Source organism: Bradyrhizobium sp. 154 (genome assembly GCF_023073875.1).
Lineage (GTDB): Bacteria > Pseudomonadota > Alphaproteobacteria > Rhizobiales > Xanthobacteraceae > Bradyrhizobium.
This window is the reverse complement of record NZ_JADPKG010000113.1, coordinates 56,524-171,866: the sequence shown is the minus strand read 5'-3', so window position 1 is coordinate 171,866 and position 115,343 is coordinate 56,524. Positions and strand designations below refer to the sequence as shown.

The window sequence follows — 115,343 nt, the reverse complement described above, 5'->3', positions numbered from 1 at the left end:
AAGTTCCGCGGCAACGCGGCCGCCCAATACGTGCCGCATGGGGAGAGAAACATGAAAGCTTCTTGCGCGGCCTTGTCGGCCGTTCTGCTTTCCATCTCAACGTCAGCATGGGCAGCCGACTATCCGGCGCCCAACCAAGGCGACTGGATCGCCAGGGATTTCAAGTTCCACACCGGCGAGACCATGCCGGAGCTGAAGCTGCACTACACCACCGTCGGCGAGCCGAGCGGCCAGCCCGTGCTGGTGCTGCACGGAACAGGCGGCTCGGGCGCGAGCATGCTGGCGCCCGCCTTTGCCGGCGAGCTGTTCGGCCCAGGGCAACCGCTCGATGCCTCCAAATACTACATCATCATTCCCGACAGTATCGGCCATGGCAAATCATCAAAGCCGTCCGACGGCATGAAGACGAGCTTTCCGAAGTACAATTACGACGACATGGTCGAGGCGCAACATCGCCTGGTGACGGAGGGCCTCGGCGTCAAGCATCTGCGGCTCGTCATCGGCAATTCGATGGGCGGCATGCACACCTGGCTATGGGGAGAAAAATACCCGAGCGCGATGGACGCGCTGATCCCGATGGCCTCGCAGCCGACCGAGATGGCCTCCCGCAACTGGATGCTGCGGCGGATCATGCTCGACACCATCCGCAACGATCCCGATTACAATGGCGGCAATTACACCAGCCAGCCGCGCATGATGAAATACGCCATCACGGCCTATGGCATCGCCAGCATCGGCGGCACGCTGGCCTATCAGCAGCAGGCGCCGACAGCAGCGAAGGCCGACAAGATCGTCGACGATCGGCTCGCGACGCCGATCACTGCGGATGCCAACGACTTCGTTTATCAGTGGGAATCCTCGCATGACTACAATCCCGGGGAGAAGCTGGAGCAAATCGAAGCCCCGCTGCTTCTGATCAATTCCGCCGACGACGAGCGCAACCCGCCCGAGACTGGCATTACGGACGCTGCGATGAAGCGGGTCAAGAACGGTCGGCTCTTCCTGATCCCAGCGAGCACTGAGACGCGCGGCCACGGCACCACTGGCAATGCGAAATTCTACAGCGAGCAGATCCGGCAATTTCTGCAGACGGCGCCGCAGCGGACGATGTAGGAGCGGCACACGCGCCGTCATCTCGCCAGGCATCATAGGCAGGGCCTCGACGCCGCATATGATTTGAGCAATGCATTGCGCTGACAGCTCGGTTAATCGCGCCGACGATACGAATCGACGCGCGGGACAATCGCGCCTTTCGTCGGCGGGTGCGGTTTAGCGCGATGGATTTCGTTGGCTGGAGGCGCCTGATCGGGCAGCTTGAGGCAAACCAGAAGCGGAGGCATGCCGTTGACCGATCTTTGCGCCGAAGACCTCGCAACCATCTATGCCAAGCCATCGCCGCGCGTCATTGCGAAAGCGCGGCCCGCGATCGATGCGCATGCGAAGAAATTCATCGAGATGTCGCCGTTCTGCGTGCTCGCGACATCGGGAGCGGACGGCAGCGTCGACGCTTCGCCCCGCGGCGGCAGCATCGGCTTCGTCCACGTTGCCGGTCCCAACCAGCTGTTGATGCCCGATCGCTCCGGCAACAACCGGATCGACAGTTTTCGCAACGTCGTCGAAGGCTCGGGCTTCGTGCACCTGTTGTTCTTCGTACCAGGGATCGACGAGACGCTGCGCGTCGGCGGACGCGGCACGTTATCGGCTGATCCGAATCTGGTTGCCTCGATGATGGAATTCGGCAAGCCGCCGCGCGCGGTGCTGAACGTCGCCGTCAGCGAGGTCTATTTCCACTGCGGCAAGGCGCTGATGCGCTCGAAGCTATGGTCACCGGAGAAGGTGCAGCGCTCGGTGATGCCGAGCATCGTCGAAATCATCCACGAGCAGACCAGCCTCGGTGAGCCGCAGAGTCAGGAGATCGTGGAGGAGCTCTACAAGACGCAGCTGTAGCTGGCGCGACCGGTGTCGTCCCGGCGAAGGCCGGGACGACAGTGGGGAATGCAGCGCTAACGCGCCAGATTAATGCCCCTCGCCTTCGAGCCCGCCGACGTGCTTCTGCGTGTAGAGTTCGATGCCAATACGGCCGATCAGGTCGAGCTGGGTTTCGAGGAAATCGATGTGGTGCTCCTCGTCGCTCATCAGCTTCTCGAACAGGTCACGCGTGACGTAGTCCTTGACGCCATGGCAGTAGGTCGCCGCTTCCTGGTAGAGCGCCCGGGCGCTCATCTCGGCGGCGAGGTCGCATTCGATGATCTCCTTGACGTTCTGGCCGATGCGCAAGGGATCGAGCACCTGCATGTTCGGAAAGCCGTCGAAGAACAGAATGCGCGCGGTGAGCTTGTCGGCATGCTCCATCTCCTCGATCGACTCCTTGCGCCAGACCTTGGCCATGTCCAGCAGGCCCCAATTGTCGAGGAAACGGTAATGCAGCCAATACTGGTTGATCGCAGTCAGTTCGTGACGCAGTGCCTTATTGAGATATTCGATGACCTTTGCGTCGCCCTGCATGGTTCACTCCAGCTCTTGCAGTCCAAATCGGCCCTAAACCGAATTTAGAATGTTTCTAAATGAGTTTGCGGGCGAGGGCAACCGGCTAGTGGGCACGCAGCCGGGGGGAAAAGCTCAGCAGACCATATGGAAGGTTTCAGCAGGCTGCGAGCGCGAACTGAGCGGGTTCGACCGTCTCGTCGTTGGCGGCCACAGTGTGGCTGTGCGGACAGCCGGCACAGCAGGATTGGGCACAAGGACCAAGCGCTTCGTCGATGATGGTTTTGATGGTCCGGGCACAGCGGCCGCATTCGGCGTTACAGCCGAGGCACCCATAAACCTGCTTGGCATGGCGCACGGCGTCGTCGGACTCGGCGACGGCGGCGCGGATGTCGTCATCGCTCAGCACGTTACAAGAACAAACGATCATGGAAGCGGCAGGCCCTTCGGTGATGCGTCAACATCGATATTTAAGGGGGCGGCCGGATGCAAAAGGAAAAATCGGAATTTGAAGCTATTCCAAACTGGCTCGCAACGGCCTAGAACGGCTCTAAAATAGGGCGTTGCGCTGGATCAAGATTGCAGCGGACCTAGTCGCCGCCACCGCCTCCCCCGCCATCGCTGCCGCCCCCGCAATCCCCGCCGCTGCCGCCGCCATCGCTGCTGGAACAGCTGCCGCCGTCAGTCGAGCTCCCCGAACTGTCACTGGAAAACCAGCTTCCCAGCGAGAAGCCGTCGCTCGTCCCCGAGTAGCTATCGCCGCTGCTACTGCCTCCATCGCTAGCGGCTGCTGCGCGGGACCGGCGTCCGCGGTTCTGGAGATATGTGATCCAGCCGTAGCCGATCGCGAAGACGATCCCGGCCGCAATCAATGCATTTGCCAACGCGTTGCTCATCATCGCCTCGGAGCTGCGGTCCATACCAATTGGTCGTACCCGGCAAGGGCGCCGTTCATTGATCATTCAAGCGAAGTATGGAACTCTGCCCCCAAAGAGTTCCGCATGATTGTGCGAAAGGTCAAGCCAATGAAGAAGTCGCTCGTGGCAGCCGCTGCCATCGTCACTCTGGTCCTGACGGCCGGAGCACCCGCCCATGCGCAACGCGGCGTCGCTGCGGGCGTGGCGGCCGGGATCATCGGCGGCGCCATTGTCGGTGGCGCGCTGGCATCTCCGTATTATTACGGACCTGGCCCCGGCTATTACGAGCCCGGCTACTATCCGCCCCGCTACTACGCTCCGGGCCCGGGCTATGTCGCCGACGACTATTACGGCGGCGGGTGTGTCTGGCAGAAGCAGCGCTTCTGGGACGGCTACGCTTGGCGCGCCCGCCGCGTCAGGGTCTGCGGCTGAGTCGCCGTGAACCGGTTCATTACGGAGGCGCCGTTCATCTTGGAGCCTGAAAAAGACCGCTTTTTCTCGTCACAGCTCCGTGTGCGTTTACCGTGGATTGACCATTTGCGCGCTTCCTAGCCCAACGGTCAATTCCATCAGAGTGTGCGTGAACCTTTGAAACCCGGGCGCCTCTAACAAGGTGAGCCCATCTCCCAGGAGAGCCCTGAGCATGAAGAAGACTTTAGTTGCTGCCCTCACGGTTGCGACAGTCGCCGGTTCGCTGGTGACCGCGACACCGTCCGCGAAGGCGCATGATGGCGTCGGCGCCGGCATCGCGGCCGGCCTGATCGGCGGCGCGATCGTCGGCGGCGCCATCGCGTCGAGCCGTCCCGCCTATGGCGGCCCCGTTTACGTGGCTGAGCCCCCGCCGCCCGCGCCCTGCTACTGGCGGCGTGAGCGGTATTGGGACGGCTACGGCTGGGTCGTCCGCCCGGTCCGCGTCTGCTACTGATCCGATCGCGTGGCGCTCAGACGCGCCGCGAACGAAGCCCGGCCGAGCATCTCGGCCGGGCTTTTTCTTTTGCTGCGCTATCGCGCAGCCTGGATCGAGCGCAGCACCTCTTCGTTCGGCCAGCAATCGACCTTGAGGCCCGCCGACTTCTGGTAGGCACCGAGCGCGGCGCGGGTCTGCATGCCCGCCTTGCCGTCGATCTTGTCCTTGTAGAGCCCGATGCGCGTGAGACCGCGCTGCATGGTCTCGACGTCCTTGGTGCGCAACTGCTTCGAAGCTGACCAGGGCGTTGCGAAAGGCAGCGGGCTGGTCATGCGGTCACTGAGATGGCCGACGAACAGCACGTAGAGATCGGAGAAATTGTACTCCTTGATGACGAAGTAGTTTTTCGTGGTCAGGAACGACGGGCCGTAGATCCCTTCGGGCTGGAGCAACGAGGCCGGCTGCGCCTGCTCGGCCGCGCTGAGTTTCTGCCCGCGCACCGGCACGAAGCCTTCGCGCAGCCACTGGCCGATCGGCTTCGTCACCTCGGGCACGCCGGTGGTGCAATCGAGCTTGGCCGGCGCCTGCACCTCGTAGGCCCAGCGCACGCCACTTTGCCAGCCCTTGTTGACGAGTTGCTGCGCGGCGGACGCCAGCGCATCCGGCACCGAATGCCAGATATCGATGCGGCCGTCGCCGTCGAAATCGACGCCGTGCTTGTAATATTCGGACGGCAGGAACTGAGTGAGGCCGGTCGCACCGGCCCAGGACGAGCGCATGTCCTTGCGCGTCACCACGCCCTCGCCGAGGATCTTCAGCGAGAGGATGAACTCGTTGCGGTACTGATCCTTGCGGCGTCCGACATAGGCCTGTGTCGCCAGCACGCGGACGAGATCGTAAGGCAGCGTGTAGCGGCCGTAATCGGTCTCACGGCCCCAGATCGCGAGCATGACGGTCGCAGGTACACCGGATTTCTTTTCGATCTCGGTCAGCGCGGTGCGATATTTTTGCAGCAGCCGCTGCCCCTCGCCTGCAAGCCGTGCGATTGAGGCTTCCTTGACGTAGTCGGCGGGCACCTGCACGAACTCGGCCTGCGACGGCGCACCGGTGGCGGGCCGACCCGGCAGGATCAGATCGGGCAGCTTGTAGTCGGGCTCGAGCCCGCGCGTCTGTTCCTCGAAGGTCGCGCGCGAGACGCCGGCGGCCTGCGCCTCGGGCCACAGCGAGGTGATGAACTGTGTGAAAGCTGCGTCGGCGGCGCGGGCGGGCGACAGGCCACAAGTGACAGTGATCACCGCAGCGATGAGCGCCCGCCACATCATGCCGGAATCACCGCGTCAGCTTCTTGTACTTCACGCGGTGCGGAATGATGCTGTCCTGGCCGAGTCGGCGCATCTTGTCCTTCTCGTAATCCTGGAAGTTGCCCTCGAACCATTCGACATGGCTGTCGCCCTCGAACGCGAGGATGTGCGTCGCGATGCGGTCGAGGAACCAGCGATCGTGGCTGATGATGACAGCGCAGCCGGCGAAATCCTCCAGCGCCTCTTCGAGCGCGCGTAGCGTATCGACGTCGAGGTCGTTGGTCGGTTCGTCGAGCAGCAGCACGTTGGCGCCGGACTTGAGCATCTTGGCGAGGTGCACGCGGTTGCGCTCTCCGCCGGAGAGTGCGCCGACCTTCTTCTGCTGGTCGGCACCCTTGAAGTTGAACGCCGAGCAATAGCCGCGCGAGTTCACTTCCTTCTTGCCGAGCAGGATCAATTCGTTGCCGCCGGAGATCTCCTCCCACACGGTCTTCTTGCCGTCGAGCGCATCGCGCGACTGATCGACATAGCCAAGATGCACGGTCTCGCCGACCGTGATCGTGCCGGAGTCCGGCTTCTCCTGGCCCGTGATCATCCTGAACAAAGTGGTTTTGCCGGCGCCGTTGGGACCGATGACGCCGACGATACCACCTGGCGGCAGCTTGAACGTGAGGTCGTCGATCAGGAGACGATCGCCGAAGCCTTTGCTGAGCCCCTCGAAATCGACCACGTTGGCGCCGAGCCGCTCGGCGACCGGGATGATGATCTGTGCGGTCTGGGTCTGCTTCTCGCTCGCCTTCTTGAGCAACTCCTCATAGCGCTGGTAGCGCGCCTTGGACTTGGCCTGGCGCGCCTTCGGCGAGGAGGCGACCCATTCCTGCTCGCGGGCGAGCGTCTTCTGATGCGCGGCGTCCTCGCGGCCTTCCTGCTCGAGGCGCTTCTGCTTCTGCACCAGCCACGACGAGTAATTGCCCTCATAGGGAATGCCGCGGCCGCGGTCGAGCTCGAGGATCCAACCCGTCACGTTGTCGAGGAAATAGCGGTCGTGGGTGACGATCAGGATCGCGCCGGGATAATTGCGCAAATGCCCTTCGAGCCACGACACGGACTCGGCATCGAGATGGTTGGTCGGTTCGTCCAGCAGCAACAGCTCGGGCTGGTCGAGCAGCAGCTTGCATAGCGCGACGCGGCGGCGCTCACCGCCGGAGAGTTTCGTCACATCGGCATCGTCGGGCGGGCAGCGCAGCGCGTCCATGGCCTGGTCGACCTTGCTGTCGAGGTCCCAGAGGCCCTGGACCTCGATCTCGTCCTGGAGCTTGGTCATCTCGTCCGCGGTCTCGTCCGAATAATTGACCGCGAGTTCGTTGTAGCGGTCGAGAATCGCCTTCTGCTTGGCGACGCCCTGCATGACGTTCTCGCGCACAGAAAGCTTGGGATCGAGCTGCGGCTCCTGCTCGAGATAGCCGACGCGGGCGCCTTCGGCGACCCAGGCCTCACCGGTGTATTCCTTGTCGAGGCCGGCCATGATCTTGAGCAGGGTCGACTTGCCCGAGCCGTTGACGCCGAGCACGCCGATCTTGGCGTCCGGGTAGAAGCTCAGATGAACGTTATCGAGCACCTTCCGGGTCGGGTAGCTCTTGGTCAGGCCCTGCATGAAATAGATGAACTGGCGCGCCATCGGTCCCGTGAAACCTTCGATTTGAGGAAATTTGCTGCCGCCGATGTAGCGATCCCGCCCCCAAAGGGCAATGTTTTCCGTCCGTTCACCACGGTTGAATACGGAACGGACACCATCCGGCCACCGATCCGGACAATTGAAACCATCTTTTAATAAATCAGGCCAAAGCTCGGTGTCGCGCGGAAACAGCGCCACCCGCTCAGAATGAACGGCGAGCACAGCGAGACAGCGTCATGGCCATGATCGAGACCAACTCTCTCCCTGGTCCGGCAGACGCCGGGCAGGTCTCCGGATTCGTTTCGGAGATCCAGAGCTTCTGGAAGCGCTTTTTCGCCACCGCCTTCAACCCGTACCGGCCCGAATTGCACTATATGCGCGGCCCTGGCCCGGCCTGGCGCGCCAAGCACGGCATGGATGCGCCGTTCCGCCTGAAGCCCCGCGACCTCTGAGCCTGCCCCCAACGATTTTTTGAAGACGTCAGCTGCTTGCGCGCAGGCATGATTGCGCGCAACCATGGCCCGGCTCCGACGAGGGCGCCCCCTCGCTCGCGCCGTCACCTCTCGCCATGGATGAAATGCTGATGACGCGGCTGCGCTGTGCAATTCTCGACGATTATTTCAACCTCGCCCTCGACGTCGCCGACTGGCCAAAGCTCTCCGACCGCGTCGATGTCACCGTGTTCAGCCACCCATTTGCGTCCGAGCAGGCCGCGGCGAGCGCGCTGGCCGACTTCGAGATCATCTGCGCCATGCGCGAGCGCACGGCATTTCCGAAGAGCCTGCTCGACAAGCTGCCGAAGCTGAAGCTGCTCTTGACCTCCGGCATGCGCAACGCCGCCATCGACATGGAGGCCGCGAAGGTGCGTGGCGTCGCCATCGGCGGCACGCAATATTCGCGCGATCCGACCGCCCCGCTCGCCATGGGCCTGATCCTGGAACTGACCCGCGGCATCGGCCGCGAGAATGCGCGCATGCATGCCGGCGAGCCCTGGCAGACCTTTGCCGGCATCGAGATCGAGGGACTGACGCTCGGCATCGTCGGGCTCGGCAAGCTCGGCAGCAAGATGGCAGGGATCGCCAAGGCGTTCGGCATGAACGTGATCGCCTGGAGCCCGAACCTGACGCCGGAGAAGTGCAAGGAGGCCGGCGTCGGCTACGCCAGCAAGGATGAGCTGTTCGCGAAAGCCGACATCGTCACCATCCATGTGGTGCTGAGCGAGCGCTCGCGCGGGCTGGTCGGCCGCGCCGATCTCGCGCGGATGAAGCCGACCGCCTTCCTCGTCAACACCGCGCGCGGGCCGATCGTGGACGAGCAGGCGCTGCTCGAGGCCTTGCAGCAGAGGAAGATCGCAGGCGCCGGCTTGGATGTGTTCTCGGTCGAGCCGCTGCCGGTCGATCATCCCTTCCGCAAGCTCGACAACCTCGTGTTGACGCCGCATCTCGGCTACGCCACTGCGGACGGCCTGCGCATCCATTACGGCCAGATGGTCGAGGCGATCGACGCCTTCACCAGGGGCGGCAAGCTGCCGCGCAAGCTGGCCTGAAACGCCATGAAATCGGGATGATCATCGCTCGCTGCAAGCGTTGTTGAGCATGATCTCAGGCCGCCGAGCGCTGGCCGGCGGAAGAGCTTGCGGCGTCGGCAAAGCCATCACGCCAGGACGGGTGTGCCGGCAGCCAAGCCAGTTCGCGCTTGGCCTTGGCGTTGGAGGCGCCGCGCACCTCGGTCATCATCGCCGTCATATGCTCGCCCGCAAGCAGCCGCCCGAGCCATGCGGGCACGTGAAGCGGCGGCTTGGCACCGAGCAATTCGGCGAGCGCCGGCAGCCAGTCCCTGACCAGGGCCGGACGGTCGTCGACGATGTTGTAGATCTCGCCCGCGCGTCCGCGCTCGATGGCGGCGACCGTCGCAGAGGCGGCATCTTCGGTGTGAATGAATGACCAGTAGCCACCGCCATCGCCGATCACCGGCACGCGCCGGCGACGAAGCTGCTCTCTCATCTGCGGCGACAGCGTGCCGGTGTCCGGGCCATAGAAGAATCCATAGCGCAGCACGATCCCTTCGGGCGCAGTCGATGCCAGCACCGCGCGCTCCAGGTACTGGATAGCTTCCAGGGTGCGGCGAAGTTCCTGCGGCGGATTGGGGTCAAGCTGATCCGCTTCTGTCTTGATCGCTCCCCCGTCGGGGCTGAAGGTCCAACCGCAGAAGCTCTGGGCAATGAAGCGCTTGGCGCCGGCCTCGCGCGCGGCCGCGAGCAGAATGTCCGTTCCGCGAGTGCGCAACTCGTTGGTTCTCGCGAACGCGCGATCGAAATGCCGCAGGTCGGTAGCTGCGGCGAGATCGGTCATCTCATGGATGACCACGTCCGGCCGTGCCGCCTTTACGGCCGCGCGCATGCTCCCCGCATCGAGACCATCAGCAACGACGGATTCGGCACCAAGCTCCTCGAGAAGGCCGGACTTCGCGGCGCTCCGGGTTGAGGCGATGACCGAATGACCGGTGGCGACAAGGAGGGGGACGAGCTTGCGACCGACGGCACCGGTGGCGCCCGCAACAAAGATTCGCATCTTGTGTTTCTCGCATTCGTGGCAACCAGCCGGGACGTAGTTGACCCCGGCCCGGATTCAAGCGAGCGAACGTGCGGACGCGGCGGAAAGGATGCGTCAAATGATTACGGCGCGTGGCCGAAGCGCACGCGCCGTTTCTCGATCGATGTTTGAGCGATCGGCCTAGCGCACGGTGACCGGCGCAGGCAACGGCGGCACCACCGTCGGCTGCGTGCCCGGGACGGGACCGGCCTGGGCGGCCATCGGAGCCGGACCGGCAGCACCCGGCGTCGGCGCAGCGGATGCGGTCGCCGTTCCCGGCGGCGGGCCGCCCGGCAGCACCACCACGCGGGTGCCGACCTTGACGCGGTCGAACAGGTCGGAGACGTCCTCGTTCAGCATGCCAATGCAGCCGGAGGAGACGAACTTGCCGATCGTCGAGGGCTGGTTGGTGCCGTGGATGCGGTAGACGGTCGAGCCGAGATACATCGCGCGGGCGCCGAGCGGATTGCCGGGGCCACCGGCCATGAAGCGCGGCAGATAGGGCTGGCGCTCGATCATTTCGGTCGGCGGATGCCAATCCGGCCACTCGGCCTTGCGGGTGATCTTCTGCACGCCGGTCCAGGTGAAGCCGTCGCGGCCGACGCGGACGCCGTAGCGGATCGCGCGGCCGTTGCCGAGCACGTAATAGAGGTAGGTGTGTGGCGTATCGACCACGAGCGTGCCGGCCGGCTCCTTGGTCTGGAACGCGACTTCCTGGCGGCGCAGGTTCTGAGGCAGCTGCGCGGGAGCAGCATCCGGCTGCTCCTCGGGCGGTAGCGACGCGATCGTCATCGGCCGGCCATCGGCGCCGACGGGCGGCTGGCCGGCCTGGACCGTACCGGTCGCGGCGGGACCACCAACGGCCTCCGGCGGACGCAGGCCGTCATTGGCCGGTGCCTGGCCCGGACGATTGGCATAGATCACCGGCGGCGGACCGGCGGGCCGGCCGTAACGGGGATCGTCGGGCGACATCACGGGGCCTTGGGGCGGCGCTGCCGAGTAGACCGGCGGAGCGCCGGCCGGGCGGCCGTAACGCGGATCATCCGGCGACATCACCGGGCCCTGCGGGGCGGCCGAATAAACCGGCGGCGCGCCGGCCGGACGGCCGTAGCGCGGATCGTCCGCCGGTCCGGGCGGCGGCAGCGAGGCCTGCGGCATCGCGTCGTCGTCTTCGTCCAGGGCGTCGAAGTTCGGCGTGCGATCGCCCGGACGATATTCAGCCGGAGGGCCATAGCCCGGCGCCTGCTGGACCGGATAGCTCTGAGCTTGAGCGAGCGAGGTTCCCGCCGCAGCGACTGTCGCGGCAGCGCATATCGTCAGAAAGTGTTTGATCATCATCGCTCTTGTATAGTCCCCAAGCCCGATCGGACCGTTAACGGCCAGATGACGGAAGATAGCGGCACATTCAAGACGTATCAGGCTCATTTGCGCCGGATTTGCCGATTTGTGATCCGCAAGACTACCGTTGCCCCGTTGCATCACGGGGGCGGAAATCGCATCGCGCCGTCAATTGCCGCGGTGTTCGGCCTCGAATTTAACGAAGCGATGCCGAGCGTTGCGATATGGTCGAATCAGCCTGATTCGTCACCTTTTGAGCTCCGATCCCGGCGTGGCGAACGCGGCACTCAGTACCGTCACCGCGTTCAGATGGCTCTTGGGCCCTGGCCATTTGGTCGCCGGGGCGGAAATTCGCAACCCCTCGATGCTTCCCGGCTTTCGCTTCCTGTTTGCCGCGATCCTGCTGTCAACCTCCATCCTGGTGTTCGGCCTAGGGGCCGCCGCGCTGCTGCGGGCGAGCCATGAGCAGTATGTCAGCAGCCCCTCCTGGCGAAACGGCCCGCAGGAGAAGGTGTTTGCGCAGGCGCCAGAGCCGGCTCAGCCCGTGCTCGCGGTCTTACAGGCGGAGCCGGAGATCACCGCCGATCCCGCACCCTCGGTGCGCGACCAGGTGCCGACGATCGGGCTGCCGGTGAGTGAGCCCGAGCCGCTGGTCGCAGCAACGAGCGAGACCGACGTTCAGCCGGAGGTCACTGAAGCCGCGCCCCAGGCCCAGGCTCCGACCGCCGAACCCCTCACGGCCGAGACCACGCCGGACGCCGCAGCGCCGGCTCCCACCGACACGCTCACCCCTGCCGACACCACGGCATCGGTCCCCGAGACGCAGCCGGCCGCTGCCGTAACAGTCAGCGAGCCGCCGGCTGATTCCAGTGTTGCCTTTGATTCCAGTGTTGCCCTGACCTCCTCGGCGCTCGCTGTCGCCGCGACCAAGAGGGCCGCGGTAGACGCCCCGGCGACGACGGCGATGAAGGATGCCCCGGCGAAGCCCAAGGCCGAGGGCAACAAGACGGGGAGCAGCGCCTCCGACAGCAAGGCGACCAAGCGCAAGGCGAAGGTCACGAAGCGGCACCGCGTGGTGCGGCGCCCGCCGCCTCAGCAGTTGCAGCAACAGCTCGATCCGTTCGGACAGCGGCAGACGCTCGCAACAACGGTCACACGCACCCGCCAGTAAGGTCACGCCGGCCCGGTCGCGATCGGCGGGCCGCCGGCCTGGCCCCATTCCGACCACGAGCCGTCATAGAGCGCGGTGTCGGTGATTCCCAAGCGATAGAGCGCGAGCGTCAGCACGCCTGCCGAGACGCCGGAGCCGCAGCTCGTCACGATCGGCGCATCCAACTTGACGCCGGCGGCGGTGAAGGCGGCGCGGAGCTCGTCAAGCGGCTTCATGGTGCCTGTTTCCGCATCGAACAACAGATTATAGGGCACGTTGCGGGCGCCGGGAATGTGGCCGGAGCGGATGCCCGGCCGCGGCTCCGGCGCGCGGCCCTCGAAGCGGTCGGCGGCGCGCGCGTCGATCACCTGCTCGGCCCGGCTTTCGACATTGGCGATCAGCTGCTGCATGCTGCGCACGCGCTTTGCATCATAGCTCGCCTTGAATGTCGCCGGCTTCGGCTTCACCTCGCTGCTCTCGACCGGACGGCCCTCAGCGCGCCACTTCTTCAGGCCGCCATTGAGGATGCGCACATTGCTGTGGCCGTAAGACAGGAACATCCACCACGCGCGCGGCGCCGCGACCCAGCCGCCGGCATCGTAGATCACCACCGTATCGGCATTGGAGATGCCGAGATTGCCGACGTCGCGGCCGAACTGCTCGGCGCTCGGAAACATGTGCGGCAACGGGTTCGAATGATCCGACACCGCATCGACGTCGAAGAACACAGCGCCCGGCAGATGCGCGGCGAGATAGTCGTCCTTCGGCAGCGGCAGCACGCCGGGCAGCTTGAAGCTGGCGTCGAGGACCTTGACGTTGGTATCGTCGATGTGGGCGGCGAGCCATTCGGTGGAGACGAGGGGGTCGGTGGCGGTCATGCGAGGTCCTTCCTTGTGGTCATTCGGGCGCGCGTCGCGCGAGCGAGGACGATGCAGCGTCTCCGCTGTCATCGCCCGGCTTGCCGCCTTCGCCAAGGCTTCGGCGGGTCGAGCACTCCTATGGGCCTCGGCGTAGCCTTGGCGGAGCCGGGGCCGGGCGATCCAGTACTCCGAGACGGGTGTGATTCAACCGATAGGCCGCAGCGTACTGGAATCCCCGCCTGCGCGGGGAATGACGAGGCCCTCATCCCTTCTTCTTCGGCACCCATTGCTCGGTCGGCCCACCGGCATCGCGCCAGGCGGCGTAGCCGCCGGCGATGTGGGCGACGGGCTTGAGGCCCATGTCCTGCGCCGTCTTGGCGGCGAGCGCGGAGCGCAAGCCGCCGGCGCAATGGAAGACGAACTTCTTGTCCTCCTGGAAGATCGGTTTTGCGTACGGGCTCTGCGGATCGATCCAGAACTCGAGCATGCCGCGGGTGCAGGCGAACGCGCCGGGAATGCGGCCGTCGCGCTCGATCTCGCGGGGATCGCGGATGTCGACGATGACGACATCGCCGTTCTTGGAGATCTCGATGGCGTCCTTGGCGGAGAGCGTTTCGATCTCGGCATTGGCCTCGTCGATCAGCGCCTTGATGCCGCGGGTGATGGTCTGGGGCATGTTTGTTCCCTTCTTCTCTTCCGTCATTCCGGGGCGATGCGCAGCATCGAACCCGGAATCTCGATCGTCACACGCCATCTCGAGATTCCGGATCGGCCGCGCTGCGGCCGTCCGGAATGACGGTGGATCGCATCAGTGCGTCAATTCCTTCATCGCACCTTCCAGCCCCTCGATCGTGATCGGATACATGCGATTGGCAAAGATGCGTTTGATGATGGTGGTCGATTCTGAATAGTCCCAATGCTTCTGCTGCACCGGGTTGAGCCACACCGCATGCGGATAGGTGCGGATGATGCGGTCGAGCCAGACCGAGCCGGGCTCCTCGTTGACGTGCTCGACCGAGCCGCCCGGCACCATGATCTCGTAAGGCGACATCGAGGCGTCGCCGACGAACACGACCTTGTAGTCGTGAGGATATTTGTGCAGCACGTCCCAGGTCGGGGTGCGGTCGGTGAAGCGGCGCTTGTTCTGCTTCCACACGCCTTCGTAGAGGCAGTTGTGGAAATAGAAATATTCCATGTGCTTGAACTCGCTCTTCGCCGCCGAGAACAGCTCCTCGACCTGCTCGATATGCGCATCCATCGAGCCGCCGATGTCGAAGAACACTAAAAGCTTCACCGCATTGCGCCGCTCGGGCCGCATGTGGACGTCGAGATAGCCGTGATTGGCGGTCTCGCGGATCGTGGTGTCGAGATCGAGCTCGTCCGGCGCGCCGGTACGCGCGAATTTGCGCAGGCGGCGCAGCGCCACCTTGATATTGCGAATGCCGAGCTCGACATTGCCGTCGAGATCCTTGAACTCGCGCCTGTCCCACACCTTCACGGCACGGTTGTTGCGGTTCTTCTCCTGGCCGATGCGCACGCCTTCGGGATTGTAGCCGTGGGCGCCGAACGGCGAAGTGCCTGCGGTGCCGATCCACTTGCTGCCGCCCTGGTGCCGTCCCTTCTGCTCCTCGAGGCGCTTCTTCAGCGTCTCCATGAGCTTGTCCCAGCCCATGGCCTCGATCTGCTTCTTCTCTTCCTCGGTGAGATACTTCTCGGCGAGCTTCTTCAGCCACTCCTCGGGGATCTCCGCCTTCTCCATGGCGTCGAGCAGGTTTTCCAGCCCCTTGAACACGGTGCCGAAGACGCGGTCGAACTTGTCGAGATTGCGCTCGTCCTTCACCAGCGAGGCGCGCGACAGATAGTAGAAGTTCTCGACCGTGTAGTCCGCGAGGTCAGCGTCGAGCGCCTCGATCAACGTGAGGTATTCGCGCAGCGTCACAGGGACCTGCGCGTCGCGCAGAGAGGTGAAGAATTGCAGGAACATGGGTGACAGATTGCCCGTCGGGTGCCGAACGTCAAGAGGGCGAAGAACGCCGCGGGGCGCTGGACCGGGTGGCTTTTTGCTCTAGAATTGGCGGCCATAGGGGGACGTTTGCAATGGGAATTGTCGCCGCGCTCATCATCGGCGCGATCGCAGGCTGGCTGGCGGGCAAGATTGTCCACGGGGCGGGATTTGGGTTGATCGGCAACATGGTCGTGGGCATCATCGGCGCGCTGGTCGCGAGCTGGGTGCTGCCGCAGCTGCATATTGCGCTCGCCACCGGCACGGTCGGCGCTATCGTGGACGCGACGATCGGGGCGGTGATTGTGCTCGTCATCCTTTCGCTGATAAAACGGGTCTGAAAGCCTGACCGAACCAGGAACGGCCGCTATGTGCGGCCGTTCGTTTGTCGCGGCCGGGGCCGACGCCCCTCGCTGACAGCTACCTAAGGACACGCAATGAAATTTACCGGCACCAAGGACTATGTTGCGACCGACGACCTCAAGGTCGCCGTCAATGCCTCGATCGTGCTGGAGCGCCCGCTGCTCATCAAGGGCGAGCCCGGCACGGGCAAGACGGTGCTGGCGGAGGAAGTGGCGAAGGCGCTGAACGCGCCGCTGCTGACCTGGCACATCAAGTCCACCACCAAGGCGCAGCAGGGCCTCTACGAATACGACGCGGTGTCGCGCCTGCGCGACAGCCAGCTCGGCGATACCAGGGTGTCCGACATCAGGAACTACATCAAGCGCGGCAAGCTGTGGGAGGCCTTCACGAGCGAGCAGCGCCCGGTGCTGCTGATCGACGAGATCGACAAGGCCGATATCGAATTCCCCAACGACCTGCTGCTCGAGCTCGACCGCATGGAATTCCATGTCTACGAGACCGGCGAGACCATCAAGGCCAAGCAGCGCCCGATCATGATGATCACCTCCAACAACGAGAAGGAGCTGCCCGACGCCTTCCTGCGCCGCTGCTTCTTCCACTACATCAAATTCCCCGACGCCGACACGATGGGCCGCATCGTCGACGTCCACTTCCCCGGCATCAAGAAACGCCTGGTCGAAGAGGCGCTGCGCATCTTCTTCGAGGTGCGCGAGGTGCCCGGCTTGAAGAAGAAGCCATCGACGTCCGAACTGCTCGACTGGCTCAAGCTCTTGCTCAACGAGGACATGAGCGCCGAGCAGCTGCGCGAGCGCGACCCGCGCAAACTGATCCCGCCGCTGCACGGCGCGCTGCTCAAGAACGAGCAGGACGTGCACCTGTTCGAGCGGCTGGCGTTCCTGAGCCGGCGGGAAGTGTAGAGGTCTCGTGTCCCGGACGCGCCGCAACGCGCAATCGTTGCTGCGCAGAGCCGGGACCCAGAAGGCGATCCGGATTGCTCGGAGACATGGGCACCGGCTCTGCAGCGCATCGCTGAAGAAGCGCTAGCTTCGTCCGGGGCACGAGAGTACGGCATGACGCACCACTGCCTCCCCATCGTCATTGCGAGCGCAGCGAAGCAATCCAGAATCTTTCCGTTGAGGCAGTCTGGATTGCTTCGCTGCGCTCGCAATGACGGAGCAAGGGGCATCGGCGTCGTTCTCCAATTCGCATTTGCGTTGCAGACACACGTCCGCATCCTCGCGGCGCATTTCGCCCGAGCTTTGCTTCGTCGCTCCACCCTCAAAACGGCCGAGGGCGCAGGGAAGGCCGGGTGCTGACCTGGCACCCACGGTCCGCCGTGCGAAGGCACGCGCAGAAAAACTGCACAGCGGCATACAGGTGAAGCCCAACACACGGCCTTCCCTGCGCAGTGGTTGGACGGCTTATGCCGTGCTCTCCCGGGAGCCGAATTCCTTCTGGCCTCCCTCACCCCAGCGAAAGTCGCCGACACCGCGCCGGTTGACGCGCATGCCGCATTCGCCAGGGCTTGACCGTAGCAACGACGGCCAGGACCACACGGTTTTGCCGTACGCACGACCCGTTTTTCGCCGCATTATCCTCCGGCGTTGTCGACGTTGCCGGAAGAATGCTGGCGAGACGAACCTGACAGCGCCGCTCGTCCGCACGCGGCCTCGGGCTCACGGAGAGCAATCCGCCCTGCCCTTGATCTCGCGTGCCGACGCTGCCGCGTCCACCGCAACCCGGCCCGCGTTTCGAACGACAGGCGAGACGCCCCTCATCATCGGGCCGGGCTGTCTCGATCTATGCCGCAATTCCGAATTTCGGTAAAGTGGAATATTTTCGCGGGAAGGGATTGACAGCGCCCGGGTGTTTTGCCCGACGTATCGAGTTGCAACGCACACGTGTCCCGGACGCGCTGCAGCGTGCAACGCTGCTGCGCAGAGACAGGACCCAGGAGCCGCGTTGAGATCGGTGGTGAGATGGGCCCCCGGGCTCTGCAGCGCACCGCTCCCGCACGATGCTTCGCATCGCCTAGAGAGCGCTGCGTCGGGGCTCGGGACCTTCCTACGCCACCGCCGCCTCCGGTATCCGCGCGGCTTCCATCGGCTGCTTGCCGCGGATCAGGTCCGAGGCGCGGTCGGCGATCATCATGGTGGAGGCGTTGAGGTTCGCCGAGATCATGCGCGGCATGACCGAGGCATCGATGACGCGCAGGCCTTCGAGGCCGTGGACGCGGAGCTGGTCATCGACGACCGCCCAGGTGGAATCCGCCGGACCCATGCGGCAAGTGCAGCCGGGGTGGAAGGTGGTGGTGCCGCGCTGGGTGGCGGCGTGCAAAAATTCCTCATCGGTGTTGACGTTGGGGCCGGGGAAATCTTCGTAGGCGTAATAAGGCGACAGCGGTGCGGACTTGAGAAGTCTGCGTGCGAGCTTCATGCCGGCGACGATGACGCGGCGGTCGAGCTCGGCGTCAAGATAATTGGTCTGGATGATCGGCGGCGCGAACGGATCGCTGGAGCGGATGCGCACATAGCCGCGGCTTTCCGGGCGCTGCTGCCAGGAGGCGACCGTCATGCCGGGCTCGTCCTCGAGCTGGCCCTGCACGCCTTCTTTGTAGGAGGCCGGCGTGAAGGTAAGCTGGAGATCGGAGCTCTCTGCGGTCTCTCCGGAATGCCAGAAGCAATAGACCATGGTCGGCGACAGCGAGAGCAGGCCGCGGCGTGCCGTCGCCCATTTCGCTGCTTCGACCCAGAGCCGCCAACCGCGGCGAAGCTCGTTGATGGTCTTGATGTCCTTGACGCGCGCGACCGTGCGCGGGGCGTAATGGTCCTGGAGGCCCTCGCCGACGGGGAGCGCGTGGCGCACTTTGATGCCGTGGGCCTGCAACAGATCGGGCGAGCCGATGCCGGAGAGCTGCAGCAGCTGCGGCGAATTATAGGCGCCGCCCGAGAGGATCACTTCCTTGTTGGCGCGCACCTCGACAGGCGTGCCGCCACGGCCGCCCTTCATGTAGCGCACGCCGACGGCGCGCTTGCCCTCGAAGATGATCTCGGTCGCGTGCGCATGGGTGTGCACATGCACGTTGGGGCGCTTCATCGCGGGCTTGAGGAATGCGGTGGCGCCGGAGACGCGCAGGCCGTTGTTGATGGTGCGCTGGCAGTAGGAGACGCCTTCCTGAGTCTTGCCGTTGTAATCGGGGTTGCGGGGGATACCGAGCGAGACCGCGCCTTCCATGAAGGCCTCGCAGAGCGGATCGCGCCAGTTCATGGTCGTGACGATGAGGTTGCCGTCGCGGCCGCGATAGGTGTCCTCGCCCTCGCCGATCCGCTTCTCCAGCCGCCGGAAATAAGGCAGCACGTCGGCATAGCCCCAGCCGCGATTGCCCATCTGCGCCCAGGTGTCGAAATCCATGCGCTGGCCGCGATTGTAGATGTGGCCGTTGATCGAGGACGAGCCGCCGAGCGTCTTGCCGCGCGGCGCGTAGATGCTGCGCCCGCCGGTCCAAGGCCCCGGCTCCTGCTGGTAGGCCCAGTTGATGCTCTTCATGTGGAAGGTCTTGATGAAGCCCGCCGGCAAATGGATGTAGGGATGCCAGTCGGACGGACCTGCCTCCAGCACGCAGACGCTTGTGTTGGGATCCTCGCTCAACCGGCTGGTGAGCACGCAACCGGCGGAACCCGCGCCGACGATTACATAATCAAATCTGTCCATGGTGCCTCAGCCGCCTAGGGTGTCGTGAAGTTGAGTGACGTGCAGCGGCGCTCGCGATCACCTCTCCCCGGAGGGGAGAGTTGATCGAGCGCACCGCAAATCCAGTGTACATCATAACTGGCGCGGCTTGTCGTTGAGTTGAAATTCGAGATGCGCCTGTACGGTCGGCCATTCGGCCGCGGTGATGCTGTAGACCACGGTGTCGCGCAAGCTGCCGTTCGGCGCGACCTGATGGCTGCGCAGGATGCCGTCCTGCTTGGCCCCCAGGCGCTCGATGGCGCGGCGGCTCTGGTGGTTGAAGAAATGCGTGCGGAACTCGACGGCGATGCAGTTCAGGGTTTCGAAGGCGTGCCGCAGCAGCAGGAGCTTGCATTGCGTGTTGAGCGGGCCGCGCTGCGCGCTCTTGCCATACCAGGTCGAGCCGATCTCGACGCGCCGGTTGGCGGCGTCGATGTTCATGTAGGTCGTCATCCCGACGATCCTGCCGGCGGCGTCGAACACCGTGAACGGCAGCATCGAGCCCGCGGCCTGTAGCCCCAAGCGGCGGTCGATCTCCTTGCCCATGTTCTCCGGCAGCGGGATCGCGGTGTACCAGAGCTTCGACAGCTCGCCGTCCTTGACGGCCTCGGCCAGCCCCTCGAGATGCTGGTGCGACAGCGGCTCGAGACGGGCGTGCTGTCCACGCAGGGTGATGGGGTCGGGCCAGGGCATGGAAGTCTCTCCTTACGTCATTGCCAGCGAAGCGAAGCAATCCGGACTGCCAACCCCTCATCCTGAGGAGCGCGGAACGCGCGTCTCGAAGGATGAAGGCGCGGCTGGTGGCCTCGCCCTTCGAGACGCGCGCTAAGGGCGCGCTCCTCAGGGTGAGGGTCAGGCAGGTGCTTTGCCTCGCTCTCGATGACGGTAACTAGCACCGTTCATTTGTTTAGGAAATTGAGCGGCAAACCGCCGCGCGGCCAGTCCATGCCGATCAGTTCGCCCTTGCCCGATAGGGTGATGTAGGCGGTCTTCAGCTCGGGGCCGCCGAAGGCGATGTTGGTGGTGACGCGGTCGCCGGTCGGCACCTGCTCGACCAGGGTGCCGTCGGGCGCGATCACCGAGATGCAGCCGGAGACGAGGGTGGCGACGCAGATATTGCCATTGGCTTCCACCGCGAGCGAGTCGAACATCTGGTAGCCGCCGAGGCCGCAGATCGGCTTGCCCCGTTCGCCGCGATAGATCACCTCGCGCGGCTTGAGCGTGCCCGGCGCCGAGAGCTCATAGGCCCAGAGCCGGCCCGTCGGGGTCTCCGCGATGTAGACGGTGTTCTCGTCCGGCGACAGCCCGATGCCGTTCGCCGGCAACACGCCGTGCACGACTTCCACGATCTCCTTCATGCCGGGCTTGAGGTAATACATGCCGCCGACATCCATTTCGCGCGCGCGGCGCTTGCCGAGGTCGGAGAACCACAGGCCGCCCTGCTTGTCGAACACCAGATCATTGGGCCCGCGCAGATCGTGCTCGCCGCATTTGGTCACGACGGTCTCGACCTTGCCGGATTGCAGATCGACGCGCTGGATCGAGCCGCCGAGATAGTCGTCGGGCTGCGGGCCCGGCATGATCATGTTGCGGGTTGGGATCCAGGAGAAGCCGCCATTGTTGCAGATGTAGATCTTGCCGTCGGGACCCAGCGCAGCACCATTCGGGCCGCCCGGCACCTTCGCGACGATCTCCTTGCGGCCATCGGCATGAACGCGGGTCAGGCGCTGGCCGCGGATCTCCACCAGGACGACCGAACCATCCGGCATCACGACCGGCCCTTCTGGAAATTCGAGGTCGGTGGCGAGAACGCGGACGTTGGACATGTTGGGACCCTCCCGGCTGCTTGTTATGACTTGCACGGGATGTCCGGCACGGGCCCCACACGCAAGATTTGCCGGCGGTTATGACAAAGTCACCGGCGCTTGCCAAGCAAGCCGGATGGTATGCCAGCGTTGCGGAAGCCCCCTATTCCCTGACCGGGACCCAGATCTCGAAGCCGCCATTGCCGGTTGCTGGATCGAACTTTTCGTCATAGCGCTCGAAGCTCGGTGCGTCCGCGGCTTTAAGACCGGAGGCCGGCAGCCATTGATTCCAGATCGTGTTGACCGTACGCCGGATCGAGGCGACGTGATCGGTGTGGGTGAAGACCGCGTAGCGCTGCTCGGGGATGCGGATGCGGCTGAAGCGACGCGGCAGGTCCGAGAAATCGGCGACCTCGACGCCGGCGATGTAGTCGAAATTGCCGGCATCATCGCCATTGCAGCAAACGCCGTAGGCGACGTTACCGACGCGCGCGGGAATGTCGGCGACTTCCTGGTGAAAGCGGTGCCATAGACCGGGAATGATGGCGCCATTGTCGCAGGAGATGCGCTCGGCGGGACCGGCGACGAGGAAGGCCTTTGCAGTCTCGAAACGCGGCGGGGCAAGATGGTCGAGCATGGTGGAGTCCATGAGGATCGGCTCCTGAAGCGTGAGGTGGCTGACGCATGTCGCGGCCCTCACCGCTTCGGGCGTGGTGCCGAACTGGTCGCGGAACGCGCGGGTGAATGCTTCGTGCGAGCCGTAATCCGCCTCCAGCGCCAGTGACAGGATGTCCGGCGCACCGTTGGCAAGACTGCGCGCAGCTTCCGTCAGCCGTCGCGCGCGCACGTAACGCATCACCGGAAGCCCGGTGGCTGCCGCAAACGCACGCACGACGTGGAACCGCGACACGCCGGATATCTGCGCGATCTCGTCGAGCGTCATCGGCTCGGCCAGATGGCTCTCGACATACCAGAGCGCGCGCTGGGCTGGGTTCATGGCGATTCAGGCCCTCGTTCGAAACGCGGCGATGGTGCGCCGGTCACGCCCGCTTCGCTTGATCGGCGTTGCTGTCCTCGCATGAGGATAGTTCGGGAATGGCCACTGGCAACGCCCTCGCGTTCGTGGCTACACTGCCTGAAACCGCTCACCAGAAAGCACGGAGGAACCGCGTCATGGAAGTTACCGATGTGCGGGCGCACCATATCCGCATCCCCTATGACGCCGGTGTCGCGAGCTTCCGCCAGGGCGCTTCCGCAATCACAGCCCTCGACATGGTGCTGGTCGAGGTCACGACCGATGCCGGGCTGACCGGCTGGGGCGATGCCTTCGCCTATGTCTGCCCTCGTACCACGCGCAGCGCCGTCGAGGAGATGATTGCACCCCAAGCGCGCGGGCTGAAGGTGCCTGATGCGGCCGGCATCCCTGGGGTCATGGAGCAGATCCAGCGCAATCTGCATCTGTTCGGCCGCTACGGCATCACCATGTTCGCGATCTCCGGGCTCGATATCGCGCTGTGGGACCTTGCCGCCAAGATGGAGGGCGTGCCGGTCCACCGCCTGTTCGGCGAGACCAGGCGCACGGCCATCCCGGCCTATGCCAGCCTCTTGCGGATCGGCTCGCCCGAGGCCATCGCTAACGAATGCAGGAAGGCGCTGGCGCTCGGCTATGGCGCCATCAAGCTGCACGAGACCACGCTACCTGCCGTGTTCGCCGCACGCGAGGCGATCGGGCCCACCATTCCGCTGATGGTCGACATGAACTGCCCGCTGACGAGCGAGCAGGCGATTGCGTTCGCGAAGACATGTGCAGACGCAAGACCCATGTTCCTGGAGGAGCCGGTATGGCCGCCGGAGGATTTTGCTGCGCTCGCCGACGTTCGCAGCAAGGGCGGGCTGAATATCGCCGCCGGCGAGAATGCCTGCACGGAATATCAATTCCGCCAGATGATGAATGCGGGCGCGGTGAGCCACGCCCAGCCCTCGGTGATCAAGGTCGGCGGCATCACGGAATTTGTGAAGGTGGCGGCGCTGGCCGATCAGCTCGGCGTCAAGATCGTCCCGCACTCGCCCTATTTCGGTCCGGGGCTGCTCGCGACGCTGCATCTGCTGGCGACGCGCGAGGATGGGCTCGTCGAGATGTTCTATCTGAAACGCGAGGCCTGCCTCTGGGGCGGCCGCGCCGATGTCGATGCGACGGGCCATGTCGCAGTGCCGAGCGGCCCTGGACTTGGCTACGAGCCAGATCGCGGCGTGATGGAGCGTTATCGCGTCGCCTGATCGCCGCCCCTATTTCCGCGTCCTTCGCCGCCGGCGCATCCTGCTTCTTCTTCAGATCGTCGGCGGTCTTGGCTTGCGCAGCCTGGAGATCGGCGAGCGTCTTCTGCAAGCCGGCGAGGCTCGTCTTCAACGCGTCGATCTGGCGATTGGCCGCATCCAGCCTCTGCTGATGATCGAGGCTGAGCTTGGTGATGGTCTTCTGGAGGAAATCGACATTGCTCTGGAGGCAGCTCGTGCGCCGTTCCATGGTCTTCTCGACCGTGCAGATCTCGATGCCGGGCACGTCCTGCGCGTGCAGCGGCAGCGGCGCCAGCGTGGCGAGCAGCAACATTGCGAAACAAACGCCGGCGCTTCGGAGCAGCATGAAGGTTCCTCGTCAATTCGATCACGGCAATGTGCGCCGTTTGCGCGCAGTCGCGGGAGGCTACCACACTCGTACCGCATTCTCGCGTTGAGCTTGCGCCCGTTTCCTCGGACGGGGAACGATGATCGGCACGCGGAAAGAAGTGGGCGTTCTTTCCGCGGCTTTGTTTAGGGGAGATTTTTGGAATGGCAACGCGCGATAGACGTCTGGCGGAATTCGACGGCGCCGGAGAACCACCAGCTGGCCTGCCACTCGAGGTGCTGTGCGAGGACCACAGCGGAACGTATCAGCTGCCGTTCGCCTGCCGCTATGTGGAGGGACGCTGGCAGAATCACGAGGCCGGCATCGCGGTTGAAGCAACCGTCATCGGCTGGCGCCTGCCCCGCATGAAGCAGCGCGGGGCGGCCTGACGGCGATTCGTGTTTCAAAATGCGACGGGGCCGCGCTTCGCCTTAACCTTCGGAACGCGGCCCGAACGAATCACGTCCGAATCGGCCGTAGGGGCCCGTACGCACCTGTTCACGGCTAGATGTCGCGAGCCGCCTGGTTCGCGCGCACAAGATCTGCGCAGGGCAGGATTGGGTTTGGGCCGGGTATTGGCGGCAGAAGTTAACCGCGTCAGGGACATGGTGGGGGCAAGCCGCGTGCCTGCCGGGCGACGGTCCCCAGCCGCCGAAACAGGCAAGACAGCGCGAGACCTGCCTAATATTCGACCTCGAGCTCCTCGATCTCGGCCGGCTCTTCCCGCGCCGCCGCGATCCATTCCTGCATCTCCGGCATGGCCATGATGGTGTCGGCATAGGCCTTCAGCGGCGCCGCGAGCTTGACGTCATACGTCATGAAGCGCGTCACCACAGGGGCGTACATCGCATCGGCCATGGTGCGCCGCTCGCCGAACAGGAAGGGGCCGCCCGATGTCTCCAGGCAGTCGCGCCAGATGAAGCAGACGCGGTCGACGTCGGCCTGTGCGCGCGACCAGATCTTGAAGCCGGGAAAGTGTCCTTTCAAATTGACCGGCAGCGAGGCACGCAGCGTGGCGAACCCGGAATGGATTTCGCCTGAGATCGAGCGGCAATGCGCGCGCTGGATGCGGTCGGCCGGCAACAGCCCGGCGTCCGGCATCACCTCGTTGAGGTATTCGGCGATCGCCAGCGTATCCCAGACCACGGCGCCCTCGTGCCGCAGGCACGGCACCAGGATCGACGACGACAGCAGCAGGATTTCAGCGCGCGCGGACGGATCGTCCGGCGCGGTGACGATTTCCTCGAAATCGAGCCCGGAAAATTTCGCCAGCAGCCAGCCACGCAGCGACCAGGACGAGTAGTTCTTGCTGCTGATGGTCAGTGTCGCCTTCGCCATTGGCCTTCCCTACGCCTGATCTCGACACCCGCCCGGCCGGCGGGCGTGCCCATGAGCTGTGCTTCCTTCAAAATGAGAGCAAGCGATGTGCCAGTTTTGCGGGCGGTTCAGCTCCCGCTTGGCTTCGATATTGCATAATGGCAGGGGTCAGGTGGGCGTTTCAGTATGATGTCGATGTATTATCAGGCCTTCCAGAACCATATGGACCTGACCGCGCCATGGCGGGCGGGGGCCTCGTCCGCGCTCAAATTCCTCAACCTGGTGCCGCAGGGCGTGTCGGATCAGCTGGTCGGCCGGCTCTCGGCGGCGCTCGAGCTGATCTCGCGCTCCACCCTCACCTATGATCGGCCGGCCTACGGCATCGACAGCGTGATGGTTGGCAATCGGGAAATTCCCGTCACCGAGGAGATCGCCTGCGCGACGCCGTTCGGCTCGCTGCTGCACTTTCGCAAGGACGGCGTGAGCGAGCAGCCGCGCATGCTGCTGGTGGCGCCGATGTCGGGCCACTTCGCGACATTGCTGCGCGGCACCGTGCAGACGCTGCTCCAGGACCACGACGTCTACATCACAGACTGGCACAATCCGCGCAACATTCCGCGCAGCAAGGGCCGCTTCGGGCTCGACGACTATACCGAGCATCTCATCGAATTCCTCGGCCAGCTCGGCCCGCGCCCCCACATGGTGGCGATCTGCCAGCCATCGGTCTCGGCGCTCGCAGCCGCCGCGATCATGTGCGAGGACAACCACCCCTCGCGGCCGGCGACGCTGACGCTGATGGCCGGACCGATCGACACCCGCATCCAGCCGACTAGGGTCAACGAATTCGCCAAGAGCAAGCCGATCGAGTGGTTCGAGCGCAACCTGATCAATTACGTGCCGGTGCAGTGCCGCGGCGCCTTGCGCAAAGTCTATCCGGGATTCGTACAGCTCACCGCCTTCGTCGCGATGAATCTGGAGCGCCATATCAAGCAACATCTGGACCTCGCCAACCACATCGCCAAGGGCGAGAAGCAGAAGGCCGCCAGCATCAAGACCTTCTATGATGAATACTTCGCCGTGATGGACCTTCCTGCGGAATTCTACATCGAGACCGTGCGCGACGTGTTCCAAGAGCACCTCTTGCCGCAGGGCCGACTGATGCATCGGGGACGCCCGGTGAACACCAAGGCCATCAGCCGCATGGGGCTGATGACGGTCGAGGGCGAGAAGGACGACATCTGCTCGATCGGCCAGACGCTCGCCGCGCAGGACCTCTGCACCGGCGTACGCGCCTATCGCCGCGTCCATCACATGCAGGCCGGCGTCGGCCATTACGGCGTGTTCTCGGGCAAGCGCTGGAACAACGAGATCTATCCGCTGCTGCGGGATTTCGTGCACGTGAATTCGTGAAGGCTCAGACGGACCATTCCTCGCCCCAGACCTGAACGAAATGGCCGGGCGACACTTCGCGATATCGCCGGCGAGGCGGCTGGTAATCCGGCGCGCGCATCGGGCTTCTGATCTCGTCGTTGGAGACGTCGCGGCGCGTACCGCGGCGCGATGGATCGGGCACCGGCACGGCAGCCATCAGCTTCTTGGTGTAGGGATGTTGCGGATTGCCGAACAATGCCGCGCGCGGGCCGATCTCGACGATCTCGCCGAGATACATCACCGCGAGGCGGTGGCTCATGCGCTCGACCACGGCGATGTCGTGGGAGATGAAAAGATAGGCAAGGCCCATGTTGGCCTGGAGATCGAGCATCAGGTTCACGACTTGGGCCTTGACCGAGACGTCAAGCGCGGAGACCGCCTCGTCCGCGACGATCAGCTTCGGCCCGAGCGCAAGCGCACGCGCAATGCAGATGCGCTGGCGCTGGCCACCGGAGAATTCGTGCGGAAAGCGCGCGGCCATATCGGCAGTCAGGCCGACGCGGACGAGAAGGTCTGCGACCTTGTCGCGCGCCTGCGACGTCGACGCGAGCCCGTTGGCGAGCAACGGAGCCGCGATCGCCGTCCCCACCGACATGCGCGGATTGAGGCTCGCGAATGGATCCTGAAAGACGATCTGCATCTGCTTGCGGAAATCGCGCAAAGCTCGGCCGTTCATGGCGAGCACGTCCTGGCCGTCGATCAGGACGGTGCCGCTGTCCGGTTCGAGCAACCTGAGAATCGAGCGGCCCGTGGTCGACTTGCCGCAACCGGATTCGCCGACCAGCGCAAGCGTCTCGCCGGCGCGCAAGGTGAAGGAGACGTTCTCGACCGCGTGGACGCGCCCGGAGATCTTGCCGAACAGGCCCGAGCGGATCGGAAAGCGCGTGGTGAGGTTTGCAACTTCGAGCAGCGGACGCTCGGCGGTCGAGACCGTGTCGGGCGTTTCCACCGGCTCGTCCGAGGTGCCCGTGAGCTTGTCGACGATGGGAAAACGCATCGGCCGCGCGCGCCCATCCATCGAGCCGAGGCGCGGCACGGCGGCGAGCAGTGCGCTTGTATAGGGATGCGACGGTGCGGCGAAGATGCGCGACGTCGCGTCGGTTTCGACCGCCTGCCCGCCATACATCACTACGGTCCGATCAGCGATCTCGGCGACCACGCCCATGTCGTGGGTGATGAAGAGGATCGACATTCCCTCCTCCTGCTGGAGCTCCTTCAAGAGCTCCAGGATCTGGGCCTGGATGGTAACGTCGAGCGCAGTGGTCGGCTCGTCCGCGATCAGGAGCTTCGGCTTGCAGGCCAGCGCCATCGCGATCATCACGCGCTGGCGCATGCCGCCGGAGAAGCGATGCGGATGCTCGTGGAAGCGCGATGTCGCCGCGGGAATGCGGACGCGATCGAGCAGGCGGATGGTCTCGGCCTCCGCCGCCGCGCGCGACAGGCCGCGATGCTGAATCAGCGCCTCGGCGATCTGGAAGCCGATGGTGAGCACCGGATTGAGGCTCGTCATCGGCTCCTGGAAGATCATGGCAATGTCATTGCCGCGGATGCCCTTCATGCCCGTTTCGGGCAGCGCGAGGAGATCGCGGCCAGCGAGCGTCACGCATCCCTCGATGCGGCCACTCTCCTTCGGAATGAGCCGCATGATGGAGAGCGCGGTGACGCTCTTGCCCGAACCGGACTCCCCGACGATCGCGACGGTTTCGCGCGGCGCGACGTCGAATGAGACATTGCGGACGACCGGGATCCATCGTCGTTCGCGCATGAAGGAGGTGGTGAGGCCGGCGACCGACAGCACCGGCGCCTGCGCCTCGGCAACGCTACGATCGATTCCGCTTGCGCCCTTGCTCATGCAGTTGCCCTAATAGCCACGCGTGCGATCGACGAGGCCCGGCAATTCCTCGCCGCGGCGGTGACATGCGATGACGTCGAGCACGAAATCGACCGCCGTATCCGGCATGGTCATGCTGGCATTGTGCGGCGTCAGCAGGATGCGCGGGTGGCTCCAGAACGGATGGCCAGCGGGCAGCGGCTCGGGCTCTGTGACATCGAGAACGGCGCCCGATAGCAAGCCGGTATCGAGCGCCGCGAGGAAATCGGCTTCGACGAGCTGCGGACCACGCCCGACACTGACGAGCCCTGCGCCGCGCGGCAGGCGCGCGAACAGATCGGCATTGAGGATGCCCCGGGTCTCTTCGGTCAATGGCAGCAGGCAAATGAGGATGTCGGTCTGCGACAGGAATCTTGGCAAGGTGTCAACACCGACGTAGCAGGTCACGCCCGGGATCTCGCGCGGCGAGCGGTTCCAGCCGAACAGCGGAAAGCCGAATGCCCTGAGCCGTTCGAGCACGGCGTGGCCGAGCTGGCCGAGCCCCATCACGCCGACACCCCGCCGCTTCGCCGGCGTGATCCGGATCTCGCGCCAGACCTGCTCCCTCTGCTGGGCGATGAAGTGCAGGAGATCGCGATGCAGGCCGAGCACCGCCATTGTGACATATTCCACCATGGTCTCGGCAATGCCGGGCTCCAGCATCCGGATGAGCGGAAGGTGCGGCGGAAGCTTCGTGGCGTCGAACTGATCGACACCCGCGCCAACCGAGAAGACCAGCTCGAGATGGGGGAACGTCGTGGCGATATCCTCCGGCGGCACCCACGCCACCAGATAACGAATATCGGCGGGATTGCCGATGTCGGGCCAGAGCCGGAACGGCAGATCGGGCGCGCGCTCGGCAAAGAAGCGCGCCCACTCGGCGCCGCGAACCATGTTGGCCTTGTAGAGAACCGTCATGCCGCCTCAGAACGGGCTGACCGGCGCGAGCCGCCGGCCGTCGATCATGCGCTTGTGGCTGTAAGCCACCGGGTCGACCAGCGGCGTCGAGCCGGTCACGATGTCGGCGGCGAGCTTGCCGGCCGCGGGACCAATGCCGAAGCCGTGACCGGAGAAGCCGGTGGCGAGGAAGAAGCCGGGCAAGGCATCGACCGGCGAGATCACCGGGATTGTGTCGGGCGTGCAGTCGATGGTGCCGCCCCAGGCCTCCGCGATCTCGATGTCCTTCAATTCCGGGTTCGATCGGATCAGCGACGCCAGCGCCGCACTGACCAGCGACATGTCGGGGGCCGGATCGCGCACGCGCTCAGTCTCGAACGGCGACGGCTTGTCAAAGCTCCAGCTGCTGCCGCGCACGAGCTGATCGAAGAACGACTTGCCGAACGACAATTTCAGTCCGTTCTTACGATGCTGATACGTCGGCCAAAAGGCGCGGGCGTACCGGAATAAGTCGGGCGACAGCTCGACCGTGCCGCGGTTGCGCAGCGCCAGCGTAAAGCCGCCGTCGAGACGGCGACGGATGCAGTAGAGGTCGGTGCCGAGCGCGCCGGAGGTGATCTCAGGTCCTGGGGTGGTCCGGCAAGCCGTGGCGTTGACGAGACCGATCGGCAGCTCGATGCCGTGACGGCGGCAGAACAGCGACGACCATGCCCCGCCCGACAGCAGCACCGATTGCGTGCGAATGGTGCCCTTCTCGGTGACGACGGCGCTGACCCGTCCTCCCTGAGTCTCCAGTCCGCGCGCGGCGCAGCCTTGATGGATGGTGACGCCGTGCTTTCGCGCGGCAGTGGCCAGCGCGGGCACGGCCATCGACGGCTCGGCGCGGCCGTCGCTCGGCGTGTGCAGGCCGCCTACCCATTTGTCGGCATTGCCGGGCATGCGTTCAGCGACCTCCGCCGGCGTCAGGATGGTGGAGTGGACCTGCTGCTCGCGCGCGATCGCCGCCCAGCGCTCCCAGCCGGCGAGCTCATCCTTGCTCTTGGTCAGGAACAGCACGCCGGTGCGGCGGAAACCGGCATCGACGCCGGCATCGTTCTGCATGTCCTCCCAAAGCCGCAGCGCCTCACGTGCGAGCGGAATCTCCTCGCGCGCGCGGCCCTGCTGGCGGCACCAGCCCCAATTGCGGCTCGACTGCTCGCCGCCGACATGGCCCTTCTCGACCAGTGCGACGGAAAGGCCCTTCTTCGCCAGGTGATACGCCGCAGATACGCCGATCACGCCGCCGCCGATGACGACAACGTCTGCCTGCGCCGGCAGGCGTTCATCGCTGTTGATACGATTGAGCGGCGGGGACATGGGGCACTCCTGGTATTCAGTTCAAACGGACCTAGGCTCGTTATGGGATGTTCATTCGCGGATCGAGCGCATCGCGCAGGCCGTCGCCAAGGAAATTGAAGCTCGTCACCGCCAGCGTGATGGCGACGCCCGGTACGATCGCGAGCCACGGTGCGCTGGTGAGATAGATCTGCGCGTTGTTGAGCATGTTGCCCCAGCTCGCAGCCGGCGGCTGGATGCCGTAGCCGAGATAGCTGACATAGGATTCGAGCAGGATCGCCTTGGCGACGTTCAGCGTGGCCGCGACCACGATCGGGGCAATTGCGTTGGGCACGAGCTCGCGGAACATGATGCGCAGGTTTGACGAGCCGAAGGCGAGCGCTGCAACGGCGAACTCCCGTTCCCGCAGCGAGCGCACCTGGGCCTCGACGACGCGGGCGACGCTCATCCACGCCGTCGCCGCGATCAGCACGGTGGTGGTGACGAGGCCGGGTTCGGTGAGCGCCGCCAGCGCCAGCAGCAGGAAGATGGTCGGGAAGCACAGCACGGCGTCGACCAGCCGCATCAAGACCGCGCCGACCACGCCGCCATAGAACCCGGCGAAGGCGCCGACGACGATGCCGACCGCCATCGCGATCACCATCGCCACGATCCCGATCGAGAGCGAGACGCGGCCGCCCATCATCAAGCGCGCAAGCACGTCGCGGCCGAGCTCGTCGGTGCCGAGGATGTGCGCGCCCGACAGCGGCGGCGCGAACCGCTTCATGATGTCAATATAGGTGTCGTCGAAAGGCAGCAGATAAGGACCGAACGCGGAGCCGAGGACGAGCACCAGAATGATGACGGCGCCGGCGAGCGCCAGCCGATGGCGGCGGAACCGCCGCCACGCGGCTTGACCGGGGGCGAGCTGAACGGTGGAGAGGGTGGCCGTCGTCATCGCCTAGCCCACCCGAATGCGCGGATCGACAACGGCATAGAGGATGTCGGCAAGCAACGAGCCGATCAGCACCATCGTCGCCGAGAACATCAAGACGCCCATCACCACGGGATAGTCGCGATAGCCGATGGAATCGAGGAAGAGGCGCCCCATGCCGGGCCAGGTGAACACGGTCTCGGCCACCAGCGCGCCACCGAGCAGCGTCGGAAACTGGAGGCCGGCGACCGTGATCATCGGCAACAGCGCGTTCCGGAGCGCGTGCACGGTGAGGATGCGCCATTCCGGCATGCCCTTGGCGCGGGCAGTGCGGATGTAATCCTGGTTGATGACCTCGAGCATGGAGGAACGCATGAAGCGGCCCCACATCGCGGTCTCGACCAGCGCCAGCACCAGTGCCGGCGCGATGAGATGATGCAGCAGGTCGAGAAAGGAGCCGTCGCCGACGGTGTGCCGATTGCCGGCCGGCAGCCAGCCGAGCCTCACCGAGAACACGTAGATGGTAACGAGGCCGAACCAGAAGGTCGGGATCGACAGCGCGATCATGGCGCCGACGGTGGCGAGGGTATCGAACAGCGAGTAGCGGCGCAGCGCACCCAGCACGCCGATCCAGCAGCCGAGCAGCACCGCGATGATCGTCGCCGTCGCCATCAGCTCGAGGGTGGCGCCGAGATGCGAGGAGATCACGGACAGCACCGCCTCGCCGTCGCGGTAGGAGCGGCCCCAATCGCCCCACAGCATGCGGCTGAACCAGTCGAGATATTGGATCGGCAGCGGGCGATCGAGACCGAGCTGCTTGCTGACGCGGTCGAGATCCTCCTGCGTCATCTGCGCAGAGGCCGCGAATTGCGAGAGCGGGCCGCCGGGCGCCAGGTGCAGAATGGCAAAGCCGATCGCCGAGACGATCACCAGCAGCATGATCGACTGTGCCAGGCGGTTGACGACGTAACGGGCCACGTCAGGCTGCCCTGCGCACCTGATCCATCAGGCCCAGTACCATTCGCGGATGTTCCAGCAATTGATCGAGGTGTTGACGTTGGGACGGAAGCCTTGCAGCCCCTCCTTCACGCCTTCTGCGATAAAGCCTTGGAACAGCGGCAGGATGGCGAGATCGTCGCGGATCAGCTTTTGCAGGTCGCCATAGGTCGTCTTGCGCTGTGCGATCTCAAACTGCTTGGCGCCGTCGGCGAGGAGTCGATCGGCCTCCGGGCTCTTGTATTGATAGGTGTTGTAGCCTCGCCCGCCCTTGGCGGGAATGGCGCCGGAGCCGAAGCGCGGCGTCACGTCGGGGTCGCTGCCGAGCATGAAGTTTACGGACACCAGCACCGAATTGAATTTCGACTGCTGCCAGAAATCGCCCCAGATCACCGCGGCCGGCATGTTGTTGACGCGCATCGCGGCGCCGATCGCACGCCAGTCCTGGATCAGGAGCTGCTGGGTCTGCTCGCGCACCGCGTTGCCGGATGTCGTCGAATTGGTGAACTCGAGCTTGACGCCGCCCTTCTCGCGCACGCCACTGGTGCCGCGAACCCATCCCGCCGCATCGAGCAGCGCGTTGGACTTGGCGGGATCGTATTTGTGTTGCGGCAGCCCCTGTTGGAATGACCAGGCTTGCTGCGGCACGAAGCTCTCGGTCTGCGTCGGCAGGCCATAATAGAGCGCATCGATGATCGCCTGCTTGTTGATGGCGAGATAGAGCGCCTCGCGCACGGCGCGATCGGCAAAGGGACCGAACTCCAGATTCGGTGCGATATGCTCCACGGAGGACGTCGAGGAGACCACGATCCTGCGGCCCTTCAGCGTCTTCGCCTCCTGCACGAAGTTCGGCAAGATGCCTTGCAGGCCGGTGTAGTCGACTTGGCCGGTGCGGAACTGGGTATAGAGAACGGTGAGATCGGGGATGTATTTGAAGACCACGCGTTCGACGTACGGCCCCTTGCCGTGATAGCCGGTGTGGGCATTGAGCAGGATGTGGTCGCCGGGCACGCGCTCGCCCCAGCGGAACGGCCCGGTGCCGACAGGCGCATTGTGGAACGCCGAGGCGTTCGGATCGGACACCTTCTCCAGGATGTGCTTGGGCACGATGAAGGTCAGCGATCCCAGGATTGACATGTAGGGCGAGTAAGGCGCTTCCATTCGCCAGTGGATCTCGTCGGGCGCGACGACCTTGATGTCCTTGACCAGGCTATGGCCGACGCGGCTGCGGGCGCGAAAATCGGGACTGTTGATCAGTTCGAGCGAGAACTTGACGTCGTCGGCCGTGAACGGCGTGCCGTCATGCCACTTCACGTCGCTGCGCAGCTTGATTTTCCAAGTCAGGCCGTCGGGCGACAGGCCGCCATTCTCGATGGTCGGAACTTCGCGTGCGAGGTCAGGAACGAAATTGCCGGCGGGATCGATGAACCAGAGCAGCGAGAACACCTGCCACCAGATGCCCTGATCGACCTCGATGCCAGGCATCAGCGGATGAAAGACGGTCGGCTCCTGCGACAGCGCTGCGATCACCTGCCCGCGCGGTTTGTCCGGCGGATTGGTCGGGCGCTCAACTTGCGCAAAAGCGTTGCCCGCAAGAGTCCATCCTGCCGCGGCGCCGGCCCCAAGCTGGAAGAGCTGGCGGCGATTCGGAATGCCGAGATGCACTGCTCCAACGCCGAACTTGGCGGTGCCGTCTGCCATGGCCACTCTCCATTGCCGCGCACGCGGCACCGTCTCCCGCGCCCCTAGACCCCGGCGGAGGGACAGGAGTGGGCTTTAGTGCTTCTAAATTTTTCAGCCAAAATTTCATCATGACTAAATACAGCTGTCAATCGCATTGCTAGTATGCGCGACCTTTTCACTCCGACTAAAGCTCGATCCGATGCGGTCCGGGGCTGAGATGATGCATGGGAGAGCGACATGGATGGTCGCGGCGATACGAACGGTCCGAAGGACGTCCCGACGATCCAGGTCGACGATGCGGTCGACCAGCGCCTCGGCAAGTCCGTGCGGCTGCTACGTCAGCGCGCCGGGCTTTCGATCCAGGACGTCGCCAACAAGACCGGCCTCTCCACCGGCATGATCAGCCAGCTCGAACGTGCGCGGGCCATGCCGTCGATCCGCACGCTGCGTCTGCTCAGCATCGCACTCGACGTTCCCATTTCGTATTTCTTCGAGAGCAGCGATCCGGCCGACGTACAGCGCTACATCGTGCGCAAGAATAACCGGCGGCTGCTGCGGCTCACCGCCAGCGGCGTCGTCAAGGAAGCGCTCACGCCTGACGGCAAGGGCCAGCTCGAACTCTACGAGCTCACGCTCAATCCCGGCGCCTCCTCCGGCACCGACTTCCTGCAACACAACGGCGAGAAGGCCGGCTATATCCTCTCGGGGAGCCTGCGGCTGTGGCTGGACAACCAGGCCCATCTGCTGGAGGCCGGCGACAGCTTTCGCTTTCCGAGCATCGTGCCGCACATGTTCGACAACCCGACCCAGCAGGTGGCGCGCGCGATCTGGGTCACGACGCTGCGCCAGACCGATCCGCCGGCGGGATGACACGCGGCTTCCATTGCTGGTGACACGGACCGCCGCGCCTGGCTTCGTCGCGCTCTAGCTGATCCGGCGCCGCAGCGTGGCCGACGGCGACTCGCCGAATTTTTCGCGGTAGGCGCCGGCCATGCGGCCGAGATGGGTGAAGCCGAGGTCGAAGGCGATCTCGGTGATGGAGGCATCGGGCGCGGCATGCGCGAGCCGGACGTGAAGGCTGGCGAGGCGCATGTCGAGCAGCATCTGCGAGATCGACAGGCCGAAGTGACGGCGGAAGCCGAGCTGGAGCGCGCGGATGCCGATGCCGGACGCGCAGGCGAGCTGCGCGAGGTCGAGCGGTTCGCCGGCATTATCCGCGAGATGGTCCCGCGCAACGCGCAGCGCACGCGGCAGACGCTCGGCCTGGCCCGAAAACGTCCTGATCGCATCCGACAGGCCATGCCGCTGGCCATTGAGGAGGTGATCGAGCAGAACCTCGCGCCAATCGGCCATCGCGACCGCTGACAGCCTGCCGGCGGGACCGAAACGTTCGGCGAGCGTGATCAGCTCGGCAAGGCTGGCTCGCAACGCCCGCCCGGACGGCGCGTCGAGGTCGATCACAGGATCGAACTCCATCGTGCTGGCTGCCCTGCCCGACAGTGCCGCGGCGCGCTGCTCGACCAAACGGCGGTCGAGCAACAGGATCGCTTGGGCGCAGTCGGCCCAAATCATCCGCGTCGGGATCGTCGGCGACAGCAGTGACGCGGTCCGGTCAGGCGCCGCGTCGAGCTCACAGATGCCGGCCCGAATGCTGGCGCTGCCCGTGAGCGGGACCTGCACCAGGAAGAAGCGCTCGAGACAGCCCGGATCGATGCTGACCGATCCGCCATAGGCGACATAGTTGATGGAAAAGCCGTCGAACGCCGCGCAATTGTGCCGGGCGGAGAAGCCGGCGGCGCGTGCACACATCGGCTTGAGATCGTGCGGACAGAAGATGCGCCCAATCTGCTCGGCCGCTTCATCGACGTCATCTGTGGTAACGCGGGCGAAATCCGAAAGCCGTTCGGCTGCGGATGGTCTCGCGCTCATTTCCAGCACGGCTGCGGACATCGTCGACCACGCTTCGCGTCACGGAATTGCTTTAAGCCTATAATAGTTCCCCAGAGGCGAAAAGGGCCGCATCCGCAAAATCGTCGTGCTGCACGGCAATAGCCGCGTGCAGATTCGTTTGGCGGATAGACAGGCGGCCACGAGCGGCCGAAGCTCCATCCCCGCCGGAATCCATGAGGAGGCGCGCATGACTGCACTCGAAAAGGGCATTACCGCAAACGGCACGGGCTATGGCGGCAAGAGCTGGAACATCCTTGGTCAAGTCTATTTCCCCAAAGCCGTCACCGACTCCACCTTCGCATTCGAGACCAACAGCGATCCCGGCCAGTTCGTGCCGGTGCACATCCATCCGACTCAGGACGAGTTCATCCTGGTGCAGGAAGGCACGCTCGACCTCAAGCTCGACGGCCAATGGGTCAAGGCCCACGCCGGCGATCTCGTGCGCATGCCGCGCGGCATCCCGCACGGCTATTTCAACAAGTCCGACAAGCCCTGCCGCGCGTTGTTCTGGGTCTCGCCGATGCAGAAGCTGGAGGCGCTCTTCAACCGGTTGCACAATCTGACCGACCCTGCCGAAGTGGTGCGTATCTCGGCGCTGCACGAGGTGGACTTCCTGCCGCCCGAGGCCAACGACTAGGCGTCCGCGTCCCATCCACGTTCATCAGCTTGCAGCTCCGACGGCCGCGCCTTGCGGCCGATCGTTGCCGCTTGCGCGCGAAACACATTGGTTGCGAGCAATCCCATGGTCAGCCCCAAGCATGTCTGCGTGATCGGCGCCGGTGTCTCCGGCCTGGCCGCCGCAAAGGCGTTCTCCATCCGCGGTCACCGCGTCACCATCATCGAACGCAGCGGCGATCTCGGCGGCGTCTGGGAGCCGGCGCGCTCCTATCCCGAAGTGCAGACGCAGAGCCCGAAGGAGCTCTACCGCTACACCGACCGCGCCATGCCGGACGCCTATCCGGAATGGCCGACCGGGCCACAGGTCCACGCCTATCTCGTCGATTACGCGAGGAGCTTTGGCCTCGACCGCATGCTGCGCCTCAACACGGCGGTCGCCGGCATGGCGCGCCGTGCCGACGGCAAGCCCGGCTGGACACTCGCGCTCAGCGGCAAGAATGGCATGACAACGAACGAGGACTTCGATTTCGTCGCTGTCTGCACCGGCCAGTTCAACGAGCCGCGCGAGCTGCATTGCCCCGGCGAGGACGGCTTTCTGGCCCAGGGCGGCCAGATCCTGCATTCGTCGAAATACAACGATGCCGCCCTGGCAAAGGGGCGCCGCGTCGTCGTGCTCGGCGGCTCGAAGTCGGCGACCGACATCGCCGTGAACGCGGTAAACGCAGGCGCGCGCGAGGTGACGATCGTGATGCGCGAGCCGGTCTGGCGCATTCCCTATTTCATCGGCGGTCTCGTCAACTTCAAGCGCATCCTCTACATCCGCGTGCAGGAGGAGATGTTTCCCGGCTGGGGCATCAGCACGATGGCCCGGCTCGCCCACCGACTCGCCGCGCCGCTGGTGTGGGCGAACTGGCGCGGGCTGGAGAGCCTGTTGAAGGCGCAGCTCAAGCTCAGTCGGTGCAACATGGTGCCGAAGGAGCGGATCGAGGACGGCGTCAACTGCTCGGTGCCGATCGCAACGCCAGGCTTCTATCCGATGGTCGCCGACGGCCGCATCAAGGAGGTGTTCGGCACGTTCGATCATTTTGACGGCGACAGCATCGTAATGAGCGGTGGCGAGCGCGTTCCAGCCGATATCACCGTGCTCGCGATCGGCTACAAGCTCGGCGTGCCGTTCCTGCCCGCGGCCTATCAGCAGAAACTGGTCGATGCCGACGGGCAGTACCGGCTCTATCGCCTGATCGCCAACCCCGACCTGCCCGAGCTCGGCTTCGTTGGCTTCAACTCGTCGTTCTGCACGGTACTCTGCGCCGATCTCGCCGCCAACTGGCTGGTGCGCTATGCCGACGGCCAGCTCGCCAACCAGCCGACGGCGCAAGCCATGCATGCCAACATCGAGATGATGCTGCACTTCAAGCGTGTCGAACGGCCGGCCGCGGGCGTCTATGGCGGCCTCTGCGTCGCACCCTATCACTACCGTCATTTCGACGAGCTGATGGCCGACATCGGCGCGAAGAACCAGAAGTGCGGCGGGCTCAAAGGGCGTTTCCTGCCGCCGGACGCCGATGCCTATGCCAAGTTCCTGGCCACGGCGCCGGATTATCGCGTGGCGTAAGAGGACGGATCGGGGCTGAGCGAGATTTGCTCGCCAGCCCGCGCGTCCGATGCTTACGATCTTCCTGGCCAACGAATCGACAGGAACCGGCCATGGAGTTCAGACGTCTTGCCGCCGGAGCGCTTGCGGCGCTCGCCTTCCTTGTCACGGCACCCGCCAGCGGACAGCAGGGCACGCTCACGTCCCGGCAATCCGAGGCGCTCGCCGCCTACCAGCGGGCGCTGGCCGACTTCAAATCGATCCTGGCCGAGCGGCGGCGCCAGATCGAGGCGAAGCAGCCGCTGCCGAGCCTGCCGGGCCAGCCGCTGTACCTGGCGCGCATCGCCGTCATCAGCACCTACAAGGATCTCACCGACGCCATTCCGTCCAGAATCGGAAAGCCCAACAAGTTCGAAATTCCCCCGGCCTATTTCGATGCAGATATCGAGCCGCTGATCGACGAATATTCGAGGCTATTCGACATCATGGAGGCACCGCCCGCCGGAGCGCAAAACTCGCCGACGCCGTTCAAGGACGTCGCCGATCTCGCCTTCGCGATCGCGCGCGCCAAGGGGCTTGCACCTGAACACGCGGAAGTCGCGGGGCGCATCAGCCTCGGCCTGTTCTTCGCCGAGACCAACGGCAAGCAGAATGTCCGCAATGCGCGCTCGAACACCTATATGGGCAGCTTCCAGACCGGCCCCTCCGAGGACCGCAACGGCCGCAGGAAATGGGAAGCCCTCAAGGGGGCGATCGATCCCGAACTGAGCGCGCGCCACGACAAGGAGGAGGCGCGCACCCGCGGCACCGATCAGCGCTTCAATCACTGGACCAATGTGCGCAACGGCGTGATGAACGCGCATGCCGATCTGTTCCGGGATATCCCCGGGATCGTGAAGACGCTGCCCGACCCGATCGACCAGATGAAGCTGTTCGAGCTGATCCAGATCGTGCCCACCCCGACCAGATCCGCGCTCAAGTCGGGGGATCTCCTGAATTACCGGGTGTCCAGTCCAACGGTCATGAAGCACCTGCGCAACAACAGCATCTTCGCGTTCGGACAGGCCGATCGATCGCGAAGCTCGGCCAGCTTCCGGGAGATTCTCGCTGCGATGTGGCTGTTCAACCGCAAGTTCGAGCGGGCCATGGGGAAATATGCCGAGATCAGGGTGCGCTGAGGGTTCGGCGCACTACAACGTGGAGAACCATCATATTCCGTCCGGATCGGCGCATCCTTCAGGCCGTTGTTGTCATAGGGCTTGCGCAGCGTGCCGTTCGTCGCGGCCTCATGACAAACCTGTCAAAGGGCATGCCACCGTTTGCAGCGCAAGGCCTTTGACTGCCATGGCTATGGTGTTCCACGGCGGGGCATTTGTTGGTAGCCTGCCGCACCGACAGACAGCAATCGGGGGGCCACCGAATGACGCGCGCGAATCCCGCATCTCCCGCACGACGTAACGAAGGGTGGAGACATGTCGCGCGGGCCTTGGCAACGGCAAGCGCCGTTGTGCTGCTCGCCGGCTGCGAGGACAAGAACACGTTCGTGGCCCCACCGCCGCCCAAGGTGGACGTGGCAACGCCCGTGCAGCGCGCCGTAACGCGCTATATCGAGGCGACCGGCAACACCGCCCCGATCAAGAGCGTCGATCTCGTCGCGCGCGTGCAAGGTTTTCTGCAATCGATCGACTATCAAGACGGCACCTTCGTCAAGCAGGGCACCCAGCTCTTCACCATCGAGCCGGAGACCTACAAGCTCAAGCTCGAGCAGGCGCAGGCGGCCGAAGCCGGCGCGCAGGCCTCGCTCCGGCAGGCGGAAGCCGACTACAAGCGGCAAGCCGAGCTGGTGCAGCGCCAGGCGGTGTCACAGGCGACACTCGACACCTCAACGTCCAACCGCGACAACGCGCAGGCCAGTCTCCAGCAGGCGCAGGCCAACACCCGAATTGCCGAGGTCAATTACGGCTACACCAAGGTGACCGCGCCGTTCGACGGCGTCGTCAGCGCCCACATGGTCTCGATCGGCGAGCTCGTCGGCGTGTCCTCCCCGACCCAGCTCGCCACCATCGTCGCGATGGACCCGATCTACGTGAACTTCACCGTCAACGAGCAGGACGTACTGCGCATCCGCGCCGAGGCGGCTCGCCGGGGACTGACGCCGGCCGACCTCAAGCAATTTCCGATCCAGCTCGGCCTCCAGACCGAGACCGGCTATCCGCATGAAGGCCATCTCGACTACGTCTCGCCGACCCTCAACCAATCGACGGGCACGCTGGCGGTGCGCGGCCTCGTCCCCAATGACAAGCGGGTGCTATTGCCCGGCTATTTCGTCCGCGTTCGCGTGCCCTTCGATCAGGAGAAGACCGCGCTGCTCGTTCCCGACACCGCGCTCGGGAGCGACCAGGGTGGCCGCTATCTGCTGGTGGTCAACAGCGACAACGTCGTCGAGCATCGCAAGGTGCAGATCGGTCCCGTCGACAATGGCCTACGCGTGATCGAGAGCGGCCTGAAGCCGGAGGACCGCGTGGTCATCGCAGGGTTGCTGCGGGTGATTCCGGGTCAGAAGATCGACCCGCAAACAACGAAGATCGAGCAGCCGCAGGCGTCTGCCAAGTAATATCTGCCAAGTAAGTTCTGCAAGTGAGGGGTCGCCAGCCATGATCTCAAAGTTCTTCATCGAGCGGCCGGTCCTCTCGAACGTAATCGCGCTTCTGATGATCCTGATCGGCGGCGTCGCGCTGTTCAACCTCGCGATTGCGCAATATCCCGACGTGGTGCCGCCGACGGTGCAGGTCACCACTCGCTATCCCGGCGCCAGCGCCAAGACCGTGATCGACACCGTGGCGCTGCCGATCGAGCAGCAGGTCAACGGCGTCGAGGACATGCTCTACATGCAGTCCTACAGCGGCTCCGACGGCACTTATACGCTGACTGTCACATTCAAGATCGGCACTGACCTCAATTTCGCGCAGGTGCTGGTGCAGAACCGCGTCTCCAGCGCGCTGTCGCAACTGCCGCAGGCGGTGCAGAACCAGGGCGTCACCGTGCAGAAGCGGTCGACCTCGATCCTGCTGTTCGTGACCCTGACCTCGCCCGACGCGAAGTACGACAGCCTGTATTTGAGCAACTACGCCACCATCAACATTCGCGACGAGCTCTCGCGCCTGCCCGGCGTCGGCAACGTCACGGTGTTTGGCGCAGGCCAATATTCGATGCGAGTCTGGCTCGATCCGAACAAGCTGCAGGTCCGTGGCCTCGTGCCGCAGGACGTCATCCAGGCGATCCAGCAGCAGAGCCAGCAGGTCTCCGCCGGCCAGGTCGGCGCGCCGCCGACGCCGCCGGGCCAAGCGTTCCAATACACACTCAACGTCAATGGCCGGCTCGACGACACCAGCCAGTTCGAGAATATCATCGTCAAGACGGGCAGCAGCGGCGACGTCACGCGCGTGCGCGACGTCGGCTGGGTCGAATTGGGCGCGCAGACCTATAGCCAGATCTTCTCGCTCAACAAGCAGCCGGCAGTCGGCATCGGCGTATTCCAGTCGCCCGGCGCCAACGCGCTCCAGGTCGAGCAGGCGGTCGAGAAGAAGATGGCGGAACTCGCCAAGCGCTTCCCGGAAGGCATCAAGTACGACACGCCGTTCGACACCACCAAGTTCGTGGAGGCCTCGGTGCACGAGGTCTATATGACGCTGATCGAGGCCGGCTTGCTCGTGCTGGTCGTGATCCTGGTTTTCTTGCAGGATTGGCGCGCGATGCTGGTTCCGGCGACCACCGTGCCGGTGACCATCATCGGCGCATTCGCTGCGATGGCGGCGCTCGGCTTCACCATCAACATGTCGACGCTGTTTGCGATCGTGCTCGCGATCGGCATCGTCGTCGACGACGCCATCGTCGTGGTCGAAGGCGCCGCCCACAACATCGAGCAGGGCATGAACGGCCACGACGCCGCGATCAAGGCGATGGATCAACTGTTCGCGCCGATCGTCGGCATCACCCTGGTGCTGATCTCGGTGTTTCTGCCGGCCTCGTTCCTCGCGGGGCTGACCGGGCGCATCTATTCGCAATTCGCGCTGGTGATCGCCGCGACCGCTCTTCTATCCGCCATCAACGCGGCGACGCTGAAGCCGACGCAGTGTGCGCTCTGGCTGCGGCCGGCGGTGCCGCCGGAACAGCGCAATTTCTTCTACCGCGGCTTCAATGCCGTCTATAACAGGCTCGAACGCGGCTACACCCGCTTGATCGGCTTCCTGGTCAGACACGCCACTGTCTCGGTCGCGGTAGCGCTGGTCCTGATCGGGATCGGCGGCTATGGCCTGTCGCGGGTGCCGACCGGCTTCCTGCCGATCGAGGACCAGGGCTATCTGATCGCGGCCGTGCAGCTGCCCGACGGCGCCGCCCTGGAGCGGACCCAAGCCGTGCTCGACAGAGCCAGCGAGCTGATCAAGGACACGCCCGGCGTCCAGCAGGTCATCACCATCGCCGGCATCTCCGCGCTCGACAACAGCGCCAGCCTCGCCAATACCGGCGTCGCCTACATCATCCTGAAGGATTGGGAGGCGCGCAAAGGACCCGGAGAGGATTTGCGCTCGCTGGTGTACGGGCTCAACGACAAGCTCGCGACTATCATGGAGGCGCGCACCATCGTCTTGCCGCCGCCGCCGATCCAGGGCATCGGCAATGCCGCCGGCTTCTCGATGCAGGTCGAGCTGCGCGACGGCAATAGCGATTTCGCCAAGCTGCAAGCGATCACCGGAGCGATGGTCAGTAACGGCCAGAGTCAGAGCGCGCTGCAGCGCGTGCAGTCCTCTTTCCGCTCCTCGGTGCCGCAATTCAACGTCGAGATCGACCGCGTCAAGACCCAGACGCTGCATGTGACCACCGATCAGGTGTTCTCGGCGCTATCGACCTATCTGGGGTCGTCCTACGTCAACCAGTTCAACAAGTTCGGCCGCGTGTTCCAGGTCTACACCCAGGCCGATCCGGCCTTCCGTGTCACCGAGCGCGACATCGCCAACATGCAGGTCCGCAACTCGAACGGCGACATGATCCCGATCGGCACCGTCGCCAAGATCACGGCGGCCACCGGTCCGTCGCTGATCAGCCTCTACAATCTCTATCCGTCCTCGACCGTGATCGGCCTGCCGGCGCAGGGCTATTCCTCCGGGCAGTCGCTGAAGCTGATGGAGGAGATCGCGGATAAGACGCTGCCGCCGGGCACCGGCTATGAATGGACCGCGATGTCCTACCAGGAGAAGGCGGTCTCTAACCAGATCTACTGGGTGTTCGGCCTCGCCATGCTGCTGGTCTATCTCGTGCTCGCCGGGCAGTATGAGAGCTGGTACGCGCCGATCTCCGTGATCCTCGCCGTGCCGCTGTCGCTGCTCGGGCCGATGCTGATCCTCAGCGGGCTCAAGATCGACAACAACCTCTATTGCCAAATCGGGCTGATCCTGCTGATCGCGCTCTCGGCCAAGAACGCGATCCTGATCGTCGAGGTCGGGCTCGAGCTGCACGGCCGCGACGGCAAGCCGATCCTGGACTCCGCGATCGAGGCCGCGCGCGCCCGCTTCCGTCCGATCCTGATGACGTCGTTCGCCTTCATCCTTGGGGTGGTGCCGCTAGTGCTGGCCACCGGTGCCGGCGCCAGCGCGCGCAAGTCCATCGGCATCACCGTGTTCTCGGGCATGCTGGCCTCGACCTGCCTCGCGGTGTTGTTCGTGCCGGCCTTCTTCGTGGTGGTGCAGCGCTTCGAGAACTGGCGGGCGTCGAAGAAGGTGGTGAAGGTGAAAGCGGCGGCGGAGGTGAAGCCTTAAGCGCCGTTGGGTGCACCGGCGAGGCTCCGGGCTCGCTGCGACCTCTCCCGCTTGCGGGAGAGGTCGACGCGCGGAGCGCGGCGGGTGAGCGCTCTCTCCTCTTGGGGAGTGTCCCGATGAGGAGACACCCTCTCCCCGACCCTCTCCCGCAAGCGGGAGAGGGAGCGCACCGTCGGCGCGGCTCCAGTCCACCCCACTAAGCCTTCTCCGCCGGCGGCCGCTGCGCCTCGCCGCTCGACACCAGCAGCACCGAGGCCTTCGACTGCCTCAGCACGGCGGCGGCGACGCCGCCGAAGGAGAGATGATTGGCCTCGATCCGGTCGACGCCCATGACCACGAGGTCGACGTCGGTGGTGTCGATCTCGCGCAGGATCGCCGCCTCCGGCGCCCGGTTCACGCGCAGCGTCGTGGTGATGTCGACCTCGTAGCGGGCGGCGAGATCGCTGGTGTCCTTGAGGATGCCGGTCTCCTGGCTCAATCCGCGGGAGGTGCCCCGCTGCGCGCCCTTGTCGCGCGTCGTCGCCACATAGATCACGCGGAGCGAGCCTGAGCCGGCCTGCGCCAGCGCCACCGCGACCTCGGCGCCGCGCTTGGAGATGCCGCTGCCGGAAACCGGAACGAGGATGTTGAGGGCGTCGGGTATCGGCTGCTTCAGGTGCTTGCCCTTGGCCGCCACGATCGCGAGCGGCCCCTCGAACTCGGCGGCGATGTCCTCGATCTTCCGATTGAAGCGATCCTTGGCGGCAGCGACCTTGTCGATGCCGACGACGAGGAGATCAAAGCCCTTGCGTGCTTCGTCGGCAATGGTTTCGGCCAGCTCTGCGCGCCTGGCCCGGGTAACGACATCGACGCTGCCGGCATTCCCGTCACCACTGGCGGAGACGGTTTCGGCGGCCTTCTTCACCACGGCTTCGTGGCTCTCGTCCTCGCCCTTGTCCTTTTCCTTGGCGCGCTCGCCGATGTGCAGAACGGTGATCGGCAGGCCGCGCATGCCGGCGATCAGGCCCGCGACGTGGGCGGCGAAGGTGGCGTTGACGCTGTCGTCGACAGCGAGCAAAGGACGTTCGAGATTGGCGATGAAGCCGCGTCTCTCGAATTCTTCCCGCTCCAGCCGCTCCCTCTCCTCTTGGTTCATCGGCAGCTTTGCCAGCGCCGCGCGCAGCATCGGCGGCATCGCCATCGTGGTCAAGATCGCCATGGTCACGATCATCGTGAACAGGTTCTGGCTGAGCACGCCGATGGAGAGGCCGATGGTCGCGATGATGACCTCGGTCGAGCCGCGCGCGTTCATGCCGCTGGCGAGCGCCAGCGATTCCCTCGCATTCAACCCGCCCACGGTGCCGCCGACGAACGCGCCGCCGAACTTGCCGACGCTGGCGATCACGACCAGCAGGCCGGTGAGCATCAGCAGATTGGGGTCGCGAAGCACCGAGAGATCGGCGCTGAGCCCGGCGAGGCCGAAGAACACCGGCATGAAGAAGCTCGAGATCAGGCCGCGCAGGCGCTCGTCGATCTGCCGGGTCAGGATCGGGGACTCCCCGACCAGGATGCCGGCGACGAAGGCACCCAACACGGTGTGCACCCCGATCAGATGCGTGATCATTGCCATGACGCTCATCAACAGCAGGATCACCGTGATGACCGCGGCTGCGCTGACGAGATTGTCGTTGGCCCAACGGATCAGTTGGAACACCAGGCGGCGGCCGATGGTGAAGCTGACGGCCAGGAAGGCGAGCGTCCCCAGCACGGCTTTCGCCACGGAGCCGAAGTCAAGCGTGCCGTGCGAGGCCAGGCTGAAGATGACGGCGATAATGATCCAGCCGATGGTGTCGTCGATGACGGCGGTCGCGACGATGATCTGCCCGACATTGCGGCGCATGAAATTCATCTCGCGCACGACCACGGCGACGATCTTCACAGACGAGATCGACAGCGCCGTGCCCATGAACAGCGAGGCCACGAGGCGCGCTTGCGGATCGGGCAGCAGCGCATCGGGGAGGAATTCGCCGAGCGCAAAGCCGCAGGCGAAGGGCACGAGGATGCCGGCAATCGAGATCGCGATCGCCGCCCTGCCGACCTTCCGGACCAGCTTGAGGTCGGTCTCCATGCCGGTCAGCAGCAGCAGCAGCAGAATGCCGAACTGGGCGATGCCGTCGATCATCGCCTTCTGTTCGGGCGTCTTGGGAAAGATCGCGTGCTGGGCCTCGGGCCAGATCCAGCCGAACAGCGACGGCCCCAGGATGATGCCGGCGAGCAGTTCGCCGATCACCGAGGGCTGGCCGATGCGCTGCATGAGCTCGCCGAGACCGCGGCCGACCGCGATCAGCAACACGATCTGCGCCACCAGGAGGAATTCGGACGGGCCGGCCGATTTGCCGCCCTCGGCACTCGCCGCAATGGTGGTGAGGACAAGCGCCGCGGGGACAAGGCCGACCGGTCGGAGCAGGCTCCACTGCATGCAGGTGTCATTCCCCCTTCATCTGTCCGGCGCAGCGCCGGGGCGAGAGGGGTAGAACCCGCAGGAGGCGGAGCGGGTTCCGCGCGCGCGGCGGAGTCAAAAAACGAAAAGTGCGAAAACAACCCCATGCACAGTAGAGATGGAGTTGAGAAACCTCACGAAATCTCGATTTTACCGAAACGGCTTGCTACGTCGGGCAAAACACTGGCAGAATGGCATCGTAGCTGGCATGGGCCGGGTGCCTCCTCATCTTCCGTCATTGCGAGGAGCTCTTGCGACGAAGCAATCCAGAGTCCCTCTGCGGCAAGATTCTGGATTGCTTCGCTTCGCTCGCAAAATGACGATGTGGAGAGAGTCCCCGCCTTAGGCCCGTTCGTGCCGCGGACGCAGCGCGTAGCCGGGATGAAGCGCAGCGAAATCCGGGTTCTAGCCGCGCGGTGAAACGCCTCGGATTGCGCTTCGCTCGATCCGGGCTACGGGACGGAGCCACGCGGCGCGAGTCGGCTACCTCACGCCGCCTGCGATGTCCGGATCTCGCGCGGCAGGATTAGCGCGGCGGCGATCGCCAGCAGGCAGAGGGCGGCGAAGGCGTGCAGCATGGTGACGAAGCCGCCCTGCTCGTAGAGCCAGGCGACCAAGCCGACCGAGGCGCCGGCCGCGGTGAAGCCGACGAAATAGCGCACCGCATAGGCGCGCGAGCGCCACTCCTCCGTCGTGTATTTGCCGACCATGGCATCGTTCACCGTGACCTGCCCGAACGCGCCCATGACGATGCCGATCGAGACCACGATCAGCGGCAGATTGGACATGCTGGCGGCCAGATACAGGAATGGCGCCAGCATGAAGGACAGCGGCAGCGCCACCGTCTTCAGCGAATAGCGGTCGAGCAGCCGCCCGATCGTATACTGCGTCATCGCGCCGAACACGTAGACGCCGGCCGCGATGACACCGAGCAGCGCCGGGCTCTTGGTCAGGTCCGAGAGCCGCTCGGCAAACAGCTTTGGCAGCGCCACCGTAACGGCGTTGAAGGTCGTCGAGATCGCGATCACCACGATCAGCAGCGCCAGGATCACGCGCCACATGTCCTGCTTGGCGACGCGCGCCTGCGCCGCCGCCTGCTTGGCACCCTTGCGGTCCTCATGCACGACCGTCAGCGCAAAGGCGATGCCGATCAGGATGGTGACGACGCCGGGAACGATGAAGGCGAAGCGCCAGCCGAGATATTGGCCGATCACGCCGGTGACCAGCGCTGAGGAGGCAACGCCGAGATTGCCCCAGACGCCGTTGAGCCCCATCTCGCGGCCGAGCTTATCGGCATAGGACACGATCATCGCGGTGCCGACAGGATGATAGATCGAGGCAAAAATGCCGATCGCGAGCAGTGCCGCGCCGAGCTGCGCCGGGCTCGTCGCGAAGCCGACCGCGATCATGGACGCGCCGATGCCGACGAAGAAGATCAGCATCATGTGGCGGCGGCTCCAGCGGTCGCCAAGCCAGCCGGTGAGCAGCGAGCCTGCACCGAAGGCGACGAAGCCCGGCGTCGCATAGGGCAGAAGTTCCGAATAGGCCATGCCGAGCGCCGGCCCCATGATGATCACGGCGGCGGCAAAGATCAGCATCGCATAATGGTCGATGAAATGGCCGGCATTGACGAAACTGATGACCCGGCTGGGGTTGTTCATACGAATCCTCTCCTGCACCGAAATCAGTTATATGTCGGGCGAATGATGGGATGCCGCCAATGAGTGTCGTCGAAACGCCAATCCTCCGGGAGGTCCGGGGCAACCGCCGCTCGACCGCGGGCGTGCACCTGGTCGCGCGCGACTATCCCAAAGGCTTGCGGCTCGATCCGCATCTGCACCGCGAGGCGCAGCTGGTCTATGCCGCCAAGGGCACCATGCAGGTGACGACGCCCGGCGGGCGCTGGCTGGTGCCGCCGGACCGCGCGGTCTGGGTCCCGGCCGGGCTCGAGCATGCCATCGACCTGCTCGCCGACATCGAGATGCGCACGCTGTATTTCGACCTGCCCTGGCTCAAGCGCGAGCAGCGTTACGAGGGACTGACCAAGGAGTTCGTGGTGCGGGTGTCGCCGCTGCTGCACCAGGCGATCCTGGCGCTGTTCGACGCCCGCAACACCGAGGCGCGAACCGAACTGCTGGTTCGCCTCGTGATGCTGGAATTGCACCAGGCCGAGGATTCCGCGACCTTCGTGCCGTTGCCGCGCGAAGTGCGATGCCGCCGCGCCGCGATGATCGTGCTCGACGATCCCACCGGCCTGCACGACATCGACACGCTGGCGCGCGAGGTCGGAACCTCCGCGCGCACGCTGTCGCGGCTGTTCTCGACGGAAACGCAGCTCAGCTTCAAGAGCTGGTGCCAGCGTGCCCGCATCGCCGCGGCGATCCAGCTTCTGTCGACCGATGCCACCGTATCGGTGAAGCAGCTCGCCACATCGCTCGGTTATGCCAGCGTGCCGGCGTTCTCGGCCGCGTTCCGGCAGGTGACGGGGCGCACACCGACGGAATTTGCGGGGAAGGGGTAAGGCGGCCGTACCCTCCGAACCCGTCATTGCGAGGAGCCCTTGCGACGAAGCAATCCAGACTTTCTCGGCGGAGGGACTCTGGATTGCTTCGCTGCGCTCGCAATGACGGTGTTTGAGGGAGCTTCGTTCTTCTCCAAATGTCACCGGATGCCCGCTCCCACCGGGCATGCCGCCATTCTCCCAACGCAGTGCCCGACGAAAGATGCCGCATTCCCCTGCTTGATTGTGATCGGCTTCGGCCTAAATCCGATGTAAGCTCCCGCATCGCACAAACCTGACACGAAAGCCCAGATGGCCAACGCCTTCTTCTCCGACCTGCTCGCCACCATCTCCGAGCGCGGCCGCACGCTGCTTCGCCGCAGCGACGGCTTGAACACCAGACGCGATGCCGCCGGGCTGATCGCGCTTTGCGACGCGCTGCTCTCGGGCCGCGGCGAAGCCTCGGGCACCGCGATGGCGCGCGAGGTGCTCGACCTCTACCGGGAATTGGATGCGGCCGGACGCCGTGCCTTCTTCGAGGCGCTGGTGCGCGATTTCGGCCCGGATCGGGAACGGCTGTCCAGGGCGATCGAGAAATGGCGTGCCCAGCCCACCGATGAGGACGCGAGCTCGCTGCATTTCGCTTCCGAGCCGCGGCGGCAGGAGCTGATCCGCCGCCTCAACCGCGCGCCGGGCGGCACCGGCGATCTCGTCAGCATGCGGGCCGACCTGCTCGGCATGATGAACGGGCACACCGATCTCGCCGCGCTCGACCGCGACGTCTCGCATCTTCTCTCTTCGTGGTTCAACAGGGGGTTTCTCGTGCTGCGCAGGATCGACTGGTCGACCCCGGCCAACATCCTCGAAAAGATCATCCGTTACGAAGCCGTGCATGAGATCTCCGATTGGGACGATCTGCGCCGCCGCATCGATCCGGTCGACCGCCGCTGCTACGCCTTCTTTCACCCCGCGATGGTCGACGAACCCCTGATCTTCGTCGAGGTGGCGCTGACCGAGACCATTCCGGGGGCAATCGCGCCATTGCTTGCGGTCGATCGCCAGCACCTGCCGATCGAGCGCGCGCGCACCGCGGTGTTCTATTCGATCTCCAACACCCAGCGCGGCCTGGGCGGCATTTCCTTCGGCAGCTTCCTGATCAAGCAGGTGGTGGAGGAGCTGCGCCGCGAGCTGCCGAAGCTCGACACTTTCGTGACGCTGTCGCCGGTGCCGGGCTTCATGCCATGGGTGAAGCAGGACAAGGAGCTGCCGCTATCGGACGAGGACCGTGAGATGTTGAAGCGTCTCGACGATCCCAAATGGTTCGAGAACCCTGAGACGACCACGCTGCTCCGCAGCGTTCTGGAACCGCTCGCGGCGCACTATTTCCTGAAGGCGCGCACGCCGAAGGGCAAGCTGATCGATTCCGTCGCCCGCTTCCATCTCGGCAATGGCGCCAGGCTCGAGCGCATCAACTGGTTAGGGGACCTCTCGCCCAAGGGCGTGCGCGAGTCCGCCGGCGTCATGGTCAACTATCTCTACCGCCTCGACGACATCGAGAAGAACCACGAAGCCTACGCCAACGACGGCGAGGTCGTGGCGTCGAGCGCGGTGAAGAAGCTGCTGAAGGGCGAAGGACGAAGGCTGCTGGATATGCGGTTGTCGTAGGGGGGCGCTTGCTCGCGCCACACCGTCATTGCGAGGAGCTCTTGCGACGAAGCAATCCAGACTGCCTCCGCAGAGAGACTCTGGATTGCTTCGTTTCGCTCGCAATGACGGAGTGCGTTGCAGCAACTCGCCTATCCCGACCTGCCATTCGCGGAGGACCAAGGCGTCCGCGTGGCTCTCGCTCTCTCCACCGTCATTGCGAGGAGCCCTTGCGACGAAGCAATCCAGACTTCCTCCGCAGAGAGACTCTGGATTGCTTCGCTTCGCTCGCAATGACGGAGTGCGTTGCAGCAACTCGCCTATCCCGACCTGCCGTTCGCGGAGGACCAAGGCGTCCGCGTGGCTTTCGCTCTCTCCACTGTCATTGCGAGGAGCCCTTGCGACGAAGCAATCCAGACCGCTGCCGCGGAACGATTCTGGATTGCTTCGCTGGCGCTCGCAATGACAGGGTGCGTGGCGACTGTCTCGCCCAGCCGCCCCCCTGCAGTCAGATCAGCGTCTCGTACAAATCCATCCAGTCTGGATTAGCGCTCTCGATCAGCGCGAGCTTCTTGGCCCGGCTACCGCCCTTGATCTGCTTCTCGCGTGCTATCGCGTCGGTCATGGTCGCGTGCAGCTCGTACCAGACGAGGAGCTTGCAACCGTACTTAGACGAGAACCCCTTCACCAGACCCTCGCGATGCTCGAACGCACGACGCGGCGGATTCGAGGTGACGCCCGTGTAGATCGTCCCGTTGCGCCGACTGGCGAACATGTAGACGCAGGGCTGCTTCATGACCACCCTCTTTTGCGAGAGAAGGCTATCACAACCAAGAGGCGATTGCGAGCACAGGCTGCGAGTGGCGCGACAAAGCGCACGCTGTCACCACCTCGTCATTGCAAGGAGCGAACCGACGAAGCAATTCAGACTGCTTCCGCCGAAGGATTCTGGATTGCTTCGCTGCGCTCGCAACGACGGAGATTGTAGCGCGGCCGTCGCGCCTCAACCCAACACTACTCCGCCAGCGCCTTCATCTCCTTGTAGAGGTCCGACTTGCCTTCGAAGCCGATGCCGGGGAGGTCGGGCATGGTGATGTGGCCGTTCTCGACGCGGACGCCGGCCGGGAAACCGCCGTAAGGCTGGAACAGGTCGGGGTAGCTTTCGTTGCCGCCGAGGCCCAAGCCGGCCGCGATGTTGAGCGACATCTGGTGGCCGCCATGCGGGATGCAGCGGCTGGGGGACCAGCCGTAGGTCTTCAGCACCTCCAACGTGCGCTGGTATTCGCACAGGCCATAGGACAGCGCGCAGTCGAATTGCAGCCAATCGCGGTCGGGGCGCATGCCGCCGTAACGGATCAGGTTGCGGGCGTCCTGATGGCTGAACAGGTTTTCGCCGGTCGCCATCGGGCCCGGGTAGAACTCGGCGAGCGCGGCTTGCAGCGCGTAGTCGAGGGGATCGCCGACCTCCTCGTACCAGAACAAGGGATAATCGCGCAGCATTTTTGCGTAGGCGATGCCGGTCTCGAGGTTGAAGCGGCCGTTGGCGTCGACGGCGAGCTGCGCGTCCCTGCCGATCTCCTTCAGCACCGCCTCGATGCGGCTGCGGTCCTCCTCGATCGCCGCGCCGCCGATCTTCATCTTCACGACGTTGTAGCCGCGATCGAGATAGCCGCGCATCTCGCCACGGAGCATCGACAGATCCTTGCCGGGATAATAATAGCCGCCGGCGGCATAGACGAAGACGCGCGGATTGGCGGTCACGCCGTGACGCTCGGCAAGCAGGCGAAACAGCGGCTTGTCGGCGATCTTCGCCACCGCGTCCCACACCGCCATGTCGATGGTGCCGACCGCGACCGAGCGCTCGCCATGGCCGCCCGGCTTCTCGTTGGTCATCATCGCGGCCCAGACCTTATCGGGGTCGAGATTGTCGCCCGCGGCATCGAGCAGCGACTTCGGATCGGCTTCGAGAATGCGCGAGGCAAAGCGCTCGCGGATCAGGCCGCCCTGCCCGTAGCGGCCGTTGGAGTTGAAGCCGTAGCCGACGACGCGTTTTCCCTCGCGCACGACGTCGGTGACGACGGCAACCAAGCTCGTCGTCATCTTGGTAAAGTCGATATAGGCGTTGCGGATCGGCGAGGAGATCGGTTTTGTGATCTCGCGGACGTCGACGATGCGGACGGACATGGGGGTCTTCCTGGCTGGATCTCTCCGCTCGTCATGGTCGGGCTTGACCCGGCCATCCACGTCTTTGCCACGGAGCAAGTTCGAAAATGTGGATGCCCGGGTCAAGCCCGGGCATGACGACAGAGTGTGGGGCGAACGGCGTGCTTACTTCTTATCCCGGAAGTACGGCTCGACCGGCCCGTGCACCTTGATGGTCAGCGGGTTGCCATAGCGATCCTTGGCGTTGCCGGCGGCGACGCGGACCCAGCCTTCACTGATGCAGTATTCCTCGACATTGGTTTTCTCGATGCCCTTGAAGCGGATGCCGACATCGCGCGCCAGGATGTCCGCGTTGTAATAGGGGCTGTTCGGATCGACCGACAGGCGGTCTGGAAATTCGTCGCTCATGATTGTCTCGCTCACAACAGTGTTTCGATTTGATTCCGCAATCCTTCGGGCCGCGCGGTCGGCGCGTAGCGCGCGACCACCTTGCCGGCACGATCCACCAGGAATTTGGTGAAATTCCATTTGATGGAGGCGCCGAGAAGTCCGGATTGCTGCCGTTTCAGGTACTCATACAGAGGGTGCGCATTGGCGCCGTTGACGTCGATCTTCTCGAATAGCGGGAAGGTGACATCGTAGTGGGTCGAACAGAATTCCTGGATCTCGCTCGCCTGTCCTGGCTCCTGCGCGCCGAACTGGTTACAGGGAAAGCCGAGCACCGAAAAGCCGCGCGGCGACAGATCGCGATAGAGATCCTCCAGACCGCGATATTGCGGCGTGAAGCCGCATTTGCTCGCGGTGTTGACGATCAAGAGCACCTGCCCCTCGAAGCGGCGCATCGGCACCTCCTCGCCGGCAAGCGAGTTGGCCTTGAAGTCATAGATGGCAGTCATCGCTAGCCCACGGGATCGATCGGCGACGGCGGCACGCCGCCGGCCTCGATCGCCTCGCCCGCGAGCAGGCACAGATCCTCGCGATAGCGGCCGGAGACGATGTGTACGCCGACCGGCGCCTTGCCGACGAGACCGGTGGAGACCACGAGGCCTGGCAGGCCCATGAAGGGAATCGCGATCTGTGGCAGCTGCGCTTCCCAGACGCGCTTGAAGGATTCATCGCCCTTGCGGTCGAGATGATCGGGGAACGGCAGCTCGCCAGAGACCGGCGTCAGCAGCACCGCATATTGTTCGAAGAACAGCATCCATTCGCGGGTCAACGTGGCTCTTCGGGTCAGCGCCTTCGCGTAATTCGCCTGGTCCATTGGTGTTACCCTGCTGCGGTTGCCGCGCAGGCACGCCAGCGCGCCGGGATCGCCCTCGCGCTCGGCCATCTCAAGCTGCGCCTCATAGCCATCGCCGAGCCAGAGCTTGATCTGCCACTCGACCGCTTCGCGCATCGGCGGCGTGTCCTCGATGATGTCGACGGTCCAGCCCGCGCGCTCCAGTCGCTTGCCGGCATCGCTCACCGCGGCCTTCACCTCCGGCGCGGTAGCAAGGCCGCCCGGATTGAGGCAGAGCGCGGCGCGCTTCGGCCTGGCCGGGCCTTCCAGCGGCACCGGCACGAACCAGGGATCACGGACGTCGCGGGCCGACATCGCGGCGAGTGAAATTCGCAAGTCGTTGACGGTGCGCGCCAGGGGGCCGGACACGGCCATGATCTGCGGCCCGATCGGGCGCTCCGGCAGCGCCGGATTGAAAGCGGGAATGCGGCCGAGCGTCGGCCGCAGGCCGTGCACGCCGCAGGCATAGGCGGGATAGCGGATCGAGCCGGCAATGTCGGTGCCGTGGGCGATGTGGCCGATGCCGGCTGCAACCGCCGAGCCGGCGCCGCCGGAGGATCCGCCTGGAGTCAGCGAGGCATCGCGGGGGTTCTTGGTGTCGCCATGGATCAGATTGGTGGTGAACCAGCGATAGGAGAAGGCGGGGCAATTGGTGCGGCCGAGCAGGATGGCGCCCGATTTCCGGAAATTGGCGACCACCGGATTGTCCTCGCGCGCGATCACGTCGCGCTGGAGCTTTAAGCCGTTGGTGGTGGCAAAGCCCTCCTGGTCGACATTGGCCTTGATGGTGACGGGCACACCGGCGAGAACACCGGGGTCCTCGCCCCGCGCAATGGCGGCATCGACGGCGTCAGCCTGCTTGATCACGTCGTCCGGGCGGTGGTCGATCACCGCATTGAGCGCGGGATTGACGGCGTCCAGGCGGGCGAGACCAGCTTGAGCTGCCTCCCTGGCGGACACCTTTTTGGACTTGACGAGAGTGGCGAGGTCGGCGGCCGACAGGCGCCAGAGATCTTGCATGACATGCTCCGTATGACCGGGGTCTTTTAGCGCCGGGAAGGCGGCAAAGCCATGCGGATTTCGCAGGGATGAAGGCCGGGTGCTAGTGCGGATTGGATTGGCCGACCGGGCTGCTCGCGAGCGTCTAATGCCGCGTCGCGGACTGGTCGGGTATGTCCAGCAGCGCCTCGGTGAAGGGAAACTCCAGCACGATTTCCCCGTCGTCGTCGGTCACCTCGATGACGGCCTCGAGCAGGGCCGGCTGGGCGCCCTCCGACTTCACCACCTCCAGGATCATCTGGCGCGCGACCTCCCAGGCGCGATCGGGATTGCGCAGATCCTCGCCGTCGGGATCCACGATCAACTCGTCGCCGATACGGGTGTTGAAGAAATATCTGGGCATTACCGAGTTCCAGTTTGGGTCGCCGGTACCGGATTGAAAGCTGCACTGCACTCACAACCGCTTTATCAGGACAGGGTTCGCGACCGAATGCGCCATGCGCAAGGCAGGGTCATCAGAAGTGACGTTCCCCGACATTTTTCGCGATGCAACATGGGCTTCTCGGGAAAATTTCACTGGCGAACTTTTGCGCCCGCATTACTTTACCAGCGGGCGGATACGTCCGATTTCGCGAAAATGGAGAGCCAAAATGGCCTGGAAAGCCCCGAAAATCGTCGAAGTGCCCTGTGGCATGGAAATCAACATGTATGTGAGCGCCACCCGCAAGTAAGCGGTAGGCGATTGCGTTCAGCGCAGGTGGATCTTTCGGTCACAATAGGTTGCCGGAAGACACGATGTGTGTCGGCGTTCGGTGTCGACCCGAGATCCACCTCGCAGCGTTCCCTCCAGGAGACGGATCATGCTTCGCGTCGTCGTCCTGGGCGCCGCAGCCGGCGGCGGAGTGCCGCAATGGAATTGCGGCTGCGAGGGCTGCCGAGCAGCCCGTGCCAGCGGCCATGAGCTTCAGCGAACCCAGGCGTCGGTCGCCTTCAGCGGCGACGGCGAGCACTGGTTCCTGATCAACGCCTCCCCCGACCTCCGCCAGCAATTGAACGCCACGCCGCAGCTGCACCCGAGGGCGGGCGCGCTGCGCCATACGCCGATTGCGGGCGTGATCCTCACCAACGGCGAAGTGGACGCGGTCGCAGGCCTGCTGTCGATGCGCGAGGGCTCGCCTTTCACGGTCTATGCGCATGAGAAGGTGTTGGCGATCCTGAAAGCCAACAGCATCTTCAACGTGCTGAACGAGAAGAACGTGCGGCGCCAATCGATCGGAATCGGCGAGCCGTTCGAGCCGCGGCTGCCTGACGGCGCGCGCTCGGGGATCGAGGTGCTGCCGTTTGCGGTATCAGGCAAATCGGCCTGGTATCTGGAAGGCAAGGCGCATCCCGGCGGGGCGACCGGCGACGGCGACACGCTGGGCCTCAAGGTCACGGACAAGACAACCGGCAAGTGCTTCTATTTCATCGCCGCCTGCGCCGAGGTGACCGACGCGCTCAAGGGCGAGATCGACGGCGCAGCGCTGGTGTTCTTCGACGGCACGGTATGGCGCGACGACGAGATGATCAGGGCCGGGCTCGGCCACAAGACCGGCAAGAGCATGGGCCATGTCGCGATGTCCGGCGACGACGGCGCGATCGCGCGGCTTGCCGATCTCGCTATCGACAGGAAGATATTTCTGCATATCAATAACTCGAACCCGGCACTGCTGCCCGCTTCACCCGAGCGGAAAGCCACTGAACAAGCGGGCTGGCAAATACCCGCTGACGGAACGGAGATCGTGCTGTGAATGCCGCGTCACTGACAGGAATGACCGCGCTCTCGATCGGCAAGGACATCAAGCTCAACTCGGCCGAGGAGCTCGAGGCGACGTTGCGCCATATCGGGGCGACGCGCTATCACAGCCTGCATCCGTTCCATAAGCTCTTGCACGGCGGCAAGCTGAACAAGGGCCAGGTGCAGGCCTGGGCGCTCAACCGCTACTATTACCAGAGCACGATCCCGATCAAGGACGCGGTGGTGATCTCGCGCTTCCGCGACCGCGCCACACGGCTGGAATGGCGCCACCGCATCGAGGACCATGACGGCGATCTCGGTAGCGAGGGCGGCATCGAGCGCTGGCTGAAGCTGACCGAAGGCCTCGGGCTCGACACGACTTACGTGGAATCGACGGAAGGCATCTTGCCGGCGACGCGCTTTGCGGTCGAGGCCTATGTCCATTATTGCCGCGAGAAGAGCCCGCTGGAGGCGATCGCCTCCTCGCTCACCGAGCTGTTCGCGCCCAACCTGCACGAAGAGCGCATCTCCGGAATGCTGGAGCACTACGACTTCGTCAATCCCGATATCATGAGCTACTTCGAGCGGCGCCTGGCGCAGGCGCCGCGCGACGCCGGCTTTGCGCTCGACTACGTCAAGGCGCACGCCAAGACGCCGGAGCAGCGCGCGCAGGTCTGCAATGCGCTGATCTTCAAAACCAATGTGCTGTGGGTGCAGCTCGATGCACTCTATCATGCCTATGTCGAGGGCCACATTCCACCGGGCGCCTTCGTGCCCAAAGCGAGCTGAAGAGGAACTGTAATGGCCGGGCCGCGGAACATCAGCGTCAGCGAGGCAAGCCGCCCCGTGCTGCCGCGGCACGCCAAGCTCAAATATGACGAGACCCGAAAGGTCTGGGTGATCCTAGCACCGGAACGGGTGCTGGCGCCGGACGAGATCGCAGTCGAGGTCTTGCAGCTTTGCGACGGCCAGCGCAATGTCGGCGAGATCGCCGATCGGCTGGCGGCGAAATACGCCGCGCCGCGCGAGGCGATCCTCGCCGACGTCATCGTCATGCTCCAGGATCTCGCCGAGAAGGGCTTTCTCACTGAGGCCCGGGAGAAGACGCCATGAGCGATGTGCTCGGCATTCCTACCATCCCGCCAGACGCCAGCGACAGCCTCGCGGTGCTGGAGAAGCAGCGCTCGACGGCGGAGACGTTTGGCATTCCGCTCGCGGTGCTGCTCGAGATCACCCATCGCTGTCCGCTGCAATGCCCCTATTGTTCCAATCCGGTCGAGCTCGACCGCGCGGGCAAGGAGCTGACCACGGATGAGTGGAAGAAGGTGTTGAGCGAGCTCGCCGAGATCGGCGTGCTCCAGGTCCACTTCTCTGGCGGCGAGCCGACGGCGCGGAAGGACCTGGTCGAACTGGTCAAGCACGCGAGCGATGTCGGGCTCTACACCAACCTGATCACCTCGGCCGTGCTGTTGACGCGCGAGCGGCTGAGCGATCTCGCGGATGCCGGGCTCTGCCATGTACAGATCAGTTTTCAGGGCGTGGAGGAAGGCCTCGCGGATCGAGTCGCCGGCTACAGGAATGGCCACCGCAAGAAGCTGGAAGTGGCGAAGTGGACGCGTGAGCTCGATTTGCCGCTCACCGTGAACGCGGTCATGCACCGGCAGAACCTGCATCAGCTCCCCGACATCATTCAGATGGCGGTCGATCTCGATGCCGACCGGCTCGAGGTCGCCAACGTGCAATATTACGGCTGGGCGCTGAAGAATCGCGCCGCCTTGATGCCGACGGTGGCGCAGCTCGACGAGTGCACTGAAATCGTCGAGGAGGCGCGCGAGCGGCTCAAGGGCCGGCTTACGATCGACTACGTCGTTCCCGACTATTACGCGCTGCGGCCGAAGAAGTGCATGGGCGGCTGGGGCCGGCAGTTCTTCAACATCTCGCCCGCCGGCAAGGTGCTGCCGTGCCACGCCGCCGAGAGCATCACCGGGCTCGAGTTCGAATCCGTGCGTTCCAATCACTCGATCGCCTGGATCTGGCAGAACTCCGACGCCTTCAACCGCTATCGCGGCACCGGCTGGATGAAGGAGCCGTGCAAGAGTTGCGAATTCCGCGAGATCGATTTCGGCGGCTGCCGCTGCCAGGCCTTCGCGCTGACTGGCGACGCCGCCAACACCGACCCGGCCTGCGCGCTGTCGCCGCTGCACGAAACCATCTTCAAGCAGGCCGAGCGCGAGGCCGAGGGCGAGACCAACCGCTTCCTCTATCGCAACTTCGCCGGCGGCACTCTGGAATCCGAGAATGGGACCTGACGCCGACGCGGCCGCATCCGCCAGACGCGCCGATCCCTTTGCGCCGCTGACGTCCGACATGCTCGATGTCGGCGAGGGTCACGAGCTCTATGTCGAGAGCGTCGGTCGCGCGGACGGCATTCCCGCGGTCTATCTGCATGGCGGACCCGGCAGCGGCTGCCAGCCCGATCATCGCCGCCTGTTCGATCCCGACCGCTTCTGCGCGGTATTGCACGACCAGCGCGGCTGCGGCCGCAGCCGGCCGAAGGGATCGCGCGAGCACAACACGACGGCGCACCTCATCGCCGACATCGAGAAAATCCGAGAGAAGTTCGGCTTCGACCGCTGGATCGTGGTCGGCGGCTCCTGGGGCGCGACGCTGGCGCTGGCGTATGCAGAGGCGCATCCCGAGCGCGTCTCTGGCATCGCGCTGCGCGCGACGTTCCTCGGCACGCGGGCAGAGGTCGAAGCGGCGTTCACGTCGCGCCTGTCGCAGTTCCATCCTGCGCTCTACGAGGATTTTCTTGGCGTGCTGCCGCTCGAAGAGCGCGCGCGGCCGGTGGAGGCCTATTGGCGCCGCATCCTTGATGCTGATCCCGCCGTGCACGGTCCGGCCGCGCGGGCTTGGCACGACACCGAGCGCACCTTGTCCGAGCACAAGCCCGCAAAGACGCGGCTCGATCTCGCATCGCTGAACGTGTGGCGCACGCTGCCCGCGACCCCATTCATGGAGGCGCATTATTTCGTCAGCGACAGCTTCATGACCGAGAGCCAGCTGTTGCGCAATGCGGGGCGGCTCAAAGGCATCCTTGGCATCATCGTCCAGGGCCGCTACGATCTGTTGTGCCCGCCCGAGACGTCGCAGGCGCTCGCGAAAGTTTGGCCGGGTTCCGAGCTTCGCATCGTGGAAGAAGCCGGCCATTCGCTCTATGATGCCGGCGTGAGAGACGCGGTCATGAAGTCGATCGCAGACCTCGCCTCGAAGACCGCGCGATAACAGGATAAGAAAAATGCCGCTCGCCGGGAAAGGCATGCTGCTGACCTCGATGAACATCGAGGCGGCCGACGAGGCCGATTTCAACCGCTGGTACGATCGCGAGCATCTGGAAGAGCGCGTCGCGATCGACGGCTTCCTGGAGGCGCGGCGCTATGTCGCGCATGCCGCCAATCCCAAATATCTCTGCCTGTATTCGACCGCCACGCTCGACGTGCTCGACAGCCCGGCTTACCGCGCGCGGCTTGCGAGCCCGACCGACTGGTCGCGGCAGAGCATGGCGCGTTTCAAGGACATGCTCCGCGTCGTCGCGCGCATCACCATCAGCAACGGCACCGGACGCGGCGCCGCGCTCGGCGTGGTGCGGCTGCGGCCAAGGCCCGACAACGCAGCGCCATGGCGTGATGCACTGCAAGACAAGCTGGCGCCGGACACGTGCGACGGCATCGTCTCCATGCACCTCCTGGAGAGCGAGCCCGAATTGTCGGGTGCAACGGCGGAAATTCCAGCGGTACGCCATGAAGGCGCGCGCGACTGGTTCGTGCTGATCGACGGCACCCATGTCGGCGCGGTCTCGGCCGTGATCGCCGAGCGCTTCACCGGTCCCGCCGCGGCGCCCTTTCCGCTTCCGATCTCCGTCGGCACCTATTGCCTGATGTGGGACCTCGCGAAGAGTGACCTTACGCGCAGCTAGCGCGCACACGCATCGCAACATGTTGCACCGCACGCACCTCGCGCGCCGCGTTGATGCTGTGCGCGCGTGGCTCCTATGAAAGGCGGTGATCGCGTAAATTTGCCGTTGTACTTCGGAGCCGTTCTAATAAGCTAACCCAATGATGCCATTCAGAAACCAGATCGAGACGCAATAAGCGTCCGCCAAGCTCAAGAAAAGGCCGCGGGGTCTTTGAGCCTGCGCGGACAGGGTAGGAATGAAACCGACCGATATCGCGGCCCCCGACTACTTTCACAAAGTGGTCGATTGCCAATGGGCCTGTCCTGCGCACACCCCGGTTCCCGAATACATCCGACTGATCGCACAAGGCCGCTACAGCGACGCCTACATGATCAATTGGAAATCGAACGTGTTTCCCGGAATTCTGGGACGCACCTGCGACCGTCCATGCGAGCCGGCGTGCCGCCGCGGACGCGTCGAGGAAACTCCGGTCGCGATCTGCCGCCTCAAGCGCGTCGCCGCCGACTTCAAGGACGATATCAAGCAGCGCCTGCCGCGACCCGCGCCGAAGAACGGCAAGCGCGTTGCGCTGGTCGGCGGCGGTCCCGCCTCGCTGACCGTGGCGCGCGATCTTGCCCCGCTCGGCTATCACTGCACCGTGTTCGATGCCGATCCGGAAGCGGGCGGCATGATGCGCACGCAGATCCCGAAATTCCGCCTGCCCAATTCCGTGATCGACGAGGAGACCGGCTACATCCTGGCTCTCGGCATCGAGTTTAGAGGCGGCCATCGCATCGATAGCATGCAGGCGCTGCTTGGGGAGAATTATGACGCGATCTTCGTCGGCTCCGGCGCGCCGCGCGGCCGCGAGCTCGACATTCCCGGCCGGAAAGAGGCAGCCGCCAACATCCATATCGGCATCGAGTGGCTGGCCTCGGTGTCGTTCGGTCATACCGACAAGGTCGGCAAGCGCGTGATCGTGCTCGGCGGCGGCAACACCGCGATGGATTGCTGTCGCACAGCGCGCCGCCTCGGCGGCGAAGACGTCAAGGTCGTCGTGCGCTCCGGCTTCGAGGAAATGAAGGCCTCGCCCTGGGAAAAGGAGGACGCGCTCCACGAGGACATCCCAATCCTCAACTTCCTCGTTCCCGTCGCCTTCATCCACGACAATGGCAAGCTCACTGGCATCACCTTTCAGAAAGTGAAGGCCGAATACGACGCCAAAGGCCGCCGCAACCTCGTTCCATCAGGTGAGCCCGACCAGACCTTCGAATGCGACGACGTCCTGGTCGCGGTCGGCCAGGAGAACGCCTTTCCGTGGATCGAGCAGGATTGCGGCATCGAGTTCGACAAATGGCACATGCCCAAGGTCGATCCGAAGACCTTCGTCTCGACCAATCCAAAAGTCTTCTTCGGCGGCGATGCGGCGTTCGGCCCGAAGAACATCATCTGGGCGGTCGCGCACGGCCATGATGCCGCGCTGTCGATCCACAAGATGCTCTCGGGCGAGGCTATCGAAGATCGCCCGCTGCCGGAGGTGCACGTCTCCTCGCAGAAGATGGGCATCCACGAATGGAGCTATGACAACGACATCTCCATCGACAAGCGCTTCAAGGTGCCGCATCGCGACAAGGTCGTCGCGTTGAAGGACATCCGCGCCGAGGTCGAGCTCGGCTACGACGTCAAACTCGCGCTCGGCGAGGCGCATCGCTGCCTGAACTGTGACGTGCAGACCGTGTTCTCGACATCGCTCTGCATCGAGTGCGATGCCTGCGCCGACATCTGCCCGATGGATTGCATCACCTTCACTGACAACGGCGAGGAAAGCGACCTGCGCCAGCGCCTGAAGGCCCCCGCGCCGCATCCCGACCAGGACCTCTACGTCTCCTCGGATCTCAAGACCGGGCGCGTGATGGTGAAGGACGAGGATGTCTGCCTGCATTGCGGGCTGTGCGCGGAGCGTTGTCCCACCGGCGCCTGGGACATGCAGAAATATTTCATCGAGATGACCCACGCAGGTTCAGCATGCCCGACAAAAAGCCGATCAGCAGCGTAAACGACTTCGTCGTCCGCTTTGCCAACGTCAACGGCTCGGGCTCGGCCAGCGCCAACGAGATGTTCGCGCGCGCGATCCTGCGCCACGGCGTTCCGGTCTCCCCACGCAACATCTTCCCCTCCAACATCCAGGGCTTGCCGACCTGGTACGAGGTGCGGGTGACGGAAGACGGCCATCTCGGCGCCCGCGGCGGCGTCGACATGATGGTGGCGATGAACCCGCAGACCTGGGACAAGGACGTCGCGGGCATCGAGCCCGGCGGCTATCTGTTCTACGATTCCACCAAGCCGATGCCGTCGAGCAAATTCCGCGACGACATCACCGTGATCGGCGTGCCGCTCACCGCGATCACCAACTCGACCTACACCGATCCGCGCCAGCGCCAGCTGTTCAAGAACATCATCTATCTCGGCGCACTCAGCGCGCTGCTCGACATGGATCCGAAGCTGATCGAGCAGCTGATCGGCGAGCAGTACAAGGGCAAGGAGAAGCTCTTGTCCTCCAACGTCCACGCGCTGCATCTCGGCCGCGACTGGGCACTCCAGAACCTGAAATGCCCGATCGGGCTGCGCGTGAAGAAATCGGACAAGGTCGGCGACCGCATCTTCATAGAAGGCAACAGCGCCGCCGCGCTCGGCGCCGTCTATGGTGGCGCCACGGTGTGCGCCTGGTATCCGATCACGCCGTCGTCGTCGGTGGCGGAGGCCTTCACCGCCCATTGCAAGAAGTACCGGCATGATCCTGAGACCGGCAAGGCGAAATACGCGATCGTGCAGGGCGAAGACGAACTGGCTTCGATCGGTATCGTCATTGGCGCCTCCTGGAACGGCGCGCGCGCCTTCACCGCGACCTCCGGCCCCGGCATCTCCTTGATGACCGAGTTCATCGGCCTCTCATATTTCGCCGAGATTCCGGCCGTGATCATGAACATCCAGCGCGCCGGCCCTTCCACGGGCATGCCGACCCGGACCCAGCAATGCGACATCATCGCCTGTGCCTATGCTTCGCATGGCGACACCAAGCATGTGCTGCTATTCCCGGAAGATCCGGCGGAAGCGTTCGAGTTCGCGGCTGCCGCGTTCGACCTCGCCGAGCGGCTCCAGACCACGATCTTCCTGATGCTCGATCTCGACATCGGCATGAACCACCGCCTCTGCCGTCCGCTGAAGTGGGACGATTCAAGGCAATACGACCGCGGCAAGGTGATGACCGCGGAAATGCTGGAGGAAGGCCGCGATTTCGGCCGCTATCTCGACGTCGACGGCGACGGCATCCCCTACCGCACCTATCCCGGCACACATCCTACCAAGGGCTCCTACTTCACCCGCGGCACCTCGCGTGACCGTTACGCGCGCTATTCCGAGGAAGGCACGGTTTATGCCGACAACATGCAGCGCCTGGTCCGCAAGTTCGAGACCGCCCAAGACCTGGTCCCGCGGCCGCTGCAGGCCAATGCGGAACGGCCGACCAAATACGGCGTGATCTATTTCGGCTCGACCTCGCCGGCGATGGACGAAGCCATCGGGCTGTTGGAAGCGCGCGGGCATCAGCTCGACCGCCTGCGCATCCGCGCCTTCCCGTTCCACTCCAGCGTCGCCAGCTTCCTCGCCGAGCACGACTTCGTCTACGTGGTCGAGCAGAACCGCGACAGCCAGCTGCGCCAGCTCATCGTCAACGAGAACGGCATCGACCCGGTCCGGCTCGTGCCGATCGTGCATTACGACGGCACCCCGATCACCGCCCGCTTCATCGCAAAAGCCATTGGCGACCATCAGGATCACCTCAAGGTGACCCCGCTCCGCAAGGCCGTGTCATGACCTACATTGCTAAGCCGAAATTCCATCATCCCGGACTGAAGCAGAACGAGCTCGGCTACACCCGCCGCGATTACGAAGGCAAGATTTCGACACTGTGCGCCGGCTGCGGCCACGATTCGATCACCGCCTCGATCATCGAGGCCTGCTATGAGCTCTCGATCGAGCCGCACCGGGTCGCAAAAATCTCCGGCATCGGCTGCTCATCGAAGACGCCGGACTATTTCCTCGGCAACTCACACGGCTTCAACTCCGTGCACGGCCGCATGCCCAGCGTGCTGACCGGCGCCAACCTCGCCAACCGCGATTTGATCTATCTCGGCGTCTCCGGCGACGGCGATTCCGCCTCGATCGGCTTCGGCCAGTTCGCGCATTCGATCCGGCGCGGCGTCAACATGACCTATATCGTCGAGAACAACGGCGTCTATGGCCTGACCAAGGGCCAGTTCTCGGCGACGGCAGACCGTGGCTCGAAATCCAAGAAGGGCGTCACCAACACCGACAACGCCATCGACCTCGTCGCGATCGCGCTGCAACTCGGAGCCACCTTCGTCGCGCGCTCGTTCTCCGGCGACAAGAGCCAGCTCGTGCCGCTGATCGCGGCCGCAATCCGGCACAAGGGCGCGTCCTTCATCGACGTCATCAGCCCCTGCATCGCCTTCAACAATCACGCCGGCTCGACCAAGAGCTTCGACTATGTCCGGGAGCACAACGACGCGGTGAACCGGCTCGACGTGCTGGTCGGCCGCGATCCGATCGCGGTGGACTATGCGCCGGGCACGGTGCAGCTGGTCGAGCAGCATGACGGCAACAAGATCGCCCTGCGCAAGATCGATGCCGATTACGACCCGCACGACCGTCTCGGCGCGATGACATTCCTGCAGAAGCACGCCGCCAAGGGCCAGATCGTCACCGGCCTGCTCTATGTCGACCCCGACGCGGACGATCTGCACGAGCACCTCAACACCGTCGAGACGCCGCTCAACTCGCTGGAGGCGGATACGCTCTGCCCAGGCTCGGCAGTGCTGGACAAGATCAATGCCAGCCTGCGGTGATCATTTGCTCCGCGCCGAGACCGTCGGCCGGATGCGTATCGTGATCTTCTCCGACGCGACGGGGGGCTCGAACGGATAGTGCTTGGCGTCGCCGAGCACCAATTGGAGCGTGTGAGTCCCCGGTGGAAGGTCGAGCATGGTTTCGGTCTGCCCTGCACCGAAATGCAAGTGCGACTTATCCTGCGGGATCGGCTCCTTGGGATCGATGGGATCGTTGACGTCGACCAGCAGATGGTGATGACCGGCGTTCTGGTAGTCGTCGCCGGCATGCGTCACGCCCATGTTGCGCAAGCCGAACCGGACCCAGAATGCACCGCGAATCTTTTGTCCGTCGCGCGGCGTGATGAAGTACAGCTTTGCATCCTTCGGCGCGGTCTTGCCCTGCGCACAGGCTGCGCCCGGGAGCAATGCGATGGCCGCCGCCAGTGCGACACAAGAAATGATCTTCATCAAATTGACTCCTGCACTTACGGACTGAGTGCGACACGGAATCCATGCGTGGGGTAACGGACATTGGTGTCGTAACCATCGCGGTTTGACGGCCGCACATATCTTGAGTCGTTCTTCCAAGAGCCCGACCTCAGGACATGAGAGCTGCAATCTCCGCTGCTCCACGCCGAGCCGTCGCTCGGCGCGCCCTGATAGGTCCTGTGCCAGCAGTCCTCGACCCACTGATCGATGCCGCCGCCCATGTCATAGAGCCCGAATGGATTCGGCTTGAAGCTGCCGACCTTGGCCGGCTGCTCGGTCGCAAGATCACCGCAATCCTTGCACCCGGCCATGCCCGGCTGAAGCTTGTCGCCCCACCAATATTTCGTCTGCGTTCCGCCGCGCGCCGCATATTCCCATTCGGCTTCGCTCGGAAGCCGGTAGGGCTTCTTCGTCGCCTGCGCAAGCCACGTGACATATTGCTGCGCATCGGTCCAGCTCACATTGCTGACCGGGGCATCGTCCTTGCCGGTGGCCGTGAATCCGCACGCCTTGGCGGCGGCGCATTCGTTCCACTCCTGCACCGTCACCGGATATTTGCCGATCGAGAACGGCTTGACCGTGACCTGGTGGACAGGCCGTTCGGTCGGATCGTCATTGCTTCCCATCGCGAAGCTGCCGCCGCGAATGGCGATCATCCCGGGTTCGCGGGGCGGCGCCGCCGATGGGCTGGGTGCCGGTGACGGCGACGCAGCCAATGACGGAGATGGTTGCGGCGTCTGGGTCGCCGCCTCGCGCGGCAGCGGCTGGGGGATCGGTGATGCGGCCGGAGAAGCGGTTGGCGTGGCGGCGTGCTCGTCGATCCTGCCGGGCTGCGCCAAGAAATACCAGAGCACGCCTGTGGCGATCACCATGACGGTAATGCTCAGGAGGAAGATCAGGACATTCTCGCGCCGGCCTCGCGTCCTGCCGACAGCATCTGCGTCCGGCAGCACGCGATAGACGCGCACCGGATCGGTGATGTTCTTGACCTTGCGGTCCCCAAGCGACTCATAGCCGCACACCACCTTGTGCTTGATCTGCTCGTAGATCGCGCCCGAAATATAGACCTGACCGGGCTCGGCAATGCCCTCAATGCGTGTGGCAATGTTGACGCCATCGCCGTAGACATCGTCCGGCTCTACGATCACGTCGCCGAGATTGACGCCAATTCGGTATTCGAGCCGCGAATGCTTCGGAAGCGAGGCGTTGCGGCCGAGGAGATTTTGTTGAATGACAATGCTGCATCGAACGGCCTCAACAGGACTGTCGAAAATGGCGATGAAACCATCGCCCGTCGTCTTCACCAGACTTCCGTGGTGCTCGACGATGCTGGGCTGGATGATATCCCGCTCGATCCGCTTGACCCGGGCATGCGTTCCCTCCTCGTCAGCCTGCATCATGCGGCTGTAGGAGGCGATGTCGCCGACGATGATCGCCGCGAGACGACGAGGCATGGGGCCGTGCGGGGGCGGCCCATCCTGATTTCCGGATCTGAAGTTGCGAATTTCGCCCATTGCGGGGGGACTCCACAAACTTACAAGGCAGCCCCAGCTTACGACAGCCAAGGCCGTCGTTCTGTGAAGGCTACCACATTGACGAACCGAGACAATGTCGCAGCAATCGCCAGCATCGAGTTCCGAAGGATCGAAGCGCAACACCGCTTGAACCTTCTTGATCCCGCCGATGACTAAGGCCCGGCGCGAAAGCACAGGGCCGAGGCCGCGCCGCCGATGGTCGCACGAGCGACTTGCTCAGCTTGAACGCGGTGCGCCTCGCCTGCGTCTAACAGACAGCAGTTCTGTCCGGGTGCGGTCGAGTTGTCACGCGCTCGAGGGCATCATGAAGCTCTCGATCGTTGCTGCCCTGACTTTGGCTGCGCTGAGCAGCGTCGCCCGTGCCGACAAGGCCGACGAATATCCGTGAGGCCAGCAAGGCCGAAGCCGAAACCTTCAATGCGCGCATGTATGCCGGCGCGCCCGGCAACAAGGCCTATGCCTGCTTCGTGCGGCGCTACGATACCGAGCACCTGGCGCGGCACCCGAAGCAGAAGGTCGCCGCGATGAAGCTGCTGATCTCCGCAGAGATCGAGGAGGACCAGGAGCTCCACAACTCCTTCCGCCTCGGCTTCAGGTACCGTCACCGCCCCGGCGATTTCGATTCCAGCGGTTCGTGTAGCCACGCCGTGTTCACCAAGAGCGGCAACGAGGTGCGTCGACTGCGAGGGCGGCGGCATCGGTGTTGCGCTATCGAAGGACGACAAGTCGGCAATCGTGCGGCTCGAACGGGTGCGGGTCTAGCAGAACAACAAGCCGGACCACGAGGCCGAACAATCGCTGGTGGCCGGCGCGGACGACAGGATTTTCCGCCTCGACCGTACCGACACGAGCGAGTGCGCCTCTCTCGTGACCGACCGCAAGGAACTCGCCGCATTGCGTCACGACTGATATGTCTCCGGCGAATTCGGTCAGTCGAGCGAGATCGCCGTGAACCGCCGCAACCTCTTGTGGAGCGCCGTCTCGGCGCTGGGCGCGGCGCTTGAGCCCTCGCCTGCACAAGCCGCCACCGAAGCCAGCGCGGGCAGCAGGTTGAGGACCTCACCCGACGCTTCGCGTCGACCTCTCCTGCAAGCAAGCGGGAGAGGTTAGAGGGAGCCCCCGGTGCCGACTTCTCACTCATTCGCATCGCACTTGACGCATCCATAACTCTATGGTTATGAGTTCATCATAACTTATGAGTTATGGATCCTCCATGTCCGCCGCTCCCGACCTCCTATTCAGGACGCTCGCCGATCCGACGCGGCGGGCGATCTTCGAGCGGCTGTGCCGCGAGGGCGAGCAGACGGTCGGAGCACTGACCGCGCGATCCGGCGTGTCACAGCCGGCGGTCTCGAAACATCTCGGCGTCTTGAAACAGGCCGGGCTGGTGCGCGACCGCCACGAGGGACGCCAGACCCATTACAGCGCGCAGCCCGGCGCGCTCAATCCGCTGATCGACTGGACCAGCCAGATGGCCGGCTTCTGGCAGAGGCGGCTCGACGCCCTCGACGATCTCCTGAAGAGGATGGACCAATGAACGAAGCCTCAAGCGAAACGCGCTCCGTGGTGATCGAGCGCGAATTTGCCGCCCCGGCGGAGCGAATCTGGCGCGCGCTGACGCAGCCGCATCTGATCGAGGAATGGCTGATGAAGAACGACTTCAAGCCCGTCGTCGGCCACCGCTTCAATCTTCGCGGCGAATGGGGCGGCGTGCTGGATTGCGAGGTGCTCACTATCGAGCCGGAAAAGACGCTCGCCTATACCTGGAATTTCTCGCATCAGGATGCGGCGTTCGACCTGAAAAGCGTCGTGACCTTCACGCTGACACCGACGGGCGCAGGCACTCATTTGCGTGTCGAGCAGGCGGGCTTCAGCCCGACGCAGAAGCAGGCTTATGGCGGCGCGCATGCCGGCTGGAAGCAGTTCTTTGCCAAGCTGGACGAGCTGCTGGCGCGGGCAGGCTAGCTCCGTCGGCGTCCATCCGATCCATTTCAAAAGGAGGTCCCAATGAGCACGCATATCTGGATTCGACAGATTCATCGCTGGCTGTCGATGGCTTTCACGCTCGCCGTCATCGCGAACATCGTCGCCATGGCCATGCAGGTCCAGGCGCTCTGGATCGGCTTCCTGGCGCTCGTCCCGCTCATTCCGTTGCTTGCGACCGGGCTATATTTGTTCGCGCTGCCCTATGTCAGCCGCAGCAACGCGTGAACGAGGCGAGATGATGAAAAACGTTGGCAGCGCGAAGAAGCACAGCACGACAGACTCGACTGAAGCTTCACCCTCCAAGCTGATCGATGGCAGGATCAAGGAGCTTGGCGACTGGCGCGGCGAGATGCTGGGGCGAATTCGCGAGCTGATCAAGGAGGCCGATCCTGATGTCGTCGAGGAGTGGAAGTGGCGCGGCGTTCCCGTGTGGGAGCACGACGGCATCATCTGCACCGGCGAGACCTACAAGGCTGTGGTCAAGATGACGTTCGCCAGGGGCGCGGCGCTGGAGGATCCGGCGGGCCTGTTCAATTCCAGCCTCGACGGAAACGTGCGGCGCGCGATCGATATTCGCGAGGGCGAGAAGCTCAACGAGAAAGCGTTGAAGGCACTGATCCGCGCGGCGGTAGAGCTGAATGCGAGCAAGGTGAAGAAGAGACCGGTGAAGCGGCCGGCTTAGAATACAACGGCCATGTTGGTCACTTGAGCAGCCGCGGGCTCGCTTCAACCTCTTCCGCTTGCGGGAGAGGTTGGCGCGTAGCGCCGGGTGAGGGCTCTCTCGTCTGGGGGAGTCCCACTGCGGAGACACCCTCTCCCCAATCCTCCCCCGCAAGCGGGGAGCAAGCGCACCTTCGCCGGCGTCTAGCTGAGTCTCAGCCAATCAGGCGTCGCGCGTACCAAACCGCCTCAGGCCGCCGCGGTGATCGGGCGCGGGCTCACGACATATTCGCGCAGGACCTTGTCGTTCGCGTCGACCTCGATCAGTGCGACGTCATACGTCCAGAGATCGGCCAGGTGCTGGAGCACGCGCTTGGCGTCGGTCTCGTTGAGCTGCGAGCCTTTGATGACGTGGTGATGCAGGATCAGCCGGCGGTCGCCGGAGAGATCGACGTCGACGACCTCGATATTGGCGTCGATGTAGCCGACATCGTGCTGCCGTGCCAGCTCGCGGCGGACGCGGCGGAAGCCGCGCTCATCGTGGATGGCGTCGACCCGGATCCCCGCGCGCTCCTCGGGATCGTCATGCAGGTGGAACATGCGGAAGTGCCGCATCAGCTTCGGGCTCAGGAACTGGCCGACGAAGCTCTCGTCGCGGTAATTGGCCCAGACGTCGCGCAGCACGCCCATCACGTCGTTCTTGCCGGCGATATCGGGGAACCATTCGCGGTCCTCATCTTCCGGCCTGGTGACGATGCGCTCGATGTCCTGCATCATGGCGAAGCCGAGCGCATAGGGATTGAAGCCGGAGAAGCGCGGATCGTCGAATTCTGGCTGGAACACCACGTTGGTGTGCGACCCCAGGAACTCGAGGAAGTTGCCGTCGGTGATGCGGCCCTGCTCGTGCAGCTTGGTCATGATGCGGTAGTGGACGTAGGTCGCCGTCCCCTCGTTCATGACCTTGGTCTGGCTCTGTGGATAGAAATACTGCGCGATGTGGCGGACGATGCGCAGCAATTCGCGCTGCCACGGGGCCAGCCGCGGTGCGCTCTTCTCCAGGAAGTACAGCAAATTCTCCTGCGGCAAGCCGAGCAGCTTGCGGCGGCGTTCGACGCTGAGTGCGGACCGGCTCTTGGCAACCCCCTTCGGGACCGTGCGCCAGAGATCGTTGAAGACCTCCTCCTCATGCTGACGGCGGCGCCCTGCCCGCTTCTCTTCAGCGCGCAAATCGAGCTTCTTCTTGCCGGGATAGCGGTCGATACCGTGCGACATCAGCGCGTGCGCAGCGTCGAGCGTGCGCTCGACCTCGATGCGGCCGTAGCGCTCCTCGCAGCTCGCGACATAATTCTTGGCGAAGTCGAGATAATCCAGGATGCCGTCGGCGTCGGTCCACTGCTTGAACAGATAATTGTTCTTGAAGAAGTGGTTGTGGCCGAAGGCCGCGTGCGCGATCACCAGCGTCTGCATCGTCGCCGTGTTCTCCTCCATCAGGTAGGAGATGCAGGGCGAGGAGTTGATCACGATCTCGTAGGCGAGTCCCATCAGGCCCTTGCGATAGGAGGCCTCATGGAACGCAAAATGCTTGCCGAACGACCAGTGCTTGTAGAACAGGGGCATGCCGACCGACGAGTACGCGTCCAGCATCTGCTCGGCGGTGATGACCTCGATCTGGTTCGGATAGACGTCGAGCCCGAGATCCTGCAACGCCACCTCCTCGCAGGCATCGGTGATACGCTGCAAGGTGTGGAAATCCCAATCCGCGCCTTCGAACAAGCGTTCCGTCATGGAGCGGCCTTCTCCTGGCTGGTTTCGCGGCGTTGGAACAGGTCGTGGAACACCGGAAAGATCTCGCTGCGCTCCGAGACCTTGCGCATCGAGAGCGGTGCGCCGCTGCTGCGCAGGCGCTCGTAAAGGGTCCAGAGCGAGGAGTCGGAGAGATCGAAGGCACTACCGCCGGACTCGCCGACCTCGAGATAGGCAAAAAACTGACAGACCGGCAGGATCTTATCGGTCAGCAGCAGGCCCGTGAGCTCGCCGTCGGAATAGGAATTGTCGCCGTCGGAGGCTTGCGCGGCATAGATGTTCCAGTCCGCCGGATTGAAGCGCTCGCGCACGATCTCGTGCATCGCCTGGAGCGCGCTGGAGACCAGCGTGCCGCCCGAGGCCGGGCCGTAGAAAAAGGTCTGCTCGTCGACCTCCTCGGCGCGGTCAGTGTGCCGGATGAAGACGATCTCGACATGCTTGTAGCGGCGCTTCAGAAATACGTAGAGCAGCATGTAGAAGCGCTTGGCGAGATCCTTCATGTGCTCGGACATCGAGCCCGAGACGTCCATCAGGCAGAACATCACCGCCTGCGCCACCGGCCGCGGCACCGTCTCGAAGCGGCGGTAACGGATGTCGAGCGGGTCGATGAAAGGGATGCGCTTGGATTTCGCCTTGAGTTTTGCGAGCTTGTCGAGCAACTCGACGCGAACCTCCTCGTCGGTGCAGGCGGCGATCTCGGCCTCCAGCTCCTCGATCTCGCTCTTGCGGGGACGCCGGAGCGCGATGCGGCGGGCGAGTGCGAGCTGAACCGTCCGGCTCACTGAGATGTTGGCCGGCGAGCCCGAGGTGGTGTAGCCGGCGCGCTGGATGCCCTCGCTCTCGGTCTGCGCGATCTTGCGCTTGGCAAGATCGGGCAGTTCGAGGTCGTCGAGGAAAAGGTCGACGAACTCGTCGCGGCTCAGCACGAACCGGAAGGCATCCTCGCTGTCGCCCTCGCCCGGACCGGAATCCTTGGCGCTGCCCTGGCCCGAGCGCTGGAGATAGTCGCCCTCGACGAACTTCTTGTTTCCGGGCAGCACCATGTCGCGCGTGCCGCCCTCCCGGCGGAAGCGCGGCTCGTGCATTCCGTCGAGCGGGATCGTGACCTCACCACCCTCCAGGACGTCCTTGATGTCGCGTTCCTGCGAGGTCTTCTTGACGGCGCCCTGCACCAGGGATTTGGCCCGACGCAAGAACCGCTGCCGGTTCTCAAGACTCTTGCCGCCTGGATTCAGGCGCCTGTCAATAATGTGAATGGCCACTTTCCCATCCGCCTCAACCGGCCTGCTTCACGCGCATGTACCATTCGACGAGCCGGCGAACCTGACGCTCGGTGTAGCCGCGCTCCACCATGCGTGCGACGAACTCGCCGTGCTTCTTCTCCGTCTCGCCGTCCTTCTTGGACCCGAAGGAGATGACCGGAAGCAGATCCTCGACCTGGGAGAATATCCGCTTTTCGATCACATCGCGAATCTTCTCGTAGGAGGTCCAGGTCGGGTTCTTGCCGCCGTTCTGGGCCCGCGAGCGTAACGAGAATTTGACGACCTCGTTGCGGAAGTCCTTCGGGTTGGCAATGCCCGCCGGCTTCTCGATTTTGGTCAGTTCCTGGTTCAAAAGCTCGCGATCGAGCAGCTGGCCGGTGTCGGGATCCTTGAAGTCCTGATCCTCGATCCAGGCGTCGGCGTAATCGACGTAGCGGTCGAACAGGTTCTGGCCGTAATCGGAGTAGGATTCGAGATAGGCCTTCTGGATCTCGTTGCCGATGAACTCGGCATAGCGCGGCGCGAGCTCCGCCTTGATGAACTCGAGATAACGTTTCTCGGTTTCCTCCGGAAGCTGCTCGCGGCGGATCGCCTGCTCCAGCGCGTACATCAGGTGCACGGCGTCGGCGGCGACCTCCTGCGGGTCGTGATTGAAGGTCGCAGCCAGGACCTTGAAGGCGAAGCGGGTGGAGACACCGTCCATGCCCTCGTCGACACCGGCGGCGTCGCGATATTCCTGGACGCTGCGCGCCTTCGGATCGGACTCTTTCAGGCTCTCACCGTCATACACCCGCATCTTGCCGAACAGCGTGGAGTTCTCGTGCTTGCGCAAGCGCGACATCACCGAGAACCGCGCCAGCGTCTCCAGTGTCGACGGCGCGCAAGGAGCCGATGCGAGCTCGGAACCCTGGATCAGCTTCTCGTAGATCTTCTGCTCTTCGGTGACCCTGAGGCAGTACGGCACCTTGATGACGCAGATCCGGTCGATGAAGGCCTCGTTGTTCTTGTTGGCCTTGAAGCTCGCCCACTCGGCTTCGTTGGAATGTGCGAGGATGATGCCGGTGAAGGGGATCGCGCCGATGTTCTCGGTGCCGATATAGTTGCCTTCCTGCGTCGCGGTCAGCAGCGGATGCAGCATCTTGATCGGCGCCTTGAACATCTCGACGAACTCGAGCACGCCCTGGTTGGCGCGATTGAGGCCGCCGGAATAGCTGTAGGCGTCCGGATCGTTCTGCGCATAGGTCTCGAGCTTGCGGATGTCGACCTTGCCGACCAGCGAGGAGATATCCTGGTTGTTCTCGTCACCGGGCTCGGTCTTGGCGATCGCGATCTGCCGAAGCCGCGACGGCTGGATCTTGGCGACGCGGAATTGCGAGATATCGCCGCCGAAGGCTTCCAGCCGCTTGTAGCACCACGGGCTCATCAGTCCGGTGAGGCGCCGGCGCGGAATTCCGTACTTCTCTTCCAGCATCGGCCCGAGCTGATCGGGATCGAACAGGCTGAGTGGGCTCTCGAACACGGGCGAAAGTTCATCGCCGGCCTTCAGCACGTAGATGGGGTGCACTTCCATCAGCGACTTCAACCGCTCGGCGAGCGAGGATTTGCCGCCGCCGACCGGGCCGAGCAAATAAAGGATCTGCTTGCGCTCCTCCAAACCTTGCGCGGCGTGGCGGAAGAAACCGACGATGCGCTCGATGGTTTCTTCCATTCCGTAGAAGCCGGCGAAGGCCGGATAGGTGCGGATCGTGCGGTTCAAAAAAATACGGCCAAGGCGTGGGTCCTTGGCCGTGTCAATCGTCTGGGGTTCGCCGATGGCAGCTAGCAGGCGTTCGGCCGCGTTCGCGTATTTCATGGGATCGCTTCGACACGATTCCAGATATTCCGCCATCGATAAGTCGTGCTGGCTTCTCGCCTCGAACGACCGAGCGAAAGCGTTGAATAGAGAATCGTTGTACATGATCCCTCTCCGCGTGAGTTCCGCTACAAGCTGAAACGAATGCAGTTACCGGACCGTTCCTCAGGCCGTTTCGAATCAGCGTGAGCACATCACGATCATTGGACACCCGGGTGCCGGCTCGACGCAACGCACAACGTAGGCACTCGTTGAGTTACGAACAGGCACATGCCTGTAATTTGAGCGAATCTACATCCATATTGGCTCATTTCCAGAAAATGTCACTTGCTCGCAACATCCGGGCATTACCGGGGAGAAAGCTCATCCGGCGCTGCAGCATAGCGGTCTGCCAGCGGCGATCTTATGACGCTTGTACGGCGAAGCCTTGAGCGCCGCGTTCATCTTCCTGCTGCAATGCGGTGCGTGGACCGGCGGCAGCAATCGGGACAAGCGTGCAGCGACGTATCCAAATCGGTCGAACGGCTCTCCGATCGAAGACGATGCGATTGCCACGCGCAGATTTCTGCGCGCCGCGATCAACAGCCGCAGTGCGTCACGGGTTACGTCACTTCAGGATCGCAGCAGCCTCGATGCTCGTGGCCGGCGCAACGGATTGCGGAGCTTGGCAACGACGAGCATGAGAACGTCAGGATGTGCTGCATGCTTCTCAGCACAGCCATTTCGCCGCCGCGCGACAGACGGATCGGAGGCCGCCGGTGGCACTCCATGTCGCTGCCGGCTGCTGCCGCCTGGATCGCCATGATCGCGGCCCAGTTACACCTGAGGGTATGACTCCCGTCCCCTTGATTGGTTCCCTCGCGGGGGCATGTAAGCTAGAGCATAGCGCGTCAGGACCGGCGCGGAAACCCCTCGCCCGCAGGCTTGGAGATAGATAAACATCATGAATCCCGTCAAAGAACTGGAAAAGCACGGACAAGCCGTCTGGCTCGACTTCCTGGCCCGCGGCTTCATCGCCAAGGGCGACCTGAAGCGACTGATCGATACCGACGGCGTCAAAGGGGTCACCTCCAATCCCTCGATCTTCGAGAAGGCAATCGGCAGCTCGGACGAATACGATGCGCCGATCGGCAAGGCGCTGAAGCGTGGCGACCGCGCCGTGGCCGACCTGTTCGAAGCCGTTGCGGTCGAGGACATCCAGAACGCCGCCGACGTGCTGCGCCCGGTCTACGACCGCCTCAAGGGAGGCGACGGCTATGTCAGCCTGGAGGTCTCGCCCTATCTGGCGATGGACACCGCCGGCACGGTCACCGAGGCGCGGCGGCTCTGGAAGGACGTCAACCGCAAGAATTTGATGGTGAAGGTACCGGCGACGCCGGAGGGCCTGCCGGCGATCGAACAGCTCATCGGCGACGGCATCAGCATCAACATCACGCTGCTGTTCTCCAGGGACGTCTACCTGAAGGTCGCCGAGGCCTATCTCGCCGGTCTGGAGACATACGTCGCCGGCGGCGGCGACCCGTCGCATGTTGCGAGCGTCGCGAGCTTCTTCGTCAGCCGGATCGACTCGGTGGTCGACAAGCAGCTCGACGAGAAGATCGCCCGCGCCAACGATCCCTCCGAAAAGGAACGGCTCGCCGCGCTCAAGGGCAAGGTCGCGATCGCCAATGCCAAGATCGCCTATCAGGATTTCAAGCGCCTGTTCTCGGGGCCACGCTGGGACAAGCTCGCCACCAAGGGCGCCAAGCCGCAGCGCATGCTGTGGGCGTCCACCGGCACCAAGAACAAGGATTACAGCGATGTCCTCTATGTCGAGGAACTGATCGGCCCCGACACCATCAACACGGTGCCGCCGGCGACGCTGGACGCGTTCCGCGATCACGGCAAGCCGCGCGACAGCCTGGAAGAGAATGTCGACGACGCCCGCCGCGTGCTCGAGGAGCTGGAGCGCTCCGGCATTTCGCTCGATGCGATCACCGAGGAGCTGGTCAAGGACGGGGTCAAGCAGTTTGCCGATGCCGCCGACAAGCTCTATGGCACCGTCGCGCACAAGCGGGCCGTGGTGCTCGGCCCGGCGCTCGACGGCCAGCTGCTCTCGCTCGGCGACGGGCTCGGCAAGAGCCTGGCCAAGAGCACCGAGGAATGGCGCGCATCTGCCAAGATCCGCAGGCTGTGGGCGCGCGACAAGTCGGTCTGGACCGGCACCGACGAGGACAAATGGCTGGGCTGGCTCGACAGCGCGGCAAGGGCCGACATCGCCGACTACGAGGACTATGCGGGCCGCGTGAAGGGGCAGAAATTCTCCGACGCCGTCGTGCTCGGCATGGGCGGTTCGAGCCTCGGGCCGGAGGTGCTGGCCGAAACCTTCGGGAAAAAGCCCGGCTTCCCAAAACTGCATGTGCTGGATTCCACCGACCCGGCCGAAGTGCGGGCAGTGGAGGCCAGGATTGACATCGCCAACACCGTCTTCATCGTCTCCAGCAAGTCCGGCGGCACCACCGAGCCGAACGCGATGAAGGACTATTTCCATGAGCGGGTTGCCAAGGCGGTTGGGCCGAAGGTGAAGACCGGCCACCGCTTCATCGCGGTGACCGATCCGGGCTCGTCGCTGGAGAAAGCCGCGAAGAAGCTGAAATACGCCCGCATCTTCCACGGCGAACCCACGATCGGCGGCCGCTATTCGGTGCTCTCGCCGTTCGGCCTGGTGCCGGCGGCAACCGCAGGCATAGACGTCAAGACCTTCATCAAGCATGCGCTGGCGATGGCCCGCTCCTGCGGACCGGACGTGCCGCCATCCGAGAACCCGGGCGTGCAGCTCGGCCTCGCCATGGGCCTCGCCGGCCTTGAAGGCCGCGACAAGGTGACGATCCTGGCATCGAAGAAGATCGCCGATTTCGGCGCCTGGGCCGAGCAGCTGATCGCGGAATCGACCGGCAAGGAGGGCAAGGGCCTGATCCCGATCGAGGGCGAGCCGCTGGGCGAACCCGCGATTTACGGCGACGACCGCTTCTTCATCGACATCCGCATCGAAGGCGAGGCGGACGCGGCCCATGATTCCAAGCTTGCCGCGATCGAAGCCGCCGGGCATCCCGTGGTGCGGATCGTCATGAAGTCGATCGACCATCTCGGCCAGGAGTTCTTCCGCTTCGAGATGGCGACGGCCGTGGCCGGCAGCATTCTCGGTATCAACCCGTTCGACCAGCCGGACGTGGAAGCGGCCAAGATCAAGACCCGCGAGCTCACTTCAGAGTTCGAGAAGACCGGCGCGCTGCCGGCCGAGCAGCCGGTGGTCAGCACCGATGAAGCTGACCTCTACACCGATGAAGCCAACGCCACGGCGCTGCGCGCCGCCGGCGCCAATGGCGACCTTACCTCATGGCTGAAGGCGCATCTGTCGCGCTCGGGCCACGGCGACTATGTCGCCCTGCTCGGCTACATCGCGCGCGACAAGACCACCATCGACGCACTTCAGGCCATGCGGCTCGAAGTGCGCGAGAAGCGGCATGTCGCGACCTGCGCCGAATTCGGACCGCGCTTTCTGCACTCCACCGGGCAGGCCTACAAGGGCGGGCCAGATAGCGGCGTGTTCCTCCAGATCACCGCCGACGACGCCAAGGATCTGCCGGTGCCGGGCCAGAAGGCGAGCTTTGGGGTGATCAAAGCGGCGCAGGCGCGCGGCGATTTCGACGTGCTCACCGAGCGGGGCCGGCGCGCGCTGCGCGTCCACCTGAAGGGCGGGCTCAAGAAAGGTCTCGCGGCGCTCAACACGGCGCTTAACGACGCATTGGACTAAAGGAAGCTCTCACATGCAACTCGGCATGATCGGCCTCGGCCGGATGGGCGGCAACATCGTTCGCCGCCTGATGCGTCACGGTCATTCGACCGTGGTCTACGACAAGGACGCCAAGGCCGTCGCCGGCCTTGCCGCAGATGGCGCGATCGGCTCCGCGACGCTCGAGGAATTCATCTCGAAACTCGAGCGGCCGCGCACCGCCTGGGTGATGCTGCCTGCGGGGCGTATCACCGAGACCACGATCGAGACGATCGCGGGCGTGATGCAGGCGGGCGACGTCATCATCGACGGCGGCAACACCTTCTGGCAGGACGACGTCCGCCGCGGCAAGGTGCTGAAGGAGCGCGGCATCCACTATGTCGACGTCGGCACGTCCGGGGGAGTGTGGGGGCTCGACCGCGGCTATTGCATGATGATCGGCGGCGAGAAGCAGGTGGTGGACCGGCTCGATCCGATCTTCGCCGCGCTCGCGCCCGGCGCCGGCGACATTGCGCGCACGCCGGGGCGCGAGGGCCGCGATCCCCGCATCGAGCAGGGCTACATCCATGCCGGCCCTGTCGGTGCCGGCCATTTCGTCAAGATGATCCATAACGGCATCGAATACGGTCTGATGCAGGCCTATGCCGAAGGTTTTGATATCCTCAAGAATGCCAATATCGAGGCGCTGCCGGCGGACCACCGTTACGATTTCGATCTCGCCGACATTGCCGAGGTGTGGCGGCGCGGCAGCGTGATCCCATCCTGGCTGCTCGACCTCACCTCGACGGCGCTCGCCGACAGCCCGGCATTGGCGGAATATTCCGGCTTCGTCGAGGATTCCGGCGAAGGACGCTGGACCGTGAATGCGGCGATCGACGAGGCGGTGCCTGCCGAAGTGTTGACCGCGGCCCTCTACACACGTTTCCGCTCCCGCAAGGAACACACCTTCGCCGAGAAAATTCTCTCCGCAATGCGCGCCGGGTTCGGCGGCCACAAGGAGCCGAAGCAGCCCGGCGTGCCGAAGTCCAAATAGTTCGAAGCTGCAGTGAAACGTACTCAAGCGAAGGCCAACAATTCGTGACAAAAGACCCGCAGCCAAAGCGCAAGCCGGAAAATTGCGCCTTCGTCATCTTTGGCGTGACCGGAGATTTGACCCATCGGCTGGTGATGCCATCGCTCTACAATCTCGCCGCCGAAGACCTTTTGCCGGAGAAATTCTGCGTCGTCGGCGTGGGCCGCAAGGCACAATCGGATGACGAGCTGCGCGACAGCCTGATGAAGGGCCTGCGCGAGTTTGCAACGCGCCCGGTTGACGACGTCGTCGCAAAACAGCTGCTGCAATGCGTGACCTTCGTCGAGGCGGATGCGAAGGATCCGCCGTCGTTCGACCGCTTGGGCGAGCATCTCGACACGCTGGAATGCTCAGAAGGCACCGGCGGCAACCGGCTGTTCTATCTCGCCACCCCGCCAGCGGCTTTCGCGCCGACCGCGCGCGAGCTCGGCCGCACCGGCCTGATGAAGCAGAACGGCACCTGGAGGCGCCTCGTGATCGAGAAGCCGTTCGGCACCGACCTCGCCTCGGCGCGCGCGCTGAACGCCGAACTTTTGAAGATCATGGATGAGCACCAGATCTACCGGATCGATCATTACCTCGGCAAGGAGACGGTGCAGAACATTCTGGTGCTGCGCTTTGCCAACGGCATGTTCGAGCCGATCTGGAATCGCAACCATATCGACCACGTTCAGATCACGGTAGAGGAGAAGCTCGGCGTCGGCCATCGCGGCGGCTTCTACGATGCCACCGGTGCGCTCCGCGACATGGTACCGAACCATCTGTTCCAGTTGATGTCGCTGGTGGCGATGGAGCCGCCGAGTCGTTTCGACGCCCATTCCGTCCGCTCGGAGAAGGCCGAGGTTCTCACCGCGATCCAGCGGCCGAGCCAGCAGGAAGCGTTGAGGAGCTCGGTGCGCGCGCAATATCTCGCCGGCCGCATCGGCGACGAGGAGATTCCGGACTATCGCAAGACGGCGGACGTCAAGCCCGGCAGCACCACCGAGACCTATGTCGCGCTCAAACTGATGATCGACAATTGGCGCTGGGCCGGCGTCCCCTTCTATTTGCGCACCGGCAAGGCGCTGAGCCACAAGCGCACGGAGGTCGCGATCAAGTTCAAGCAGGCGCCGCTGTCGATGTTCTCAGGCACGACGGTCGACCGCCTGTCGCAAAACTTTCTCACCATTGGCATTGCACCGACCGAGACCATCGAGCTCCAGTTCAACGCCAAGATCCCGGGACCGAGCGTCACCGTCGACGGCGTCGAGATGAAGTTCCGCTATGGCGATTATTTCCACGCCGATCCCTCGACCGGCTACGAGACACTGATCTACGATTGCATGATCGGCGATAACATCCTGTTCCAGCGCGCCGACGGCATCGAGGCCGGGTGGGATGCGGTGCAGCCGTTCCTGGACGCCTGGCAAAGCGCGGGCACCAACGGCATCGAGACCTACAAAGCCGGCAGCGACGGCCCGGCCTGCGCGGACGAGCTGCTCCGGCGCGACGGACGAAGCTGGCGGAAGTACTCGTGATGGAAGCAGCCGAGCAGCCGAAGCTGATCGTCGCGGCCGACGCCGAGGCGTTGGCGCTTACCGCGGCCGAACGGGTTATGGCGCGGATCGCCGCCAATCCCTCGCGCATCGCAATCTGCCTCACCGGCGGCTCCAGCCCGAGGAAGCTCTATCAATTGCTCGGCAGCGATGCCTGGCGCGAAAGAATTCCGTGGGAGCGCGTGCACTGGTTCATCGGCGACGAGCGTTTCGTGTCGGAAAGCGATCCCCTCAACAACATGGCGGCCGCCCGCGCGACCTTCCTCGATCGCAGTGCGCCCTCAGGCCATATCCATCCGATCCCAACCACGGCCGAAAATCCTGATCGCGCCGCCGAGGCCTATGCTCGCGAGCTGCAAGCCTTCTATGGCGCTGACCGGCTCGATGCGGCACGGCCGCTGTTCGACATGGTCCTGATGGGCGTAGGCCCGGACGGCCACACCGCTTCGCTGTTTCCCGGCTATTCCGAAGTTGAGGAGACCGAACGCTGGGTCGTCGGGGTGCCCAAGGCCAGTGTCGCGCCGTTCGTCCCGCGGGTCTCGCTCACCCTGCCCGTTCTGGCATCCTGCCGCGAAATGCTGTTCGGGATCGCCGGGCACGACAAGCGGCCGATCTTGACGCGCCTCCTCAATGGCGAGACTCTGCCGGCGTTGCGCGCGCGTTCGAATGGTGAGACCGTTTGGCTGGTGGACCAGGCCGCGCTTCCGGAGGGAATTCGTGGCGGGCGTTGAAGCACCTTGTGCATTGATCGTGATGGGCGTGTCTGGCTCGGGCAAGAGCACGATTGCGGCGGCGCTCGGCGAGCGCCTCGGCTGGCGCTTCAAGGACGGCGACAGCTTTCATCCCGCCAGCAATGTCGAGAAAATGAAGGCGGGCCATCCGCTCACCGACGAAGACCGCTGGCCTTGGCTCAATGCCATCGCCGACGAGATCGCGCGGGTCTGCGGACGCGGCGAGCACGTCATCATCGCCTGCTCGGCGCTCAAACACGCCTATCGTGACGTGCTGCTGCGCGGACGCGACGACGTCCGCTTCGTCTTCCTGAAAGGCACGAAGGAGCTGATTGCCGAGCGGCTCGCCCACCGCAAGGGTCATTTTATGCCGCCCGAGCTGTTGACCAGCCAGTTCAACACGCTGGAGCCGCCGGAGGCGGGCGAGCACGTCATCACCGTCTCGATCGACGAATCCGTCGAGGCGATCGTGGACGGCGTGGTGCGGCAATTGAGGTTGGGCGGGGCGAAGCGCTAAGGCCAAGATATCTGAATAAGAAAACCTGAATTAAGGTCCTGCCATGACGAAGATCTCACTGGTCGTCTCCGACGTCGACGGCACGCTGCTGACCAAGGACAAGACGCTGACGGAGCGCGCGAGGTCTGTCGTGCAGCGGCTGCACCAGGCAGGCATCGGCTTCACCATCACCTCCAGCCGCCCCGCGATCGGCATGCGCTTCCTGATCGAGCCGCTGGCGCTCTGGCTTCCGGTCGGGCCGTTCAACGGCTCCTCGATCGTCGATCCCGAGATGAGACCGGTCGAGCAGCACCTTATCCGGGCGGGCGCGGCCGAGAGATCGCTGCGGATCCTCCGCGAATACGGCGCCGACGTCTGGCTCTTCACCACCGACAAATGGCTGATCGACAATCCCGAGGGCAGCTACGTCGCGCATGAGCAGCGCACGATCCGCGCCGATCCGACCATCGTGACGGATTTTTCGCCGTACCTTGCGAGCGCCTGCAAGATCGTCGGCGCCAGTGCCGATGCCGCCGGCCTCGAGCGGTGCGAGAAGGCGATGCAGGAGGCGCTCGGCAACGAGGCCACAGCAGTACGTTCGCAAACCTACTATCTCGACATCACCCCGCCCGGCTTCAACAAGGGCACCTTCGTGCAGGCGATGGCCAATCGCCTCGGCATTTCCACCGACGCGGTCGCCACCATCGGCGATATGCAAAACGACCTCGCGATGTTCCGCGTCAGCGGCGTCTCGATTGCCATGGGTAATGCCGCTGACAACGTCAAGGACCACGCCACTCACGTCACCGCGACCAACGAGCAGGACGGTTTTGCGGAGGCGATAGAGATGATCTTGAAGCGGAATGGGGTGGGCTGAGTTTGCCGCCAGCTGGTTTCAACCTCTCCGCTTGCGGGAGAGGTCGCCGCGTAGCGGCGGGTGAGGGTTCTCTCCTCTTAACTGTTTTCGCCCAGCGGAGACACCCCCCGCAAGCGGGAGAGGGAGCGCACCTCCGTAGCGGAAGCAATTAACCTACTCTCGGCAGGCGCCCGCTGCGTCACTACTACTGCGAGCGCTGCACGGCCGGCTTCTCGCTCTCCTGCCTGGCCGCCGACAGATTATGCGCAGTGTTGATCAGCGCGATGTGGGTCAGCGCCTGCGGGAAGTTGCCGGTCTGGCGCCGTGCCACGGAATCATATTCCTCCGCCAGCAGCCCGACATCGTTCGCAATGCCCACCACGCGATCGAACAACACTTGTGCTTTGTCGAGATCGCCCGACAGCACATGAGCATCGGCCAGCCACAGCGTGCAAGCCAGGAACGCGCCTTCGAGCGGCGGCTGCCCCGCCGGCAGCTCGCGCGGGTCATGCCGCAGCACGAAGCCGTCGCGCATCAGCCATTTCTCGACAGCGGCGATGGTGCCGCGGATCCGTGGATCCAATGGCGACAGGAACCCGACGGCAGGCAACAGCAGCACGCTGGCATCGAGCAGCTTCGAGCCGTAGGACTCGACGAACGTGTTTTCGCCCGCATCGAAGCCGTGGTTGCAGACGTCACGATGAATGGCCTCGCGCAAGGCCTGCCAGTGCAACAGCGGCGCCTTGAAGCCGAAGGTCTCGGCACTCTTGATGCCGCGATCGAAGGCGACCCAGGTCATGACCTTGGAGAAGACGTAGTGCTTGGGCTGCCCGCGGCGCTCCCAGATGCCGTGATCGGGCCGGTCCCAGACCTCGGCGAGATGATTGAGCACCGCGCATTCCAGCGCCCAGGTCTCCTCGTCGAGCTTGAGCTTGGCCATGCGCGACTGGTGGAAAGCGTCAATCAACTCGCCATAGACGTCGAGCTGAAGCTGCGCATGCGCGGCATTGCCGATGCGCACCGGCTTGGCGCCCTCATAGCCGTCGAGCCAGCCCGCCTCCCATTCCAACAGCCGGCGCTGGCCCCAGATGCCGTACATGATCTGCATGTTCGACGGCGAGCCGGCGGCGGCGCGCAGGAGCCAATTGTGCCACGCCAAGGCCTCCTCGGTGTAGCCCGAGTTCATCAGCGCCAGCAGCGTGAAGGTGGCATCGCGCAGCCAGCAGAAGCGGTAGTCCCAGTTCCTGCTGCCCCCGAGCTTCTCCGGCAATGACGTGGTCGGTGCCGCGACGATGCCGCCGGTCGGGGCGAAGGTCAGCGCCTTCAGCGTGATCAGCGAGCGCATGATGAGATCGTGATAGTTGCCATCGCGGGTGCAGTGGCTGCACCAGTCCTGCCAGAACCTTTCGGTCTCCTCGAGCGCGATCTCTGGATCGATCGACTCGGCCGGCGGCAGATGCGAGGGGCCGTAGGTCAGCACGAACGGTACGGTCTCGCCGGCCGTCACCTTGAAGTCGGAAACCGTGGTCAGATTCTCCCCGCGGGTCTCAACAGGCGTGCGCAGCACAGTCATGTCCTGGCCGGCAATTGCCATCAGGGAATGGTCGATCCGTCGCACCCACGGAATGTCGGCCCCGAAGCCGAAGCGGATCACGAGCTCCATCCGCATCTTCACCGCACCCTTGATGCCGCGGACCAGCCGCACGATATCAGACGCCTTGCCGCGCGGCGGCATGAAGTCGATCAGCGCGACCGTGCCACTGTCCGTTTCGAAGCGGGTTTCGAGGATGAGTGAATCGCCAAGATAACGGCGCGACGTAGCCGTGACATCCTCGCTGGGTGCAATCAGCCAGCGGCCGTTCCTGTGGGTGCCGAGGATCGCGACAAAGCAGGCGTCGGAATCGAAGGCCGGCCAGCACAGCCAGTCGATCGAGCCGTTGCGCCCGACAAGCGCGGCCGTCTCGCAATCGCCAATCAGCGCATAGTCCTCGATCTTCTGAGACAAAGTCGTCGAGCCTAGATTTCAGCTTCCGCCATTCAATGAACGTTCCCGCGTCGCGGCCTTCAAAGCCGCGAGATCGATCTTGGACGCGATCTTGTCGAGCGTAACAGGGAGCCGCTGGCGCCAGTTCGGATGCTCGTCGATCGTGCCGGGAATGTTGGGCTGGTCGATCACGCCGAGCAGATCCTCCAGCGACACCGCGAGCAGCCGCGACGGCGTGCGCGACAGGAAGGCGAGCACCGAATAGAGGTCGTTCGCATTGATGCCGTTCTGGCGCAAAATCTCGTCGAGCCTGCCGAGCGCATCCCAGCGCGCCTGATCGTTCTCGCCGGGATCGATACCGAGCGAGCGCTTCATCCTGAGATCGCCGAACGAGCGCCAACCGGCATAGGTCGACAGGTCATGGGTGTTCAGCGTGACCAGTGCGTTGGGCCGGTAGTGGTCGACGTTGCGGAAATGGCCGGTATCGTCGCGCTCGAACATCATGACGAGGTAGGACCAGATGCCGAAATCCTGCATCATCTCGCGGAAGCCTTCCGGCACGGTGCCGAGGTCCTCGCCGATCACGATGCATTTATGGGCCGCGCTCTCGCACGCCACCGCCGCCAGCAGCGCCTCGAACGGCATCTGCACATAGGCGCCGTTGTCGGGCTTGAAGCCGCGCGGCACCAGATAAAGCCGCTTCAAGCCGAGCACGTGATCGAGCCTGATGGCCCCAGCATGGCGCATCGAAGCGGCGAGCATGTCGGCGAACGGCACGAAGGATTGAGCTTCCAGGCCGCCTGCGTTGAAGCCGGCAAGACCCCAGTCCTGGCCGACGGTATTGAGCACGTCGGGCGGCGCACCGACGGCGAGATGGCGGGAAATCGCCATCTGCTCGTTCCAGGCATCGAAGCCGTTGGATTGCACGCCGACGGCAACGTCGAGATAGAGTCCGACGCGCATGCCGAGCTGGCTCGCCAGCTCCTTGGCCGCGTGCAACTGGCTGTCAGCCGTCCATTGCACGAATTCGACGAACTCGACGTCGCGCTTGTCGGCCCCATTGCGCAGCTCGGCGCATTGCGCATCGTCAGGCTTTTGCCATTCCACCGGCCATTCCCACCATGGCGCGGTGAAGCGATGACGCAGCACCTCGAAGCAGGCAAAGCGGGACAACAGCGGCGCGCGGGCGGCGCGGAAAGCGTCGAACTCCTTGCGGCGCGCTTCGCTCGCGCTCGTCACGAAACTGTTGTAGGCAGCGCGCAGGCCCAGCCATTTCAACGCCGCCATGTCCGTATAGGGCACACGGTCGCCTTCGCGCAGCCGCGCTGCAGTCGCGGCGGCATCCGGCACGAGGTCGGCCGAGAATTCCGGGATCGCCTCGACGTCGATATAGAGCGGATTGAGAAACAGGCGGCTGTTCGGCGAATAGGGACTGCAATCGGCCGGGTGGTCGTCGAACAGCACATGCAGCGGATTGAGCCCGACACCGTCGGCTCCCAATTGCTTGGCGAGCCGGACGAGATCGGCCAGGTCGGTAAAATCGCCGATGCCCCAATTGCGGCTGGAGCGGACGCTATAGAGCTGCACGGCAAGCAGCCAGCCGCGGTCGAAATCGCCGCCGAACGCGCGCTCGGGCGCCACGATCATCGGCACCTCTTCCGTCACGCCTTCCGCGTCGGTCAGAGTCAAACGATGATAGCCGAGCGGCAGGCCGGCAGGCCAGGCGATCACGGGCTCGCGCGTCTCGCCTTGCGCGATCATTTTGCCGTTTGCCGTCAACTTCCATTGCAGGGGTGGCGCACCGATGGCCGCCAATTCCGTTCGCGGATGCCCTAAGGCGCGCACCACGACCGGCCCGCCGACAAAGCGGTAAACCCGCTTTTCCGGCAGGGCGTCGAGGATCGATTTGAGGGCCACGGGGTCGGTGACCCGCAGCTTTCCCAAGGCATCAACGAATTCAGATTGAACGCCCTTGATCCGGGCTTGAGCTAAAAGATCCATTCGGCACGCAGCTTGCAAGCCACCCACTCGCCGGGGGCATCGATTTTAACGAGGCAGCGGAAGACGTTAGTCGGGCTTAACTCACAAACTGCGCCTGCCGTTCCCAGGGGGAACTAATGACACACAAGCGGCTTTCTATATAGGTCTCAAGCGTAGGTTCCCGACAAGGGAAACGGGCCCCTGCTTTCTTGTCAATGGCATCACCGTGAACAAGACAATTCAAACTGTCGAAAGTGCCGCAGCCGGCAGCGCTTTCCTCATCGAAGACGTCTATCCCTCGATTGAGGGCGGCCGCTTTGCAGTGAAGCGGATCGCGGGCGACCGGGTCGATGTCTGGGCCGACATCTATCGTGACGGTGATGCCGTGATCGGCGCCGCGCTGCTATGGCGCCGTGAGCAGGACCGCGAATGGCAGCGTGAGCCGATGACCCATCACGGTAATGACCGCTGGTCGGGCGCCTTCGTCCCGACCGAGGCCGGGCAATACATCTACGCTATCGAAGCCTGGACCGACGAGTTCGCCACCTGGTCCCACGGCATCGCGCGCAAGCAACGCTCCGGTGCGGACGTCACCCTCGACGCCATCGAGGGCGCCGGCCTGTTGACCAAGGCGCATGGCGCGCAACAAGACGCAGCACTGGTTATCCTCAGGCAGTGCGAGGATTTTCTTCAGAGCGGCGACGTCGGCCCGCTGCTCGCAACCGAGCTCGGCGAAGCCATGGCCGAGAGCCAGTCGCGGCCCGACCTCACCCGCTCAGCTTCTTTTCCGCTGATCATCGACCGCGATAGGGCACGCTTTGGCGCCTGGTACCAGATGATGCCGCGCAGCCAGAGCCGGATCCCCGGCCGGCATGGCACGCTGAGAGACTGCATCGCCCGCGTGCCCGACATCGCCGCGATGGGGTTCGACGTGCTCTACTTCACGCCGATCCACCCGATCGGCCACACCCGCCGCAAGGGCCGCAACAATGCGCCGGTGGCGGGTGAAGGCGATCCCGGCTCGCCCTATGCGATCGGCACCACGGAAGGCGGACACGATGCGCTGCATCCCGAGCTCGGCACGATCGAGGATTTCCGCGCACTGGTTGCGACCTGCCTGGAGTACGGTCTCGAGCTCGCGCTCGACTTCGCCGTGCAATGCTCCCCGGACCATCCCTGGCTGACGCAGCATCCGGAATGGTTCAGGTGGCGGCCGGATCGCTCCGTGCGGACGGTGGATGGCGCCTATTCGGATATCGTCATCCCCGATTTCAACTCCGTCGACAGGGCTGGGCTGTGGAACGCGTTTCGCGATGCCATGCTGTTCTGGATCGATCATGGTGTGACCATTTTCGCCATCGACAATCACGACACCGCGCCATTTCCGTTCTGGGAGTGGCTGATCCGCGACATCCGCCGCCGACATCCCGAAGTGATCCTGTTCTCCAAGACCTTCGCCCGACCGAAGCTGATGAAGGGGCTCGCCAAGCTCGGCTTCGCGCAGTCCTTCACCTATTTCCCCTGGCGCACCTCGCGGTGGGAGCTGGAGCAATATCTCGGCGAACTGACCCGTTATCCCGAACGCGACTTCTATCGCCCGAACCTGTTCGTCAACACAGCCGACCTGCTGCCCTTTCACCTCCAGAGCGGCGAAGCCTGGGCATTCAAGTCGCGCCTTGCGCTGGCCGCGACGCTGTCGGGCAGTTACGGCATCTACAGTGGCTTCGAGCTGCTTGAGCACACGGCGATCCCCGGCCGTGAAGAATATCTGGATTCCGAGAAATACCAGATCAAGCAGCGCGACTGGGACACGCCCGGCAACATCAAGCCCTACATCACCGCGCTCAATCGCGTCCGCAACGAGAATGCGGCGCTCCAGCAAACGGCCAATTTGCGCTTCCTCGGTATCGAGGACGGCGAAACCATTGCCTTCGTGAAGGAGGCCGCCGAGCCTGCCCACACCGTCGTCGTCGTAATCGCGCTGTCGCGCCATGCGCGCGAATTCTGGCTGCCGCTCGGTGACGTCACTGTTGACGCCAGCGGGCAGCGACATCATGTTGCGGCACTCGAAAACCTCCTCACCGGCGAACGGTCCTGCATCGAATGGGGCGGGGTCAGGTTGCGTATCGATCCCGATCGCGATCCGGCGCTCCTGTTCCGCGGCCTGGCGTAAGGGTTCACGCCATGAATGTTCTGTCTTCCGTCGACACCAGGAAAGCCGAGGCTGCCGAGATCGTGGATGAGCTCTGGTACAAGGACGCCATCATCTACCAGCTCCACGTCAAGGCCTTTGCCGACAGCAACAATGACGGTATCGGCGACTTCGCCGGGCTGACCGAGAAGCTGCCCTATCTCCAGGAGCTCGGCGTCACCGCGCTGTGGCTGCTGCCGTTCTACCCCTCGCCCGGCCGCGACGACGGCTATGACATCGCCGATTACGGCGCGGTCAACCCCGATTTCGGGACGATGAAGGATTTCAAGCGCTTCATCCAGGAGGCGCAGAAGCGGGGCCTGCGCGTCATCACCGAGCTCGTCGTCAACCACACCTCGGACCAGCACAAATGGTTCAAGCGCGCGCGCCGCAGCCATCCGGGCTCGAGCGCACGCAACTGGTACGTCTGGAGCGACACCGATCAGAAATACCAGGGCACGCGCATCATCTTCACCGACACGGAGAAGTCGAACTGGACGTGGGATCCCGAGGCTGGCGCCTTCTACTGGCACCGCTTCTTCTCGCACCAGCCGGACCTCAATTTCGACAATCCGCGCGTGGTGAGCGCCATCATCCAGGTGATGAAGCGCTGGTTGGATGCCGGTGTCGACGGCTTCCGATTGGACGCCATTCCCTATCTGTGCGAGCGCGAGGGCACCTCGAACGAGAACCTGCCCGAGACGCATGCGATCATCAAGCGCCTGCGCCAGGAGCTCGACGCCTACTCCAAGGGCAAGCTGCTGCTGGCCGAGGCCAATCAATGGCCGGAGGACGTGCAGGAATATTTCGGCCGTGGCGACGAGTGCCACATGGCCTACCACTTCCCGCTGATGCCGCGCATCTACATGGCGATCGCGCAGGAGGACCGTTTCCCGATCACAGACATCCTGCGCCAGACTCCGGACATCCCGGCGAGCTGCCAATGGGCGCTGTTCCTGCGCAATCATGACGAACTTACGCTGGAGATGGTCACCGACGTCGAGCGCGACTATCTCTGGACCACCTACGCCAACGACCCACGCGCGCGGATCAATGTCGGCATTCGCCGACGTCTTGCGCCGCTGATGGACAATGACCGCCGCAAGATCGAGCTGATGAACTCGCTGCTGCTGTCCTTCCCCGGCACGCCGATCATCTATTACGGCGACGAAATCGGGATGGGCGACAACATCTATCTCGGCGACCGCAACGGCGTCCGCACGCCGATGCAGTGGAGCCCGGACCGGAACGGCGGCTTCTCGCGCTGCGATCCGGCCCGCCTCTATGCGCCGCTGATCATGGACCCGGTCTACGGCTATGAGGCGGTGAATGTGGAGGCGCAGTCGCGCAGCCTGTCTTCACTGCTCAGCGCCACCAAGCGGCTGATCTCGGTGCGCAAGTCGACGCTCGCCTTCGGCCGCGGCACCATGACCTTCATCCGCCCCGCCAACCGCGCCGTGCTGGCCTATGTCCGGCAATATCGCGACGAGGTGATCCTCTGCGTCGCCAATTTGTCGCGCGCCGCGCAGGCAACCGAGCTCGATCTGTCGCCCTGGAAGGACCGCATCCCACAGGAAATGCTCGGCCGCACGCGCTTTCCTCCGATCGGTGAACTGCCCTACATGATCACGCTGGGGCCCTACGGCTTCTACTGGTTCCAGCTTCAGGAGCGCGACAAGTCCGAGCCGGTGACGCCGCGCGCGGTGCCGGAGTTCGAGACCTTGGTGGTGCCGGTGAACTCGAATTGGGTGTCGCTCGCCCGCGAGCGTGGCGTGTTCGAGCGCGATGTGCTGCCGGGGTTCCTCTCGCGGACGCGGTGGTATCCCGAGCACAATGCCAAGCACATCAAGACCGCGTTGACATCGGCGGTGCCGTTCTGCGACATCGGCGACAACCGGCCCTGGATCGCGTTCTTCGAGACCAACCAAGGAGACGTGGCGACACGCTACGTGCTGCCGTTGCAGATCGAGTGGGTGCGTTTCGACCGCGAGCGCTTCAATCCGAAGGCGCTCGCCGCCGTGCGACAGGGCGCGCGCGAAGGCACGCTGCTCGATGTCGCGACCGACCAGATCTTCATCGGCCTGTTCCTGCGCAATTTGTCGCAGAACCTAGTGGTGGAGGAGAACAATCTGCGGCTGGAGTTCAAGGCAACCAGCCGGTTTGCCGATTACATCATCAAGGAGCCCGAACGCATCCGCGCGATCGAACAGTCGAACAGCACGGCGCTGGTCGACAACCAATACGTCGCCAAGATCTATCGGCGGCTCGAAAGCGGCGTCAGTCCCGAGATCGAGATCGGCCATTACCTCACGGAGGTCGCACGCTTTGCCAATACGCCGCCGCTGCTGGGCAGCGTCGAGCTGGTCGAGGGCGAGCAGCGCAGCACGCTCGGCGTGCTGCATGCCTATGTCGAGAACCAGGGCGACGGCTGGACGATGACAACGGGCTATCTCGATCGCTATATCGACGAGCAGCGCGTATTGCCAGCGGGCGAAACGCTGCGCGAGACCCAGGAGCAGGCACCTTATCTGCACTTCGTGGCGCAGATCGGCCGGCGGCTCGGCGAACTGCACGTCGCTCTGGCCGCGGCAACGCCGGACGATCTCGCTCCGGAGCCGATCGGCTCCGCGTACGTCAAGCACCTCGTATCCGACCTCAAGGCGCGCGCCGAGCAGGTTTTCGAACGGCTGGCCGAGAGCCGCGACGGCCTGCGGGAGGCGGACCGGCCGCTGATCGATCAGCTCACGGAGGCGCGCGCGACCCTGCCCGACCGACTGAATGCGCTATTGCCTTCCGGGATCGGCGGGTTGAACATCCGTCATCATGGCGACTTCCGCCTCGGGCAAACTCTGATCGTGAAGGACGATATCTTCATCATCGACTTCGACGGCGATCCGCGTGTTCCATTGGCCGACAAGCGGCGCAAGGCGCCGGCCGCGCGCGACGTCGCGGGCCTGATCCACTCGATTGATGTTTCGGTTAACACGGCTCTCGGTCGCGCGCTCACAGGCGCCTCCGACGAGCAGGGCCGGCTCACGGCCGCGCTCGACGAATGGCGCGAGCGCGCCACCGCAACCTTCCTGTCCGCCTATCGCGAAGCCATGACCGATCGGCGGCTGTGGCCGGACAATCCGCAATCCGCGCAAGGCCTGTTAAGGTTCTTCCTGCTTGATCAAGCGTTCGACGAAGTAGAGTACGAGCTGTCCCACCGGCCTGAGGGGCTCCATGCGCCGCTGACCGGACTGCTTCGCATTCTGTCCAGTGCCGAGGGCGAAGCCCATGCCTAAACTGCCTGCCGAGGCCTACGCGATCATCGAGGGCCGCCACTCCGATCCGTTCCACTATCTCGGGCTGCACCCCGAGGGCGGTAGAAGCGTGGTGCGCGCCTTTCTGCCCGAAGCCTCCAATGTCGAGGTGGTCGGCGAGCATGGCGAAGTCGCCCCGCTCGACCGCGTGCACGATTCCGGCCTGTTCATCGGGGCGCTGCCTAACGCCTCGAAACGTTATCAGCTGCGCGCAAAATTCGGAGGCAACGTCGTCGAGTTCGAGGATGCCTACCGCTTTCCGCCGATCCTGACCGATTTCGACCTTTATCTGCTCGGCGAAGGCACTCACCAGCGCCTTTACGACAAGCTCGGCGCCCATCCGATGCGGCACGAAGGTGTCGATGGCATCGGCTTCGTGGTGCTGGCGCCGAATGCGCGGCGCGTCTCCGTGGTCGGCGATTTCAATTTCTGGGATGGCCGGCGCCATCCCATGCGCGTACGCGGTAGCGGCTATTGGGAACTATTCATCCCGCATGCGAAGGTTGGTGATCACTACAAGTTCGAAATCATCGGCCCGCACGGCCATCTGCTTCCGCTGAAGTCCGATCCGCTGGCGTTCGCGAGCGAGGTGCGGCCGAAGACCGCCTCCATCGTGTTCGACGAGGCGCATCTGCCGCGGCCACGGCCGGCGCCCGACGGCATCAACGCGCTGTCGGCGCCGATGTCGATCTACGAGGTCCATCTCGGCTCGTGGCGGCGCAAGAACGGCAATGAATGGCTCACCTATCGCGAGTTGGCCGAGCAGCTACCGGCCTACGCGCGCGACATGGGTTTCACCCATCTCGAATTCCTGCCTGTCAGCGAGCATCCCTTCGACGGCTCGTGGGGCTACCAACCGACCGGCCTTTATGCGCCGACCAGCCGCTTCGGCACGCCGGAGGATTTTGCCGCGCTGGTCGATGCCTGCCATCGCGAGGGCGTCGGCGTGCTGCTCGACTGGGTGCCCGGCCATTTCCCGGACGATCCGCATGGCCTCGGCAGCTTCGACGGCACCGCGCTCTACGAGCACGCCAACCCGCTCCAGGGTCGCCATCTGGATTGGGGCACGCTGATCTACAATTACGGCCGCACCGAAGTGACGAACTTCCTGGTGTCGAACGCTCTGTTCTGGCTGGAGCGCTACGCGATCGACGGGCTGCGCGTCGATGCGGTGGCATCCATGCTCTATCTCGATTACAGCCGGCCGCCCGGAGCGTGGATTCCGAACCAGTACGGCGGGCGGGAGAACATCGAGGCGATCAACTTCTTGCGCCGCTTCAACACGGAAGTCTTCGCCCGCTTCGCGCAGGCGACCACGGCGGCTGAGGAGTCCACCGCCTGGCCTCAGGTCTCGCGCCCGGTCGAATTCGGCGGGCTCGGCTTCGGCTACAAATGGAACATGGGCTGGATGCACGACACGCTGAGCTACATCAGCAAGGATCCGATCTACCGCAAGCACCATCACGGCGAGATCCTGTTCGGCCTTCATTATGCGTTCTCGGAAAACTTCATCCTGCCGCTGTCTCATGACGAGGTCGTGCACGGCAAACGCTCGATTCTCGGCCGCATGCCAGGCGACGAGTGGCAGCGCTTTGCGAACTTGCGCGCCTATTACAGCTTCATGTTCGGCCATCCCGGCAAGAAGCTGTTGTTCATGGGCGCGGAGATCGCGCAGAGCCGCGAATGGAACCACGACCAGTCGCTCGACTGGCACCTGCTCGAATACAAGTACCATTCCGGCATCCAGGCGCTGATCCGCGATCTCAACCGGCTCTATCGCGCGGTGCCGGCGCTGCATCAGATGGATTGCGACCAGGCCGGCTTCGAATGGTTGATCACCGACGATGCCAACCGCAACGTCTTCGCCTGGCTGCGCAAGGGTTTCGACGAGCAGGCGCGATGCCTGGTGATCGTCAACTTCTCGCCGAACGTCTATCAGAATTACCGCGTACGCGTGCCCTTTGGCGGCAAGTGGAAGGAAGTGCTCAACTCGGATTCCGCCCATTATGGCGGCAGCAATGTCGGCAACATCGGCGAAGTTCACGCCGAGGGCGGCGAGCTCCGCCTCACGATTCCGCCGCTTGCCGCAATCTTCCTCGTTCCGGAAAGCTGACACATGCGCCTGACTGCTGGATCGCCCGCACGCCTCGGCGCAAGCTGGGACGGACGCGGCACCAATTTCGCGCTGTTCTCCGCCAACGCGCAGAAGGTCGAGCTCTGCCTGTTCGACACACAGGGCCGCCGCGAGCTCGAACGCATCGAATTGCCTGAGAGGACCGAAGACGTCTGGCACTGCTATCTCAACGACGTCTCGCCCGGCCAGCTCTACGGTTACCGCGTGCACGGCCCCTACGAGCCCGAGCACGGCCACCGCTTCAACGCCAACAAGCTGCTGCTCGACCCCTATGCCAAGCGGCTTGCAGGACGGTTGGTCTGGAGCGATGCGCATTTCGCCTACCGCACCGGGTCACCACGCGAGGACCTGTCGTTCGACCGGCGCGACAATGCGCGCGGCATGCCAAAGGCCGTCGTCGTCGACGAGACCTTCAACTGGGGCCGGCGTGAGATCAGGCCCAACATCCCCTGGGAAGACACCATCATCTACGAGGCCCACGTCAAGGGCCTGACGCAGAAGCGCGATGACGTGCCGCCGAACCTGCGCGGCACCTATGGCGGTCTGTCATCGCCGGCGATGATCGAGCATCTGAAGAGGCTCGGCGTCACCACGATCGAGCTCCTGCCGGTGCACAGCTTCGTCGACGACCGCATCCTGGTGGAGAAGAAGCTTGCCAATTACTGGGGCTACAATACGCTGTCCTTCTTCGCGCCCGAGCCGCGCTACGCGCAGGACAACGCGCTCGATTCCTTCCGCACAACGGTCGCGCGGCTGCACGACGCCGGCATCGAGGTTATGCTGGACGTCGTCTACAACCACACCGCCGAGGGCAATCACCTCGGGCCGACACTGTGCTACCGCGGCATCGACAACGCCTCCTATTACTGGCTGAACCGCGAGAACCCGCGCTATTACGACGACTTCACCGGCTGCGGCTCGTCGGTGAACCTCACCCATCCGCGCGTGCTCCAGATGGTGATGGATTCGCTTCGCTACTGGGTCGAGGTCTGCCATGTCGACGGCTTCCGTTTCGACCTCGCCACCACGTTGGCGCGCGGCCCGAACGGTTTTGATCGCGGTAGCTCGTTCCTGACCGCGGTCCGGCAGGATCCCGTGCTGGCGACCGTCAAGCTCGTCGCCGAACCGTGGGATCTCGGGCTCGGCGGCTACCAGGTCGGCGCCTTCCCCTCGCAATGGTCGGAATGGAACGATCGCTACCGCAGCGCCATGCGCCGCTACTGGAGCGGCGAAGGCAGCCTGATTGGCGACATCTCCAGCCGTATGACGGCGTCATCCGACCTCTTCAACCATGACGGAAGACGGCCGCGCGCCAGCATCAACCACATCACCGTGCATGACGGCTTCACGCTCGCCGACCTCTTCAGCTACAACGAGAAGCACAACGAGGCTAACGGCGAGGACAATCGCGACGGCTCCAATGACAACCACAGCAACAATTGCGGCGTCGAGGGCCCGACTGACGACCTCCAGATCCTCGGTCTGCGCCGGCAGCTTCGCAAGAACGTGCTGGCCTGCCTGATGCTGGCGCAAGGCGTTCCGCTGATCCTCGCCGGCGACGAGGTCGGCAATTCGCAAACCGGCAACAACAATGCCTATTGCCAGGACAACGAGGTCGGCTGGATCAATTGGGACAATCTCGGCAAAGAGGACGACGACATGGTCGATTTCGTCGCCCATCTCGCCGACATCCGCCGCCGGTTCTCGCAACTGCGCAGCCATCGCTGGCTCGATGGCCGCCCGAAAGACGGCATCTCCTACGGTGCGCTGTGGCTGACGCCGGCCGGCGACGAGATGACGGAGAACGATTGGAAATTCCCGGAAGGGCGGTTTCTCTCCTATGTGATGGGACCGATGGAACCGGGCAGCGCCGCGATCTTTATCGTTCTGAACGCCGCTCCTGAAGAGATCGCATTCAAATTGCCCAAAATGACCGAATACAAGAGCTGGCAGCAGATCCTCAACACGACCGAGGCCAGGCTGAACTCGATCGACTTCCTGCCCGGAAGCGACAGCAAAGCGCCGCCGCGATCCGTGCTCGCCTTCGCGGGGGCGCTATGAGGCCATCCTTCGGGGCGAGGCCGACCAAGGACGGCGTGTCGTTCCGGCTGTGGGCGCCCGGCGCGCGCCGTGTCGACCTCCTGCTCGACAGAAGGCACGCGATGCAGCGCCGGCAGGATGGCTGGTACGTGGCCGATATTGCCGGGCTGCGCGCCGGTAGCGATTACAAATTCCGGATCGACGACGAGATCGAGGTGCCCGATCCGGCCTCGGCATTCCAGCCGGCGGATGTGTTTGGCCCGAGCGAGGTGATCGATCACGACGTCTTCGCCTGGCGCGCGCGCGATTGGCGCGGCTGCCCTTGGGAAGAGACGGTGCTGATCGAGACCCATGTCGGCACCTTCACGCCGGAGGGCACGTACCGCGCCATGATCGACAAGCTCGATCATCTCACAACGACCGGCATCACTGCACTGGAATTAATGCCGCTGGCCGATTTCGCCGGCCGCCGCGGCTGGGGCTATGACGGGGTGCTGTGGTATGCGCCCGACAGCACCTATGGCCGGCCCGAAGACCTGAAGACGCTGATCGACGAGGCACATCTGCGCGGGCTCATGGTGTTCCTCGACGTCGTCTACAATCATTTCGGTCCCGAGGGGAATTACCTGGGCCGCTATGCGCCGACCTTCTTTACCGAGGCACACACGCCCTGGGGCAGCGCGATCGATTATCGCGTGCCCCAGGTGCGCGCATTCGCGGTCGAGAACGCGCTGTCCTGGCTCAGCGACTACCGCTTCGATGGCCTGCGGCTGGATGCCGCCAACCACATCATGGCAGTGCCCGGCGAGCAGTCGATGCTGCAAGACCTCAGCGTCGCCGCCGGCGAGCTCGCCAAGGCCACGGGACGGCACATCCATCTCGTGTTGGAGAACGGCGACAACCGTGCGAGCCTGCTCGATGCCGCCCAGGAGCCGCCGAACGGCAAATATCGCGGTCAGTGGAACGACGACTATCACCACGTCTGGCACGTGATGCTGACCGGCGAGCTCGCCGGTTACTATGCCGACTACCAGACCCCGCGCATGGATCTTGCGCGCGCGCTCGCATCGGGCTTCGTCTACCAGGGCGAGATCTCGGAATTCTGGGGCAAGAAGCCGCGCGGCGAGCCGAGCGGCGAGCTGCCGCCGGCGACCTTCGTCAATTTTCTCCAGAACCACGACCAGATCGGCAACCGCCCACTCGGCGACCGGCTCGAGAGCCTGGCAGGATCAAAGCAGATCGAAGCCGCGCTCGCGGTGACGCTTCTCGCACCGATGATCCCGATGCTGTTCATGGGCGAGGAATGGGGCTCGACAGCGCCCTTCCCGTTCTTCTGCGATTTTCAGGGCGGCCTTGCCGATGCCGTCCGCAAGGGGCGCAAGCAGGAATATGCCTGGGCTTACGAGAAATATGGCGACGAGGTACCGGATCCGCTCGATCCGGCCACGCTGCAATCGGCCGTGCTCGACTGGACCGGCCGCACCTCCGAACAGAAGGCACGACTCGCGCTGGTGCGCGAGCTGCTCGCCGTCCGCCGCCAGGAGGTCATGCCCCGCCTGAAAGGAGCGAGTTTCGGCGATGCCGAGGCAGCGGATACGGGCTTGCTCACCGCGCATTGGCGAATGGGCGACGGCACGACTCTGCGCTTGGCCGCCAATCTCTCGGACAAGGATATCGCGTATTCCAACCTCAATTCGGGCACGCCGATCTGGGGCGGCGAGGCCGGCGAGCGGCTTCCGCCCTGGTCGGTGGTCTGGCGTCTCGGAGGCTAGCATGCCTCCGGCCATTCCGCTCGCGACTTACCGGCTCCAGCTCACCGCGGATTTCGGCTTCGACAAGGCCGCCGCGGTTGTGCCCTATCTGAAGGCGCTCGGGATCACGCATCTCTACGCCTCCCCGGTGATGAAGGCTCGCAAGGGCTCGACCCACGGCTATGACACGGTCGATCACAGCCAGCTCAGCCCCGAACTCGGCGGCGAGACCGGTTTCGCGCGGCTGAGCGAAACATTGATCCATCACGACCTCGGACTCATCATCGACTTCGTGCCCAATCACGTCGGCGTGCATTTTGCCGACAATCCCTGGTGGCTCGACGTGCTGGAGTGGGGCCAGGCTTCACCGCATGCGGTCTCATTCGACATCGACTGGGATCAACTGGCCTTCCGCGCCCGCGGCGGCGTGCTGCTGCCGATTCTCGGCGCGCCCTATGGCGATGCGCTCGAGCGCGGCGAGATCGAGCTGCGTTATGATCCGGACCAGGGCAGTCTTTCCGCCTGGTATTTCGAGCACCGCTTACCCGTCGCGCCGGAGCGCTATGGCGAAGTGCTGCGGATGATCGTCAAGGAGGCGGATGCGGGGGAAACGGAGCCCGGCAAGCGCCTGCTTGCGCTCGCGGCGCGCTACACCGGACTGCGCCGTCCCAACCGCAAGGAAGCTCCCGCGTTCAAGGCAGAACTCAAGGACATTGCGGGCGCTGCCGACATCATCGCGCGCGGACTTGCCGCCTATCGCGCTGCCAAGGACCGTCCCGCCCAGACGCTGGCGCTGCATCATCTGCTCGAGCGCCAGCACTACAAGCTCGGGCATTGGCGCCTCGCCTCCAGCGACATCAACTATCGCCGCTTCTTCGACGTCAACGGCCTCGCCGGCTTGCGCGTCGAGGATCCCGGCACGTTTGCCGCCACGCACCGGCTGGTCAAGCAGCTCATCGCCGACGGCAGACTGCAAGGCATCCGTCTCGATCACATCGACGGCCTGCGCGATCCCGCACAATATTGCCAGCGGCTGCGCCGGCTGGTCCGCGACGCCCAAGGCAACACAAAGCCATTCTATACAGTGGTCGAGAAGATCCTGTGCGAGCACGAGCGCCTGCCGCATTTCGCCGGGGTCCAGGGCACCACCGGCTATGAATGGATGAACGTCATCACCCAGGTGCTGGTCGACGCCAAGGGGCTGACGGCGTTGGACGAGACCTGGCGGCAGATCAGCAACCGGCCGCCCCGGCTTGCGCCTTACGTCAAGGACGCCAAGCGGCGGGTGCTGGAGACGCTGCTCACCAGCGAGTTCACCGTGCTGACGCGCCTTTTGGCGCGCATCGCCAACGGGCATTACTCGACGCGCGACTTCTCGGCCGACAGCTTGCGCCAGGCCCTCGAGCTCTATGTGCTGCATTTCCCGGTCTACCGCACTTACCTCACGACGAGCGCGCCGACCGCACACGATCGCAAGCTGATCGATGAGACCATCGAACGCGCCCGCGGAGAATGGTTCGCCGCGGATGATGGCATTTTCGACTTCCTCCGCGACGCTCTGACCATGGACCTGCTCAAACCTGGGCGTCCCCCACACAGCGCGCCGCGCGTACGCCGCTTCGCGCTGAAGGTGCAGCAATTCACCGGACCGATGATGGCGAAGTCGCTGGAGGACACCGCGTTCTACCAGTTCCACCGGCTGCTCGCGCTGAACGAGGTCGGCGGTGATCCCGCGAGCATCGGCCTCACTATTCCCGCTTTCCATCAGGCCATGCAGGCCCGTGCCAGGGAATGGCCGCACGGCATGACCGCCACGGCCACCCACGACACCAAGCGCGGCGAGGACGCCCGCGCGCGGATCGCGGCGCTCAGCGAGATTCCCGGCGAATGGACCAGCGCGGTGGCGCGCTGGAAGGTGTTGAACGCGCCACATCTCACCCACCGAGATAGTTTCCGCGCGCCGTCGGCGACATTCGAGTACATGCTCTACCAGACCCTGCTCGGAGCCTGGCCGCTCCAGGGGCCGGTCGGTCCTGATTTTGTCGAGCGCATCCAGGCCTATGCCCTCAAGGCCGCGCGTGAAGGCAAGGAGGAGACGAGCTGGCTCAATCCGCATGAAGCGTATGAAAACGGGGTCAAGAGCTTCATCGACAAGATCCTCGACCCCGCCCAGTCCGCAGAATTCCTGGAGGCTCTGCAGACCCTGGCCCGCCGCGTCGCACTGCTCGGCATGTTGAACTCGCTGAGCCAGCTCACGCTCAAGGCGACGCTGCCAGGCGTGCCAGACTTCTACCAAGGCACCGAATTCTGGGACCTCTCGCTGGTCGACCCCGACAACCGGCGGCCGGTGGACTTTGCCGCGCGCCGCAGGGCGCTGACGTCCTTGGAAGCTCCGGACTGGAGCGACCTGATCAAGGCCTGGCCGGACGGCCGGCTCAAGCTGGCCTGGACGCGTCACCTCCTTAAGCTCCGCAATCGGCTCCCCGACATCTTCGTCCAGGGTGACTATCAGCCACTCGAGGTTCACGGCGGGCATGCTGAGCACGTCATCGCGTTCGCCCGCCGCCATGGCCGGGCGGCCGCGATCGTCGCGGTCGGGCGTCACTTTGCGCCGTTCACGCAAGGAGGTCGGGAATGGCCGGCGCTGGAAGGCTTCGATGCAACCGTCGATATCACCGGCTACACCGCGGCAGGCTTTGCAGGCGATGAACTGCCGCTCGCGCGGGCCCTGCGCGATCTTCCCGGGACCGTCATCGAGGCGCGCACCGCCAGTGCAGCAAAGCCGATGCGGCAGCGCGTGCGCGCCTGAGGCTACTTTCCGTCCTTGGTCAGCAGCAACTGTCCGCGCTTCCTGATCGCGCCCTGGGCCATCTCGGCAAAGCGTTGCAACAGCCGGGGCAGCACCACCTCGACCCGGACGTGATCTTCGGCAACGTCGACCTTGCCGGTCGCGATCTGCCCGAGCGCGCGGATGCGAAAATTCATGCAGTCGCCGCTCCAACGCTCCTCTTCGACCTGCATCACGGGAATGCTTGCTGCGGCGCGGCCAAGCCCCGTCTTGAGCCGGCGTACCGCCTCGTCGCGGCCGAGACGATGCGGAATTGAGACGACGAGCGGTTCTGCCATGGCCGTGACCCTGCTGCTGATCCTCACCTCATCATGCCGCATGGAAAGGCAAAAGTTCCAAACTGCTGAAGCAGGAACCCGCATTGCGAAGCCGGAACTTTAAAACCTGCGGCAAGTTGCCCCCGGATAACGGGACAGGTCAGACGACCCTTTCAAGAAAGGGCTGGAGGAGACTCGCATGTCTATCGGCACGATCATTCTGATCATCTTGGTCATCGCCCTGCTCGGCGGCTTCAGCGGCATCGGCGGCGGGCCGTTCTACGGCACCGGTTATTACGGCGGCGGCGGCCTCGGTCTCGTCATCGTCATCCTGCTGATCCTGCTCCTGATGGGACGCATATAGCCGAGGCGGATCGCGTAGGGTGGGCAAGGCGAAAGCGTGCCCACCACCGTTCCGCGACGAGAAAGAAAATGGTGGGCACGCGCCGCTTTGCCCACCCTACGCGCGACGCGCGGTAGCACAAACCTACTTCACCTTTCCCGCCAGCTTCTTGATCGCCGCCTTGATCGATGCGGCGGCATCCTCATAGCCCTCCCACGCTTTCGATCGCGCCAGCAGGCCCGGCACCGTGCGCATCGTATATCGCTTCGGATCGAGGTCGCTCTTCACCTGCGCCCAAGTCACGGGCATCGACACCGTGGCACCGGTGCGCGCGCGCGGCGACAGTGGGGCAACCGCGGTCGACATGCGGTCGTTGCGCAAATAGTCCAGGAAGATCTTTCCCTTGCGCAGCTTCTTCGACATGTTGAGCAGATAGCGTTCGGGATCGTCATCGGCCATCCACTGGCAGACGCCTTGCGCAAACGCCTTGGCCTCCTTCCAGCTCACCTTGTCGCGCGCGCCGTGGAGCAGCGGCACCACCACGTGGAGGCCCTTGCCGCCTGTGGTCTTGCAGAAGCTGTCCATGCCGATATCGCTCAGCCGCTGCCGCATCTCCTTGGCCGCCTCGACGACGTCGGCGAATTCGACGTCGGGCGCCGGATCGAGATCGAATACCAGCCGGCCCGGCGTGTCATAGGCATAGGGCGCGCAATTCCAGGGATGCAGCTCGACGCCGCCGATCTGCGCCACCGCCGCGAGCCCTTCGATCCGATCGATCTGCAAATACGGCTTGCGGTCGCCGGAGACTCTTGCGAGCTCCAGGAGGTTCGACGTCCCCTGCATGGCATGGCGCTGGAAGAAGCACTCGCCCTTGATGCCGTCAGGGGCGCGGATCAGCGAGCACGGCCGGCCCTTGAGGTGCACGATCATCCATTCGCCGACGGCTTCGAGATAGCGCGCGAGGTCCAACTTGGTCACGGCATCGCCATGTCCGTCATCGGGCCACAGCTCCTTGTCCGGCTTGGAGATGACGACGCCCATGACCTCGGCGTTGCTGCCGCCCAGGGCCGACTGCGCACCTGGCCGCGCTTTTGCGCGCTTCGCTCCTTTGGCCGAGGGTTCGGCGAGCTCGGTATCGACCGGCGTCTCCGCCTCAACCTCCTTGGCCGGCTTGTCCTGCCGCAGTCCCTTGAACGCGGCCTGACGGATATTGCCGTCGGCCGTGAAGCCGGCGAACTCGATCTCGGCGACGAGCTCCGGCTTCAGCCAGTGCACCTCGCGGGTCTTCTTCGGCGCGTTCTTGCCGCCGAAGGGGCTTTGCTTGGCCTCCATGGCCTTCAGTGAAGGCATGAGGCGCTTGACCTTGTCGGCGCCAAAGCCTGTGCCGACCATGCCGACGAAGGCGAGATGATCGCCGCGCTGCACGCCCGCCATCAGCGAGCGGAACTTGCCGTTCGTGGTCTTGTAGCCGCCGATCACCACCTCATGGCCGGCGCGACATTTCGACTTGACCCAGCTCTCGGTGCGGCCGGAGCGATACGGCGCATCCAGCTTCTTCGACACCACACCCTCGAGCTCGAGCTTGCAGGCCGATTGCAGCACGGCATCGCCCCCGCTCTCGAAATGCTCGACATACCGGATCTGGCTCGTTTTCCGCTTGCGTGATTCCAGAAGCTCCTTCAGCCGCGCCTTGCGCTCGCCAAGCGGCAGCCGACGGTAATCCTCGCCCTCGGCGAAGAGGAGGTCGAAGGCAAAGAAGATGAGCTCGTCGGTCTTGCCGTCCGACAACGCAGCCTGAAGCGAGGAGAAGTTCGGCGCGCCGTTGTGGTCGAGCGCGACGATCTCGCCGTCGATCAGCACATCCGGCAGCGCCCCCGCTTCCTTGGCAATGGAGACGAATTTGCCGGTCCAGTCGAGACCCTTCCGCGTCTTGAGCGTCGCCTCGCCGTCCTCGACCCGGAGCTGGACGCGATAGCCGTCGAACTTGATCTCATGGCACCAGCCACCATCGGCCGGCGGCCGCTCGACCAGCGTGCAGAGCTGCGGCGCCACGAAGTCCGGCATCTCCGAGACCTTCTTGGCGCTCGCTGCTGTCGTGGCTGTCTTCTTCGCCGTCGGTCTAGCCTTCAACGCCGTGCGCGGCGCGGGAGTCACTGTGCGCCCTTTCGTCTCCTCGGCGCGGTTGGATTGCCAGACTGCGTCGGCCTTGCCCTTCGGCCCCTTGGCCAGCATGAAGGGCTTGGGCGCGCGGCCCTTTCCTTCAGCGATTTGCTCCATCGCGCGACCAGAAGCAACGGACTTGTCTTGCTCGAGGATGTCGTTGTCGTTGCCCTCGCGCGCATATTCGTCACGATGCTTGATGAGCAGCCAGTTTGTCCGCTTACCGCCGGTGCGGTCGTTGCGCATGCGCACCAGCACCCAGCTTCCCTGTAGCTTCTCGCCATGGAGGGTGAACTTGAGATCGCCCTTCTTGAAGCCGGCTTCCGGATCTTCCGATTCCCAATAGCCTCGATCCCACAGCATCACGGTGCCGCCACCATACTGGCCTTCGGGGATCGTGCCTTCGAAATCACCATAGTCGAGCGGATGGTCCTCGACCTCGACCGCCAGCCGCTTGTCATGCGGATCGAGCGAGGGCCCCTTCGTCACGGCCCAGGATTTGAAGACACCGTCGAACTCGAGTCGGAGGTCGTAGTGCAGCCGGCTCGCATCGTGCTTCTGGATCACGAAGCGCCGCTGCTTCGACGGCGCCACGGCGGTCTTGCCCGATGGCTCGGGCGTTTTCTCGAAATCACGCTTCTGTCGGTAAGTGGAGAGTTTTTGCAGCACGACCGGTCCCGCTCTCTTTCGGCATTCAAGCCTATCACGGCCAAAGTCCCACCCGGAACCAAAACCCCATGGCCGGGTTGGGGTTCCAAAACGCCTTGAAAACGCTGGAGAATGGAATGGCCCCGCGTGCCTATTGGAAGGGAACGTTGAAGCTCTCGCTGGTCAGCTGCCCCGTCGTGCTCTACCCCGCTGCAACCGCCGCCGAGAAGACGCGGTTTCATCTCATCAACCGCGAGACCGGGAACCGGCTCAAGCAGCAGATGATCGATTCCGAGACCGGCGACGTCGTCGAGAGCGACCAGAAGGGCCGCGGCTACGAGCTGCGCAAGGGCAAGTATGTCGAGATCGAGCCGGAGGAGCTCGAAGCGGTGCAGATCGAGAGCAACCACACCATCGACATCGAGAGCTTCGTGCCGCGCGAGGAGATCGACAAGCGTTACCTTAACCACCCCTATTACATCGCGCCCGACGGCAAGGCCGCGGCCGACGCCTTTGCCGTGATCCGCGATGCGATGAAGGATCAGGACCGCGTGGCCCTCGCGAAAATCGTGCTCACCAATCGCGAGCACGTGATGGCGATCGAGCCTCTCGGCAAGGGCCTGCTCGGCACCACGCTGCGCTATCCGTACGAGCTGCGCGACGAGGACCAGTTCTTCGATGACATCAAGAGCCCGAAGATCACCAAGGACATGGTCGAGCTCGCCGGTCACATCCTGCACAGCAAGGCCGCGCATTTCGACCCTAGCGAATTCAAGGACGAGTACGAGAACGCGCTGAAGGCGCTGGTGAAGCGCAAGGCCAGCGGCAAGAAGATCGAGCTGCCGCAGCCCGAGGAGCGGCCGAGCAACGTCGTCAGCCTCATGGACGCGCTGAAGCAGAGCCTGAAGGGGCGCGGAGGCGGGAAGACATCGGCGAAGCCCCACGCGCGCCGGTCGACCGGGCGGCATCGCAGCGCGAAGAAGGCGCACCGGTCGACGGCAAGGCATCGCAAGGCAGGCTGACTGTCATTCCGGCGCGACGCAAGGCATCGCCCCCGGAATGACGGCTGGTCTAATCACCCGCCTTCAGCCTGTATCCGATTCCCGTCTCGGTCAGCACATAGTGCGGCCGTTCCGGGTCGGCTTCGATCTTCTGGCGGAGCTGGCGGACATAGACGCGCAGATATTGCGCGTCGGTCAGCTCGTCCCAGAGCTCCTTGAGCAGGAAGCGATGGGTGAGCACCTTGCCGGCGTGCTGCACCAGGACGCGAAGGAGATCGTATTCCTTCGGTGACAGCTTCACCTCGCGCTCGCCGACCTTGACGATGCGGCGGACGAGATCGACGGAGAGATCGCCGGTGCGAAACACAGGGCGCTCGCCTTTGACTTGAAGCTGGTGGCGCAGCGCGGCACGCAAGCGGGCCAGAAGCTCTTCCATGCCGAACGGCTTGGTCAGGTAATCGTCGGCGCCGAGATCGAGCGCCTGCACTTTGCCGGCCTCGTCGCCGCGGCTCGACAGCACCACGATCGGCACCTCCTCGTTGCGGGCGCGGATGGTGCGCAGCAGCTCGTGTCCCTGCACGTCGGGCAGGCCGAGATCGAGGATGATCAGCGCCGGCTCCTCGGCAAGCCTGTCCAGCGCGGTCTTGCCGTTCGACGCCTCCAGAATCTCATAGCCCTGCGTCGTCAGCCCCATCCGCAGCAGTTTACGGATCGGCGGCTCGTCATCGATGACCAGGACCTTGATCGGGGCAGCACTCACGCGGCGGTATCCAATGCGTGGGTCTGCACTGGGACGGGCAGACGGATGGTGAGGATCGCGCCGCTCCGGTCGCTGCGGTTGGCGGCCGAGATCGTGCCCCGCATCGCCTCGACGAAACCACGGGAGATAGCGAGGCCGAGGCCGGTACCGGGCCGGATATGATCACCCTTCTGCACGCGATAGAACTTGTCGAACACGCTCTCGAGCTCGTCGGGTGGGATGCCGCCGCCCTCATCGGCGATCTGGAGAACGATCTCATCCCGCTCGCGCTGACTGCGGATCGCGATCGTGGTGTCGGGCGCCGAGTATTTCGCGGCGTTGTCGAGCAGGTTGAACAGCACTTGCTCGAACAGCACGGCATCGAGCTCGAGCATCGGCACATCGGCCGCCAGCGCAAGCTCGACCTTGTGAGCAGCGAGGATCTTGGCCGCTCGCCGCAGCGCGCTACCGACGATCTCGCCGAGATCGTGCAGCGCCGTATTGGGCACGATGGCGCCGGATTCGAGCTTGGTCATGTCGAGCAGATTGGCAATGAAGCGGTTGAGCCGTTCGGACTCGTCGATCACGGTCGCGAGCAGGTCGCGCTTCTCGGTGTCAGAGAGCGCGCCGTCGAGGTCGCGCATGGTGGAGGCCGCCCCAAGGACCGAGGCGAGCGGCGTCTTCAAATCGTGCGAGATCGAGGTCAGGAGCGCCGAACGCAGCCGTTCGGATTCGACAGTGCGCTTGACGCGATCCATGTCCTCGACCAGCAGCACGCGTTCGATTGCGAGCGCGCCCTGGTCGACCAGCGCATCGAGCAGCCGGCGCTGGTCCGGGGTCAATAGCGGGCCGGTGCGGTCGTTGTCGATGCCGATGACGCCGATCGGACCACGGCCGGTGCGCATCGGCAGGAACAGCCGTTTCGCACCCGGCAGGGTGTCCGAGCCGCGGCCTGCGGTGCGGTCGTTGCTCCAGGCCCAATTGGCGGCGGCGAGGTCGGCCTGATCGAGCTCATCCTCCGGCGGATAGCCGGATTTCACCGTGAGCAGGCCCTCTTCCGGCAGCAGCAACACGACGCGGACCTTCAGCATCAGCGCGATCTGATAGGCGGTTGCCCACAACACATCGTCGAGCGTGCCGGTGCCGGCGAGCTTGCGGCTGAAGGCATGGAGCTGCTCGGTCATCCGGATCCGGCCGATCGCGGTGTCGGCCTGGATGCGCACACGTGCCGCGACATTGGAGACGATCATCGCCACCACCACGAACAGCACGAAGGCGGCAACGTTGGTCGGGTCGGTGATCGTGAAGGTATAGATCGGCGGCAGGAAGAAGAAATTGTAGCACAGCGAGGCCGCGACGGTCGCGAGCAGCGACGGCCACAGGCCGTAGCGGACCGCAACCGCGACCACCGCCGTCAGCAGCACGAGGTCGACGTTCTCGATGCCGAACCGGGGCTGGACCAGCTCCGCGGCGCCGAGCCCGATCAGCACGATCCCGAGCGCCTTCAGATAGGGCAGCGGGTTGAACGGCTCCGCGCGCGCAGCGGTCTGTACCGCGGTCTTGGGCACGGCCTCGCCGGGCAGCTCGTCACCGGCGATGACGTGGACGGTGATGTTGCCGGCGCGGCGCACCAGGTCATGCACGACTGAGCCGCGCGCTATCTCGAACCAGCGCGAGCGGGTCGACTTGCCGATCACGATCTGGGTGACGTTGTTGCCTTGTGCGAAGTTCACGACGTCGTCGGCGATGCGGCGGCCCACAGCGGGAATCGTCAGCGCCTCGCCGCCGAGCGATTCGGCAAGCCGCAGCGTATCGGCCAGCCGGTCGCGCTCCTCGTCGGAAAGCTGGAGCGAGCGGCGCGTCTCGATCGAGAGCGCGGTGAACGGGGCATGCAGCCGATCGGCCAGCCGCTTGGTATAGCGCACCAGCCCGGCCGCGCGCGGATCCTCGCTGACGCAGACGAGGATACGTTCGCCCGCAGCCCAGGGACCGGCGATGGCGTTCGCCTGCATGTGGGTGAGGAGCTGCTCGTCGACCCGCTCGGCCGTGCGCCGCAAGGCGAGCTCGCGCAACGCGGTCAGATTGCCCGGCGAGAAATAATGCTCCAGCGCCCGCTCGGCTTGCCTCGGCACATAGACCTTGCCCTCCTTCAGCCGCTGAATCAGGTCGTCGGGCGTGAGGTCGATCAGCTCGATCGCATCGGCGCGATCGAACACCGAATCCGGCACCGTCTCGCGCACCCGCACATGGGTAATCTGGGCGACGACGTCGTTCAGGCTCTCGATGTGCTGGATGTTGACGGCGGTATAGACGTCGATGCCGCGGGAGAGCAGTTCCTCGACATCGAGATAGCGCTTGGGGTGGCGGCTGCCGACCGCGTTGGTGTGGGCGAGTTCGTCGACCAGCGCAATTTGCGGCCGCCGCGCGATCACGGCATCGAGGTCCATCTCCTCGACGATCTGGCCGCGGTAGTCGATCCTCTTGCGGGGGACCATTTCGAGCCCGCGCACCAGCGCCTCGGTCTCAGCCCGGCCGTGGGTCTCGACGAAGCCGACCACGACGTCGATGCCGGCTTTGCGCTTGGCGTGGGCGCTTTGCAGCATCTCGTAGGTCTTGCCGACGCCCGGGGCGGCGCCCACGAAGATCTTCAGCTTGCCGCTCGCGCTTTCTGCCCGACGCGCGGTTTCCAGCAACGCATCGGGCGACGGACGTTGTTCGGGATCGCGGCGCGGTTGAACCATCAGGCCAATATAATCATCCCGGCGTGCTGAGCCTAGACTACTTCGCGGCGCGGTCGAGCGCGAGATTCAGCGCCAGCACGTTGACGCGGGGCTCGCCGATCAGGCCCAGCAAACGGCCTTCGGTATTGGCAGTCACGAGCTGCCTGACCTGGTCCTCCGGCACATTCCGTGCCTTCGCCACGCGCGGCACCTGGAATTGCGCCGCTTCCGGCGAGATGTCGGGATCAAGACCGCTAGCTGACGTCGTCACCAGATCGACCGGTATCGGCGCGGATGGATTTTCTACCTTCAGCTTGTCCACATCTTCCTTCAGCCGGTCGGCCAGCGCCTTGCTGGTGGGGCCGAGATTGGAGCCGCCCGAATTGGCAGCGTTGTAGGGCGCCGGCACAGTTTTGGTCGAATCATTGGGATCGGGCGCCAGCGTCGCCGAGGGACGACCGCGGAAATATTTGTCGTCCTTGAACTCCTGCCCGATCAGAGCGGATCCGACCACCCTGCCGTCCCTTTCGATTAGGCTGCCCTGCGCCTGCACCGGAAACAACGTGCCGGCGATGGCAGTCATTGCGAGCGGATAGGCAAGGCCCGTAATGGCGGTGAGCACCAGCAAGAGCACGATGCCGGGGCGAATTTCTCTGAGCATGATGGGTCTCCAGTTATTTCATCATTACAAGCGAAGCGAAGCAATCCAGAGTTTCTCCGCGGCGGCAGCCAGGATTGCATCGTCGCTTCGCTCCTCGCAATGAGGGGACTAAGCCAAATGCAAGGCGGTGACGACGAGGTCGATCGCCTTGATGCCGATGAAGGGAATAACGATGCCGCCGAGGCCGTAGATCAAGAGGTTGCGGCGGAGCAGCGCGCCGGCACCGACAGCGCGGTAGGCGACGCCCTTCAGCGCCAGTGGAATCAACGCCACGATGATGAGGGCATTGAAGATGATCGCCGACAGGATGGCGCTCTGCGGGCTCGACAGGCTCATGACGTTGAGCACGTTGAGTTGGGGGTAAAACGCCAGGAACATCGCCGGGATGATCGCAAAATACTTGGCGACATCGTTGGCGATGGAGAACGTGGTCAGCGCACCGCGCGTCATCAAGAGCTGCTTGCCGATCTCGACCACCTCGATCAGCTTGGTCGGGTTGGAGTCGAGATCGACCATGTTGCCGGCCTCACGGGCGGCCTGGGTGCCGGTGTTCATGGCGACACCGACATCGGCCTGCGCGAGCGCCGGCGCATCGTTGGTACCGTCGCCGCACATGGCGACCAGCTTGCCCTTGGCCTGCTCATCGCGAATCAGCCGGAGCTTGTCCTCGGGGGTGGCCTGCGCCAGGAAGTCGTCGACGCCCGCTTCCGCCGCGATCGCGGCCGCCGTCATCGGGTTGTCGCCTGTAATCATGATGGTGCGGATACCCATGCGGCGCAGCTCGGCGAAGCGTTCGCGGATGCCGCCCTTGACGATGTCCTTGAGCTGGATGACGCCGAGCAGCTTGCCGTCCCTGGCGACCGCGAGCGGCGTGCCGCCGGCCTTCGAGATATCATCGGCAATAGTCTGGATCTCGCGACCGAGATCCGACAGGGCGGCCGGCTGGGTCGCCCGCGGCACGTTGCCGGAGGCAATCGCCAGCGGCGCGCCGCCGTCAACATAGTTCAGCATGGCGTCGACAGCGCCCTTGCGCACCGACGCGCCACCGGCATCAACGCCGCTCATGCGGGTCTGCGCCGTGAATGGGATGAAGGTCGCGCCAAGCTCGGCCATGTCCCGGCCGCGAATGCCGTATTTCTCCTTCGCCAGCACCACGATGGAACGGCCTTCCGGAGTCTCGTCCGCGAGCGAGGCCAACTGAGCTGCATCCGCCAGCTCCTGCTCGGTCACTCCGCGCACGGGACGGAAGGCGGTCGCCTGCCGGTTGCCGAGCGTGATGGTGCCGGTCTTGTCCAGCAGCAGTGTGTCGACGTCGCCGGCCGCCTCGACCGCGCGGCCGGACATCGCCAGCACGTTGAAGCGTACCAGACGGTCCATGCCGGCGATGCCGATCGCCGACAACAGCGCGCCGATGGTGGTCGGGATCAGCGTCACGAACAGCGCGACCAGCACGATCACCGAGATCGAGCCGCCGGCATAGGCCGCATAGCTGGGGATGGTGACGGTGGCGAACACGAAGATGACAGTGAGACCGGCGAGCAAGATGTTGAGCGCGATCTCGTTCGGGGTCTTCTGCCGCTCGGCGCCCTCGACCAGCTTGATCATGCGATCGATGAAGGTCGAGCCCTGGGCTGCCGTGATACGGACGCGGATCCAGTCCGACAGCACCTGCGTGCCACCCGTGACCGCAGAGCGGTCACCGCCGGATTCGCGGATCACGGGCGCGGACTCGCCGGTGATGGCGGCCTCGTTGACGGAGGCGACGCCCTCGATCACCTCGCCGTCGGAAGGGATGGTGTCGCCGGCCTCGACCAGCACGATGTCGCCTACTTTCAGGCTCGTGCCCGGCACGAGCTTGAAATTCTCGCCAGCACCAGTGAGGAGCTTGGCCTGGCTTTCCGTGCGGGTCTTGCGCAGCGATTCGGCCTGCGCCTTGCCGCGGCCTTCGGCCACGGCTTCGGCGAAATTGGCGAACAGCACCGTGAACCAGAGCCAGACGATGATCTGGAAGGTGAAGCCGAGGTTCGCGCCGCCAATGACGAGGTCGCGCAGGGAGATCACAGTCGTGAGCACTGCAACGACCTCGACAACGAACATGACGGGATTCTTCACCATCAGACGCGGATCGAGCTTGGCGAAGGAGGCGCGGATCGCGGGCATCACGATTCTGGGATCGAGCATTGCCGACATCGGCGCACGTTTTTGCAGTTTCATCGTATCCATGGAGGTCACTCCAACAATCAGAACAGGTTGCCGGCGTTCATCGCCAGATGTTCGACGATCGGGCCGAGCGCGAGCGCCGGGAAGAAGGTCAGGCCGCCCATAATCAGGATGACGCCGACCACGAGGCCGACGAACAGGCCTCCGGTGGTCGGGAACGTGCCCACGGACGCCGGGATCGATTTCTTCTCCGCAAGCGAGCCCGCGATCGCCATGGCCGGGACGATCATGAAGAAGCGGCCGACGAACATCGCGCTTGCCAGCGTCAGGTTGTAGAAGAAGGTGTTGCCGGTGAGCCCGGCGAAGGCCGAGCCGTTGTTGCCGGCCGCCGATGTGAAGGCGTAGAGCACTTCGGTGAAGCCGTGCGGGCCGGCATTCGCCATGGAGGCGACTGCCGTCGGATAGACCACGCCGACGGCGGTCCAGCCGAGGATCATCAGCGGCAGCACCAGGATCGCCAGCATAGCCATCTTGACCTCACGCGCCTCGATTTTCTTGCCGACATATTCCGGGGTGCGGCCAACCATAAGGCCCGCGACGAAGATCGCGAGGATGACGAACAGCAGCATGCCGTACATGCCGGCGCCAACGCCGCCGACGATGATTTCGCCGAGCTCCATGTTGATCAGCGGGATCATGCCGCCGAGTGCGGTAAAACTGTCATGCATCGCGTTGACAGCGCCGCACGAGGCGGCGGTGGTGACGACGGCAAACAGCGAGGATGCGATGATGCCGAACCGGACCTCCTTGCCTTCCATGTTGCCGCCGGTCAGGCCCAGCGCATGGAGCGTCGCGGTGCCGTTTGCTTCCGCCCAACAGGTGATGGCGACGCCAGCCAGGAACAGCACGCCCATCACGGAGAGGATTGCCCAGCCCTGGCGCTGGTTGCCGACCATGCGGCCGAATACGTTGGTGAGTGCGGCGCCGAGTGCAAAGATCGAGAGCATCTGCACGAAATTCGACAGCGCGGTCGGGTTCTCGAAGGGATGAGCGGCGTTGGCGTTGAAGAAGCCGCCACCGTTGGTGCCGAGCATCTTGATCGCGACCTGGGAAGCGACCGGCCCGACCGCGATGGTTTGCTTGGCGCCTTCGAGCGTCGTCGCCTCGATATACGGCCCGAGCGTCTGCGGCATGCCCTGCCAGACCAGGAACAGCGCATAGACGACGCAGATCGGCAGCAGCACGTAGAGCGTACACCGGGTGACGTCGATCCAGAAATTGCCGACCGTGCGCATCGAGGCGCGCGAGAAGCCGCGGATCAAGGCCATCGCCAGCGCGATGCCGGTCGCGGCCGACAGGAAGTTCTGGTGCGTCAGGCCGAGCATCTGCACGAGATAGGACAGCGTGCTCTCGCCGCCGTAGTTCTGCCAGTTGGTGTTGGTGATAAAGGAGACCGCGGTGTTGAAGGAGAGATCCTCGGCGACCGCGCCCTGCCCGGCCGGATTGAACGGCAGCACGGCCTGAAGGCGCATCACGCCGTAGATGATGAGGAAGCCGCCGACATGGAACAGCAACATGGCGACCGTGTAGGTCAGCCAATGCTGCTCGCGCTTCTCGTCGACGCCGGAAATCCTGTAAATGCCGGCCTCGATCGGACGCAGTACCGGCGAGAGGAAGGTGCGCTCGCCGTTGAACACGCGCGTCATGTACCCGCCGAGCGGTTTTGCGAGCGCAACGATAATGGCGCAAAACAGAATGATCTGGAGCCAACCGATCATAGTCATGGAATCAACCCTTCAGGCATGGTTCCGGCGTAGCAGAGGCAGAAGCACCGTCAGCAGGCCGGCGACGAGCATGGCGTCCGCCAGCAACAATTCGAGAATCAGCAGCACGGCTCAGAACCGCTCGGGCCGCAGCAGCGCGTAGGTGAGATAGGCCAGGAGGCCGAACGAAACGGCACCGGCGAGGGCATAATCGAAGATCATGATCCGCTCCGTCACAGCCGTTCGCAGGTATAGGTGTAGCCGATCGCGAGCGCGAACAGGCCGAAGGCCAGGGCCAGCATCACAATGTCCATCATGGAGATACTCCTCGTTGCGCCCTGATGTCAGGCGCAACCGCTTCTCGGGGATCCGACGAGCTCGAAGGAAACGCAGGCGCATTTCCGCGGGGCTCCGGCCGGGACTTTTGACCGCGCTGAAGTGACACCACGGGCATAGGTTTTCGAGATGAGGCCCATGGCGACGTTATAGGAATCTCATAAAGGCCGTAGCCGCCACACCGACATATCATTCCGGGCGATCGTTCCGGACAGGCACGCGGCGATGCAATCCGATCATCGCTTGCGCTGCCGATCGTTACGTCAGGCGGACTCCGGGGTTTCCAAAAAGCCCTGCTTCTATAAGTCTCCACCTGCGGCGCAGCCGACAGTCGCATCTGTCGCTCCTACCCGGAAGACTCCATGCACT

92 protein-coding genes and 3 pseudogenes are annotated in these 115,343 nt (G+C 64.3%); 49 read left to right on the top strand and 46 right to left on the bottom strand.

Annotation, left to right across the window (positions count from 1 at the left end; translation table 11 throughout):
- Positions 1-51 precede the first annotated feature (51 nt).
- A complete protein-coding gene (locus tag IVA92_RS29055) occupies positions 52-1,113 on the top strand; it encodes an alpha/beta fold hydrolase (RefSeq protein ID WP_247278407.1) in 1,062 nt (353 codons plus the stop codon).
- 231 nt (positions 1,114-1,344) lie between these two features.
- Positions 1,345-1,947: an MSMEG_1061 family FMN-dependent PPOX-type flavoprotein gene (locus tag IVA92_RS29050; RefSeq protein WP_247278605.1), complete on the top strand. Its 603-nt coding sequence runs from the start codon at positions 1,345-1,347 to the stop codon at positions 1,945-1,947.
- A gap of 69 nt (positions 1,948-2,016) precedes the next feature.
- Here the strand turns inward: IVA92_RS29050 and bfr are convergent, their stop codons facing one another.
- Complete coding sequence (bfr, locus tag IVA92_RS29045; RefSeq protein ID WP_247278406.1) at positions 2,017-2,505, bottom strand: bacterioferritin; 489 nt, start codon at positions 2,503-2,505, stop codon at positions 2,017-2,019.
- A gap of 136 nt (positions 2,506-2,641) precedes the next feature.
- Complete coding sequence (locus tag IVA92_RS29040) at positions 2,642-2,914, bottom strand: (2Fe-2S)-binding protein (RefSeq protein ID WP_247278405.1); 273 nt, start codon at positions 2,912-2,914, stop codon at positions 2,642-2,644.
- 595 nt (positions 2,915-3,509) lie between these two features.
- On the opposite strand from IVA92_RS29040, the gene IVA92_RS29035 reads away from it, so the two are divergent.
- Both IVA92_RS29035 and IVA92_RS29030 read left to right on the top strand, forming a co-directional pair.
- Positions 3,510-3,833, top strand: a complete 324-nt coding sequence (locus tag IVA92_RS29035; RefSeq protein ID WP_247278604.1) for a hypothetical protein — start codon at positions 3,510-3,512, stop codon at positions 3,831-3,833.
- Positions 3,834-4,044: 211 nt separating this feature from the next.
- On the top strand, positions 4,045-4,326 hold the full coding sequence (locus IVA92_RS29030) for a hypothetical protein (protein WP_247278404.1): 282 nt from the start codon (positions 4,045-4,047) through the stop codon (positions 4,324-4,326).
- A gap of 77 nt (positions 4,327-4,403) precedes the next feature.
- Here the strand turns inward: IVA92_RS29030 and IVA92_RS29025 are convergent, their stop codons facing one another.
- Both IVA92_RS29025 and ettA read right to left on the bottom strand, forming a co-directional pair.
- Entirely contained in the window at positions 4,404-5,630 is a 1,227-nt protein-coding gene (locus IVA92_RS29025) for a lytic murein transglycosylase (RefSeq protein ID WP_247278403.1), read from the bottom strand.
- A 7-nt stretch (positions 5,631-5,637) separates the two neighbouring features.
- Positions 5,638-7,287: an energy-dependent translational throttle protein EttA gene (gene ettA / locus IVA92_RS29020; RefSeq protein ID WP_247278402.1), complete on the bottom strand. Its 1,650-nt coding sequence runs from the start codon at positions 7,285-7,287 to the stop codon at positions 5,638-5,640.
- Positions 7,288-7,520: 233 nt separating this feature from the next.
- Between ettA and IVA92_RS29015 the strand changes: the two genes are divergently transcribed.
- A complete protein-coding gene (locus IVA92_RS29015) occupies positions 7,521-7,736 on the top strand; it encodes a hypothetical protein (protein ID WP_247278401.1) in 216 nt (71 codons plus the stop codon).
- A gap of 131 nt (positions 7,737-7,867) precedes the next feature.
- Positions 7,868-8,830: a D-2-hydroxyacid dehydrogenase family protein gene (locus tag IVA92_RS29010; RefSeq protein ID WP_247278400.1), complete on the top strand. Its 963-nt coding sequence runs from the start codon at positions 7,868-7,870 to the stop codon at positions 8,828-8,830.
- A gap of 55 nt (positions 8,831-8,885) precedes the next feature.
- Here the strand turns inward: IVA92_RS29010 and IVA92_RS29005 are convergent, their stop codons facing one another.
- Positions 8,886-9,854: an NAD-dependent epimerase/dehydratase family protein gene (locus tag IVA92_RS29005; RefSeq protein ID WP_247278399.1), complete on the bottom strand. Its 969-nt coding sequence runs from the start codon at positions 9,852-9,854 to the stop codon at positions 8,886-8,888.
- Positions 9,855-10,016: 162 nt separating this feature from the next.
- Positions 10,017-11,210, bottom strand: a complete 1,194-nt coding sequence (locus IVA92_RS29000) for a L,D-transpeptidase (RefSeq protein WP_247278603.1) — start codon at positions 11,208-11,210, stop codon at positions 10,017-10,019.
- 367 nt (positions 11,211-11,577) lie between these two features.
- Between IVA92_RS29000 and IVA92_RS28995 the strand changes: the two genes are divergently transcribed.
- Positions 11,578-12,384 carry a hypothetical protein gene (locus IVA92_RS28995; RefSeq protein ID WP_247278398.1) on the top strand — a complete coding sequence of 269 codons (807 nt, stop codon included), beginning with the start codon at positions 11,578-11,580 and terminating at the stop codon, positions 12,382-12,384.
- Positions 12,385-12,386: 2 nt separating this feature from the next.
- On the opposite strand, the gene sseA is transcribed toward IVA92_RS28995, so the two are convergent.
- The 3 genes from sseA to IVA92_RS28980 form a co-directional block, all read right to left on the bottom strand.
- Entirely contained in the window at positions 12,387-13,241 is an 855-nt protein-coding gene (sseA, locus tag IVA92_RS28990) for a 3-mercaptopyruvate sulfurtransferase (RefSeq protein WP_247278397.1), read from the bottom strand.
- Positions 13,242-13,485: 244 nt separating this feature from the next.
- A complete protein-coding gene (locus IVA92_RS28985) occupies positions 13,486-13,899 on the bottom strand; it encodes a rhodanese-like domain-containing protein (RefSeq protein ID WP_247278396.1) in 414 nt (137 codons plus the stop codon).
- A 132-nt stretch (positions 13,900-14,031) separates the two neighbouring features.
- Entirely contained in the window at positions 14,032-15,207 is a 1,176-nt protein-coding gene (locus tag IVA92_RS28980; protein ID WP_247278395.1) for a VWA domain-containing protein, read from the bottom strand.
- A gap of 113 nt (positions 15,208-15,320) precedes the next feature.
- Between IVA92_RS28980 and IVA92_RS28975 the strand changes: the two genes are divergently transcribed.
- Both IVA92_RS28975 and IVA92_RS28970 read left to right on the top strand, forming a co-directional pair.
- Positions 15,321-15,566 (top strand): GlsB/YeaQ/YmgE family stress response membrane protein, encoded by a 246-nt coding sequence (locus IVA92_RS28975; protein ID WP_247278394.1) that lies wholly within the window; start codon positions 15,321-15,323, stop codon positions 15,564-15,566.
- 96 nt (positions 15,567-15,662) lie between these two features.
- Entirely contained in the window at positions 15,663-16,505 is an 843-nt protein-coding gene (locus IVA92_RS28970; protein WP_247278393.1) for a MoxR family ATPase, read from the top strand.
- Between the two features lie 1,147 nt (positions 16,506-17,652).
- Here the strand turns inward: IVA92_RS28970 and IVA92_RS28965 are convergent.
- From IVA92_RS28965 to IVA92_RS28950, 4 genes are all read right to left on the bottom strand, one after another.
- Entirely contained in the window at positions 17,653-19,299 is a 1,647-nt protein-coding gene (locus IVA92_RS28965) for a GMC family oxidoreductase N-terminal domain-containing protein (protein WP_247278392.1), read from the bottom strand.
- Positions 19,300-19,410: 111 nt separating this feature from the next.
- Positions 19,411-20,010, bottom strand: a complete 600-nt coding sequence (locus IVA92_RS28960; RefSeq protein ID WP_247278391.1) for a GNAT family protein — start codon at positions 20,008-20,010, stop codon at positions 19,411-19,413.
- Positions 20,011-20,216: 206 nt separating this feature from the next.
- Positions 20,217-21,143 (bottom strand): SMP-30/gluconolactonase/LRE family protein, encoded by a 927-nt coding sequence (locus tag IVA92_RS28955; RefSeq protein WP_247278390.1) that lies wholly within the window; start codon positions 21,141-21,143, stop codon positions 20,217-20,219.
- A 142-nt stretch (positions 21,144-21,285) separates the two neighbouring features.
- Positions 21,286-22,119 (bottom strand): AraC family transcriptional regulator, encoded by an 834-nt coding sequence (locus tag IVA92_RS28950; RefSeq protein WP_247278389.1) that lies wholly within the window; start codon positions 22,117-22,119, stop codon positions 21,286-21,288.
- 176 nt (positions 22,120-22,295) lie between these two features.
- Between IVA92_RS28950 and IVA92_RS28945 the strand changes: the two genes are divergently transcribed.
- Positions 22,296-23,399 (top strand): mandelate racemase/muconate lactonizing enzyme family protein, encoded by a 1,104-nt coding sequence (locus IVA92_RS28945; RefSeq protein ID WP_247278388.1) that lies wholly within the window; start codon positions 22,296-22,298, stop codon positions 23,397-23,399.
- Between the two features lie 16 nt (positions 23,400-23,415).
- Here IVA92_RS28945 and IVA92_RS28940 read toward each other — a convergent pair.
- Positions 23,416-23,763, bottom strand: a pseudogene (locus IVA92_RS28940) (hypothetical protein); the annotation flags it as partial.
- A 185-nt stretch (positions 23,764-23,948) separates the two neighbouring features.
- On the opposite strand from IVA92_RS28940, the gene IVA92_RS28935 reads away from it, so the two are divergent.
- Entirely contained in the window at positions 23,949-24,173 is a 225-nt protein-coding gene (locus tag IVA92_RS28935) for a hypothetical protein (RefSeq protein WP_247278387.1), read from the top strand.
- Between the two features lie 292 nt (positions 24,174-24,465).
- On the opposite strand, the gene IVA92_RS28930 is transcribed toward IVA92_RS28935, so the two are convergent.
- On the bottom strand, positions 24,466-25,122 hold the full coding sequence (locus IVA92_RS28930; protein WP_247278386.1) for a glutathione S-transferase family protein: 657 nt from the start codon (positions 25,120-25,122) through the stop codon (positions 24,466-24,468).
- Between the two features lie 165 nt (positions 25,123-25,287).
- Between IVA92_RS28930 and phaZ the strand changes: the two genes are divergently transcribed.
- Entirely contained in the window at positions 25,288-26,511 is a 1,224-nt protein-coding gene (gene phaZ, locus IVA92_RS28925) for a polyhydroxyalkanoate depolymerase (RefSeq protein ID WP_247278385.1), read from the top strand.
- A gap of 4 nt (positions 26,512-26,515) precedes the next feature.
- On the opposite strand, the gene IVA92_RS28920 is transcribed toward phaZ, so the two are convergent.
- Genes IVA92_RS28920 through IVA92_RS28895 form a run of 6 tightly spaced genes read right to left on the bottom strand, consistent with a single transcriptional unit; the run spans position 26,516 to position 34,244 of the window.
- Positions 26,516-28,384, bottom strand: a complete 1,869-nt coding sequence (locus tag IVA92_RS28920) for an ABC transporter ATP-binding protein (protein WP_247278384.1) — start codon at positions 28,382-28,384, stop codon at positions 26,516-26,518.
- Positions 28,385-28,393: 9 nt separating this feature from the next.
- Positions 28,394-29,320, bottom strand: a complete 927-nt coding sequence (locus IVA92_RS28915) for a glyoxylate/hydroxypyruvate reductase A (protein WP_247278383.1) — start codon at positions 29,318-29,320, stop codon at positions 28,394-28,396.
- A 6-nt stretch (positions 29,321-29,326) separates the two neighbouring features.
- On the bottom strand, positions 29,327-30,655 hold the full coding sequence (locus tag IVA92_RS28910) for an FAD-binding oxidoreductase (RefSeq protein ID WP_247278382.1): 1,329 nt from the start codon (positions 30,653-30,655) through the stop codon (positions 29,327-29,329).
- A 40-nt stretch (positions 30,656-30,695) separates the two neighbouring features.
- A complete protein-coding gene (locus IVA92_RS28905) occupies positions 30,696-31,571 on the bottom strand; it encodes an ABC transporter permease (RefSeq protein WP_247278381.1) in 876 nt (291 codons plus the stop codon).
- Positions 31,572-31,574: 3 nt separating this feature from the next.
- Entirely contained in the window at positions 31,575-32,525 is a 951-nt protein-coding gene (locus IVA92_RS28900) for an ABC transporter permease (protein WP_247278380.1), read from the bottom strand.
- Positions 32,526-32,552: 27 nt separating this feature from the next.
- The gene (locus IVA92_RS28895) at positions 32,553-34,244 is read right to left on the bottom strand and encodes a peptide ABC transporter substrate-binding protein (protein WP_247278379.1); all 1,692 of its coding nucleotides are present in this window, start codon (positions 34,242-34,244) and stop codon (positions 32,553-32,555) included.
- Positions 34,245-34,463: 219 nt separating this feature from the next.
- Here IVA92_RS28895 and IVA92_RS28890 point away from each other — a divergent pair, with 219 nt between their 5' ends.
- Entirely contained in the window at positions 34,464-35,096 is a 633-nt protein-coding gene (locus IVA92_RS28890) for a cupin domain-containing protein (RefSeq protein ID WP_247278378.1), read from the top strand.
- Between the two features lie 54 nt (positions 35,097-35,150).
- Here IVA92_RS28890 and IVA92_RS28885 read toward each other — a convergent pair whose 3' ends face one another.
- Positions 35,151-36,176, bottom strand: coding sequence for an AraC family transcriptional regulator (locus tag IVA92_RS28885; RefSeq protein ID WP_247278377.1), 1,026 nt, complete (start codon positions 36,174-36,176; stop codon positions 35,151-35,153).
- 187 nt (positions 36,177-36,363) lie between these two features.
- Between IVA92_RS28885 and IVA92_RS28880 the strand changes: the two genes are divergently transcribed.
- From IVA92_RS28880 to IVA92_RS28870, 3 genes are all read left to right on the top strand, one after another.
- Positions 36,364-36,813: a cupin domain-containing protein gene (locus tag IVA92_RS28880; RefSeq protein ID WP_247278376.1), complete on the top strand. Its 450-nt coding sequence runs from the start codon at positions 36,364-36,366 to the stop codon at positions 36,811-36,813.
- A gap of 105 nt (positions 36,814-36,918) precedes the next feature.
- Positions 36,919-38,409: an NAD(P)/FAD-dependent oxidoreductase gene (locus IVA92_RS28875; protein ID WP_247278375.1), complete on the top strand. Its 1,491-nt coding sequence runs from the start codon at positions 36,919-36,921 to the stop codon at positions 38,407-38,409.
- A 92-nt stretch (positions 38,410-38,501) separates the two neighbouring features.
- A complete protein-coding gene (locus tag IVA92_RS28870) occupies positions 38,502-39,566 on the top strand; it encodes a hypothetical protein (RefSeq protein WP_247278374.1) in 1,065 nt (354 codons plus the stop codon).
- 35 nt (positions 39,567-39,601) lie between these two features.
- On the opposite strand, the pseudogene IVA92_RS36135 reads toward IVA92_RS28870, so the two are convergent.
- Positions 39,602-39,679: pseudogene (locus IVA92_RS36135) on the bottom strand (amino acid ABC transporter substrate-binding protein); the annotation flags it as partial.
- 129 nt (positions 39,680-39,808) lie between these two features.
- Between IVA92_RS36135 and IVA92_RS28865 the strand changes: the two are divergent.
- Entirely contained in the window at positions 39,809-41,002 is a 1,194-nt protein-coding gene (locus IVA92_RS28865) for an efflux RND transporter periplasmic adaptor subunit (protein WP_247278373.1), read from the top strand.
- A 40-nt stretch (positions 41,003-41,042) separates the two neighbouring features.
- Positions 41,043-44,201 carry a multidrug efflux RND transporter permease subunit gene (locus IVA92_RS28860; protein ID WP_247278372.1) on the top strand — a complete coding sequence of 1,053 codons (3,159 nt, stop codon included), beginning with the start codon at positions 41,043-41,045 and terminating at the stop codon, positions 44,199-44,201.
- A gap of 196 nt (positions 44,202-44,397) precedes the next feature.
- On the opposite strand, the gene IVA92_RS28855 is transcribed toward IVA92_RS28860, so the two are convergent.
- A complete protein-coding gene (locus IVA92_RS28855; protein WP_247278371.1) occupies positions 44,398-46,659 on the bottom strand; it encodes a cation:proton antiporter in 2,262 nt (753 codons plus the stop codon).
- Positions 46,660-47,168: 509 nt separating this feature from the next.
- Entirely contained in the window at positions 47,169-48,341 is a 1,173-nt protein-coding gene (locus IVA92_RS28850) for an MFS transporter (RefSeq protein WP_247278370.1), read from the bottom strand.
- A 59-nt stretch (positions 48,342-48,400) separates the two neighbouring features.
- Between IVA92_RS28850 and IVA92_RS28845 the strand changes: the two genes are divergently transcribed.
- Entirely contained in the window at positions 48,401-49,201 is an 801-nt protein-coding gene (locus tag IVA92_RS28845; protein WP_247278369.1) for a helix-turn-helix transcriptional regulator, read from the top strand.
- Positions 49,202-49,492: 291 nt separating this feature from the next.
- The gene (locus IVA92_RS28840) at positions 49,493-50,845 is read left to right on the top strand and encodes a malonyl-CoA decarboxylase (RefSeq protein WP_247278368.1); all 1,353 of its coding nucleotides are present in this window, start codon (positions 49,493-49,495) and stop codon (positions 50,843-50,845) included.
- 487 nt (positions 50,846-51,332) lie between these two features.
- Here IVA92_RS28840 and IVA92_RS28835 read toward each other — a convergent pair whose 3' ends face one another.
- The 6 genes from IVA92_RS28835 to IVA92_RS28810 all read right to left on the bottom strand — a co-directional run bounded on the left by IVA92_RS28835 (position 51,333) and on the right by IVA92_RS28810 (position 55,668).
- Entirely contained in the window at positions 51,333-51,620 is a 288-nt protein-coding gene (locus IVA92_RS28835; RefSeq protein ID WP_247278367.1) for a GIY-YIG nuclease family protein, read from the bottom strand.
- 218 nt (positions 51,621-51,838) lie between these two features.
- Positions 51,839-53,008, bottom strand: a complete 1,170-nt coding sequence (gene tarD / locus IVA92_RS28830) for a mandelate racemase/muconate lactonizing enzyme family protein (RefSeq protein ID WP_247278366.1) — start codon at positions 53,006-53,008, stop codon at positions 51,839-51,841.
- 144 nt (positions 53,009-53,152) lie between these two features.
- Positions 53,153-53,395 carry a DUF3297 family protein gene (locus tag IVA92_RS28825; RefSeq protein ID WP_212431912.1) on the bottom strand — a complete coding sequence of 81 codons (243 nt, stop codon included), beginning with the start codon at positions 53,393-53,395 and terminating at the stop codon, positions 53,153-53,155.
- Positions 53,396-53,406: 11 nt separating this feature from the next.
- Positions 53,407-53,883: a glutathione peroxidase gene (locus tag IVA92_RS28820; protein ID WP_247278365.1), complete on the bottom strand. Its 477-nt coding sequence runs from the start codon at positions 53,881-53,883 to the stop codon at positions 53,407-53,409.
- Between the two features lie 2 nt (positions 53,884-53,885).
- Entirely contained in the window at positions 53,886-55,286 is a 1,401-nt protein-coding gene (locus tag IVA92_RS28815) for an amidase family protein (RefSeq protein ID WP_247278364.1), read from the bottom strand.
- 124 nt (positions 55,287-55,410) lie between these two features.
- Positions 55,411-55,668 (bottom strand): hypothetical protein, encoded by a 258-nt coding sequence (locus IVA92_RS28810; RefSeq protein ID WP_028177529.1) that lies wholly within the window; start codon positions 55,666-55,668, stop codon positions 55,411-55,413.
- Positions 55,669-55,915: 247 nt separating this feature from the next.
- Here IVA92_RS28810 and pqqA point away from each other — a divergent pair, with 247 nt between their 5' ends.
- The 10 genes from pqqA to IVA92_RS28760 all read left to right on the top strand — a co-directional run bounded on the left by pqqA (position 55,916) and on the right by IVA92_RS28760 (position 65,922).
- The gene (gene pqqA, locus IVA92_RS28805) at positions 55,916-55,996 is read left to right on the top strand and encodes a pyrroloquinoline quinone precursor peptide PqqA (protein ID WP_007595659.1); all 81 of its coding nucleotides are present in this window, start codon (positions 55,916-55,918) and stop codon (positions 55,994-55,996) included.
- Positions 55,997-56,125: 129 nt separating this feature from the next.
- Complete coding sequence (pqqB, locus tag IVA92_RS28800; RefSeq protein ID WP_247278363.1) at positions 56,126-57,055, top strand: pyrroloquinoline quinone biosynthesis protein PqqB; 930 nt, start codon at positions 56,126-56,128, stop codon at positions 57,053-57,055.
- Positions 57,052-57,831: a pyrroloquinoline-quinone synthase PqqC gene (pqqC, locus tag IVA92_RS28795; protein ID WP_247278362.1), complete on the top strand. Its 780-nt coding sequence runs from the start codon at positions 57,052-57,054 to the stop codon at positions 57,829-57,831. The genes pqqB and pqqC overlap by 4 nt, the downstream gene beginning before the upstream one ends.
- Positions 57,832-57,843: 12 nt before the next feature.
- The gene (gene pqqD / locus IVA92_RS28790; RefSeq protein ID WP_247278361.1) at positions 57,844-58,155 is read left to right on the top strand and encodes a pyrroloquinoline quinone biosynthesis peptide chaperone PqqD; all 312 of its coding nucleotides are present in this window, start codon (positions 57,844-57,846) and stop codon (positions 58,153-58,155) included.
- Positions 58,152-59,351, top strand: a complete 1,200-nt coding sequence (gene pqqE, locus IVA92_RS28785; protein WP_247278360.1) for a pyrroloquinoline quinone biosynthesis protein PqqE — start codon at positions 58,152-58,154, stop codon at positions 59,349-59,351. Before pqqD ends, pqqE begins: the two co-directional genes overlap by 4 nt.
- Positions 59,341-60,327 carry a prolyl aminopeptidase gene (gene pip, locus IVA92_RS28780; protein WP_247278359.1) on the top strand — a complete coding sequence of 329 codons (987 nt, stop codon included), beginning with the start codon at positions 59,341-59,343 and terminating at the stop codon, positions 60,325-60,327. The genes pqqE and pip overlap by 11 nt, the downstream gene beginning before the upstream one ends.
- A gap of 13 nt (positions 60,328-60,340) precedes the next feature.
- Positions 60,341-61,018, top strand: a complete 678-nt coding sequence (locus tag IVA92_RS28775) for a DUF4286 family protein (protein WP_247278358.1) — start codon at positions 60,341-60,343, stop codon at positions 61,016-61,018.
- A gap of 235 nt (positions 61,019-61,253) precedes the next feature.
- A complete protein-coding gene (locus IVA92_RS28770) occupies positions 61,254-63,053 on the top strand; it encodes an FAD-dependent oxidoreductase (RefSeq protein ID WP_247278357.1) in 1,800 nt (599 codons plus the stop codon).
- Positions 63,023-64,870 carry a 2-oxoacid:acceptor oxidoreductase subunit alpha gene (locus IVA92_RS28765; RefSeq protein WP_247278356.1) on the top strand — a complete coding sequence of 616 codons (1,848 nt, stop codon included), beginning with the start codon at positions 63,023-63,025 and terminating at the stop codon, positions 64,868-64,870. Before IVA92_RS28770 ends, IVA92_RS28765 begins: the two co-directional genes overlap by 31 nt.
- A complete protein-coding gene (locus IVA92_RS28760; protein WP_247278355.1) occupies positions 64,867-65,922 on the top strand; it encodes a 2-oxoacid:ferredoxin oxidoreductase subunit beta in 1,056 nt (351 codons plus the stop codon). Before IVA92_RS28765 ends, IVA92_RS28760 begins: the two co-directional genes overlap by 4 nt.
- Here the strand turns inward: IVA92_RS28760 and IVA92_RS28755 are convergent, their stop codons facing one another.
- Both IVA92_RS28755 and IVA92_RS28750 read right to left on the bottom strand, forming a co-directional pair.
- Positions 65,923-66,372: a DUF4399 domain-containing protein gene (locus IVA92_RS28755; protein WP_247278354.1), complete on the bottom strand. Its 450-nt coding sequence runs from the start codon at positions 66,370-66,372 to the stop codon at positions 65,923-65,925.
- A 17-nt stretch (positions 66,373-66,389) separates the two neighbouring features.
- Positions 66,390-67,907: an SUMF1/EgtB/PvdO family nonheme iron enzyme gene (locus tag IVA92_RS28750; protein ID WP_247278353.1), complete on the bottom strand. Its 1,518-nt coding sequence runs from the start codon at positions 67,905-67,907 to the stop codon at positions 66,390-66,392.
- Between the two features lie 325 nt (positions 67,908-68,232).
- On the opposite strand from IVA92_RS28750, the pseudogene IVA92_RS28745 reads away from it, so the two are divergent.
- The 5 genes and pseudogenes from IVA92_RS28745 (at position 68,233) to IVA92_RS28725 (ending at position 70,596) form a co-directional block, all read left to right on the top strand.
- Positions 68,233-68,837 (top strand): annotated as a pseudogene (locus tag IVA92_RS28745) (hypothetical protein).
- Between the two features lie 304 nt (positions 68,838-69,141).
- Positions 69,142-69,465, top strand: a complete 324-nt coding sequence (locus tag IVA92_RS28740; protein WP_247278352.1) for a metalloregulator ArsR/SmtB family transcription factor — start codon at positions 69,142-69,144, stop codon at positions 69,463-69,465.
- The gene (locus IVA92_RS28735; RefSeq protein WP_247278351.1) at positions 69,462-69,893 is read left to right on the top strand and encodes an SRPBCC domain-containing protein; all 432 of its coding nucleotides are present in this window, start codon (positions 69,462-69,464) and stop codon (positions 69,891-69,893) included. Before IVA92_RS28740 ends, IVA92_RS28735 begins: the two co-directional genes overlap by 4 nt.
- A 42-nt stretch (positions 69,894-69,935) precedes the next feature.
- The gene (locus IVA92_RS28730; RefSeq protein ID WP_247278350.1) at positions 69,936-70,139 is read left to right on the top strand and encodes a hypothetical protein; all 204 of its coding nucleotides are present in this window, start codon (positions 69,936-69,938) and stop codon (positions 70,137-70,139) included.
- 13 nt (positions 70,140-70,152) lie between these two features.
- Complete coding sequence (locus IVA92_RS28725) at positions 70,153-70,596, top strand: DUF1801 domain-containing protein (RefSeq protein WP_247278602.1); 444 nt, start codon at positions 70,153-70,155, stop codon at positions 70,594-70,596.
- A gap of 227 nt (positions 70,597-70,823) precedes the next feature.
- Here the strand turns inward: IVA92_RS28725 and IVA92_RS28720 are convergent, their stop codons facing one another.
- The 3 genes from IVA92_RS28720 to IVA92_RS28710 are packed head-to-tail and all read right to left on the bottom strand — an operon-like array spanning position 70,824 to position 75,596.
- Positions 70,824-72,359, bottom strand: a complete 1,536-nt coding sequence (locus IVA92_RS28720) for a SpoVR family protein (protein ID WP_247278349.1) — start codon at positions 72,357-72,359, stop codon at positions 70,824-70,826.
- Positions 72,356-73,633: a YeaH/YhbH family protein gene (locus IVA92_RS28715; RefSeq protein WP_247278601.1), complete on the bottom strand. Its 1,278-nt coding sequence runs from the start codon at positions 73,631-73,633 to the stop codon at positions 72,356-72,358. The genes IVA92_RS28720 and IVA92_RS28715 overlap by 4 nt, the downstream gene beginning before the upstream one ends.
- Before the next feature lie 19 nt (positions 73,634-73,652).
- Positions 73,653-75,596 carry a PrkA family serine protein kinase gene (locus tag IVA92_RS28710; protein ID WP_247278348.1) on the bottom strand — a complete coding sequence of 648 codons (1,944 nt, stop codon included), beginning with the start codon at positions 75,594-75,596 and terminating at the stop codon, positions 73,653-73,655.
- An 838-nt stretch (positions 75,597-76,434) separates the two neighbouring features.
- Here IVA92_RS28710 and IVA92_RS28705 point away from each other — a divergent pair.
- The 6 genes from IVA92_RS28705 to IVA92_RS28680 are packed head-to-tail and all read left to right on the top strand — an operon-like array spanning position 76,435 to position 83,974.
- Positions 76,435-79,284, top strand: coding sequence for a bifunctional transaldolase/phosoglucose isomerase (locus tag IVA92_RS28705; RefSeq protein ID WP_247278347.1), 2,850 nt, complete (start codon positions 76,435-76,437; stop codon positions 79,282-79,284).
- Positions 79,285-79,297: 13 nt separating this feature from the next.
- Positions 79,298-80,296: a phosphogluconate dehydrogenase (NAD(+)-dependent, decarboxylating) gene (gene gnd, locus IVA92_RS28700; RefSeq protein WP_247278346.1), complete on the top strand. Its 999-nt coding sequence runs from the start codon at positions 79,298-79,300 to the stop codon at positions 80,294-80,296.
- 44 nt (positions 80,297-80,340) lie between these two features.
- The gene (zwf, locus tag IVA92_RS28695; protein ID WP_247278345.1) at positions 80,341-81,852 is read left to right on the top strand and encodes a glucose-6-phosphate dehydrogenase; all 1,512 of its coding nucleotides are present in this window, start codon (positions 80,341-80,343) and stop codon (positions 81,850-81,852) included.
- Positions 81,852-82,601, top strand: coding sequence for a 6-phosphogluconolactonase (gene pgl, locus IVA92_RS28690; RefSeq protein ID WP_247278600.1), 750 nt, complete (start codon positions 81,852-81,854; stop codon positions 82,599-82,601). The genes zwf and pgl overlap by 1 nt, the downstream gene beginning before the upstream one ends.
- Positions 82,588-83,118, top strand: a complete 531-nt coding sequence (locus tag IVA92_RS28685; protein WP_247278344.1) for a gluconokinase — start codon at positions 82,588-82,590, stop codon at positions 83,116-83,118. Before pgl ends, IVA92_RS28685 begins: the two co-directional genes overlap by 14 nt.
- 43 nt (positions 83,119-83,161) lie before the next feature.
- Entirely contained in the window at positions 83,162-83,974 is an 813-nt protein-coding gene (locus IVA92_RS28680; protein ID WP_247278343.1) for an HAD family hydrolase, read from the top strand.
- A 184-nt stretch (positions 83,975-84,158) separates the two neighbouring features.
- Here IVA92_RS28680 and IVA92_RS28675 read toward each other — a convergent pair whose 3' ends face one another.
- Complete coding sequence (locus IVA92_RS28675; protein ID WP_247278342.1) at positions 84,159-85,958, bottom strand: glycoside hydrolase family 15 protein; 1,800 nt, start codon at positions 85,956-85,958, stop codon at positions 84,159-84,161.
- A gap of 18 nt (positions 85,959-85,976) precedes the next feature.
- Positions 85,977-87,938 (bottom strand): 4-alpha-glucanotransferase, encoded by a 1,962-nt coding sequence (malQ, locus tag IVA92_RS28670; RefSeq protein WP_247278341.1) that lies wholly within the window; start codon positions 87,936-87,938, stop codon positions 85,977-85,979.
- A 205-nt stretch (positions 87,939-88,143) separates the two neighbouring features.
- On the opposite strand from malQ, the gene IVA92_RS28665 reads away from it, so the two are divergent.
- The 6 genes from IVA92_RS28665 to treY are packed head-to-tail and all read left to right on the top strand — an operon-like array spanning position 88,144 to position 102,147.
- Positions 88,144-90,090 carry a maltotransferase domain-containing protein gene (locus tag IVA92_RS28665; RefSeq protein WP_247278340.1) on the top strand — a complete coding sequence of 649 codons (1,947 nt, stop codon included), beginning with the start codon at positions 88,144-88,146 and terminating at the stop codon, positions 90,088-90,090.
- 11 nt (positions 90,091-90,101) lie between these two features.
- Positions 90,102-93,395: a maltose alpha-D-glucosyltransferase gene (gene treS / locus IVA92_RS28660; protein ID WP_247278339.1), complete on the top strand. Its 3,294-nt coding sequence runs from the start codon at positions 90,102-90,104 to the stop codon at positions 93,393-93,395.
- Positions 93,388-95,526 carry a 1,4-alpha-glucan branching protein GlgB gene (glgB, locus tag IVA92_RS28655; RefSeq protein WP_247278338.1) on the top strand — a complete coding sequence of 713 codons (2,139 nt, stop codon included), beginning with the start codon at positions 93,388-93,390 and terminating at the stop codon, positions 95,524-95,526. The genes treS and glgB overlap by 8 nt, the downstream gene beginning before the upstream one ends.
- Positions 95,527-95,529: 3 nt before the next feature.
- On the top strand, positions 95,530-97,608 hold the full coding sequence (glgX, locus tag IVA92_RS28650; protein ID WP_247278337.1) for a glycogen debranching protein GlgX: 2,079 nt from the start codon (positions 95,530-95,532) through the stop codon (positions 97,606-97,608).
- Positions 97,605-99,359, top strand: a complete 1,755-nt coding sequence (gene treZ, locus IVA92_RS28645; RefSeq protein WP_247278336.1) for a malto-oligosyltrehalose trehalohydrolase — start codon at positions 97,605-97,607, stop codon at positions 99,357-99,359. Before glgX ends, treZ begins: the two co-directional genes overlap by 4 nt.
- A gap of 1 nt (position 99,360) precedes the next feature.
- Positions 99,361-102,147, top strand: coding sequence for a malto-oligosyltrehalose synthase (gene treY, locus IVA92_RS28640; protein WP_247278335.1), 2,787 nt, complete (start codon positions 99,361-99,363; stop codon positions 102,145-102,147).
- Between the two features lie 2 nt (positions 102,148-102,149).
- Here the strand turns inward: treY and IVA92_RS28635 are convergent, their stop codons facing one another.
- Positions 102,150-102,464: a polyhydroxyalkanoic acid system family protein gene (locus IVA92_RS28635; protein WP_247278334.1), complete on the bottom strand. Its 315-nt coding sequence runs from the start codon at positions 102,462-102,464 to the stop codon at positions 102,150-102,152.
- A gap of 178 nt (positions 102,465-102,642) precedes the next feature.
- Here IVA92_RS28635 and IVA92_RS28630 point away from each other — a divergent pair, with 178 nt between their 5' ends.
- Positions 102,643-102,807 (top strand): DUF3309 family protein, encoded by a 165-nt coding sequence (locus tag IVA92_RS28630; RefSeq protein ID WP_018318514.1) that lies wholly within the window; start codon positions 102,643-102,645, stop codon positions 102,805-102,807.
- Positions 102,808-102,930: 123 nt separating this feature from the next.
- Here the strand turns inward: IVA92_RS28630 and ligD are convergent, their stop codons facing one another.
- Positions 102,931-105,615, bottom strand: coding sequence for a DNA ligase D (ligD, locus tag IVA92_RS28625; RefSeq protein WP_247278333.1), 2,685 nt, complete (start codon positions 105,613-105,615; stop codon positions 102,931-102,933).
- A 116-nt stretch (positions 105,616-105,731) separates the two neighbouring features.
- Here ligD and IVA92_RS28620 point away from each other — a divergent pair, with 116 nt between their 5' ends.
- On the top strand, positions 105,732-106,616 hold the full coding sequence (locus IVA92_RS28620; RefSeq protein ID WP_247278332.1) for a Ku protein: 885 nt from the start codon (positions 105,732-105,734) through the stop codon (positions 106,614-106,616).
- Positions 106,617-106,665: 49 nt separating this feature from the next.
- On the opposite strand, the gene IVA92_RS28615 is transcribed toward IVA92_RS28620, so the two are convergent.
- The 6 genes from IVA92_RS28615 to IVA92_RS28590 all read right to left on the bottom strand — a co-directional run bounded on the left by IVA92_RS28615 (position 106,666) and on the right by IVA92_RS28590 (position 114,860).
- Complete coding sequence (locus IVA92_RS28615) at positions 106,666-107,355, bottom strand: response regulator transcription factor (protein WP_247278331.1); 690 nt, start codon at positions 107,353-107,355, stop codon at positions 106,666-106,668.
- Complete coding sequence (locus tag IVA92_RS28610) at positions 107,352-110,075, bottom strand: sensor histidine kinase KdpD (RefSeq protein WP_247278330.1); 2,724 nt, start codon at positions 110,073-110,075, stop codon at positions 107,352-107,354. Before IVA92_RS28610 ends, IVA92_RS28615 begins: the two co-directional genes overlap by 4 nt.
- A 37-nt stretch (positions 110,076-110,112) precedes the next feature.
- Positions 110,113-110,715, bottom strand: a complete 603-nt coding sequence (locus IVA92_RS28605; RefSeq protein WP_247278329.1) for a K(+)-transporting ATPase subunit C — start codon at positions 110,713-110,715, stop codon at positions 110,113-110,115.
- Between the two features lie 108 nt (positions 110,716-110,823).
- Positions 110,824-112,938 (bottom strand): potassium-transporting ATPase subunit KdpB, encoded by a 2,115-nt coding sequence (gene kdpB / locus IVA92_RS28600; RefSeq protein ID WP_247278328.1) that lies wholly within the window; start codon positions 112,936-112,938, stop codon positions 110,824-110,826.
- 17 nt (positions 112,939-112,955) lie between these two features.
- Positions 112,956-114,659 (bottom strand): potassium-transporting ATPase subunit KdpA, encoded by a 1,704-nt coding sequence (gene kdpA / locus IVA92_RS28595; protein WP_247278327.1) that lies wholly within the window; start codon positions 114,657-114,659, stop codon positions 112,956-112,958.
- 111 nt (positions 114,660-114,770) lie between these two features.
- Positions 114,771-114,860, bottom strand: coding sequence for a K(+)-transporting ATPase subunit F (locus IVA92_RS28590; protein ID WP_049823729.1), 90 nt, complete (start codon positions 114,858-114,860; stop codon positions 114,771-114,773).
- Positions 114,861-115,343: the final 483 nt, after the last annotated feature.

Excerpts from the sequence above, each read along its gene's own strand:
- IVA92_RS29055 (WP_247278407.1), top strand. The coding sequence starts at position 52 with ATGAAAGCTTCTTGCGCGGCCTTGTCGGCCGTTCTGCTTTCCATCTCA.
- bfr (WP_247278406.1), bottom strand. The coding sequence starts at position 2,505 with ATGCAGGGCGACGCAAAGGTCATCGAATATCTCAATAAGGCACTGCGT.
- IVA92_RS29040 (WP_247278405.1), bottom strand. The coding sequence starts at position 2,914 with ATGATCGTTTGTTCTTGTAACGTGCTGAGCGATGACGACATCCGCGCC.
- IVA92_RS29035 (WP_247278604.1), top strand. The coding sequence starts at position 3,510 with ATGAAGAAGTCGCTCGTGGCAGCCGCTGCCATCGTCACTCTGGTCCTG.
- IVA92_RS29030 (WP_247278404.1), top strand. The coding sequence starts at position 4,045 with ATGAAGAAGACTTTAGTTGCTGCCCTCACGGTTGCGACAGTCGCCGGT.
- IVA92_RS29025 (WP_247278403.1), bottom strand. The coding sequence starts at position 5,630 with ATGATGTGGCGGGCGCTCATCGCTGCGGTGATCACTGTCACTTGTGGC.
- ettA (WP_247278402.1), bottom strand. The coding sequence starts at position 7,287 with ATGGCGCGCCAGTTCATCTATTTCATGCAGGGCCTGACCAAGAGCTAC.
- IVA92_RS29015 (WP_247278401.1), top strand. The coding sequence starts at position 7,521 with ATGGCCATGATCGAGACCAACTCTCTCCCTGGTCCGGCAGACGCCGGG.
- IVA92_RS29010 (WP_247278400.1), top strand. The coding sequence starts at position 7,868 with ATGACGCGGCTGCGCTGTGCAATTCTCGACGATTATTTCAACCTCGCC.
- IVA92_RS29005 (WP_247278399.1), bottom strand. The coding sequence starts at position 9,854 with ATGCGAATCTTTGTTGCGGGCGCCACCGGTGCCGTCGGTCGCAAGCTC.
- IVA92_RS29000 (WP_247278603.1), bottom strand. The coding sequence starts at position 11,210 with ATGATCAAACACTTTCTGACGATATGCGCTGCCGCGACAGTCGCTGCG.
- IVA92_RS28995 (WP_247278398.1), top strand. The coding sequence starts at position 11,578 with ATGCTTCCCGGCTTTCGCTTCCTGTTTGCCGCGATCCTGCTGTCAACC.
- sseA (WP_247278397.1), bottom strand. The coding sequence starts at position 13,241 with ATGACCGCCACCGACCCCCTCGTCTCCACCGAATGGCTCGCCGCCCAC.
- IVA92_RS28985 (WP_247278396.1), bottom strand. The coding sequence starts at position 13,899 with ATGCCCCAGACCATCACCCGCGGCATCAAGGCGCTGATCGACGAGGCC.
- IVA92_RS28980 (WP_247278395.1), bottom strand. The coding sequence starts at position 15,207 with ATGTTCCTGCAATTCTTCACCTCTCTGCGCGACGCGCAGGTCCCTGTG.
- IVA92_RS28975 (WP_247278394.1), top strand. The coding sequence starts at position 15,321 with ATGGGAATTGTCGCCGCGCTCATCATCGGCGCGATCGCAGGCTGGCTG.
- IVA92_RS28970 (WP_247278393.1), top strand. The coding sequence starts at position 15,663 with ATGAAATTTACCGGCACCAAGGACTATGTTGCGACCGACGACCTCAAG.
- IVA92_RS28965 (WP_247278392.1), bottom strand. The coding sequence starts at position 19,299 with ATGGACAGATTTGATTATGTAATCGTCGGCGCGGGTTCCGCCGGTTGC.
- IVA92_RS28960 (WP_247278391.1), bottom strand. The coding sequence starts at position 20,010 with ATGCCCTGGCCCGACCCCATCACCCTGCGTGGACAGCACGCCCGTCTC.
- IVA92_RS28955 (WP_247278390.1), bottom strand. The coding sequence starts at position 21,143 with ATGTCCAACGTCCGCGTTCTCGCCACCGACCTCGAATTTCCAGAAGGG.
- IVA92_RS28950 (WP_247278389.1), bottom strand. The coding sequence starts at position 22,119 with ATGAACCCAGCCCAGCGCGCGCTCTGGTATGTCGAGAGCCATCTGGCC.
- IVA92_RS28945 (WP_247278388.1), top strand. The coding sequence starts at position 22,296 with ATGGAAGTTACCGATGTGCGGGCGCACCATATCCGCATCCCCTATGAC.
- IVA92_RS28935 (WP_247278387.1), top strand. The coding sequence starts at position 23,949 with ATGGCAACGCGCGATAGACGTCTGGCGGAATTCGACGGCGCCGGAGAA.
- IVA92_RS28930 (WP_247278386.1), bottom strand. The coding sequence starts at position 25,122 with ATGGCGAAGGCGACACTGACCATCAGCAGCAAGAACTACTCGTCCTGG.
- phaZ (WP_247278385.1), top strand. The coding sequence starts at position 25,288 with ATGATGTCGATGTATTATCAGGCCTTCCAGAACCATATGGACCTGACC.
- IVA92_RS28920 (WP_247278384.1), bottom strand. The coding sequence starts at position 28,384 with ATGAGCAAGGGCGCAAGCGGAATCGATCGTAGCGTTGCCGAGGCGCAG.
- IVA92_RS28915 (WP_247278383.1), bottom strand. The coding sequence starts at position 29,320 with ATGACGGTTCTCTACAAGGCCAACATGGTTCGCGGCGCCGAGTGGGCG.
- IVA92_RS28910 (WP_247278382.1), bottom strand. The coding sequence starts at position 30,655 with ATGTCCCCGCCGCTCAATCGTATCAACAGCGATGAACGCCTGCCGGCG.
- IVA92_RS28905 (WP_247278381.1), bottom strand. The coding sequence starts at position 31,571 with ATGACGACGGCCACCCTCTCCACCGTTCAGCTCGCCCCCGGTCAAGCC.
- IVA92_RS28895 (WP_247278379.1), bottom strand. The coding sequence starts at position 34,244 with ATGGCAGACGGCACCGCCAAGTTCGGCGTTGGAGCAGTGCATCTCGGC.
- IVA92_RS28890 (WP_247278378.1), top strand. The coding sequence starts at position 34,464 with ATGGATGGTCGCGGCGATACGAACGGTCCGAAGGACGTCCCGACGATC.
- IVA92_RS28885 (WP_247278377.1), bottom strand. The coding sequence starts at position 36,176 with ATGTCCGCAGCCGTGCTGGAAATGAGCGCGAGACCATCCGCAGCCGAA.
- IVA92_RS28880 (WP_247278376.1), top strand. The coding sequence starts at position 36,364 with ATGACTGCACTCGAAAAGGGCATTACCGCAAACGGCACGGGCTATGGC.
- IVA92_RS28875 (WP_247278375.1), top strand. The coding sequence starts at position 36,919 with ATGGTCAGCCCCAAGCATGTCTGCGTGATCGGCGCCGGTGTCTCCGGC.
- IVA92_RS28870 (WP_247278374.1), top strand. The coding sequence starts at position 38,502 with ATGGAGTTCAGACGTCTTGCCGCCGGAGCGCTTGCGGCGCTCGCCTTC.
- IVA92_RS28865 (WP_247278373.1), top strand. The coding sequence starts at position 39,809 with ATGACGCGCGCGAATCCCGCATCTCCCGCACGACGTAACGAAGGGTGG.
- IVA92_RS28860 (WP_247278372.1), top strand. The coding sequence starts at position 41,043 with ATGATCTCAAAGTTCTTCATCGAGCGGCCGGTCCTCTCGAACGTAATC.
- IVA92_RS28855 (WP_247278371.1), bottom strand. The coding sequence starts at position 46,659 with ATGCAGTGGAGCCTGCTCCGACCGGTCGGCCTTGTCCCCGCGGCGCTT.
- IVA92_RS28850 (WP_247278370.1), bottom strand. The coding sequence starts at position 48,341 with ATGAACAACCCCAGCCGGGTCATCAGTTTCGTCAATGCCGGCCATTTC.
- IVA92_RS28845 (WP_247278369.1), top strand. The coding sequence starts at position 48,401 with ATGAGTGTCGTCGAAACGCCAATCCTCCGGGAGGTCCGGGGCAACCGC.
- IVA92_RS28840 (WP_247278368.1), top strand. The coding sequence starts at position 49,493 with ATGGCCAACGCCTTCTTCTCCGACCTGCTCGCCACCATCTCCGAGCGC.
- IVA92_RS28835 (WP_247278367.1), bottom strand. The coding sequence starts at position 51,620 with ATGAAGCAGCCCTGCGTCTACATGTTCGCCAGTCGGCGCAACGGGACG.
- tarD (WP_247278366.1), bottom strand. The coding sequence starts at position 53,008 with ATGTCCGTCCGCATCGTCGACGTCCGCGAGATCACAAAACCGATCTCC.
- IVA92_RS28825 (WP_212431912.1), bottom strand. The coding sequence starts at position 53,395 with ATGAGCGACGAATTTCCAGACCGCCTGTCGGTCGATCCGAACAGCCCC.
- IVA92_RS28820 (WP_247278365.1), bottom strand. The coding sequence starts at position 53,883 with ATGACTGCCATCTATGACTTCAAGGCCAACTCGCTTGCCGGCGAGGAG.
- IVA92_RS28815 (WP_247278364.1), bottom strand. The coding sequence starts at position 55,286 with ATGCAAGATCTCTGGCGCCTGTCGGCCGCCGACCTCGCCACTCTCGTC.
- IVA92_RS28810 (WP_028177529.1), bottom strand. The coding sequence starts at position 55,668 with ATGCCCAGATATTTCTTCAACACCCGTATCGGCGACGAGTTGATCGTG.
- pqqA (WP_007595659.1), top strand. The coding sequence starts at position 55,916 with ATGGCCTGGAAAGCCCCGAAAATCGTCGAAGTGCCCTGTGGCATGGAA.
- pqqB (WP_247278363.1), top strand. The coding sequence starts at position 56,126 with ATGCTTCGCGTCGTCGTCCTGGGCGCCGCAGCCGGCGGCGGAGTGCCG.
- pqqD (WP_247278361.1), top strand. The coding sequence starts at position 57,844 with ATGGCCGGGCCGCGGAACATCAGCGTCAGCGAGGCAAGCCGCCCCGTG.
- pqqE (WP_247278360.1), top strand. The coding sequence starts at position 58,152 with ATGAGCGATGTGCTCGGCATTCCTACCATCCCGCCAGACGCCAGCGAC.
- pip (WP_247278359.1), top strand. The coding sequence starts at position 59,341 with ATGGGACCTGACGCCGACGCGGCCGCATCCGCCAGACGCGCCGATCCC.
- IVA92_RS28775 (WP_247278358.1), top strand. The coding sequence starts at position 60,341 with ATGCCGCTCGCCGGGAAAGGCATGCTGCTGACCTCGATGAACATCGAG.
- IVA92_RS28770 (WP_247278357.1), top strand. The coding sequence starts at position 61,254 with ATGAAACCGACCGATATCGCGGCCCCCGACTACTTTCACAAAGTGGTC.
- IVA92_RS28765 (WP_247278356.1), top strand. The coding sequence starts at position 63,023 with ATGCCCGACAAAAAGCCGATCAGCAGCGTAAACGACTTCGTCGTCCGC.
- IVA92_RS28760 (WP_247278355.1), top strand. The coding sequence starts at position 64,867 with ATGACCTACATTGCTAAGCCGAAATTCCATCATCCCGGACTGAAGCAG.
- IVA92_RS28755 (WP_247278354.1), bottom strand. The coding sequence starts at position 66,372 with ATGAAGATCATTTCTTGTGTCGCACTGGCGGCGGCCATCGCATTGCTC.
- IVA92_RS28750 (WP_247278353.1), bottom strand. The coding sequence starts at position 67,907 with ATGGGCGAAATTCGCAACTTCAGATCCGGAAATCAGGATGGGCCGCCC.
- IVA92_RS28740 (WP_247278352.1), top strand. The coding sequence starts at position 69,142 with ATGTCCGCCGCTCCCGACCTCCTATTCAGGACGCTCGCCGATCCGACG.
- IVA92_RS28735 (WP_247278351.1), top strand. The coding sequence starts at position 69,462 with ATGAACGAAGCCTCAAGCGAAACGCGCTCCGTGGTGATCGAGCGCGAA.
- IVA92_RS28730 (WP_247278350.1), top strand. The coding sequence starts at position 69,936 with ATGAGCACGCATATCTGGATTCGACAGATTCATCGCTGGCTGTCGATG.
- IVA92_RS28725 (WP_247278602.1), top strand. The coding sequence starts at position 70,153 with ATGAAAAACGTTGGCAGCGCGAAGAAGCACAGCACGACAGACTCGACT.
- IVA92_RS28720 (WP_247278349.1), bottom strand. The coding sequence starts at position 72,359 with ATGACGGAACGCTTGTTCGAAGGCGCGGATTGGGATTTCCACACCTTG.
- IVA92_RS28710 (WP_247278348.1), bottom strand. The coding sequence starts at position 75,596 with ATGTACAACGATTCTCTATTCAACGCTTTCGCTCGGTCGTTCGAGGCG.
- IVA92_RS28705 (WP_247278347.1), top strand. The coding sequence starts at position 76,435 with ATGAATCCCGTCAAAGAACTGGAAAAGCACGGACAAGCCGTCTGGCTC.
- gnd (WP_247278346.1), top strand. The coding sequence starts at position 79,298 with ATGCAACTCGGCATGATCGGCCTCGGCCGGATGGGCGGCAACATCGTT.
- pgl (WP_247278600.1), top strand. The coding sequence starts at position 81,852 with ATGGAAGCAGCCGAGCAGCCGAAGCTGATCGTCGCGGCCGACGCCGAG.
- IVA92_RS28680 (WP_247278343.1), top strand. The coding sequence starts at position 83,162 with ATGACGAAGATCTCACTGGTCGTCTCCGACGTCGACGGCACGCTGCTG.
- malQ (WP_247278341.1), bottom strand. The coding sequence starts at position 87,938 with ATGGATCTTTTAGCTCAAGCCCGGATCAAGGGCGTTCAATCTGAATTC.
- treS (WP_247278339.1), top strand. The coding sequence starts at position 90,102 with ATGAATGTTCTGTCTTCCGTCGACACCAGGAAAGCCGAGGCTGCCGAG.
- glgB (WP_247278338.1), top strand. The coding sequence starts at position 93,388 with ATGCCTAAACTGCCTGCCGAGGCCTACGCGATCATCGAGGGCCGCCAC.
- glgX (WP_247278337.1), top strand. The coding sequence starts at position 95,530 with ATGCGCCTGACTGCTGGATCGCCCGCACGCCTCGGCGCAAGCTGGGAC.
- treZ (WP_247278336.1), top strand. The coding sequence starts at position 97,605 with ATGAGGCCATCCTTCGGGGCGAGGCCGACCAAGGACGGCGTGTCGTTC.
- treY (WP_247278335.1), top strand. The coding sequence starts at position 99,361 with ATGCCTCCGGCCATTCCGCTCGCGACTTACCGGCTCCAGCTCACCGCG.
- IVA92_RS28635 (WP_247278334.1), bottom strand. The coding sequence starts at position 102,464 with ATGGCAGAACCGCTCGTCGTCTCAATTCCGCATCGTCTCGGCCGCGAC.
- IVA92_RS28630 (WP_018318514.1), top strand. The coding sequence starts at position 102,643 with ATGTCTATCGGCACGATCATTCTGATCATCTTGGTCATCGCCCTGCTC.
- IVA92_RS28620 (WP_247278332.1), top strand. The coding sequence starts at position 105,732 with ATGGCCCCGCGTGCCTATTGGAAGGGAACGTTGAAGCTCTCGCTGGTC.
- IVA92_RS28610 (WP_247278330.1), bottom strand. The coding sequence starts at position 110,075 with ATGGTTCAACCGCGCCGCGATCCCGAACAACGTCCGTCGCCCGATGCG.
- IVA92_RS28605 (WP_247278329.1), bottom strand. The coding sequence starts at position 110,715 with ATGCTCAGAGAAATTCGCCCCGGCATCGTGCTCTTGCTGGTGCTCACC.
- kdpB (WP_247278328.1), bottom strand. The coding sequence starts at position 112,938 with ATGGATACGATGAAACTGCAAAAACGTGCGCCGATGTCGGCAATGCTC.
- kdpA (WP_247278327.1), bottom strand. The coding sequence starts at position 114,659 with ATGACTATGATCGGTTGGCTCCAGATCATTCTGTTTTGCGCCATTATC.
- IVA92_RS28590 (WP_049823729.1), bottom strand. The coding sequence starts at position 114,860 with ATGATCTTCGATTATGCCCTCGCCGGTGCCGTTTCGTTCGGCCTCCTG.